This is a genomic window from Streptomyces sp. x-80 (assembly GCF_046549095.1).
Taxonomy (GTDB): Bacteria; Actinomycetota; Actinomycetes; order Streptomycetales; family Streptomycetaceae; genus Streptomyces; species Streptomyces celluloflavus.
Map to the genome: position 1 here is coordinate 398603 of NZ_JAJPWM010000004.1, position 113266 is coordinate 511868.

At 70.3% G+C, this 113266-nt stretch carries 102 protein-coding genes and 2 pseudogenes (2 of these 104 cut by a window edge); 46 read left to right on the forward strand and 58 right to left on the reverse strand.

Going from position 1 to position 113266, the window contains the following annotated elements; genetic code table 11:
• Positions 1-435: the 3' portion of a malonic semialdehyde reductase gene (locus tag ACLJWH_RS09835; RefSeq protein ID WP_411141207.1), read on the forward strand. It extends 159 nt beyond the left edge of the window; 435 of the gene's 594 nt are visible here — the last part of the coding sequence; its start codon lies beyond the left edge, outside the window; the stop codon is at positions 433-435.
• A 156-nt stretch (positions 436-591) separates the two neighbouring features.
• Here the strand turns inward: ACLJWH_RS09835 and ACLJWH_RS09840 are convergent, their stop codons facing one another.
• Positions 592-1155, reverse strand: a complete 564-nt coding sequence (locus tag ACLJWH_RS09840) for a DUF4245 domain-containing protein (protein WP_411141208.1) — start codon at positions 1153-1155, stop codon at positions 592-594.
• A 213-nt stretch (positions 1156-1368) separates the two neighbouring features.
• Between ACLJWH_RS09840 and glpX the strand changes: the two genes are divergently transcribed.
• Positions 1369-2400 (forward strand): class II fructose-bisphosphatase, encoded by a 1032-nt coding sequence (gene glpX, locus ACLJWH_RS09845; RefSeq protein WP_411141209.1) that lies wholly within the window; start codon positions 1369-1371, stop codon positions 2398-2400.
• 169 nt (positions 2401-2569) lie between these two features.
• Here the strand turns inward: glpX and ACLJWH_RS09850 are convergent, their stop codons facing one another.
• Together ACLJWH_RS09850 and ACLJWH_RS09855 are read right to left on the reverse strand one after the other, a co-directional pair.
• Positions 2570-2929: a WhiB family transcriptional regulator gene (locus ACLJWH_RS09850; protein WP_052855851.1), complete on the reverse strand. Its 360-nt coding sequence runs from the start codon at positions 2927-2929 to the stop codon at positions 2570-2572.
• A 172-nt stretch (positions 2930-3101) separates the two neighbouring features.
• Positions 3102-3929: a DUF1707 domain-containing protein gene (locus ACLJWH_RS09855; protein WP_411141210.1), complete on the reverse strand. Its 828-nt coding sequence runs from the start codon at positions 3927-3929 to the stop codon at positions 3102-3104.
• 169 nt (positions 3930-4098) lie between these two features.
• On the opposite strand from ACLJWH_RS09855, the gene ACLJWH_RS09860 reads away from it, so the two are divergent.
• From ACLJWH_RS09860 to ACLJWH_RS09900, 9 genes are all read left to right on the forward strand, one after another.
• Complete coding sequence (locus ACLJWH_RS09860) at positions 4099-5787, forward strand: fumarate hydratase (protein ID WP_411141211.1); 1689 nt, start codon at positions 4099-4101, stop codon at positions 5785-5787.
• Between the two features lie 233 nt (positions 5788-6020).
• Positions 6021-6371, forward strand: coding sequence for a hypothetical protein (locus tag ACLJWH_RS09865; protein ID WP_411141212.1), 351 nt, complete (start codon positions 6021-6023; stop codon positions 6369-6371).
• A gap of 101 nt (positions 6372-6472) precedes the next feature.
• Entirely contained in the window at positions 6473-7723 is a 1251-nt protein-coding gene (locus ACLJWH_RS09870; RefSeq protein ID WP_411141213.1) for a putative T7SS-secreted protein, read from the forward strand.
• Positions 7724-8480: 757 nt separating this feature from the next.
• Complete coding sequence (locus ACLJWH_RS09875) at positions 8481-9176, forward strand: hypothetical protein (RefSeq protein ID WP_411141214.1); 696 nt, start codon at positions 8481-8483, stop codon at positions 9174-9176.
• Positions 9177-9250: 74 nt separating this feature from the next.
• Entirely contained in the window at positions 9251-10690 is a 1440-nt protein-coding gene (locus ACLJWH_RS09880; RefSeq protein ID WP_411141215.1) for a class II fumarate hydratase, read from the forward strand.
• Positions 10691-10746: 56 nt separating this feature from the next.
• Positions 10747-11535, forward strand: a complete 789-nt coding sequence (locus ACLJWH_RS09885) for a DUF402 domain-containing protein (RefSeq protein ID WP_411141216.1) — start codon at positions 10747-10749, stop codon at positions 11533-11535.
• A 277-nt stretch (positions 11536-11812) separates the two neighbouring features.
• Positions 11813-12496 carry a class I SAM-dependent DNA methyltransferase gene (locus tag ACLJWH_RS09890; protein WP_411141217.1) on the forward strand — a complete coding sequence of 228 codons (684 nt, stop codon included), beginning with the start codon at positions 11813-11815 and terminating at the stop codon, positions 12494-12496.
• A gap of 1019 nt (positions 12497-13515) precedes the next feature.
• Positions 13516-15480 carry a SpoIIE family protein phosphatase gene (locus ACLJWH_RS09895; protein ID WP_411141371.1) on the forward strand — a complete coding sequence of 655 codons (1965 nt, stop codon included), beginning with the start codon at positions 13516-13518 and terminating at the stop codon, positions 15478-15480.
• A gap of 149 nt (positions 15481-15629) precedes the next feature.
• Positions 15630-17093 carry a catalase gene (locus tag ACLJWH_RS09900; protein ID WP_411141218.1) on the forward strand — a complete coding sequence of 488 codons (1464 nt, stop codon included), beginning with the start codon at positions 15630-15632 and terminating at the stop codon, positions 17091-17093.
• A gap of 65 nt (positions 17094-17158) precedes the next feature.
• Here the strand turns inward: ACLJWH_RS09900 and ACLJWH_RS09905 are convergent, their stop codons facing one another.
• A complete protein-coding gene (locus ACLJWH_RS09905; RefSeq protein ID WP_411141219.1) occupies positions 17159-19441 on the reverse strand; it encodes a transglycosylase domain-containing protein in 2283 nt (760 codons plus the stop codon).
• A gap of 293 nt (positions 19442-19734) precedes the next feature.
• On the opposite strand from ACLJWH_RS09905, the gene ACLJWH_RS09910 reads away from it, so the two are divergent.
• The 7 genes from ACLJWH_RS09910 (at position 19735) to ACLJWH_RS09940 (ending at position 28023) form a co-directional block, all read left to right on the forward strand.
• Positions 19735-20706 carry an SPFH domain-containing protein gene (locus tag ACLJWH_RS09910; RefSeq protein ID WP_411141220.1) on the forward strand — a complete coding sequence of 324 codons (972 nt, stop codon included), beginning with the start codon at positions 19735-19737 and terminating at the stop codon, positions 20704-20706.
• Positions 20703-21011 carry a hypothetical protein gene (locus ACLJWH_RS09915; protein ID WP_411141221.1) on the forward strand — a complete coding sequence of 103 codons (309 nt, stop codon included), beginning with the start codon at positions 20703-20705 and terminating at the stop codon, positions 21009-21011. The genes ACLJWH_RS09910 and ACLJWH_RS09915 overlap by 4 nt, the downstream gene beginning before the upstream one ends.
• A gap of 151 nt (positions 21012-21162) precedes the next feature.
• Positions 21163-21849 carry an ABC transporter ATP-binding protein gene (locus tag ACLJWH_RS09920; protein ID WP_411141222.1) on the forward strand — a complete coding sequence of 229 codons (687 nt, stop codon included), beginning with the start codon at positions 21163-21165 and terminating at the stop codon, positions 21847-21849.
• Complete coding sequence (locus tag ACLJWH_RS09925; RefSeq protein ID WP_411141223.1) at positions 21846-24269, forward strand: FtsX-like permease family protein; 2424 nt, start codon at positions 21846-21848, stop codon at positions 24267-24269. The genes ACLJWH_RS09920 and ACLJWH_RS09925 overlap by 4 nt, the downstream gene beginning before the upstream one ends.
• A 108-nt stretch (positions 24270-24377) precedes the next feature.
• A complete protein-coding gene (locus tag ACLJWH_RS09930; RefSeq protein WP_411141224.1) occupies positions 24378-24902 on the forward strand; it encodes a PadR family transcriptional regulator in 525 nt (174 codons plus the stop codon).
• Positions 24899-25588 carry an ABC transporter ATP-binding protein gene (locus ACLJWH_RS09935; protein WP_411141225.1) on the forward strand — a complete coding sequence of 230 codons (690 nt, stop codon included), beginning with the start codon at positions 24899-24901 and terminating at the stop codon, positions 25586-25588. The genes ACLJWH_RS09930 and ACLJWH_RS09935 overlap by 4 nt, the downstream gene beginning before the upstream one ends.
• Positions 25585-28023 carry an FtsX-like permease family protein gene (locus ACLJWH_RS09940; RefSeq protein ID WP_411141226.1) on the forward strand — a complete coding sequence of 813 codons (2439 nt, stop codon included), beginning with the start codon at positions 25585-25587 and terminating at the stop codon, positions 28021-28023. The genes ACLJWH_RS09935 and ACLJWH_RS09940 overlap by 4 nt, the downstream gene beginning before the upstream one ends.
• On the opposite strand, the gene ACLJWH_RS09945 is transcribed toward ACLJWH_RS09940, so the two are convergent.
• Positions 28009-29010, reverse strand: coding sequence for a LysR substrate-binding domain-containing protein (locus tag ACLJWH_RS09945; protein ID WP_411141227.1), 1002 nt, complete (start codon positions 29008-29010; stop codon positions 28009-28011). The genes ACLJWH_RS09940 and ACLJWH_RS09945 overlap by 15 nt on opposite strands.
• 473 nt (positions 29011-29483) lie before the next feature.
• Here ACLJWH_RS09945 and ACLJWH_RS09950 point away from each other — a divergent pair, with 473 nt between their 5' ends.
• Complete coding sequence (locus tag ACLJWH_RS09950) at positions 29484-29768, forward strand: hypothetical protein (protein WP_411141228.1); 285 nt, start codon at positions 29484-29486, stop codon at positions 29766-29768.
• 318 nt (positions 29769-30086) lie between these two features.
• Here ACLJWH_RS09950 and ACLJWH_RS09955 read toward each other — a convergent pair whose 3' ends face one another.
• The 5 genes from ACLJWH_RS09955 to ACLJWH_RS09975 form a co-directional block, all read right to left on the reverse strand.
• Entirely contained in the window at positions 30087-30539 is a 453-nt protein-coding gene (locus ACLJWH_RS09955) for a hypothetical protein (RefSeq protein WP_411141229.1), read from the reverse strand.
• A 632-nt stretch (positions 30540-31171) separates the two neighbouring features.
• Entirely contained in the window at positions 31172-31375 is a 204-nt protein-coding gene (locus ACLJWH_RS09960; protein ID WP_411141230.1) for a hypothetical protein, read from the reverse strand.
• Positions 31376-31390: 15 nt separating this feature from the next.
• A complete protein-coding gene (locus ACLJWH_RS09965; RefSeq protein ID WP_411141231.1) occupies positions 31391-31555 on the reverse strand; it encodes a histone-like nucleoid-structuring protein Lsr2 in 165 nt (54 codons plus the stop codon).
• A gap of 107 nt (positions 31556-31662) precedes the next feature.
• On the reverse strand, positions 31663-31866 hold the full coding sequence (locus ACLJWH_RS09970) for a DUF397 domain-containing protein (RefSeq protein WP_411141232.1): 204 nt from the start codon (positions 31864-31866) through the stop codon (positions 31663-31665).
• The gene (locus ACLJWH_RS09975) at positions 31863-32699 is read right to left on the reverse strand and encodes a helix-turn-helix domain-containing protein (RefSeq protein ID WP_411141233.1); all 837 of its coding nucleotides are present in this window, start codon (positions 32697-32699) and stop codon (positions 31863-31865) included. The genes ACLJWH_RS09970 and ACLJWH_RS09975 overlap by 4 nt, the downstream gene beginning before the upstream one ends.
• Positions 32700-32811: 112 nt before the next feature.
• Here ACLJWH_RS09975 and ACLJWH_RS09980 point away from each other — a divergent pair, with 112 nt between their 5' ends.
• From ACLJWH_RS09980 to ACLJWH_RS10005, 6 genes are all read left to right on the forward strand, one after another.
• The gene (locus ACLJWH_RS09980) at positions 32812-33228 is read left to right on the forward strand and encodes a hypothetical protein (protein WP_411141234.1); all 417 of its coding nucleotides are present in this window, start codon (positions 32812-32814) and stop codon (positions 33226-33228) included.
• A gap of 189 nt (positions 33229-33417) precedes the next feature.
• Entirely contained in the window at positions 33418-33945 is a 528-nt protein-coding gene (locus ACLJWH_RS09985; RefSeq protein WP_411141235.1) for an NUDIX hydrolase, read from the forward strand.
• 888 nt (positions 33946-34833) lie between these two features.
• Positions 34834-35817 (forward strand): radical SAM/SPASM domain-containing protein, encoded by a 984-nt coding sequence (locus ACLJWH_RS09990; RefSeq protein ID WP_411141236.1) that lies wholly within the window; start codon positions 34834-34836, stop codon positions 35815-35817.
• 97 nt (positions 35818-35914) lie between these two features.
• The gene (locus tag ACLJWH_RS09995; protein ID WP_411141237.1) at positions 35915-36271 is read left to right on the forward strand and encodes a hypothetical protein; all 357 of its coding nucleotides are present in this window, start codon (positions 35915-35917) and stop codon (positions 36269-36271) included.
• Between the two features lie 333 nt (positions 36272-36604).
• Positions 36605-37159 carry a peroxiredoxin gene (locus ACLJWH_RS10000; RefSeq protein ID WP_052855877.1) on the forward strand — a complete coding sequence of 185 codons (555 nt, stop codon included), beginning with the start codon at positions 36605-36607 and terminating at the stop codon, positions 37157-37159.
• Between the two features lie 6 nt (positions 37160-37165).
• A complete protein-coding gene (locus ACLJWH_RS10005; protein WP_411141238.1) occupies positions 37166-37699 on the forward strand; it encodes an alkyl hydroperoxide reductase in 534 nt (177 codons plus the stop codon).
• 279 nt (positions 37700-37978) lie between these two features.
• On the opposite strand, the gene ACLJWH_RS10010 is transcribed toward ACLJWH_RS10005, so the two are convergent.
• From ACLJWH_RS10010 to ACLJWH_RS10025, 4 genes are all read right to left on the reverse strand, one after another.
• On the reverse strand, positions 37979-39460 hold the full coding sequence (locus tag ACLJWH_RS10010; RefSeq protein ID WP_411141239.1) for an AI-2E family transporter: 1482 nt from the start codon (positions 39458-39460) through the stop codon (positions 37979-37981).
• 136 nt (positions 39461-39596) lie between these two features.
• Positions 39597-40304, reverse strand: coding sequence for a transglycosylase SLT domain-containing protein (locus ACLJWH_RS10015; RefSeq protein ID WP_411141240.1), 708 nt, complete (start codon positions 40302-40304; stop codon positions 39597-39599).
• A 430-nt stretch (positions 40305-40734) separates the two neighbouring features.
• Positions 40735-42057 carry a PhoH family protein gene (locus tag ACLJWH_RS10020; protein ID WP_052855881.1) on the reverse strand — a complete coding sequence of 441 codons (1323 nt, stop codon included), beginning with the start codon at positions 42055-42057 and terminating at the stop codon, positions 40735-40737.
• Positions 42058-42496: 439 nt separating this feature from the next.
• The gene (locus ACLJWH_RS10025) at positions 42497-43294 is read right to left on the reverse strand and encodes an isoprenyl transferase (protein ID WP_411141241.1); all 798 of its coding nucleotides are present in this window, start codon (positions 43292-43294) and stop codon (positions 42497-42499) included.
• A gap of 122 nt (positions 43295-43416) precedes the next feature.
• Here ACLJWH_RS10025 and mgrA point away from each other — a divergent pair, with 122 nt between their 5' ends.
• Positions 43417-44454, forward strand: a complete 1038-nt coding sequence (mgrA, locus tag ACLJWH_RS10030) for an L-glyceraldehyde 3-phosphate reductase (RefSeq protein WP_411141242.1) — start codon at positions 43417-43419, stop codon at positions 44452-44454.
• 401 nt (positions 44455-44855) lie between these two features.
• On the opposite strand, the gene ACLJWH_RS10035 is transcribed toward mgrA, so the two are convergent.
• Positions 44856-45587, reverse strand: coding sequence for a prepilin peptidase (locus ACLJWH_RS10035; RefSeq protein WP_411141243.1), 732 nt, complete (start codon positions 45585-45587; stop codon positions 44856-44858).
• A gap of 40 nt (positions 45588-45627) precedes the next feature.
• Between ACLJWH_RS10035 and ACLJWH_RS10040 the strand changes: the two genes are divergently transcribed.
• Positions 45628-45987, forward strand: a complete 360-nt coding sequence (locus ACLJWH_RS10040) for a DUF192 domain-containing protein (protein WP_411141244.1) — start codon at positions 45628-45630, stop codon at positions 45985-45987.
• A gap of 264 nt (positions 45988-46251) precedes the next feature.
• On the opposite strand, the gene ACLJWH_RS10045 is transcribed toward ACLJWH_RS10040, so the two are convergent.
• Positions 46252-46680, reverse strand: coding sequence for an ArsR/SmtB family transcription factor (locus ACLJWH_RS10045; protein WP_411141245.1), 429 nt, complete (start codon positions 46678-46680; stop codon positions 46252-46254).
• Between ACLJWH_RS10045 and ACLJWH_RS10050 the strand changes: the two genes are divergently transcribed.
• Together ACLJWH_RS10050 and ACLJWH_RS10055 are read left to right on the forward strand one after the other, a co-directional pair.
• Positions 46679-46825 carry a hypothetical protein gene (locus ACLJWH_RS10050; RefSeq protein ID WP_411141246.1) on the forward strand — a complete coding sequence of 49 codons (147 nt, stop codon included), beginning with the start codon at positions 46679-46681 and terminating at the stop codon, positions 46823-46825. The genes ACLJWH_RS10045 and ACLJWH_RS10050 overlap by 2 nt on opposite strands.
• Before the next feature lie 26 nt (positions 46826-46851).
• The gene (locus ACLJWH_RS10055; protein ID WP_411141247.1) at positions 46852-48156 is read left to right on the forward strand and encodes an MFS transporter; all 1305 of its coding nucleotides are present in this window, start codon (positions 46852-46854) and stop codon (positions 48154-48156) included.
• Between the two features lie 387 nt (positions 48157-48543).
• On the opposite strand, the gene ACLJWH_RS10060 is transcribed toward ACLJWH_RS10055, so the two are convergent.
• Both ACLJWH_RS10060 and ACLJWH_RS10065 read right to left on the reverse strand, forming a co-directional pair.
• A complete protein-coding gene (locus tag ACLJWH_RS10060) occupies positions 48544-50034 on the reverse strand; it encodes a Cmx/CmrA family chloramphenicol efflux MFS transporter (protein WP_411141248.1) in 1491 nt (496 codons plus the stop codon).
• A gap of 250 nt (positions 50035-50284) precedes the next feature.
• Entirely contained in the window at positions 50285-50866 is a 582-nt protein-coding gene (locus ACLJWH_RS10065) for a TetR/AcrR family transcriptional regulator (protein ID WP_411141249.1), read from the reverse strand.
• 217 nt (positions 50867-51083) lie between these two features.
• Here ACLJWH_RS10065 and ACLJWH_RS10070 point away from each other — a divergent pair, with 217 nt between their 5' ends.
• The gene (locus ACLJWH_RS10070; protein ID WP_411141250.1) at positions 51084-51848 is read left to right on the forward strand and encodes an esterase/lipase family protein; all 765 of its coding nucleotides are present in this window, start codon (positions 51084-51086) and stop codon (positions 51846-51848) included.
• A 28-nt stretch (positions 51849-51876) separates the two neighbouring features.
• Here ACLJWH_RS10070 and ACLJWH_RS10075 read toward each other — a convergent pair whose 3' ends face one another.
• The 12 genes from ACLJWH_RS10075 to ACLJWH_RS10130 all read right to left on the reverse strand — a co-directional run bounded on the left by ACLJWH_RS10075 (position 51877) and on the right by ACLJWH_RS10130 (position 62264).
• Positions 51877-52428: an OmpA family protein gene (locus tag ACLJWH_RS10075; protein ID WP_411141372.1), complete on the reverse strand. Its 552-nt coding sequence runs from the start codon at positions 52426-52428 to the stop codon at positions 51877-51879.
• A 167-nt stretch (positions 52429-52595) separates the two neighbouring features.
• Complete coding sequence (locus tag ACLJWH_RS10080) at positions 52596-53180, reverse strand: hypothetical protein (protein WP_411141251.1); 585 nt, start codon at positions 53178-53180, stop codon at positions 52596-52598.
• Between the two features lie 190 nt (positions 53181-53370).
• Positions 53371-54105, reverse strand: coding sequence for a pilus assembly protein TadG-related protein (locus ACLJWH_RS10085; protein ID WP_411141252.1), 735 nt, complete (start codon positions 54103-54105; stop codon positions 53371-53373).
• A gap of 14 nt (positions 54106-54119) precedes the next feature.
• A complete protein-coding gene (locus tag ACLJWH_RS10090) occupies positions 54120-54284 on the reverse strand; it encodes a membrane protein (protein ID WP_018089307.1) in 165 nt (54 codons plus the stop codon).
• A 505-nt stretch (positions 54285-54789) separates the two neighbouring features.
• On the reverse strand, positions 54790-55683 hold the full coding sequence (locus ACLJWH_RS10095; RefSeq protein ID WP_411141253.1) for a DUF5936 domain-containing protein: 894 nt from the start codon (positions 55681-55683) through the stop codon (positions 54790-54792).
• Positions 55684-55695: 12 nt separating this feature from the next.
• Entirely contained in the window at positions 55696-56643 is a 948-nt protein-coding gene (locus tag ACLJWH_RS10100; RefSeq protein ID WP_411141254.1) for a type II secretion system F family protein, read from the reverse strand.
• A 28-nt stretch (positions 56644-56671) separates the two neighbouring features.
• Entirely contained in the window at positions 56672-58009 is a 1338-nt protein-coding gene (locus tag ACLJWH_RS10105) for a CpaF family protein (RefSeq protein WP_411141255.1), read from the reverse strand.
• Positions 58006-58557: a TadE/TadG family type IV pilus assembly protein gene (locus ACLJWH_RS10110; RefSeq protein WP_411141256.1), complete on the reverse strand. Its 552-nt coding sequence runs from the start codon at positions 58555-58557 to the stop codon at positions 58006-58008. The genes ACLJWH_RS10105 and ACLJWH_RS10110 overlap by 4 nt, the downstream gene beginning before the upstream one ends.
• On the reverse strand, positions 58554-58949 hold the full coding sequence (locus ACLJWH_RS10115) for a TadE/TadG family type IV pilus assembly protein (RefSeq protein ID WP_411141257.1): 396 nt from the start codon (positions 58947-58949) through the stop codon (positions 58554-58556). Before ACLJWH_RS10115 ends, ACLJWH_RS10110 begins: the two co-directional genes overlap by 4 nt.
• Positions 58950-58952: 3 nt before the next feature.
• The gene (locus ACLJWH_RS10120; protein WP_411141258.1) at positions 58953-60362 is read right to left on the reverse strand and encodes a CpaE family protein; all 1410 of its coding nucleotides are present in this window, start codon (positions 60360-60362) and stop codon (positions 58953-58955) included.
• A 13-nt stretch (positions 60363-60375) separates the two neighbouring features.
• On the reverse strand, positions 60376-61092 hold the full coding sequence (gene cpaB, locus ACLJWH_RS10125; protein WP_411141259.1) for a Flp pilus assembly protein CpaB: 717 nt from the start codon (positions 61090-61092) through the stop codon (positions 60376-60378).
• 107 nt (positions 61093-61199) lie between these two features.
• Complete coding sequence (locus ACLJWH_RS10130; RefSeq protein ID WP_411141260.1) at positions 61200-62264, reverse strand: hypothetical protein; 1065 nt, start codon at positions 62262-62264, stop codon at positions 61200-61202.
• A 342-nt stretch (positions 62265-62606) separates the two neighbouring features.
• Here ACLJWH_RS10130 and ACLJWH_RS10135 point away from each other — a divergent pair, with 342 nt between their 5' ends.
• Complete coding sequence (locus ACLJWH_RS10135; protein ID WP_411141261.1) at positions 62607-63638, forward strand: chitinase; 1032 nt, start codon at positions 62607-62609, stop codon at positions 63636-63638.
• A gap of 120 nt (positions 63639-63758) precedes the next feature.
• On the opposite strand, the gene ACLJWH_RS10140 is transcribed toward ACLJWH_RS10135, so the two are convergent.
• The 3 genes from ACLJWH_RS10140 to ACLJWH_RS10150 form a co-directional block, all read right to left on the reverse strand.
• Positions 63759-64721 carry a serine protease gene (locus ACLJWH_RS10140; RefSeq protein WP_411141262.1) on the reverse strand — a complete coding sequence of 321 codons (963 nt, stop codon included), beginning with the start codon at positions 64719-64721 and terminating at the stop codon, positions 63759-63761.
• Between the two features lie 306 nt (positions 64722-65027).
• Complete coding sequence (locus ACLJWH_RS10145; protein ID WP_411141263.1) at positions 65028-65249, reverse strand: DUF397 domain-containing protein; 222 nt, start codon at positions 65247-65249, stop codon at positions 65028-65030.
• Complete coding sequence (locus ACLJWH_RS10150) at positions 65246-66121, reverse strand: helix-turn-helix domain-containing protein (RefSeq protein ID WP_411141264.1); 876 nt, start codon at positions 66119-66121, stop codon at positions 65246-65248. Before ACLJWH_RS10150 ends, ACLJWH_RS10145 begins: the two co-directional genes overlap by 4 nt.
• Before the next feature lie 241 nt (positions 66122-66362).
• Here ACLJWH_RS10150 and ACLJWH_RS10155 point away from each other — a divergent pair, with 241 nt between their 5' ends.
• Together ACLJWH_RS10155 and ACLJWH_RS10160 are read left to right on the forward strand one after the other, a co-directional pair.
• Complete coding sequence (locus tag ACLJWH_RS10155) at positions 66363-66557, forward strand: hypothetical protein (protein WP_411141265.1); 195 nt, start codon at positions 66363-66365, stop codon at positions 66555-66557.
• Positions 66557-66949: a hypothetical protein gene (locus tag ACLJWH_RS10160; protein WP_411141266.1), complete on the forward strand. Its 393-nt coding sequence runs from the start codon at positions 66557-66559 to the stop codon at positions 66947-66949. The genes ACLJWH_RS10155 and ACLJWH_RS10160 overlap by 1 nt, the downstream gene beginning before the upstream one ends.
• Before the next feature lie 173 nt (positions 66950-67122).
• On the opposite strand, the gene ACLJWH_RS10165 is transcribed toward ACLJWH_RS10160, so the two are convergent.
• The 3 genes from ACLJWH_RS10165 to ACLJWH_RS10175 form a co-directional block, all read right to left on the reverse strand.
• Positions 67123-68466, reverse strand: a complete 1344-nt coding sequence (locus tag ACLJWH_RS10165) for a hypothetical protein (protein WP_411141267.1) — start codon at positions 68464-68466, stop codon at positions 67123-67125.
• Positions 68467-68547: 81 nt separating this feature from the next.
• Entirely contained in the window at positions 68548-69390 is an 843-nt protein-coding gene (locus ACLJWH_RS10170) for a hypothetical protein (protein ID WP_411141268.1), read from the reverse strand.
• Positions 69387-73901 (reverse strand): AAA domain-containing protein, encoded by a 4515-nt coding sequence (locus tag ACLJWH_RS10175; protein WP_411141269.1) that lies wholly within the window; start codon positions 73899-73901, stop codon positions 69387-69389. The genes ACLJWH_RS10170 and ACLJWH_RS10175 overlap by 4 nt, the downstream gene beginning before the upstream one ends.
• A 389-nt stretch (positions 73902-74290) precedes the next feature.
• Between ACLJWH_RS10175 and ACLJWH_RS10180 the strand changes: the two genes are divergently transcribed.
• Complete coding sequence (locus ACLJWH_RS10180) at positions 74291-74524, forward strand: hypothetical protein (protein ID WP_411141270.1); 234 nt, start codon at positions 74291-74293, stop codon at positions 74522-74524.
• Here the strand turns inward: ACLJWH_RS10180 and ACLJWH_RS10185 are convergent.
• From ACLJWH_RS10185 to ACLJWH_RS10220, 8 genes are all read right to left on the reverse strand, one after another.
• On the reverse strand, positions 74515-74727 hold the full coding sequence (locus ACLJWH_RS10185; RefSeq protein WP_411141271.1) for a peptide deformylase: 213 nt from the start codon (positions 74725-74727) through the stop codon (positions 74515-74517). The genes ACLJWH_RS10180 and ACLJWH_RS10185 overlap by 10 nt on opposite strands.
• A gap of 419 nt (positions 74728-75146) precedes the next feature.
• Positions 75147-76190, reverse strand: a complete 1044-nt coding sequence (locus tag ACLJWH_RS10190) for a serine hydrolase domain-containing protein (protein WP_411141272.1) — start codon at positions 76188-76190, stop codon at positions 75147-75149.
• 94 nt (positions 76191-76284) lie between these two features.
• A complete protein-coding gene (locus ACLJWH_RS10195; protein ID WP_411141273.1) occupies positions 76285-77406 on the reverse strand; it encodes a glycosyltransferase family 4 protein in 1122 nt (373 codons plus the stop codon).
• Positions 77403-77939 carry a dCTP deaminase domain-containing protein gene (locus ACLJWH_RS10200; RefSeq protein ID WP_411141274.1) on the reverse strand — a complete coding sequence of 179 codons (537 nt, stop codon included), beginning with the start codon at positions 77937-77939 and terminating at the stop codon, positions 77403-77405. Before ACLJWH_RS10200 ends, ACLJWH_RS10195 begins: the two co-directional genes overlap by 4 nt.
• A complete protein-coding gene (gene dcd / locus ACLJWH_RS10205) occupies positions 77936-78475 on the reverse strand; it encodes a dCTP deaminase (RefSeq protein WP_411141275.1) in 540 nt (179 codons plus the stop codon). Before dcd ends, ACLJWH_RS10200 begins: the two co-directional genes overlap by 4 nt.
• On the reverse strand, positions 78475-79707 hold the full coding sequence (locus ACLJWH_RS10210; protein WP_411141276.1) for a metallophosphoesterase: 1233 nt from the start codon (positions 79705-79707) through the stop codon (positions 78475-78477). Before ACLJWH_RS10210 ends, dcd begins: the two co-directional genes overlap by 1 nt.
• Entirely contained in the window at positions 79704-80987 is a 1284-nt protein-coding gene (locus ACLJWH_RS10215; protein WP_411141373.1) for a UDP-N-acetylglucosamine 1-carboxyvinyltransferase, read from the reverse strand. Before ACLJWH_RS10215 ends, ACLJWH_RS10210 begins: the two co-directional genes overlap by 4 nt.
• A 39-nt stretch (positions 80988-81026) precedes the next feature.
• Positions 81027-81461: an ATP-binding protein gene (locus ACLJWH_RS10220; RefSeq protein ID WP_411141277.1), complete on the reverse strand. Its 435-nt coding sequence runs from the start codon at positions 81459-81461 to the stop codon at positions 81027-81029.
• A gap of 176 nt (positions 81462-81637) precedes the next feature.
• On the opposite strand from ACLJWH_RS10220, the gene ACLJWH_RS10225 reads away from it, so the two are divergent.
• Both ACLJWH_RS10225 and ACLJWH_RS10230 read left to right on the forward strand, forming a co-directional pair.
• Positions 81638-82909 (forward strand): helix-turn-helix domain-containing protein, encoded by a 1272-nt coding sequence (locus ACLJWH_RS10225; protein ID WP_411141278.1) that lies wholly within the window; start codon positions 81638-81640, stop codon positions 82907-82909.
• On the forward strand, positions 82906-83463 hold the full coding sequence (locus ACLJWH_RS10230; protein ID WP_411141279.1) for a flavoprotein: 558 nt from the start codon (positions 82906-82908) through the stop codon (positions 83461-83463). The genes ACLJWH_RS10225 and ACLJWH_RS10230 overlap by 4 nt, the downstream gene beginning before the upstream one ends.
• 219 nt (positions 83464-83682) lie before the next feature.
• Here ACLJWH_RS10230 and ACLJWH_RS10235 read toward each other — a convergent pair whose 3' ends face one another.
• The 4 genes from ACLJWH_RS10235 to ACLJWH_RS10250 all read right to left on the reverse strand — a co-directional run bounded on the left by ACLJWH_RS10235 (position 83683) and on the right by ACLJWH_RS10250 (position 87587).
• A complete protein-coding gene (locus tag ACLJWH_RS10235; protein ID WP_411141280.1) occupies positions 83683-85152 on the reverse strand; it encodes a GntP family permease in 1470 nt (489 codons plus the stop codon).
• A gap of 143 nt (positions 85153-85295) precedes the next feature.
• Positions 85296-85706: a RidA family protein gene (locus tag ACLJWH_RS10240; RefSeq protein ID WP_052855909.1), complete on the reverse strand. Its 411-nt coding sequence runs from the start codon at positions 85704-85706 to the stop codon at positions 85296-85298.
• Positions 85707-85711: 5 nt separating this feature from the next.
• Complete coding sequence (locus tag ACLJWH_RS10245; RefSeq protein ID WP_411141281.1) at positions 85712-86491, reverse strand: IclR family transcriptional regulator; 780 nt, start codon at positions 86489-86491, stop codon at positions 85712-85714.
• Positions 86492-86564: 73 nt separating this feature from the next.
• Complete coding sequence (locus tag ACLJWH_RS10250) at positions 86565-87587, reverse strand: sugar kinase (RefSeq protein ID WP_411141374.1); 1023 nt, start codon at positions 87585-87587, stop codon at positions 86565-86567.
• A 320-nt stretch (positions 87588-87907) separates the two neighbouring features.
• Between ACLJWH_RS10250 and ACLJWH_RS10255 the strand changes: the two genes are divergently transcribed.
• Positions 87908-89188: an amino acid deaminase gene (locus ACLJWH_RS10255; RefSeq protein WP_411141282.1), complete on the forward strand. Its 1281-nt coding sequence runs from the start codon at positions 87908-87910 to the stop codon at positions 89186-89188.
• A gap of 107 nt (positions 89189-89295) precedes the next feature.
• Positions 89296-90930 carry an N-acyl-D-amino-acid deacylase family protein gene (locus tag ACLJWH_RS10260; protein WP_411141283.1) on the forward strand — a complete coding sequence of 545 codons (1635 nt, stop codon included), beginning with the start codon at positions 89296-89298 and terminating at the stop codon, positions 90928-90930.
• Between the two features lie 22 nt (positions 90931-90952).
• Here ACLJWH_RS10260 and ACLJWH_RS10265 read toward each other — a convergent pair whose 3' ends face one another.
• Positions 90953-93145, reverse strand: coding sequence for a P-loop NTPase fold protein (locus ACLJWH_RS10265; RefSeq protein WP_411141284.1), 2193 nt, complete (start codon positions 93143-93145; stop codon positions 90953-90955).
• A gap of 279 nt (positions 93146-93424) precedes the next feature.
• On the opposite strand from ACLJWH_RS10265, the gene ACLJWH_RS10270 reads away from it, so the two are divergent.
• Together ACLJWH_RS10270 and ACLJWH_RS10275 are read left to right on the forward strand one after the other, a co-directional pair.
• A complete protein-coding gene (locus ACLJWH_RS10270) occupies positions 93425-94636 on the forward strand; it encodes a pyridoxal phosphate-dependent aminotransferase (protein ID WP_411141285.1) in 1212 nt (403 codons plus the stop codon).
• A 117-nt stretch (positions 94637-94753) separates the two neighbouring features.
• Complete coding sequence (locus ACLJWH_RS10275; RefSeq protein ID WP_411141286.1) at positions 94754-95185, forward strand: hypothetical protein; 432 nt, start codon at positions 94754-94756, stop codon at positions 95183-95185.
• Positions 95186-95334: 149 nt separating this feature from the next.
• On the opposite strand, the gene ACLJWH_RS10280 is transcribed toward ACLJWH_RS10275, so the two are convergent.
• Positions 95335-97206, reverse strand: coding sequence for a phosphoenolpyruvate carboxykinase (GTP) (locus ACLJWH_RS10280; protein ID WP_411141287.1), 1872 nt, complete (start codon positions 97204-97206; stop codon positions 95335-95337).
• Positions 97207-97446: 240 nt separating this feature from the next.
• Here ACLJWH_RS10280 and trhA point away from each other — a divergent pair, with 240 nt between their 5' ends.
• Entirely contained in the window at positions 97447-98172 is a 726-nt protein-coding gene (trhA, locus tag ACLJWH_RS10285) for a PAQR family membrane homeostasis protein TrhA (RefSeq protein WP_411141288.1), read from the forward strand.
• Here trhA and ACLJWH_RS10290 read toward each other — a convergent pair.
• Positions 98146-98370, reverse strand: a complete 225-nt coding sequence (locus tag ACLJWH_RS10290; protein ID WP_411141289.1) for a hypothetical protein — start codon at positions 98368-98370, stop codon at positions 98146-98148. The two genes, trhA and ACLJWH_RS10290, sit on opposite strands and share 27 nt — an antisense overlap.
• 257 nt (positions 98371-98627) lie before the next feature.
• Here ACLJWH_RS10290 and ACLJWH_RS10295 point away from each other — a divergent pair, with 257 nt between their 5' ends.
• The gene (locus ACLJWH_RS10295) at positions 98628-99263 is read left to right on the forward strand and encodes a TetR/AcrR family transcriptional regulator (protein WP_411141290.1); all 636 of its coding nucleotides are present in this window, start codon (positions 98628-98630) and stop codon (positions 99261-99263) included.
• 17 nt (positions 99264-99280) lie between these two features.
• On the opposite strand, the gene ACLJWH_RS10300 is transcribed toward ACLJWH_RS10295, so the two are convergent.
• The 3 genes from ACLJWH_RS10300 to ACLJWH_RS10310 form a co-directional block, all read right to left on the reverse strand.
• Positions 99281-100636, reverse strand: coding sequence for an amidase (locus ACLJWH_RS10300; protein ID WP_411141291.1), 1356 nt, complete (start codon positions 100634-100636; stop codon positions 99281-99283).
• Positions 100637-100693: 57 nt separating this feature from the next.
• Complete coding sequence (locus ACLJWH_RS10305; protein ID WP_411141292.1) at positions 100694-101698, reverse strand: zinc-binding dehydrogenase; 1005 nt, start codon at positions 101696-101698, stop codon at positions 100694-100696.
• 238 nt (positions 101699-101936) lie between these two features.
• Positions 101937-103979: a thioredoxin domain-containing protein gene (locus ACLJWH_RS10310; RefSeq protein WP_411141293.1), complete on the reverse strand. Its 2043-nt coding sequence runs from the start codon at positions 103977-103979 to the stop codon at positions 101937-101939.
• 84 nt (positions 103980-104063) lie between these two features.
• Here ACLJWH_RS10310 and ACLJWH_RS10315 point away from each other — a divergent pair, with 84 nt between their 5' ends.
• The gene (locus tag ACLJWH_RS10315; RefSeq protein ID WP_411141294.1) at positions 104064-104528 is read left to right on the forward strand and encodes a very short patch repair endonuclease; all 465 of its coding nucleotides are present in this window, start codon (positions 104064-104066) and stop codon (positions 104526-104528) included.
• A gap of 162 nt (positions 104529-104690) precedes the next feature.
• Positions 104691-106001, forward strand: coding sequence for a DNA cytosine methyltransferase (locus ACLJWH_RS10320; protein WP_411141295.1), 1311 nt, complete (start codon positions 104691-104693; stop codon positions 105999-106001).
• On the opposite strand, the gene ACLJWH_RS10325 is transcribed toward ACLJWH_RS10320, so the two are convergent.
• The 4 genes and pseudogenes from ACLJWH_RS10325 to ACLJWH_RS10340 all read right to left on the reverse strand — a co-directional run.
• Positions 105979-106857 carry a DUF6339 family protein gene (locus tag ACLJWH_RS10325; protein ID WP_411141296.1) on the reverse strand — a complete coding sequence of 293 codons (879 nt, stop codon included), beginning with the start codon at positions 106855-106857 and terminating at the stop codon, positions 105979-105981. The genes ACLJWH_RS10320 and ACLJWH_RS10325 overlap by 23 nt on opposite strands.
• On the reverse strand, positions 106854-107846 hold the full coding sequence (locus tag ACLJWH_RS10330; protein ID WP_411141297.1) for a hypothetical protein: 993 nt from the start codon (positions 107844-107846) through the stop codon (positions 106854-106856). Before ACLJWH_RS10330 ends, ACLJWH_RS10325 begins: the two co-directional genes overlap by 4 nt.
• A pseudogene (locus ACLJWH_RS10335) lies at positions 107843-109756 on the reverse strand (transcriptional regulator); the annotation flags it as partial. The pseudogene ACLJWH_RS10335 and the gene ACLJWH_RS10330, both read right to left, overlap by 4 nt.
• A 255-nt stretch (positions 109757-110011) precedes the next feature.
• Positions 110012-111217: pseudogene (locus ACLJWH_RS10340) on the reverse strand (RNA polymerase sigma factor RpoD/SigA); the annotation flags it as partial.
• A 158-nt stretch (positions 111218-111375) separates the two neighbouring features.
• On the opposite strand from ACLJWH_RS10340, the gene ACLJWH_RS10345 reads away from it, so the two are divergent.
• The gene (locus ACLJWH_RS10345) at positions 111376-112992 is read left to right on the forward strand and encodes an NERD domain-containing protein (RefSeq protein WP_411141298.1); all 1617 of its coding nucleotides are present in this window, start codon (positions 111376-111378) and stop codon (positions 112990-112992) included.
• On the forward strand, positions 112989-113266 hold the 5' end (the start) of the coding sequence (locus ACLJWH_RS10350) for a helicase-related protein (RefSeq protein WP_411141299.1). It continues 2881 nt past the right edge of the window; only the first 278 of its 3159 coding nucleotides appear in the window; it begins with the start codon at positions 112989-112991; its stop codon lies beyond the right edge, outside the window. The genes ACLJWH_RS10345 and ACLJWH_RS10350 overlap by 4 nt, the downstream gene beginning before the upstream one ends.

The following is a 113266-nucleotide window of genomic DNA, read 5'->3' on the forward strand; positions in this document are numbered from 1 at the left end:
ATCACCCTGATCCGCTCCGAGCAGGCCCGTCAGCGCCTGGTCAACCACGCCATGGGCGCCAACGGTCCGAAGACGCTGACCGCGCCGCTGACCGTGCTGCTCTCCGTGGACCTCGACTTCCACGAGAAGCTGCCGACGCTCTTCCCGCACGCCCCCGGCGTCAAGGACGCGTTCTTCTCCGAGCTCGCCACCCGCGAGGCGGCCGGCACCCAGAACGCCACGCTCCAGGCCGGCTACTTCATCCTCGGCATCCGCGCCGCCGGTCTGGCCGCCGGCCCGATGACCGGATTCGACTTCGGCGGCATCGACAAGGACTTCTTCGGCGACGGCAAGCAGAAGTCGTTCCTGGTCATCAACGTCGGCAAGCCGGGCGCCGACGCCTTCTTCCCGCGCTCGCCGCGCCTGGCCTTCGACGAGGCCGTCGCCACCGTCTGAGCCCCGCCCTCCGGCCGTGCCGACGGCACGGCCACGGGCGCCACGGACGACGAGGCCGCCGCACCCCTCCCGGGTGCGGCGGCCTCGTCACGTTGTCGTACGGGATCTCGTTCTCGTACGGGACCGTTGCCGGCCCGCCCCGTACACCCCTCCCCGTCAGCCCTTCTTCGCCTCCAGGGAGGCGGCCAGTTCCGCGAGCCTGCCGTACGGCGCGGTGCCGGTGACGACCGTGGTGACGCCCGGCTCCTCGCGGACCAGGGCGTTGTACTTCTCGCCCTTGTAGCGGTCCCACTTCGCGCCGCCGACGGCCTGCTTGCCCTCGACCTGCTCCGCGCCCAGCGTGACGTCCTTGATGAACTTGGCCGCGGGCGCGTCGCTCTGCTCGACCGCCGCGTACTCCCGCTCCGGGTCCAGCATGCCCAGGTGCCAGGCGCCGCCCTTGCCGTCGTTGCTCGCCTTGTACGAGACGGACGTGGCGCGCCAGGTCCCGGGCAGCCCCTTGGGCGCGGCGACCGGATACGGCGCCGCGCGCCGGGCCGTCGCCACCTCGACGCGGTAGTCGACCGTCTGCACCGCCCCCTGCTCGGCGGACGGACTGTCGTTGTGCGGAATGAAGAAATAGACCGCCGCGACGACGACGCCGATCGCCGCCAGCGACAGGATCATGTCCCGCACTGTTTGCTTGCCTCGCGTACCTGCCACGCACCTATCGTCCCCCATGCCCGCCGCGCACCGGACGGACCCCCCGGGCAGGTCCCCCGGCTGCCCGGCCGATCGCGCCCACACGGCCCTCACCAGGCCGTACGAGCCGGTGGCGGGCGGCCTTGACACCGCTCATGCGTAGGGCCCCCTGCTCATTTTCGCGCGGTACCGATAAAGTCAGAGACAAAACCTCACCATTTCCGGCCGTCGCCGTACAGAAAGGTGCGCTCGATGACCGAGCATCATCTCCCGTCCCCCCTCGAGGTCAGCCCCGAGGCCCCCGACCGCAACCTCGCCCTGGAGCTGGTCCGGGTGACCGAGGCCGGCGCCATGGCATCGGGCCGCTGGGTCGGCCGGGGCGACAAGAACGGCGCGGACGGTGCGGCGGTCAAGGCCATGCGGGCCCTGATCCACACCGTGTCGATGAACGGCGTCGTGGTCATCGGGGAGGGCGAGAAGGACAACGCCCCGATGCTCTACAACGGCGAGCGGGTCGGCGACGGCACCGGCGCGGAGTGCGACGTGGCCGTGGACCCGGTCGACGGTACGACGCTGACCGCCAAGGGCATGGCCAACGCGGTCTCCGTGATGGCCGTCGCCGAGCGCGGCTCGATGTTCGACCCGTCCGCCGTCTTCTACATGGACAAGCTCGCCACCGGCCCCGAGGCCGCCGACTTCGTCGACATCACCGCCCCGGTCGCGGTGAACATCCGCCGCATCGCCAAGGCCAAGCGGTCCGCCGTCGAGGACGTCACCGTCGTCATCCTGGACCGGCCCCGCCACGACGGCCTGGTCAAGGAGGTCCGGGAGGCCGGCGCCCGGATCAAGTTCATCGCCGACGGCGATGTCGCGGGCGCGATCATGGCGGCCCGCGAGGGCACCGGCGTCGACCTGCTGCTGGGCATCGGCGGCACCCCGGAGGGCATCATCGCGGCCTGTGCCCTCAAGTGCCTGGGCGGCACCCTCCAGGCCCGGCTGTGGCCCAAGGACGACGCGGAGCGGCAGCGCGCCCTCGACGCCGGCCACGACCTCGACCAGGTCCTCCAGACCGACGATCTGGTCAGCGGCGACAACGTCTTCTTCGTCGCCACCGGTATCACCGACGGCGATCTGCTGCGCGGGGTGCGCTACCGCGCCGAGACCGCCACCACCCAGTCCCTGGTGATGCGTTCCAAGTCCGGCACGATCCGCCAGATCGACTCCGAGCACCGCCTCTCCAAGCTCCGCGCGTACAGCTCGGTGGACTTCGAGCGGCCCAGCTAGCCGGTACGGACGCCCGGCCGGTACGGACACGCATTCAGTGCTCCGGCAGCGGTCGGTACGGACACACACTTCGCCCCCGTCGGAGAATCTCCGGCGGGGGCGAAGTGCCGTACCGACCTGTCCGGTCCGTACGGTCGGCGGAACCACATTGCGGGCGGCGGGGCCGTGGTCAGCCCGCTGCGGGCATATGGGCCGCGCGCTGGAGCTCGGCCTCCCGGCGCCGGCGGCGGGCCAGCACGACCCGGCGCTCGGCCGCGGTCAGCCCGCCCCAGACGCCGTACGGCTCCGGCTGGAGGAGTGCGTGCTCCCGGCACTCGACCATCACCGGACAGCGGGCACAGACCCGCTTGGCGGCTTCCTCTCTGGCCAGGCGGGCGGCGGTCGGCTCCTTGGACGGGGCGAAGAACAGCCCGGCTTCATCCCGACGGCACACCGCCTCCGAATGCCAGGGGCCGGCCTCGGCGCGAGCGGGAACTCGCTGAGGCGGAACGACAGTGGCGTCCTGCCGGGGCTGATGCGGTAGCAGCACGGTCTACTCCTGACGACGGCTTCGGCGAGAAAATCACCCTTGTCCGTCTCGCTGCGCACGACTTTTCGCACCCCGCAGCCGTACGAGAGACGATGCACCAGCCCTACCCGCTGTACGCACGCTTATGCATACGGTGGCGGTCGGGCAGCCGCCGCGCCGGCCGCCGCACTCCTCAGCGGTCGCGGTCGCGGCGCTCGCGCCGGGCGTCCCGCAGCTGGTCGCGCAGCTCCCGCCGGTCGTCCCGCAGCTGAGTGTGCCGCTCGCGCCGCTCCTCGCGCCACCGGTCGCGCAGATCGCGGATCCAGGCGCCGCGCCTGGGCTTGGCCTCGACGCTGCCCAGCACGGCGAAGCCGTTGACCATCACCAGCGGGGCGCCGTCGTCCCCCGCCTCGTGCGTCTCGACCTCGAAGGAGCCCAGCACACCGGAGCCGTTGCTGCGCAGTGTGACGTTCTCCGGCACCCGGATCTCCACGCTGCCGAAGATGGAGGTGGCATTGATCTGTATCTGCTGCTGCGGGAAGAGCGCCTCGGTCAGATCGATCTCCACACTGCCGAAGATCGCGACGGCGTTGATCCGCGCGGGCACCTGCCAGCGGCCCTTCCGGGTCGAGGCGCTGAAGACCGCCACCAGATTCTGGTCCGGGACCGGGCCGCCGCCGGGCGGGACCGCCCCGGGCGCGGGCTGCGGACGGCTCGCCGTACCCGCCGCGGGCAGGTCCCGCACGACGGGCTCCAGCTCGCCCAGGGTCTTGGCGCGGTAGACCACGTCGATCCGCTCGGCGTGCTCCTCCGGATCCAGCCGGCCTTCCGCCAGCGCCTCGCGCAGGATCTCGGCGATCCGGTCACGGTCGGCGTCGGAGGCGCGGAGGTCTCCCCCGGCCACCCCCGGGGGCGCCGCCGCCTCGGCCACGGGCCTGGCCGGATTCACCGGCTGCGGATCCCGCTTGTCGAGGGGTACGGCCGGGGATGAGTTCGACTTCCGATTGTCTGCGCTGTCCACCGCCCCAGCCTAGCGAAACGCGATAGATCGCGACCAGGGGAACGGAAAAGTCCGGTCGCCCGCGAACTGAGCCTTACCTCACAGCGGCGGCCGTCCGCCAGGGTTCTACGCTGTTCTGGCGCTGCCGCAGCTGCCAGCCGAAGCCCCCGTCGAGTGAGGAACGCCCGTCATGCCCCCCGCCTCCCGCCCCGCATTCGCCTATACCGATCTGCTCCCGGTAGGCGAGGACAACGCCCCGTACCGCCTGGTCACTTCGGAGGGTGTGAGCACCTTCGAGGCCGACGGCCGTACGTTCCTCAAGGTCGAACCGGAGGCGCTGCGCAAGCTGGCCGCCGAGGCGATGCACGACATCTCGCACTACCTGCGCCCGGCCCACCTCGCCCAGCTCCGCAAGATCCTGGACGACCCCGAGGCCAGCGCCAACGACCGCTTCGTCGCCCTCGACCTGCTCAAGAACGCCAACATCGCGGCGGCCGGAGTCCTGCCGATGTGCCAGGACACCGGCACCGCGATCGTGATGGGCAAGCGCGGTCAGCACGTGCTGACCGAGGGCGGTGACGAGGCGGCCCTCTCGCACGGCATCTACGACGCCTACACCGAGCTGAATCTGCGCTACTCGCAGATGGCCCCGCTGACCATGTGGGACGAGAAGAACACCGGCTCCAACCTGCCCGCCCAGATCGAGCTGTACGCGACCGACGGCGACGCCTACAAGTTCCTCTTCATGGCCAAGGGCGGCGGCAGCGCCAACAAGTCGTTCCTCTACCAGGAGACCAAGGCGGTCCTCAACGAGGGCGCCATGATGAAGTTCCTGGAGCAGAAGATCCGTTCGCTCGGCACGGCCGCCTGCCCGCCGTACCACCTGGCGATCGTCGTCGGCGGCACCAGCGCCGAGTACGCGATGAAGACCGCCAAGTACGCCTCCGCGCACTACCTGGACGAGCTGCCGGGCGAGGGCTCCCCCACCGGCCACGGCTTCCGGGACAAGGACCTGGAGCAGAAGGTCTTCGAGCTGACGCAGCAGATCGGTATCGGGGCGCAGTTCGGCGGCAAGTACTTCTGCCACGACGTCCGGGTCGTCCGGCTGCCCCGGCACGGCGCGTCCTGCCCGGTCGCCATCGCCGTCTCCTGCTCCGCGGACCGCCAGGCCGTCGCGAAGATCACCGCCGAGGGCGTCTTCCTGGAGCAGCTGGAGACCGACCCGGCGCGCTTCCTCCCGGAGACCACCGAGGAGGAGCTCACCAAGGGCGCGGGCCCCGACCTCGACGCCGTGCGCATCGACCTCAACCGTCCGATGGACGACATCCTCGCCGAGCTGACCAAGCACCCGGTCAAGAGCCGGCTCTCGCTGACCGGCACGCTGGTCGTCGCCCGCGACATCGCGCACGCGAAGATCAAGGAGCGGCTGGACGCGGGCGACGAGATGCCGCAGTACCTCAAGGACCACCCGGTCTACTACGCGGGCCCCGCCAAGACGCCCGAGGGCTACGCCTCCGGCTCCTTCGGCCCGACGACCGCGGGCCGGATGGACGCGTACGTCGAGCAGTTCCAGGCGGCCGGCGGCTCGAAGATCATGCTCGCCAAGGGCAACCGCTCCCAGCAGGTCACCGACGCCTGCGCCGCACACGGCGGCTTCTACCTCGGTTCCATCGGCGGCCCGGCCGCCCGCCTCGCCCAGGACTGCATCAAGAAGGTCGAGGTCCTGGAGTACGAGGAGCTCGGCATGGAAGCGGTCTGGCGCATCGAGGTCGAGGACTTCCCCGCCTTCATCGTCGTCGACGACAAGGGCAACGACTTCTTCCAGGACCCGGCACCGGCACCGACGTTCACGAGCATTCCGGTGCGGCAGGGGGCATAGCCCGCGCGCACCACGCGAACGCCTCATACGCGGCCATCACCTGTGCATCTCATGGGTGGTGGCCGTTCGCGTTCGGCGACCTCTCACACCAGGCATGCTTTTCGGCCCAATTCCCTCTTGGTATCCGTCCCGAATGACAGGCACCGCCCAGTAGGTCGCACGGCGAACAACGCCATGTTAGCCTCGTCCGGATTAATCGATCAAGGATCTTCCATAGCGGGGAGAGGCCACTGATGTCCGGTTCGGGGGAGTTCAATGCCGATGTCGAGGAATTGGGTTCATTGTCAATGCGCTTGGAGCGCTGCACGGAGTCGATGAAGCGCGCCGGTAGCAATTTGCGCAACGCGTCGGTCGGCGGTCTGGGCAACAGCCGGATCGACAAAGCGGGGGCGGACTTCAAGAGTTCGTGGGAATTCGGCATCTCACAGATCGCCGAGGTGACCCACGCGATTCGAGAGGGGCTACAGGTCACCGCACGGGCATACAACGAGACCGACAGCGCCGTACAGCAGGCATTCGCGAAGGGGCAGCGCCAAGGTGGCGGGGCGGCGAGCGGCGGGACGCACACGAGCCCCTTCGGGTAACGCGCCACCGCTCGGACAGCGCTCGGCGCCAGCGCATCCGGCAGCGGTCCCGGTCGGTCGTGTGGAAAGACTTCAGCTCAAAGCAGTGGGGGTGGGCAAGAATGTCGATCGGGGAGCAGCTGTGGGGATACGGCGGCGGGGATCCGTACGAGGACAACGGTAATTTTTCCGGGCTACGGTTCAACCCCGCACCTGGTGTCCCACAAGCGGTCAACGATCTCGTCGAGGATTTGGGCCGCGCACACAAGAACCTCACGAGCGCCGCGGACACACTGCGCGGCATCAACAACGGCGCTTGCTGGACCGGGGAGGCCGCGGAGGGATTCCGCGCCAGGACCCGCCCCCTGCCGAAAATGCTGGACACCGCCGGAATGAGCTTTGCGAAGGCACGCGGAGCGCTGGACGGTTGGAATTCGGATCTGAACACCATGCAGGCATCGGCACGTTCTTACGAGAGCGCGGCCAAGGCTGCCCGTCGGCGTGCCGAACAGGCCGAGAAGGATCCGGACCTACAGATCTTCCGCTACGGCGGCGTCGGAATGACGGATGCGCAACTCGAAGTGGCCGAGGAGCGCTACAGCGGTGCCGTCAACGAGCTGAACTCGGCACGCTCCCAGCTGACGACCGTCATCAACAAAGCGGAGAAGCTGCGCTCACAGCACGAGGAGCTGGCCGAAAAAGTCGCCTCGGCGCTGTCGGACGCCGCCGAGCAGGCCCCGGACGAGCCCGGCTTCTTCGACAAACTGCTGAGCGGCCTCAAAGTCCTGGCGGCGGGCGTCGAAGAACTCGGGCGCGAAATCGGGCAGTGGGTCAAGGAGAACGCGAATGCGATTGCTGCCATCGGTGATGTCTTCGCGACCATCAGCACCGTCACTGGTTTGATCGGTGTCGTATTTCCGCCTGCGGAAATCGCCATGGGACCGGTATCCGCTATCACTTCAGGAGCGGCGTTGGCCTTGCACGCCACGGCACGGGCTGCCGGTGGCGAGGGCGTCGTCAGCGACAGAACCCTGACTGAAGACAGTTTGGGGCTGGTCTCGTTCGGTCTGGGAAAAGTTGCCGCCCGGGTGGAGAAACTCGGCGAAGGGGCCGTCGCGGGAAAGATGATAGGCGATATCGGAGACGGTGCGGGTATGAGTGGATCGGGTATGTCTCTCTGGGATTGGGCAAAGGACCAGACGGGCCTCGGATATTTCCTCCCAGACGACAAGAAGGAAGCGGCAGAATTGGGCGGCTCCATGTTGTTGGGCGGTCCTTTGGGGCCCGTAGTGGGTTTGGGATTGGCATTCGAACACGCCTGGAAAAAAGGCAGCGAGAAGGACGCGGCCGCAGCCCAACAGGCAGCCGGCTGAGGTCGGCCGAGATGGAAAAAGTCCTGTTGGTGCTCGGCGTGGCCTGTGCACTGATCGCTGTCATCGCCATCCCCTTCATCTTTTATTTCGACAACGTCGGTACAGCAGCACAGCGCAGGCGTCGATGCGAGGAAATACTGCGTTCCTTTGACGGGCGGCCAGAAGTCAAGGTGCGGGTGAGTGGCACCGGAATGTCTGCCGAGGAGACGGCACTGCTGGGACACCGCTACGGATATGCCGTTCAGGAGTGGCAGACCCGTCGAGGTCAGCCTCGGTACCTCGTGCTAGGACGGACCGGAACCGGCACTCCCTGGTCACCCCTGGGACATGGCCCAGGAGCGGGGAACGCGCCGCCTGTCCCCGGCACGATGCCGCAGATACGACAGGAGCTGTCCAGGGCCCCGGATCCTCGGGCAAGGCAGCGGCAGATCGGCACCCTCGTAGCGACGGGCATCGGTGCAGGAGCCGCGGCATTCAGCAATTACCGTTCCGGCGGCTCGTACACCGTGGTGGCGATCGTCTCGATCAGCCTGCTGGGCGGAGCAGCGGTTCTCGCCTGGTTCACCTGGTCGGCCGCCCGGCGAAGGAACGTACCGTCCACACCTGCCGACCGCCCCGGTACCGGCGCACAGCAACCAGCGCCGTCAAGTGGCGGCCTCCCTCCGACCCCGCCCGCACCCCCGGGGAACGGGCCGCCCGGCCAGTGGCCGGGCGGTGGACAAACATGGCAGTGATCCCGGCGAACATGGTGAATTCAATGAGTGCGGTGCGCATCGCTTTCGAAATCCCGTCGGCCTTTCGGGAGATCACCCCCGGTCTGAACGCCCGGCAGGCATGTGCCGAGGTCATGACCCACGCGGCTGCTCAGGGCAGCGATCTTCCCGTGGACCGGCTGGAGGAGATCGCCGCGGAGTACGAGAAGACCTCCGCGATGCTCGCATCGTCCGGCGTCCGCTACTGCGCCACGTGTTTCGGACAGTTTCACGACGAGTGGTCGATGGGTACCGTGGCCATCGCACTGACCCCGCTCACCTACCGGGACACGGAGATCGCGGTCGCCGGCATCACCCGGATCCTGGCCGCGGAGCACGGGCGGAGCGCCGAGGTCAGCACCATCACCCTGCCGTGCGGACAGGCCACCCTGGTCATCCGGCAGCCGGCTGCCCTGCGTCTGCCCGGCGAGTTCACGGCATCCGGTACGGACATTCCCCTTGAGGTCGCCCAGCTCCAGGTATCCGTCCCCGTCCCGCAGAGCGCGGTCCCCGGGGCCCAGACGCTCGTCACGGTGACTTTCAGTACGCCCAGCACCGATCACTGGCCGGACTACTGCGAGCTCTTGGTGCCGTTTCTCCGCAGTCTGCGATTTCTGCCGGATCCGGCCGCGGACGGGCGGACGGCTGAGGTGCGGCCGGCCCCTTCGGCCCGCGCCGGCTCCGTGCCGGCGTTCGGCTGAGCTCCCACCCGGCGGACAAGCGACACACCTCCACGCCCGGGAACAGATCCCCCCTCCCGGGCACTCTCATAGATATGAGCGAACACAGCGATTCCGGCAACCTCGGCGGCTCGGACGGCTCGGCCCGTTCGGACGGATTTCGGATCGAGCACGACTCGATGGGGGAAGTTCGGGTGCCCGCGCACGCGAAGTGGCGGGCGCAGACGCAGCGGGCGGTGGAGAACTTCCCGGTCTCCGGGCAGCGGCTGGAGCGGGCGCATATCGAGGCGCTGGCGCGGATCAAGGCGGCGGCGGCGAAGGTGAACGCCGGGCTGGGGGTGCTGGACGAGGACGTCGCGGGGGCGATCCAGGAGGCGGCCGGGGAGGTCGCGGCGGGGCGCTGGGACGAGCACTTTCCGATCGACGTGTTCCAGACCGGGTCCGGTACGTCGTCCAACATGAACACCAATGAGGTCGTCGCGACGCTGGCGAGCGAGCGGCTGGGGCAGGAGGTGCATCCCAACGACCACGTCAACGCCAGTCAGTCCTCCAACGACGTCTTCCCGTCCTCGATCCATATCGCGGCGACGGCGGCGGTCACCCGGGATCTGATCCCGGCGCTGGAGCATCTGGCGGCCTCGCTGGAGCGGAAGGCCGCGGAGTTCGCGGAGGTCGTGAAGTCGGGGCGGACGCACCTGATGGACGCGACGCCGGTCACGCTGGGCCAGGAGTTCGGGGGGTACGCGGCGCAGGTCCGCTACGGCGTCGAGCGGCTGCGCGCCTCGCTGCCGCGGCTGGCCGAACTCCCGCTGGGCGGCACGGCGGTGGGGACCGGCATCAACACTCCGCCCGGGTTCTCGGCCGCGGTGATCGCGGAAGTGGCGCGGACGACCGGGCTGCCGCTGACCGAGGCCCGTAACCACTTCGAGGCGCAGGGCGCGCGGGACGGCATCGTGGAGACCAGCGGCCAGCTGCGGACCATCGCGGTCGGGCTGACGAAGATCGCCAACGATCTGCGGTGGATGGCCTCCGGCCCGCGCACCGGCCTCGCCGAGATCAGCCTGCCCGACCTCCAGCCCGGCTCGTCGATCATGCCGGGGAAGGTCAACCCGGTGATCCCGGAGGCCGTGCTGATGGTCGCGGCCCAGGTCACCGGCAACGACGCGACGGTGGCGACGGCGGGCGCGGCCGGCAATTTCGAGCTGAACGTGATGCTCCCGGTCATCGCCAGGAACGTACTGGAATCCGTCCGGCTGCTCGCCAACGTCTCGCGGCTGCTGGCGGACCGCACGGTCGACGGCATCACCGCGCACGCCGAACGGGCCCGCGAGTACGCCGAGTCGTCGCCGTCGGTGGTCACCCCGCTCAACAAGTACCTCGGGTACGAGGAGGCGGCGAAGGTCGCCAAGCGGTCGCTGGCCGAGCGGAAGACCATCCGTCAGGTGGTCATCGAGGGCGGCTATGTCGAGCGCGGACTGCTCACCGAGGAGCAGCTGGACCAGGCGCTGGATGTGCTGAGCATGACGCGTCCGTAACGCCCGGTGCGGTACAGGTCACGGCGCGCGTCACGCCGCGCCCCTAAGATCTGTGCATGACAGCGGACATGGTGGATACGGCGGACGGCGGGGCGGTCGGTCCCCGCGGCACGGCCGGGGCCCCGCGGCACGCGGTGTCCGGCGCCGCGGGGCGGCCGCGCTGGGCACCCGGGGAGCACATCCTGTGGCGCTATCGCGACAACGCCGCGGGTGACCGGATCCACATCTGTCGCCCGGTGACCGTGGTCCAGGACACCGAGGAGCTGCTCGCGGTGTGGATGGCGCCCGGCACCAGCTGCGTCAAGCCGGTGATCGCCGACGGGACGCCCGTCCACCGCGAGCCGCTGACCACCCGTTACACCAGACCGCGGCGGACCGTCCGCGACCACTGGTTCGGCGCCGGGGTGCTGAAACTGGCCCGGCCCGGCGATCCGTGGTCGGTGTGGCTGTTCTGGGAGCGCGGCTGGCGCTTCAAGAACTGGTACGTCAACTTGGAGGAGCCGCACCGCCGTTGGGCGGGCGGTGTCGATTCGCAGGACCACTTCCTCGATATCTGCGTCTATCCGGACCGGCACTGGGAGTGGCGGGACGAGGACGAGTTCGCGCAGGCGCAGCGGGACGGGCTGATGACGGCCGGGCAGGCCGCCGGGGTCCGGGCGGCCGGCCGCGCCGCGGTCGCGCGTATCGCGGCGTGGGAGGGCCCGTTCGGCGACGGCTGGGAGAGCTGGCGGCCCGATCCGGCCTGGCCGGTGCCCCCGCTCCCGGAGCACTGGGACCGGTTCCCGCAGACCGGGGATCACGCGACGGGGACGCGGGCGGACCGCGCGCCGGAGGGTTTGCGGTAGTGAGCGAGTGAAGTGCGGCAAAGGACGGTGAGTGAACCGGCGAACCGTGGAAAGGTGCGCCTATGGGCACAGCTGGTTCTCGCGCCGTGCGGAGCGGGGCCGGGGATGTCTTGTGCCGGGTCGGACGACGTGCCGTCGCCCTGATCCACAAGACACTCCCGATCCCCCTTGCTGCGCCGGGGGGCTTCAAACGTAGGATCGTCCTCCGCAAGACTGCACAGGCGCAACTCCAGAACTGGAAACCGAACTTGACCGCGGTCGCAGGAGGGGCGAGGTCGTGAGCGCTGCAAGCTACGACGGATACGAGGGCCTGAACCGGTTAGCACTCGACCGGGCCGGCCAGGCCGAGGCGTTCGACGCGATCGGTGACCGGTACGACGAGGCGTTCCCGCACAAGGAGGGCCAGCTGGCCTCGGGCGACTGGCTGGCCGGCGCGCTGCCGGCCGGCTCGCGCGTCCTGGACCTCGGGTGCGGTACGGGTCTGCCGACCTCCCGTCAGCTGTCCGACGCCGGGCACCGGGTGGTGGGGGTCGATCTCTCCCCCGCCATGGTCAAGCTGGCCCGGGACAACGCCCCGGACGCCGAGTTCCACCGGCTGGACATCGCCGATCTGCGCAATGGCAGACTCGGCGGCGCCGGCTCCTTCGACGGCATCACCGCGTTCTTCTCCCTGCTGATGCTGCCCCGTGCGGAGATTCCGTGCGCGCTGCGGATGCTGCATGATCTGCTGCGACCGGGCGGGCTGCTGGCCCTGTCGATGGTCGAGGCGGACGTGGACGACTTCACCATCCCGTTCCTGGGCAACTCGATCCGGGTATCGGGTTACCTGCGGGACGACCTGCGCCGGGTCGTGCGCGACGCGGGTTTCGACGTCATCGGGGAGGACTCGTATGCGTATGCCCCGGCGAGTACGGACGTACCACCCGAGATCCAGCTCTTTGTGCACCTGCGACGCGCTTGACACGCAGCGCGTCAGGCGCGCAGCCCCGGACGGACGGAATCCCACGCGTGACGGAGCACCCGACCTCCCACGAATCGCGGCAGCAGCCGGCCCCGCCTGCCGCGCCCTCGGTGTCCCCTGCGCGGGGGCCGGCCGGGACGGCGGCGCCGCCGGGCACGGTCCCGGACCCGCGCAGCGCCCTCCAGCAGCCGGCCGTGCCCGGGTGCGCGCCGCTGACCGGTACGGGGTTCGCCGTGTCCACGGATGACGGCGGGACCGGCGGCGGTCCGGCGGGCGGAGTGCCCGGCGGCGGGTACGGTCCGGAGGGCGTCGGCCGCGCGGGCTCGTCCGGGTGTGCCGGGGCGGCGCTCGCGGCGTCGGCGGGACCGTCCGACGGGCGGGCGAAGGACGAGCCGGTCGTGGGTCACGGCCCGGCGGAGCCCGATGCGGCGGATCAGCACGCCGCGGTGGAGCGTGATGCGGTGGCAGAGGATGTGGCGGGCCGTGCTGCGGCAGCTCGCGAGGAAGCGGAGCACGCCGCGGCGGACGGCGGCGAGACGGATGACAGCGCCGCGGGGCACGCCGCCGTGCGGCACGAGCCGTCCGGGCAGCACCCCGTACCGGCCGACGGTCCGTACGGCGCCCCGTACACCGGTGGCGCGTACGGCGGCGGCCCCGACGGCACCGGCGCCGGTGGGCACGGCGCGGTGGCCGGGCAGGACGGGCCGGGCGCCGGGCCCGGCGGTGCGCGGGAGGTGCCGGTGACCGGCCGGCCGTCCGGCGCGCCGGACCAGGACCGGGACGGCGTTCCGGGTACGGCGGGCCAGGAGCGGGAGAGCGGTGTCGTGGCGGCCACCCGGGCCATCCGGGCGGCGACCGGGGCGCCGAGCGGCGAGGGCCGGGCGGCGCCCGACCGCCGTACCGCGCGGCCCACCGCACACGGCGCGGTGGGCCGGGCGGAGGCGCCCGAGCCGGGTGAGAATCCGCGTCCGGACCAGGACCCGGCGCCCGGCCAGGGTCCGCGCCCGGTCGGCGAGGGCATCGGCCGCCCGCGCGAGGGCGGCCGGGACCGGTCCCGGCCGCGCGGTGAGCAGCCGTCGGGCCCCCGCGGCGAGCCGGCCGTGGCACCGGGCGGACGCGGCGGCGCGGGCCGGGCGGCCGGGGAGCCCGCCGGGGCGCCCGTGCCCCCGCAGGCGGCCGGGGAGCGGGCCCCGGCGGGCGGGCCGGCCCGGTCGGCGCATCCGCCGCAGCCGGGCGAGAGCGGCGAGCTGGCGGCGGCCCGGCAGGCGGGCGGTGACCGGCTGCGGTTCATCGGGGCGGCGACCCGGCGGATCGCGCGCGGGATAGACCTCGACGAGATCGTCCTCGGTCTGTGCCGGGCGACGGTGCCGACGTTCGCCGACGCGATCCTGGTGTATCTGCGCGACCCGCTGCCGGTGGGCGACGAGCGGCCGACCGGCCCGGTGGTGCTGCGGCTGCGCCGTACCGACCGGATCCCGGAGGAGCCGGACACCAACGGCGTGCGGATGCCCGTGCTGCCCGCCCAGCCGGACCTGGGTCCCGCGATGGGCGGCAGTGCGGCCGAGCTGGCCGAGGTGCGGCCCGGCGGCCCGCTGGCGGAGGTGCTGCGCGGGGTGCGGCCGCTGTTCGGGGAGGCGCAGGCCGCGCGGACGGCGCTGCCCGAACTGCTGGGCGCGGACACCCGGCTGCCCGGCGGCCACCGGGTGATCCTGGCGCCGCTGCGCGGGCGCCGGCGGGTGATCGGCGCGGCGGTGTTCCTGCGCACGCCGGACCGCCCGGCGTTCGAGCCGGACGATCTGCTGGTGGCGGCGCAGCTGGCGACCCACACCGCGCTGGGCGTGGACAAGGCGGTGCTCTACGGCCGCGAGGCGTACATCGCGGACGCGTTGCAGCGCACGATGCTGCCGGACTCGCTGCCGCAGCCGACCGGGGTGCGGCTGGCCAGCCGCTATCTGCCGGCCGCCGAGACGGCGCGGGTGGGCGGGGACTGGTACGACGCGATCCCGCTGCCCGGCAGCCGGGTGGCGCTGGTGGTCGGCGATGTCATGGGGCATTCGATGACCTCCGCCGCGATCATGGGGCAGCTGCGGACGACGGCGCAGACGCTGGCGGGTCTGGACCTGCCGCCGCAGGAGGTGCTGCACCACCTCGACGAGCAGGCGCAGCGGCTGGGCTCGGACCGGATGGCGACCTGCCTCTACGCGGTCTACGACCCGGTCGCGCACCGGATCGTCATCGCGAACGCGGGGCATCCGCCGCCCGTCATGCTGCACCGGGGCGGCCGGGCGGAGGTGCTGCGGGTACCGGCGGGCGCCCCGATCGGTGTCGGCGGGGTGGATTTCGAGGCGGTGGAGCTGGACGCCCCGGCGGGTGCCACGCTCGTGCTCTACACCGACGGCCTGGTGGAGTCGCGGATCCGGGACGTGTGGACCGGTATCGAGCAGCTGCGGGAGCGGCTGACGGAGACGGCCCGGCTGACCGGTCCCAATCCGCCGCCGCTGGAGCCGCTCTGCGACGAGGTGCTGGACATGCTGGGTCCCGGCGACCGCGATGACGACATCGCGCTGCTCGCCGCCCGGTTCGACGGGATCGCGCCCAGCGATGTCGCGTACTGGTATCTGGACCCGAAGGCGCAGACGGCCGGGCAGGCCCGTCGGCTGGCCCGCCGGGCGCTCTCGCGCTGGGGTCTGGAGGAGCTGACCGATCAGCTGGAGCTGCTGGTCAGCGAGGTGGTGACGAACGCGGTGCGGTATGCGGAGCGGCCGATCACGCTGCGGCTGCTGCGGACCGATGTGCTGCGCTGCGAGGTCGGGGACGATGTGCCGCAGCTGCCGCGGCTGCGCCAGGCCCGGCCGTCCGACGAGGGCGGGCGGGGTCTGTACCTGGTCAACCGCATGGCGCGGCGCTGGGGCGCGACCCGGCTGAGCATGGGGAAGGTCGTCTGGTTCGAGCTGTCGATGCCGCCGGGGGCCGGTCGCGGCTGACCGCCGCGCCGCCCCGTCGTACGGGCCCCGTCCGTCATCGGATGGGGCCCGTGCTGTTGCCGACACACAGTCGGCATAGTTGACTGCATCATGGATATAAGGGACATAACGACCCCCACTCCAGTCGACCGGACGGGAGGCATCTCACCATGACCAGCCCCGCGCAGAACGTCCCGCGCACGACGAACAACGCCGGTATCCCGGTGGCGAGCGACGAGCACTCGCTGACGGTCGGGCCCGACGGCCCCATCCTGCTCCAGGACCATTACCTGATCGAGAAGATGGCCCACTTCAACCGCGAGCGGGTCCCCGAGCGGGTGGTGCACGCCAAGGGCAGCGGCGCGTACGGCATCTTCCAGGTCACCAACGACGTCAGCCAGTTCACCAAGGCGGACCTCTTCCAGCCGGGCAAGACCACCGAGATGCTGGCCCGCTTCTCGACCGTCGCGGGCGAGCAGGGCTCCCCCGACACCTGGCGCGACCCGCGCGGCTTCGCCCTCAAGTTCTATACCGAGCACGGCAATTACGACCTGGTGGGCAACAACACGCCGGTCTTCTTCGTCCGTGACCCGAGCAAGTTCCAGGACTTCATCCGCTCGCAGAAGCGCCGCCCGGAGAGCGGGATCCGCGACCACGACATGCAGTGGGACTTCTGGACGCTGTCGCCGGAGTCGGCGCACATGGTCACCTGGCTGATGGGCGACCGCGGCATTCCCAAGTCCTACCGCACCATGAACGGCTACGGCTCCCACACCTATATGTGGGTCAACGCCGGCGGCGAGAAATTCTGGATCAAGTACCACTTCAAGACCGATCAGGGCATCGACTTCCTCACCCAGGAGGACGCGGACCGGATCGCCGGCGAGGACGGCGACTACCACCGCCGTGATCTGTACGAGGCCATCGAGGGCGGCAACGAGCCGTCGTGGACGCTGTATGTGCAGGTCATGCCGTTCGCGGACGCCCCGGACTACCGGTTCAACCCGTTCGATCTGACCAAGGTGTGGCCGCACGGCGACTACCCGCTGATCGAGGTCGGCCGGATGACCCTCAACAAGAACCCGGACAACTACTTCGTCCACATCGAGCAGGCGGCGTTCGAGCCGTCCAACCTGGTGCCGGGCATCGGCCCGTCCCCGGACAAGATGCTGCTGGGGCGGCTGTTCTCCTACCCGGACACCCACCGGTACCGCATCGGCCCGAACTACGCACAGCTGCCGCCCAACCGGGCGCACGTCCCCGTCCACTCGTACGCGAAGGACGGCCCGATGCGGTTCGACCCGGCGCGCACGGGTGCGGTCTACGCCCCGAACTCGTACGGCGGGCCGGCGGCGGACACCCAGCACTTCGGGGAGGCGGCGGGCTGGGCGAGCAGCGGCGAGATGGTGCACGAGGCGTACACGCTGCGCCGCGATGACGACGACTGGGGCCAGCCGGGCACGATGGTGCGCCAGGTCCTGGACGACGCGGCCCGGGACCGGCTGGTCTCCAATGTGGCCGGCCACCTCCGGGACGGCGTGAGCCGCCCGGTGCTGGAGCGCGCGTTCCAGTACTGGCGCAATGTCGACAAGGATCTGGGCGACCGGATCGCCAAGAGCGTCAACGGCGGCTGAGCCACCGCGCACAGCACCGCGGCCCCCGCCTGATGGCGGGGGCCGCGGTGCCGTGCGACGGTCCGTCAGTTCATTTCGGGCCGGTAGTTGTTGTTGACGGCTCCCTGGTCGCCGCCGCCACCACCGTTGTTGCCGCCCGAGGCGTTGCCTCCGTCGCCCGGCGGCGGGGAGCCGCTGGAGGTCGGCGGGCTCGGCGGGCTCGGCGGCGGACTGCTCGGCGTCTGCTGCGGCGGGTGGCTCGGCGGCGTCGCGGTATGCGACGGGGTCTGGCTCGGCGTCTGCTGCGGCGGGGACGGGGGCGGCGTCGGAGTGTTTCGCGGCGGCGGGGTGTTGGCCGGGGGCGCCCCGGCACCGATGGCGGTTTCGAGGTCGAAATCGGCGCCGCTGCCGTTGGTCGCGGCCTCGGTGTAGTCGGCCCAGATCTTGGCCGGGTAGCCACCGCCGTTGACGCGGCCGCCGCCGCCGGTGCCCTTGAGCGTCACCTGGGCGCCCTGGACGATCTTCCCCTCCGCCTTGGCGGCCTCACCGAACATGCCGACCGCGGTGACCAGCTTGGGCGTGTAGCCCACGAACCACGCCGACTTGTTGTCGTCCGAGGTGCCGGTCTTGCCCGCCGCCTTGTAGTCGGCGTTCTGCACGGCCTCCTTGGCCGTACCGTCGTTGACCACGCCCTTGAGGACCGAGGTCAGAGTGTCGGCGGTCTTGCGGCTGAGCACCCGGTCGCCGACCGGGTCCTTGAGCTTGTGCTCCGCCTCGGCGCCGTGCACGGCCTTGGTGACCAGCGCCGGGGTGATCTTCTTGCCGTGCGCGTCGAGCGTGGCGTAGGCCCCGGCCATCTGGAGCGGGCTGGCGCCCATCGTGCCCAGGGTCATGGCGGGCTTGACTTCCATCTTGCTGCCGTCCAGGCCCAGGCTGACCGCGGTCTTCTTGACCTCGTCCAGTCCGACGTCCTCGCCCATCTGCGCGAAGACGGCGTTGACGGAGTTGTTCGTCGCCTCCTGGACGGTGATGTCCGAGTAGGTGCGCTCGTCCTCGTTGGGCGGTGCGAAGGGGATGGTCCCGCCGACGACCGGGCGGCGGTTGCGGCCCGAGTACAGCGTGTTCGGCGTGATCGTCGCGCCGTCCTGCGTCTGGGCCTGCTTCTCCAGCGCCGCGGCGAGGATCAGCGGCTTGAAGGTGGAGGCGGGCTGGTAGTCGGAGCGCGTCGCGTTGTTCGTGTAGTGCTTGGTGTAGCCCGCACCGCCGTACATCGCCACGACGTGGCCGGTCTCCGGGTCCACCGAGGCGGCGCCGACCTGGGCGTCCGCGTCGACACCGCGCTTCTCGGGGTTGAGGTCGTCGGAGAGCTTGCTCTTGACGGCCTTCTCCAGCTCCTTCTGCCTGTCCTGCTGGATGCCGAGGGTGATCGTCCAGCCGCCGGCCGCCAGCGTCTTCTCGTCGACGCCGTCGGCGATCAGTTCCCTCTTGGCCGCCTCGACGAGGTAGCCGGTCTGGCCGCCCATACCGGGGAGCGGCTTGGGGGCCTGCGGCTTCTGGAAGGTCTGCTTGGCGCGGTCGGCCGGGGAGAGCCACTTCATCTCGACCATGTTGTCGAGGGTGTAGGCCCAGCGCTCCTGGACCAGCTTCTTGCCGGCGTCGCTGGCCTGCGCCCAGTCGTACTGGCTCGGCGCCTGGAGGAGCGAGGCGAGGTAGGCGCCCTGCGAGACGGTGAGCTTCTCGACGTCCACGCCGTAGTACGCCTGGGCGGCGGCCTGGATGCCGTATGCGCCGCGGCCGTAGTAGCTGGTGTTGATGTAGCCGAGGAGGATGTCGTTCTTGTCGTACTTGTTGTCCACCTTGAGCGAGATGACGATCTCCTGGAGCTTGCGGGAAACCGTCTGCTCCTGGCTCAGGTAGTAGTTCTTGACGTACTGCTGGGTGATCGTCGAGCCGCCCTGCTTGCCCTTGCCCTGGAGGGTGTTCAGGATGCCGCGCAGGGTGCCCTTGAGGTCGACGCCGGAGTCGTCGTAGAAGGTCTTGTTCTCGGCGGCGACGAAGGTGTGCTGGACGGGCACGGGGATCCGGCTGAGCGGGACCTTCTCACGGTTGACCGTGCCGTCCCGGGCCAGGACCTTGCCGTCGGCGTACTTGTAGACATTGCTCTGCGCCTCGGCCTCCTTGTTGAAGGAGGGTATGTCCACGTAGAGGTACAGGCCGACGAAGGCCAGGATGCCCAGCAGGCACACCCCGAGGAAGGTTCCGAGGATCTTCTTCCAGGTGAAGAACCGGCGTATGCCGCGCTTCTTCTGCTTCGCTCTGCCACGGCGAGTGCTCTCCTGCCGCGCCCGCCTCGCGTCCGCTCGGCCCATCGCTCCAGTAACTCCAGTCGTTCCGCCCCCAGATAACTCAGCGGTCGAAGCTAACACCGCATCTGACATCAAATGCTCATCGATCACGGCTTTTCCCTACGTGACAAACAGCACCCACCACCAGGGAACCGTCGGGCAGGGATTGCGCATCCTGTCTGCCGAGGAGTTAAAGTGATATCACTTAGCTAGGTCGAAGCTAGTAGACCGCGGCCGGTGCACCGCCGACGCACCTCGGTGCACCGCAGCCATCAGTCATCGCGTCCCGGGACGCGACACGAGAAACGGGGATCCCCATGTCCGACCAGACATCGCCCGGCCGCCTCACCGGCCCCGGCGGCGAGCCCGCCACCGACGGCCCCGACATGCCGGAGCCGCAGGTCCGCGAGACGCCCGCGCACAGCATCCCGGGCGGCCTGGCCCTGCTGCTGACCGTGCTCGGGGTGTTCCTCGGGATCGCGGTGATCGCCGTCGGCGGCACGATCGGCTCGGGCGGCAACAACGCGACGGCCGTGCCGCTGGTCATCGTCGGCGTCCTGCTGCTGCTCGGCTCCCTCTTCTGCATGACCGGGGTGAAGATGGTCGCGCCCGGCGAGGCCCGGGTCATCCAGCTCTTCGGGCGCTACGCCGGCACGATCCGCACGGACGGCCTGCGCTGGGTCAACCCGCTCACCTCCGCCACCAAGATCTCCACCCGGGTGCGCAACCACGAGACCGCGGTGCTGAAGGTCAACGACGCCTACGGCAACCCGATCGAGCTGGCCTCCATCGTCGTCTGGAAGGTGGAGGACACCGCGCAGGCCCTCTTCGAGGTCGACGACTTCCTGGAGTTCGTCGCCACCCAGACCGAGGCGGCCGTCCGGCACATCGCGATCGAGTACCCCTACGACGCCCACGACGAGGACGCCCTGTCGCTGCGCGGCAACGCCGAGGAGATCACCGAGAAGCTCGGCGTCGAACTGACCGCCCGGGTCCAGGCCGCCGGCGTACGGATCATCGAGTCCCGCTTCAGCCACCTCGCCTACGCGCCCGAGATCGCCTCCGCGATGCTCCAGCGGCAGCAGGCCGGTGCGGTCGTGGCGGCCCGTCAGCAGATCGTCGAGGGCGCGGTCGGCATGGTCGAGCAGGCGCTGGTGCGGATCAGCGAGCAGGGCATCGTCGAGCTGGACGAGGAGCGCAAGGCGTCCATGGTCGGCAATCTGATGGTGGTGCTCTGCGGCGACCGGGCCGCCCAGCCCGTCCTGAACACGGGCTCGCTCTACCAGTGAGTGCCGACACCCCCGAGGGGTCCGGTGCCGACGGCGACCGGACGCCCGCGCGACGGCCGCAGCAGCGCAAGCAGGTGCTGCTGCGGCTCGACCCGCTGATCCACGACGCGCTCGCCCGCTGGGCGGGGGACGAGCTGCGCAGCACCAACGCGCAGATCGAGTTCCTGCTGCGCCGGGCGCTCGCGGACGCGCGGCGGCTGCCCCGGGGCGCGGGCGCGATCCCGCGCCGGGGCCGGCCCCCCAGGGAGCCGGAGCCGCCCGAGCCGCCGGACGCACCGCGGGCCCCCGACGACCGGCACCCCTGACCTTCCCGGGCCTCGATCGCTCGGGCGGGGCCTGCGGGACGAGCGCCCACCACGCTAGACACCCCGTCTATACACCGCAGGTATACATCTCATGTAGAGTTCGCGGCGCGTCCGTCGGACGTTCCCTGTCCGCACTCTCGGAGGCTCCCGGATGACCCCGCCCGGTTCCCTGCTGGAAGCACGTACGCTGCACAAGTCGTACGGACCCACACCCGCGCTGGACGGCGCGGACTTCGCCATCCACCCTGGGGAGGTCGTCGCCGTCATGGGCCCCTCCGGTTCCGGCAAATCGACCCTGCTGCACTGTCTCGCCGGCATCATCCGGCCGGACTCCGGCACCGTCCGCTACGGGGAGCACAACCTGACGACCATGACCGACGCCCGGCGCAGCGCCCTGCGCCGCAGCGACTTCGGCTTCGTCTTCCAGTTCGGCCAGCTGGTCCCCGAACTGACCTGTGTCGAGAACGTCGCGCTGCCGCTGCGGCTGGCCGGCGTCAAGCGCGCGGCGGCGGAGGCCCGGTCCCTGGAGTGGATGGAGCGCCTGGAGGTGGCCGAGATCGGGGCCAAGCGGCCCGGTGAGGTCTCCGGCGGCCAGGGCCAGCGGATCGCCGTCGCCCGCGCCCTGGCCGGCGGACCCCGCGTCATCTTCGCCGACGAACCCACCGGCGCCCTCGACTCCCTCAACGGCGAACGCGTCATGACCCTGCTGACCGAAGCGGCCCGCGGCACCAACGCCGCCGTCGTCCTGGTCACCCACGAAGCCCGGGTCGCCGCCTACTCCGACCGCGAGATCATCGTCCGCGACGGCGTGGCCCGGGAAATGGCGGGCACCGTATGACCACCCTCGACAACCGGACCGGGCAGCGGAACCCGGGCCCCGGAGGCGCCCCGGCCCCCACGCCCCCCACCGGCACCGCCGTCTGGGCCCGCGACCTCGCGATGGGTATCCGCTTCGCGGCCGGCGGCGGCCGCGAGGGCTGGACCCGTACGCTGCTGACCGCCGTCGGCGTCGCCCTGGGGGTGATGCTGCTGCTGTTCGCGGCGTCCGTCCCGAACCTCACGGACAGCCGCGCGGCACGCTCCGAGGCCCGTTACATCACGCCGACGACGCACGACCTCAGGCCCTCGCCGGAGACGATGCTGATCGCCAGCGCCGGGACCGAGTTCCGCGGGGACACGGTGGGCGGCAAGCTGCTGCGCCCCGACGGCCCCCGGCCGCCGCTCCCGCCGGGAGTCACCGCGCTGCCCGGCGACGGGGAGATGGTGGTCTCCCCCGCGCTGAAGAAGCTGCTCGAATCGCCCGACGGCAAGCTGCTGCGCGAACGGCTGCCCGGCAAGATGACCGGCACCATCGCCCAGGCGGGTCTGCGGGGCCCCGGTGATCTCTACTACTACGCGGGCAGCGCCACCCTCCGTGTGTCGGACCCCGGCACCCAGCGCATCGAGAGCTTCGGCGACCACCGGATGCCCGCCACGATGTCGCCGGTGCTCCTCGCCATCGTCATCCTGGCCTGCGTCGTGCTGCTGATGCCGGTGGCCATCTTCATCGCCACCGCGGTCCGCTTCGGCAGCGACAGCCGCGACCGGCGGCTGGCCGCGCTGCGGCTGGTGGGCGCCGATATCCGGATGACCCGCCGGATGGCGGCCGGGGAGGCGCTGTTCGGCTCGCTCTTCGGGCTGGTCCTGGGCGCCGCACTGTTCCTGGCCGTCCGGCAGGCCGCCGCCTCGGTCACCGTCTGGGACGTCAACGTCTTCGCCTCCGACATCACGCCGTCCCCGGTGCTCGCCGCGCTGATCGTGGTCGCGGTACCGCTCTCGGCCGTGGGCGTCACCCTCCTCGCGCTGCGCGGCGTGACCATCGAACCGCTCGGCGTCGTACGGCACAGCGCCGCACGCCGCCGGCGGGTGTGGTGGCGGGTGCCGCTGCCGATCGCCGGTGTGCTCGTGCTGCTGCTGAACGGCAAGATCATGGGAGGCCGGGACAGCGTCAATCCCGTCCTGCTCGCCGGTGGCGCGGCGCTGGTGCTGGTGGGCATCGCCGTGCTGCTGCCGTGGCTGGTCGAAGCGGTCGTCGGACGGCTGCGCGGCGGCCCGGTCCCCTGGCAGCTGGCCACCCGCCGCCTCCAGTTGAACAGCGGCTCGGCCACCCGCGCGGTCAGCGGCATCACCGTCGCGGTGGCCGGCGCCATCGCCCTGCAAATCGCCTTCGCCGCCATTCAGGGCGACTTCACGACGGCGACCGGCCAGGACACCGAACGGGCCCAGATGAGTGTCGCGCTGCCCAGCCGGGACATCGCGACGACCCGGAAGATGATCGAGGACTTCCGGGCCACCCCGGGCGTCCGTGGCGTCATCGCCTCCATCGAGACGTCGGTGGTGCGCCCCGGCCCGCCGCCCGACGGCGAGGCGGGCGCGCCGAACGCCAACCTGACCGTCGGCGACTGCCCGAGCCTCAAGGAAATGGCGCACCTGCCCTCGTGCAAGGACGGCGATGTCTTCATCGTCCGGGACGGCACCGGCACGGCCGGCGACGCGTACCTGAGGCAGACCGCGCGGCCGGGCGCCGAGGTGCTGCTCAACTACGACTACGCGACCCGGAAGCCCGACGGTGCGGCGCGGCTGTGGACCATTCCGAAGTCGGCCCGCGAGGTCGCACCGCGCAAGAACGCCATGGGCAAGGAGACCTCCGGGATCTTCGCCACGCCCGCGTCGGTCGACATGGCCCAGCTGACCGACCCCGTCGCCCAGGCCTTCCTGCGGATCGACCCGGCGGTACCGGACGGCATCGAGCACGTCCGTAACACGGCCGCCCGCCTGGATCCGCTGACGCAGGCCGTGACGCTCCGGACCACCGAGCGCGACAAGACGTTCGCCAGCGTGCGGACCGGGCTGCTGGTCGCGTCCACGGCGACCCTGGCGCTGATCGCGGCCAGCCTGCTGGTCGCCACCCTGGAGCAGCTGCGCGAGCGCCGCCGGCTGCTGTCCGTACTGGTCGCCTTCGGCACCCGGCGCGCGACCCTGGGCTGGTCGGTCCTGTGGCAGACCGCGGTCCCGGTCTTCCTCGGGCTGGCGCTCGCGGTCGCCGGCGGCTGCGGACTCGGGTTCGCGCTGCTGAAGCTGGTCGGCAAGTCCGCGCTGGACTGGTCGGCGGTCTGGCCGCTGCCCGCGGCCGGCGCCGCGCTCGTCCTGCTGGTCACCCTGCTGAGCCTGCCACCCCTGTGGCGCCTGATGCGGCCGGACGGGCTGCGGACGGAGTGACCCCGCCGCCCCGGGGGCCGGTACCCACCGGTCCCCGGGGCCTCCTCTTGCACAGCTATACAGCGTGCGTATACACCATGGATACACCCACGACGTAAGGTGGTCGCCATGTCAATCGGTCATACGCTGCTGGGCCTCCTGGAGTCCGGCCCCCGCCATGGCTACGACCTCAAGCGGGCCTTCGACGAGCACTTCGGCCAGGACCGCCCGCTGCACTACGGTCAGGTCTACTCCACGATGTCCCGGCTGCTGAAGCACGGCCTGGTCGAGGTGGACGGCGTCGAGGCCGGTGCGGGCCCGGAGCGCAAGCGGTACGCCATCACCGACGCCGGTGTCACCGATGTCGCGCAGTGGCTGGCCCGTCCCGAGAAGCCCGAGCCCTACCTCCAGTCGACGCTCTACACCAAGATCGTCCTCGCCCTGCTGACCGGCCGGAACGCCGCCGAGCTGCTGGACACCCAGCGCACCGAACATCTGCGGCTGATGCGCGGACTGACCGAGCGCAAGCGCGGCGGCGACCTCGCCGACCAGCTGATCTGCGACCACGCGCTGTTCCACCTCGAAGCGGACCTGCGCTGGCTCGAACTGACCGCGGCCCGGCTGGACCGGCTGGCGGAGGCGGTCCGTACATGACCCCGGACGGATCCCTGCTCTCCGCCGAGGGACTGCACAAGACATACGGGGCCACGCCCGCGCTGGACGGCGCCGACTTCTCCATCCACCCCGGGGAGGTCGTCGCCGTCATGGGCCCCTCCGGCTCCGGCAAATCGACCCTGCTGCACTGCCTCGCCGGGATCATCCAGCCGGACTCGGGGACCGTCCGCTACGGCCCCCACACGCTCACCGGCCTCAACGACGTCCAGCGCAGCGCCCTGCGCCGCAGCGACTTCGGCTTCGTCTTCCAGTTCGGCCAGCTGGTCCCCGAACTGACCTGCCTGGAGAACGTCGCGCTGCCGCTGCGGCTGAACGGCGCCAAGCGCAAGGACGCCGAGCGGCAGGCCCGCACCTGGCTGGAGCGGCTGGAGGTCGAGACCGTGCGGGGCCAGCGGCCCGGTGAGGTCTCCGGCGGCCAGGGCCAGCGGGTCGCCGTCGCCCGCGCCCTGGCCACCGCGCCCCGGGTCGTCTTCGCCGACGAACCCACCGGCGCCCTCGACTCCCTCAACGGCGAACGCGTCATGAGCCTGCTGACCGACGCCGCCCGCGACACCAACGCCGCCGTCGTCCTGGTCACCCACGAAGCCCGGGTCGCCGCCTACTCCGACCGCGAGATCGTCGTCCGCGACGGCAGAGTGAAGGACATGCTGGCGGGCTTGATATGAGCCTGCTCCGCCCGGCGGCCGGGCGGCGCGGCGGCAGAACCGGTCAGCCCCCGCCCGCGCACCAGCCCCCGCCCGCGCCGCTGCCCGCGACCGCGCGCCCCGGACCCGTCGGCTGGGCCCACGACCTCGTCCTGGGGATGCGGTTCGCGGCCGGTGGCGGCCGCGAGGGCTGGATCCGTACGGCGCTGACCGCCGTCGGCGTCGCCCTGGGCGTGGCCGTCCTGCTGCTCGGCACGTCCGTGCCGACCCTGATGGACTCCTGGCACAGCCGGGAGAAGGCGCGGGAGAACCTCGGCCAGCTCCACCCGCCGGCCCCCGCCGACGACACCGTGCTCTACACCTCGGCCGACACCGTCTTCCGCGGCGCGCAGATCCGCGGCCGCCTGGTGCGGCCGGACGGCGCGCATCCCCCCGTACCCCCCGGTATCGACCAGCTCCCCGGCCCCGGCCGGATGATGGTCTCCCCCGCCCTCAAGGAACTGCTGGACGCCCCCGGGAGCGCGCTGCTGCGCGCGCGGCTGGACTACGAGGTGGCCGGTGTCATCCGCGCCGAGGGCCTGCGCGGCCCGGCCGAACTCACCTACTACGCGGGCAGCGCCACCCTGCCCTCGCCCCGCGCCTACCGCATCGACCACTTCGGCAAGGAGTACGAGCCGCGGCCGATGCAGGCGCCCACCGTGCTTCTCGTGGTGATGACCTGTGTGGCGCTGCTGATGCCCGTCATGGTCTTCCTCGGCACCTCCGTGCGGTACGGCAACGAGCGCCGCGAACGCCGGCTGGCCGCACTCCGGCTGGTCGGCGCCGATATCCCCACGACCCGCCGGATCGCCTCCGGCGAGGCGCTGTTCGGTTCGCTGCTGGGGCTGGCCGGGGGCGCCGGGCTGTTCCTGGGCGGCCGGCAGTTCGCGTCGGTGGTCACGCTCTGGGATGTGAACGTCTTCCCCGCGGACATCGCCCCGAGCCCGCTCGCCGCGGCGCTGATCGCCGTACTGGTGCCCGCGGCCTCCGTCGTCATCACGCTGTTCGCGCAGCGCGGTATCACGGTCGAACCGCTGGGCGTGGTCCGCCACCGCCCGCCCGTCCGGCGCCGGCTGTGGTGGCGGGTGCTGCTGCCCCTCGTCGGCGCGCTGCTGCTCGTCCCGATGTCCGCCGAGCAGACCTGGACCGACACCTCGCTGAACACCCTCCGGCTCACGGCCGGCTCGGTACTGCTGCTGTTCGGTGTCACCGCGCTGCTGCCCTGGCTGGTCGACGCGGTGGTCGGGCGGCTGCGCGGCGGACCGGTCCCCTGGCAGCTGGCCACCCGCCGCCTCCAGCTGAACAGCGGCACGGCCACCCGCGCGGTCAGCGGCATCACCGTCGCACTGGCCGGCGCCATCGCGATACAGATGCTCCTCACCGGCATGAAGGTCGGGTACGCCGACGCCTACGCCAAATCGGCCGAGGAGCGGCCGGGCATCGGCCTGCTGGGCTCGACCGACGACTGGCGGCAGGCCGACCGGGCGCTCACCGCGCTGCGGGCCACCCCCGGCGTGACGGCGGCCAGCGGCACGATCGACGCGTCCGTCGGCGCACTGCCCGCCGCGGGCCACGACGGATCCGACAACCACTTCGGGTCGGTCGCCGTCGGCAGCTGCGCGGAACTGCGCAAGCTGGCCGCGCTCCCCTCCTGCCGGGACGGCGAGCTCTTCCTCACCGGCTTCCGCGCCAAGGACAACGCCTTCGCGCCCGGCACGACCATCGACCTGAACCCTCGGTTCTCGGAGGACGACCCGGCGTCCCCGCGCCCCTGGAAGATCCCCTCGACCGCCCGCCCCGCCCGGCTGCTGACCCCCGGATTCGGTCCGGGCCGCCACTCGTACGGCATCCTGGCCACCCCGTCCGCCTTCGACCTCACCCGGTTCGACCACCCGTTCCTGGAAATCCAGGTCAGCAGCGACAGCGGCGACCCGGACACCGTGGAGCGCATCCGCAACACCGCGGCGCGCATCGATCCGACGATGTACGAGCACTCCGAGATCGACAATCCGCACGACGCGCAGCTCTCCGGCGTCCGCAACGGCCTGTTCGTCGGCGCGGTGGTCACCCTGCTGCTGATCGGCGCGGGCCTGATCATCTCCACCGTCGAGCAGCTCTACGAGCGCCGCCGGCTGCTGTCCGCTCTCGACGCCATCGGCACCCGGCGCGCGACGCTCGGCTGGTCCGTCCTGTGGCAGACGGCGATCCCCGTCGTGCTCGGCCTGGGTCTGGCGCTGGGCTGCGGTCTCGCGCTGGGCTCACTGCTGCTGACGATGATCGACAGCGCGGTGATGGTGGACTGGGCCGCGGTGGCGGGCATGACCGGCATCGGCGGCGGGGTGATCCTCTTCGTCACCGCCCTCTCGCTGCCGGCCCTGTGGCGCATGATGCGGCCGGAGGGTCTACGGACCGAGTAGCCGCTGGCGGCACGAGGTGGCGGCGGACGGTCCGTCCACGATCCGCACGGGCAGATGCCGCAGCGCCACCCGCAGCGCGGCCGCGAACTCCTCGAACTCGCGCTGCCGCGCCGACCCGCCGCGCATCGCCAGCGCGATCCGCCGGGAGGGCACCGGATCCGCGAAGTACCCCGTCGTCAGCTGGTCGTTGCGGCCGGTCTCCACCCGCAGCGCGGTGCACGGCAGCAGCGTCACCCCCAGCCCGCCGGCCACCAGCTGCACCAGCGTCGACAGCCCCGCCGCGCTGGTCGTCACCGGGGCACCCACCTCCCGCCCGGCCTCGCGGCAGATGTCCAGCGCCTGGTCGCGCAGGCAGTGCCCCTCGTCGAGCAGCAGCAGATCCAGCTCCTTGAGCGCCTGCCGCGGGATGTCGTCGCGCCCGCCCAGCCAGTGGTCCTTCGGCGCGACCAGTACGAAGTCCTCGTCGAAGAGCGGGAGTTCGGTGATCTGCGGTACGCCGAGCGGCACCGCGAGCAGCAGCAGATCGAGCCGTCCGTGCGCCAGCCCGTCCAGCAGCGACGGGGTCTGCTCCTCATGGACCTGGAGGTCCAGCTCCGGATAGGTCTCCTGCACCAGCCGCAGCACGGTCGGCAGCAGATACGGCGCCACGGTCGGAATCACCCCGAACCGCAGCACCCCGGTGAACGGCGCCCGCGCCGCCTCCGCCTCCTCCATCAGCTCGCCGACCGCCTCCAGCACCGTACGGGCCCGCGCCGCCACCCGCTCCCCGGCCGGCGAGAGCAGCACCTTGCGCGTCGTACGCTCCAGCAACTGCACACCGAGCGCCTCCTCCAGCGCCGCGACCGCCCCCGACAGCGCGGGCTGGCTCATCCCGATCTCGGCCGCCGCCTCCCGGAAATGCAACTGCTCGGCCACCGCGACGAACGCCCGCAACTGCGCCAGACTCGGCTGCCGCGCCCGCCCTCCGGACCCCACTGGAGAAGCCACTGATAACCACCTTCGATCAACTTCCCTCAGTCTAGCGGGTTCCTCTATCAATGGACGGGGAGCATCGACGGAGAACCTGATCAACATCAACGCCTGACGGTTCGGTGATTTCGATACGGCTGTTTCTGTACGGCTGTTTCTGTACGACTGCTCCTGTACGACTGTTTCTGTACGACTACTCCTGTCCGGCCGTCCGATGCGGTCATTTTGATTCGGCCATCCCGATACCGATATTTCGATGCGGCCCTTTTCGGGCGGACTGTACGGATATTTCAATATCGAGGAGGGCACAGCAATACGGCCATCACCCGCCGCGCACCACCGGAGCAACGGGCACCGTCTCGGCCCATGCCGCCACCACGTCACGAACTGCCTGAACTGTATGAACTGCACGAACGCCGGCCCGCACACGATCGAGTGAACCGCCCCTCCACGGCCGGACCGCCGGCAATTCCGGGCCCTAGCGTGCCGACATGGCCTCCATCTGCCCCAATTGCCACACCGCGGAAGCGATCGCCGTCCTCGAAAACGGCGACGGGATCAGCCTGTTCCCCTGCCTCTTCTGCACCCGCTACCCCCGCCAGACACCCCATGGCGGCACACGGGAATGCAGCGCACCGTGCGCCACACCCCATTGCACGGGCTGGATCACGGACATCTACTACTTCCGCACCGAAATTGCCGAGCACGTCGAACGACACCCCTGCAAGGCATGCGGAAGCCCCAAAACAAAAGAGCCTGACAGCCAGGCCAAGTAATTAGATAAAACAATCATGAACAAGAGCGAGAATTGAATAGGTCAAACGTTGGGCGGGGTAATGGCTATCTACCTCGATCGGAACCGCCAGCCGAGGCCGTTCCTCCGCCTACGCACACATCTGGTGATCGTCAGTCACGGGTCATTTACTCAATCCTGAGGTTACGCCCCGACCTTACTTATTCAACGATTGAGTAAGAACCATCGGCCTCGCGACACACCGTCGGGCTATGCGGCACCTCCTCTGAAGCCAGCCCTGACCGACTATCTCAGCGCGGAAAAGCCCCACCCGTTTGGTTCTGCGGTCACCGATGCCAGGTCAGCGCAGCCGTTCAGCCAACTGCTCCAGGCCCTTCCTGATCAGCCGCCCGTACTCGTCATCGCCGAGCGCGCCGATCGTTTCCCGCGCGCGCTGGAGGTGGTCACGAGCACGATCGAGATCGCCCAGCTTGCGATAACACTCGCTCAAGTTCAGGTGCAGCGAGGGGTACAGCCCGGCCACCGGAACCGGCACCCCGACCTGCACGACTCGCGCATCGGTGATCAGGCCAACGGCCGCCAGCGCTCGCTGGTCCCAGATCAGCTCCTCGTGCACGTCGTCCTGCACATCGGCCCTCGCATGCGCCAGCATGCAACCCTGCAAGGGATCCCCCTGCTCGCCGCCGATCTCGTCCCAGATCTCTGCGAACTGGCGGCGAGCGGCCTCCCGCTCGCCGCTGTGGCTGAGCTGCACGGCCTGGCCAATCCGGATGATCGTCAGATCCGTGATCAATCGAGATCCCTTCCCTGCGCCATCTCGCGACAGCGGCCGTATCGCCGCGCCTGCGACCGAACAACGGCGACATCCACGCGATTAGTCTCCCGGGTGATCTCCCAACGGGACAGCACCTAGTCGAAGTTCGTCTGCCGGCCGACTATCCATTGCGTAGCGCCGGGCTATGGGACTGCGGCCCTGTCATTGCAGAAATGGTGCAGAACCTCCTCTCGGGCGAGGCGTACGACGAGTGAGGCGGCTGCCGTGCCGGACACGAGTGGGAGGATGCCGCCATCCCTTACAGGGACCGGCAAGGACTTGCCATCGATACGGCGGACCGGGCAAGGCTGCGGAAGGATGCGGCTTACTCCGTTGTCGCCCAGGACGAGGTCGGCAACGTCCTGGTGCGGACAGTGTGGGAGGGATAGCGGACGTGGTCGGAGCGATGTCTGCCACTGGGGTCTCCTCTGACGCCGGAACGAGCTGGCGCACGCTGCGCGATAGCGCGCCGACGGAGGACGAGGCCCTGGTGCAGCATCGCGAAGCGGTGGATCTGGTCAGGAGAAGTGAAGTCTTGTCCGGTCAAGTCGTGTAGCTAGCCGAGCAGTCCGCGGATGGGGAAGGCCCCACCAGTTGAGGCAGCGCCTCCGTCACTCCCAGATGTCAGGGCCTCCCCCACGCCACTCGATGAGCGTGCTGTCGTCGAGGTCGATGGCGTCTGGGTCAAGGCCGGCTCTGCGGAGGAACTCCAGGAGATCCCGTTTGTCCATCGCCAGGCCCAGGTCCGTGCCGTCGGCGCTGACGCGACGGCCACCTGTGCGGCTGAGGGGATGTACGACGATCCGTGCGGCCATAAGGTCAGGGTCTCCTCAGGCCGACGCACCTGCATCCCGAGAACGTTGCTGGTCGTAGCCGTCCGGGCCGAGGTCGATCTCATATGCCACACCGTCGAGGGAGATGGTGTGAGTTGCGGCCTCCGCGGACTCTTCGCCCGTGAGGTCTTCTGTGTAGATGGTGATTACCTTCTGCGCCAAGTGCCGGAGAATAAAAAGGTCACGGGATCGCCGACTCCATTTAGGTACGGCACAGCCCCGCCATCCTTCATCAGGACGACGGGGCTTGTGGTCGAGTTGGGGCAGGGTCAGGCGAACTTGTCGCCCTTGACGGCTGAGACGAACGAGGACCACGCGCCCGGGGCGATCGTGAGCACGGGCCCGCTCGGGTCCTTCGAGTCACGGACGGGGACGGTGCCGGTAGAGGACGTGGGGGCCCATTCGACGCAAGACCCGCCGTTGTTGCTGTAGGAGGATTTGACCCAGAGGATGGAGGGAGAGTCGGTCGTCACGGGGTGCCCTTTCGTAACTGCTCGATCATTGCCACGGATGCCGCCTGAGACAGCGCTTCGGCCTGTAGTTGATGGTAGGCCCTCACCAGCGGCAACACGGAAGCGAGTTCACGGTCCAACTGCCCTTGGGTTTGCGACTCGACGTAGGAAACTACGGATCGGTCGTGCAACGTGAGCAAGTTGACCAGCCGATCGAACGGACGGCGCTCACCAATGGAGTAGGGAGCGAGCTGGAGCACAGTGTTCGACTGCTTCGCAAACTCCACCAACCGGTCAAGCTGAGCACCCATGACTCCGGGGCCCCCGATCGGTCGGCGAACACAGCTCTCGTCCAGCACCACGATCACCACGGGCGGCAGGGGTCGTACCAGAGCGGCTTGACGCTCTATCAGGAACGAGACCCGCTCATCTGCCTGTTCATCTGTGATGACGCCGCGCCGCACAGCGCTGTCGGCCAGCGCCTGCGCGTACTCCCGTGTCTGAAGTGGACCAGGGATCAATCCCGACTCAAACAGTCGGATCTCCGCGGCACGGCCTTCGTGTCCCAAGTACTCCGGGAAACCCTCCAGCAACGCACCATGCCTGATCTCGCGGAACTGGCGCTCGAACGACTCTGCGGTGCCGGCCAGGCCAAAGACTTGATCGGCCGTGCGCGAAAACCGCAAGGTTGCGAGCTTGTACCCAGTTTCGACGGACGAAATATGCGACGCGGTATATCCCATCGGGACCGCTAGATCACTCTGCTTCCACCCACGAGACTCCCGCAAGCTGCGCAATCGTGCACCGAAGGCCGCTTGCGGCGAGCTGTCCGGGTTCAGCTCCTTGCGATTCACTGAAGTCTCCCAACTAACCGATCGCGTCTACGAGTTTGCTGAGTCCAGGGACTCTAGTCCACGCTGAGTCGCCTCGGCTCCACCTACGACGACTCAGTCAGGAGGCGTAGTCATGTCCGCTGTTAGGACCTCTGAAGAGGCGTTTGACGCGTTGTTCCGCGAGCTGCGGACGGCCTTACCGGCCGTCGGGCTTGATCTCCCGGAGCTGCACGTGGACTACGGAGCGCCCGGAGAGCACCACCTCATGCATCTCGGCACGGTCAACTACGCAACTGCCAGGGAACTGGCGCGCATTGTCCAGGCTGCGCGCGAACCCTTCCGTGTTGGTGCGGCCGTTGTCGACACAACTCGCGCCAAGGTCGGGAAGATCCTTGCGGTCAACGGTGAATGTCTCGTGCTGAGTCGTTCCGTCGGAGACCCCTGGGACGCGCTCCTGAACTTTTGCCGCCCTGCGACCCTCAGCGAGGCCCTGAGCCTGACGGCCTTGCAGGAGATCGACGGTGGTGAGCGTCCGGATGGTCATCCGTGACGCCTGAACAGCGCCGCGTCGTCACGTACCTCACATGCCTGGCGGCCTTGGCCTTCGTGCTCGCCATCGGCATCTCCGGCAGCCACCACAAGTGACGCCCAACGCCAGTTCTCCGGTCACGCGATGACCGGGCGCGGGCCGGAACGGGGGGCCGGCCCGCGCATCAAACTCCTCGGAAAGGGGACGTCCATGACCGCCACCAGTCATGTTGTGCGTGAACTCACCGGCTACATGCGCCTGCATCCCGCAGAGTCCTCACCGCTGATACCGCTGTACGACGCGATCCGCGACCACGTACGGCGGGGCCTCTGCACCCACCCAGGTCGGTGCCCTGTGATCACGGCCGGCGCCCTGGTGGTCAATGAGGAGGATTGCGCCCTGGCGCTGTGGGACGGCGAGCGGTACGTCTTTCCCGAAGCGCTCCTGGAGGGCGGAGACGACTCCCTCCGCGACACGGCCACGCGTGCGCTGACCCTCGCAGGCGTCCGCGAAACCCGGGCAGCCCCGGAACTCGACGGCCCCTTCCTGATCGACCTTTCGCCAGCTGCCCCTCAGGACGCTCGTACGCGGTACTGCTTTCGGTACCTCTATCGAGCCCACTCCGATGGCCTTCTCCCGGCCACGCTGGAGAACGGCAAGGCGGCCTGGTTCCCCCTCGCCGACATCGGTACACCGGGCTTTGTACGGCGTTTTAAATCACATCTGGCCGCTTTCTGAGGGCCGAGCTCTCGCATTTTGACCCCGTAATACCCCCGGTAGGTTTCCTGCCGGGCGTGCTCCTCGCGGAGGGCCCTGAGACGTGGCCCCCATCTCCTTTTGCGTTGGTTTCAGAGATGCAGTGGGGAGCATGAAGCGGGGCGCCCGGACAGATTCGCACTTCACTTCCGGGCGCCCCGCACCGTATCTGAACCAGGATAAGGGGATGACTGTGGACCACTTCGTTGGATCGGATTTGGTCCGGCGCCTCACGAAAGACCCGTCATTAGCCGTATCCATGGTCGCCGATCTGCAAGCCCAAGGCTTGATCAGCCCGTGGTGCTATGCGTCCACACACCTCCCCTATGGAGCGTCGCCCGTTCCGGACCACGAGTCTCCGCAGACCTGCTTTTTACTGCCTGATCACTGGGGATGGCACTGCGCAGTCGTGCATGAGTTGCCTGTCGGGGCCCTGTGGATCCGGTGGCGTGGCCACCTATCCGTAGTGTCCGAACTGGACGACTGCGCAGCGCCATCCTGCTCGCTCTTCGAAGGCCATACAGGCCCCTGCCTCTAGCTTCCGTCCCTGCTCATCGAATTTCAGCGGGAACGGGCACCGACCCGACCGACTGTCTGCGTGACGGCAGTCAGCCGGTCGGACATCAATCCGCTTGCGACAGAAAGGGGGGATCCGCGATGGACGACCGCAGCGCGAGCTGACCATTTGCACACATTGACTCCGCCCCTGCCGGATGGCACCGGCCCAGGGATCCCGGCAGGGGCGGGCAATGCCCGCTCCGGAGCGATTGGGGCGGTTCGGCAAGGCCGATATCAGAAGGAAGAACAGCACGCGAGCGGGCACGCACCATCCCTCATCCAGGCAAAAGGACAAGTCAAAGGAGACTGGACATGGCATTACTCGCCCCCCAGTTCGTATGGCTGGAGATCACCGGGCTCTGCAACCTCAGCTGCCGCCACTGTTACGCCGACTCGTCCCCACAGGGCGACCACGGCACCATGGCACTGGAAGACTGGTTCCGTGCCATCGATGAACTGGCCGCACTCGGCACCCGTCACTGCCAGTTCATCGGCGGTGAACCCACCATGCACCCCCAGTTCGCTGAACTGGTCCGTCATGCCCGCGCCCGAGACATGCAGGTCGAGGTGTTCAGCAACCTCACCCACATCACGGACGAAGCCTGGTCCGCCCTCCGCGGGAACGGTGTCTCGCTCGCGTTCAGCTACTACTCCGACGCCCCCGACGACCACGACGACGTGACCGCGAGCAGGGGTTCGCACCAACGCACCCGCGCCAACGTCGAGAAGGCCAAGAAGTACGGAATCCCCCTGCGTGGCAACGTGATCAACGTGCTGGAGGGACAACGCGGCAAGGAGGGGCGGCGCGATCTTCTGGATGTCGGCATCCGGGACGTACGGACGGACAAGATCCGCCCGTTCGGCCGGGCAGCGGACGGTGCAGCACCGGACATCAAGAAGCTCTGCGGCAGGTGCGGCCGGAGCAAGATGGCCGTCTCTTCGAACGGTGACGTCTGGCCCTGTGTATTCGCACGCTGGATGCCCGTGGGTAACGTCCGCGAGCAGAGCATCCGGGAGATCTACCACGGCGTCCCCATGCAAGGGGCCCGCGCCGAACTCGCCCACGCCTTCCCTGAGAAGGCCCGAGCCGGCGGCGATCCGAGCTGCCTGCCCGACTGCGGTCCGTCCTTCGAAACCTGCGCACCCCAACTCGCCTGCGCCCCGGATGCGGCATGCGGGCCGACCGACGATTCAGGGGGATCGGGGGATGCAGTGCGACGACTGACGCCCCCGATCACTTCGCCGCACCGGTCGGTGCGCTACCGGAATCCCGGCATCGCAGGTACCGACTGCTGATGCCCAGAAGAAGGAACTTCAAGACAAGCCAGTGATGACTGAGACGCACCCGAGTAGCGTGGCTGCGCCTCAGTCCCTGGACGCACGGAGAGCACACATGAGCACGCCTGCCCCTCTCGCGCTGTACCTCGCACGACGCGACGCCTTCGCGGCCTTCCTGAGCGCAGCAGACCAAGAATCGTCCGTGTGCTACTGGGAAGCCGAAGGACGTTACGCCACTCCCGAAGCAGCCACCGCAGCACGGGACAAGGCATATGCCGTCACGCGCGATGCCTGCAACGTCATCACGGTTGAACCCACCGGGCCGCACAAGGAAGCTCAAGCCCTTGTCGAACAGCTCCGGCACCTGGGACGCGCAAGCACCAAAGAACAAGACTGGGTGTCGTTCAAGAAAGCACGGGAGGTCTTCATCGAAGCTTCCCGTGGATACCTGAAGGAGACGCAAGAGGGCTGAGCCCCGGAAGACCGCCCCGTCCGTCTGCCGTTCCCCCGTGGCAGGCGGACGGGGCTTCTCGCTGTCAGTGACACGGCGATGCCGGCAGAGCGGTGGACTCCTGCGCTCTGCGAAGGGGCCTTCCGCGCGGCCTTCCCGGCTCGGAGTGAGCCCGGCCCGACCCTGCTGATCTCATTGATCACGGCGCCCTCGCACAGCGACTGATAGCCATAACCAATCAACCCCAGCCCATCTGGCTATTTCCGTGATCAATGACTCCTGTGGCACTGTGTGAACCGTCCAACCCCCTAGGAAAGACCCCAAAAGGGACTTCCTGCGTCGCAAGGAGAGCACGTGCTCACTGTCGGTGACAAGTTCCCCGAGTTCGACCTGACCGCCTGCGTCTCGCTCGACTCCGGCAAGGAGTTCGAGCAGATCAACCACAAGACCTACGAGGGCAAGTGGAAGATCGTCTTCGCGTGGCCCAAGGACTTCACCTTCGTGTGCCCGACGGAGATCGCCGCCTTCGGCAAGCTGAACGAGGAGTTCGCCGACCGCGACGCGCAGATCCTCGGCTTCTCCGGTGACTCCGAGTTCGTGCACCACGCCTGGCGCAAGGACCACCCGGACCTGACCGACCTGCCCTTCCCGATGCTCGCCGACTCGAAGCACGAGCTCATGCGCGCCCTGGGCATCGAGGGCGAGGACGGCTTCGCGCAGCGCGCCGTCTTCATCGTCGACCAGAACAACGAGATCCAGTTCACCATGGTGACCGCCGGCTCCGTCGGCCGTAACCCCAAGGAGGTCCTGCGGGTGCTGGACGCCCTCCAGACCGACGAGCTGTGCCCCTGCAACTGGTCCAAGGGTGACGAGACCCTCGACCCGGTTGCGCTTCTGTCGGGCGAGTGACCCGGTATGGCTCTCGATGAACTGAAGTCCTCGATACCGGACTTCGCCAAGGATCTGAAGCTGAACCTCGGTTCGGTGATCGGCAACAGCGAGCTGCCCCAGCAGCAGCTCTGGGGCACCGTCCTGGCCTGCGCGATCGCCTCGCGCTCGCCGCGCGTCCTCAAGGAGCTGGAGCCGCAGGCCAAGGCGAACCTCTCCCCCGAGGCGTACGCCGCCGCCAAGTCGGCCGCCGCCATCATGGCGATGAACAACGTCTTCTACCGGACCCGCCACCTCCTCTCCGACCCGGAGTACGGGACGCTCCGTGCCGGTCTGCGGATGAACGTGATCGGCAACCCGGGCGTGGAGAAGGTCGACTTCGAGCTGTGGTCGCTGGCCGTCTCGGCCATCAACGGCTGCGGCCGGTGCCTGGACTCGCACGAGCAGGTGCTGCGCGCCGCCGGTGTGGACCGCGAGACGATCCAGGAGGCCGTCAAGATCGCGGCCGTCCTGGAGGCCGTCGGCGCCACGCTCGACGCCGAGGCCACGCTCGCCGAGTAGTCCGGGCAGCCCGAGCGCCGCGATCGGCACGATCGGCGCGAGCAGTCCGGGTGATCCGGGCAGTCGCGACGATCCGGACGGCTCCGGATGCGCCGGGCAGGACACAGAAAAAGCAGAACCCCGCAGACATCCTGTCTGCGGGGTTCTGTGCGTCCCCGGTGGCGGTACGGGACACGCGGGGCCACTGGGGACGGGGCGCGGAGGACGGGTGACGGGGTGTACGGGACGGGGTCACCGGGCCACGGGGATGATCCCCGCGGCCCCTGCGCGCCCCTCCCCCTACTCCGGCGGCCGTTCCCCCGGCCCCGGCGCGGGGCTCGGCGTGGGGGCGACCCCGATGGCCGTGGCACCGTGCGGCGCCGGCGTCATCCGTAGCGCCTGTTCCCGGGAGTAGGCGCGGAGGTAGCCGACGACGGTGTTGGTGACCGCCACCAGCGGCACCGCGACCACGGCGCCGCCGATCCCCGCCACCAGGCCGCCGGCCGCGACCGACAGGATGACCGCGAGCGGGTGGACGCGGACCGCGCGGCCCAGGATGAACGGTTGCAGGACGTGGCCCTCGATCTGCTGGACCGCCAGGACGACGGCCAGTACCAGCAGGGCCGTGAACACACCCTGGGTGACCAGCGAGACGACACACGCCAGCGCGCCCGAGATCACCGCGCCCACCAGGGGAATGAAGGCGAACAGGAAGATGAAGACGGCGAGCGGGACGGCCAGCGGCACGTCGAGGAAGTACAGCCCGATGCCGATGAAGAACGCGTCGATCATCGCCACTATCACCGTGCCGCGAACGTAGGCGGTCAGCGTCCGCCAGGCCCGCGGCCCCGCGCCCGCCAGGCCCTCGCGGGCCGCGCCCGGTACGAGCTTGAGCAGCCAGGTCCAGATGCGGCGGCCGTCGTAGAGCAGGAAGAGGGTGGTGAACATCGCGAGCAGGATGCCGGCGAGCACCTCGAAGACGACGGTGACGCCCTCCAGACCGGCCGAGGTGATCGCCTCGGTATTGGCGCCGACCGCGTCCTGGAGGTTCTTGGCGATCCGGTTGATCTGATCCTCGGTCACATGGAACGGGCTGTCCAGCAGCCAGCCCTTCAGCTCGGTGATGCCCTCCTGGATACGGCTGGAGACCGAGTCGATGTTGTCCTGGACCTGCCACACCACGAACCAGCCGACCAGGCCCATGACGACGAACCCGGAGATGAACGTCAGCGCGGTGGCCAGCCCGCGCGGCACCCTGCGGCGCCGCAGCCAGGCCACGGTGGGCTGGAGCAGCGCGGTGATCAGCAGCGCCGCCACGAAGGCCAGCACGACCAGTTCGATACTGGTGATGACCTGCGCCAGCACCCACAGCGCCGCGGCCAGGACGAGCAGCCGCCAGCCGATCTCGGCGGCGACCCGTACGCCCCACGGCACCGCGGCGACCGGATCCGGGCGGGCCGACACGGCCGGCGCGTACGCGGGCGGGGCGGGCACCGACTCCGGCGGGCGCGCGTCCGCCGGCGCCTCCCCGGTCCCGGCCTCCTCCGCCGGGTCCGGCCGGGCCTCGCCGACCGGACCGGCCGGCCGCTCCGTCCCGGAGCCGCCGGGCGCCGCCGGGCCACCGGTACCGCCGCCGGCGTCCGCGTGCTCGGCACGCCTCAGCTCGTCCGGGTCTCCGGCCGCCGCCGCGGCTTCCGCACGGCGGCGCTGGTCCTCCAGCCGCTGCGCGAGCCGCGTCAGACCGGCGCCGAGGCCACCGACCCACTGAGGCAATCTGGACATGTCTCTTCCTCTTCCCCTCCCGCATCACACAACTGTCGACACGACGTTACCCGTGCCGGATGCACGAAACCCCCGCCGCGGTCGCGGTCGGGGGTTTCGGAGGTGCGGTGGTCGCCGCGGTCCTGGCCGGGCGGGCCTAGTACCAGCTGTTGGCCTGCCAGAACGACCAGGCACCACAGGGGCTGTTGTACCGCGAGTTCATGTAGTTCAGGCCCCACTTGATCTGCGTGGCCGGGTTCGTCTGCCAGTCCGCGCCCGCCGAGGACATCTTGGTGCCGGGCAGCGCCTGGACGAGGCCGTAGGCGCCCGAGGAGGCGTTGACGGCCCGGTAGTTCCAGGTCGACTCGTGGTTCACGATGTTGCTGAAGCACTGGAACTGGTCGGCCGGGATCATCTGGCGCGCCATGTTCTGCACCTCGGCGACGCTGTACGAGCTCTTGGCGGTGAAGTCGCTCGCGTCGCGCGTGGCGGAGCGGGAGGCGGCAAGCTCCTTCTCCTTGCGCTCCTTGGCGTCCTTCTCGGCCTTCGCCGCCTTCTCGTCCGCCGCGTCCTTCTTGTCCTGCGCGGTCTGGGCGGCGGCCTTGCGGGCCGACTCCTGCGCGGACTTGAGGGCGGCCGTGTCGGCCTGGGTGGACTGGACGTCCGCCTGCTGCGTCAGGGACGCCGTCTGTACCTGGGCCTGCTGGCCCGCGGGGATATCGGCGATGGTCGCATCGGCGGCGGCGGCCTCGGTGTTGGCGACCGAGCCCTGAGTGCCGCCCGCAGCGACGCCGACAACGGCGCCGACGGTGGTGACCGCGGTGGCGGAGGCCACGGCGAATCCCCGGACCGAGATCCGGCTCACACGTTTTCCTTCCAGCATCGGCCGCATAGGTGACCTCGCGGACGCAATCGTGCCCCTGGCGCTGGTCTCCCCTTGTTCCGCCCCCTGTTGAACAACAGGGAACGGCTGGTCACGGGAGGCACTGACCCGGTACGTCCCCCTCGGGGTCCGCGTGGTGCTCGGGCGGCATACGGCGACGCGCTATGAAGTTCGGGGTGTTCCTCACCCCCCGGCGTTCTCTCCGGGGGCCCCAGGAGTGCTGGGGATGCCGTATGCGGGGCCTGACAGGACCCAGACTCTGCCCGAACGAGACGCCGGGAATCAATTCTCCGTTGCGTGTGAAAGCTCACACCTCGCTTGTTCCCCTGGATTTTCGGATATCCGCGCACAGCACGGCGCCGCCCGGCTAGGCTGCTGCGCTTCGCCGGGCGGCGCGGTGTTCCACACGTGGTCAGATCCTGCCGTCCTCCAGCATTTCGGTCACCAGCGCCGCGATCGGCGACCGCTCCGAGCGGTTGAGCGTGACGTGGGCGAAGAGCGGATGGCCCTTGAGCTTCTCGACGACCGCGACCACGCCGTCGTACCGCCCGACCCGGAGGTTGTCGCGCTGCGCGACATCATGGGTCAGCACGACCCGGGAGTTGGCGCCGATCCGGGACAGCACCGTCAGCAGGACGTTCCGCTCCAGTGACTGGGCCTCGTCCACGATGACGAACGCGTCGTGCAGCGAGCGCCCCCGGATGTGGGTGAGCGGCAGCACCTCCAGCATGCCGCGCCCGACCACCTCCTCGATGACGTCCTTGGTGGTCACCGCGGACAGCGTGTCGAAGACGGCCTGCGCCCAGGGGCTCATCTTCTCCGCCTCGCTGCCCGGCAGATAGCCCAGCTCCTGCCCGCCGACGGCGTACAGCGGCCGGAAGACCATCACCTTGCGGTGCTGCTGACGCTCCAGTACCGCCTCCAGGCCCGCGCAGAGCGCCAGCGCCGACTTCCCCGTACCGGCCCGGCCGCCCATCGAGACGATCCCGACCTCCGGGTCGAGCAGCAGATCCAGCGCGATCCGCTGTTCGGCGCTGCGGCCGTGGATCCCGAACGCCTCCCGGTCGCCCCGCACCAGCCGTACCGCGCCCTCCGCGGTGATCCGGCCGAGCGCCTTGCCGCGCTCGGACTGGAGCACGAGTCCGGTGTGCACCGGGAGTTCTGCGGCCTCCGGTACATGGGTGCTCTCGGCGGCGAAGAGATCGTCCACCTGCTCGGCGGTGACGGTCAGCTCGGCCATCCCCGTCCAGCCGGAGTCGGTGATGGCGAGTTCGGCGCGGTACTCCTCGGCCAGCAGCCCGACCGAGGACGCCTTGATGCGCAGCGGCAGATCCTTGGAGACGACCGTGACGTCATACCCCTCGGCCTGGAGGTTGCGGGCCACCGCGAGGATGCGTGAGTCGTTGTCACCGAGCCGGTAGCCGGCCGGCAGGATCACCGGGTCGGAGTGGTTCAGCTCCACTCTGAGCGTCCCGCCGAGCCCCCCGATGGGGATGGGGGCGTCCAGCCGCCCGAACTGCACCCGGTACTCGTCCAGAAGGCGCAGTGCCTGCCGCGCGAAGTAGCCGAGCTCGGGATGGTGCCTCTTCGCCTCCAGCTCCGTGACCACGACGACCGGCAGCACGACCTCGTGCTCGTCGAAGCGGGACATGGCGCCTGGATCTGCCAGCAGGACGCTGGTGTCGAGGACATAAGTGCGCCGGCCGTTCTCACGGCGCTTCTTGCTGTTCACCACGGGTGGACGAACCCCCTCGGATGAGGTCGGGGTGCGACGGCGTCGCGGGGGATGGGACCGGGTTCTGGCCACGCTGCGCGGGCCGAACACCGGCCCTCCGCGTCGTCCGTGCGTTGCGCACGATCGTCCGAGATATGCAAAGGGCCTCCCGGGCGGACGACCCCGTGCCGTCCGCTGAGATACGGCGCCCGATGTCTTGTTTCCGGACGCCGACCTGCAAGGGATATTCCCGCGAAAGGCCGTACCCATGCCATGGCATATGACGCACGGCCGGTGAACCTTTGGTTACCGGTGATCTTCGCGCGGGGCAACGCGCCCCGGGAGAGGGCCCGTCGGGACGGGCCGGGCGGCCGGCGGGGCGCCCGGGTGGCGCCCGCACGCCGTGTGCGCACTCCGGAGAACGGCCAGAAACGGCTGTCCGGAAAGTGCGGTCCGTCCGTCAGAAGCCGTAACGGCGGTGCCGGGCGGCGTAGTCGCGCAGTGCGCGCAGGAAGTCGACCTTCCGGAACGCCGGCCAGAAGACCTCGCAGAAGTAGTACTCCGAATGGGCGCTCTGCCAGAGCATGAAGCCCGACAGCCGCTGCTCGCCGCTCGTACGGATCACCAGGTCCGGGTCCGGCTGGCCGCGCGTGTAGAGATGCTCGGAGATGTGCTCGATGTCGACGATCTCGGCGAGCTCCTCGAAGGAGGTGCCGCGCTCGGCGTGCTCCAGCAGCAGCGAACGGACCGCGTCCGCGATCTCCTGCCGGCCGCCGTACCCGACCGCGACGTTCACCAGGATGCCGGTGTTGTCGAGGGTCTCCTGCTCGGCCTCCTTGAGCACCTGCTGGGTGTGCGAGGGCAGCAGATCGGCGTTGCCGACGTGATGCACCCGCCAGCGGCCGTCGGCCGCCAGATTGCGCACGGTGTTCTCGATGATGCCGAGCAGCGGGGTCAGCTCCACCTCGGGCCGGTCGAGGTTGTCCGTCGAGAGCAGCCAGAGGGTGACCACCTCGACGTCGGTCTCCTCGCACCAGCCGAGCAGCTCGCCGATCTTGACCGCGCCCGCCTGGTGGCCCTGCTCGGGGGTCCGTCCGTCGGCCCGCGCCCAGCGGCGGTTGCCGTCGAGGATGACGCCGATGTGCTTGGGCACCTGGCTGTGGTCCAGCCGGCCCTCGACCCGGCGCGCGTACAGCCGGTAGACCAGATTGCGCAGTGCAGGCGGATACGGGATGCGCACCCCGGAAGATCGCAGCATGTGTGGTCCAGCCCCTCCGTGCCAATGGCGGTCGCCCCGTCGCCTCAAGTGGGCAACTTTACGTCTCGGGCGACTCGACAGCCCAATCAGGTATGTCAGAGGCACGTGATAGGGAGGTGACCATGACTGATACCTCGCCCTACCGCGCCGCGGAATCGCGCTATGACTCGATGGAGTACCGGCGCGCGGGCCGCAGCGGCCTCAAACTCCCCGCTATCTCCCTCGGACTGTGGCACAACTTCGGCGACGACCGCACGCTGAGTTCCCAGCGGGACATCCTCCGCCACGCCTTCGATCTCGGCATCACCCACTTCGACCTGGCCAACAACTACGGCCCGCCGGCCGGCTCCGCCGAGCTGAACTTCGGGAAGATCTTCGCGCAGGACTTCCGCCCTTACCGTGACGAGCTTCTTCTCTCGACGAAGGCCGGATATCTGATGCACCCCGGCCCCTACGGCGAATGGGGTTCGCGGAAATATCTCCTGTCGTCGCTGGACGCCTCGCTGAAGCGGATGGGCGTCGATTACGTCGATATTTTCTACTCGCACCGCTTCGACCCGAACACCCCACTGGAGGAGACGATGGGCGCCCTGGCGTCCGCCGTCCAGCAGGGCAAGGCGCTGTACGCCGGCGTCTCCTCCTACAACGCCGAGCAGACGGCCGAGGCGGCCCGCATCCTGCGCGAGATGGGCGTCCCGGCGCTGATCCACCAGCCCTCGTACTCGATGATCAACCGCTGGACCGAGGACGACGGGCTGCTGGACACCCTCGAAGAGGAGGGCATGGGCTGCATCTCCTTCGTGCCGCTGGCACAGGGCCTGCTCACCGACAAGTACCTGCGCGGCATTCCCGAGGGCTCGCGCGCCACGCAGGGCAAGTCCCTGGACCCGGACCTGCTGTCGGACGACGTCGTACGGCGGCTCCGCGGCCTGAACGACATCGCCGCCCGCCGTGGCCAGTCGCTGGCCCAGCTGGCGCTGGCCTGGGTGCTGCGCGACGAGCGGATGACCTCCGCGCTGATCGGCGCCAGCAGCGTGGCCCAGCTGGACGCGAATGTCGCGGCGGTCAGCGCCCCCAAGATCACGGATGCCGAGCTGGCCGAGATCGACGAGTTCGCGACGTCCACGGAAGGCGTGGACATCTGGTCGGGCCGGGGCTGAGCGGATGCCCGGCGTGCGCCGGGCGGGCGCGGGACGCCGACGGCGGAGCGGGGCCGCCCGCCGGTCCGCCCCGGCGGGGTCCGGCCCGTATGCGGCGGGCGTGGGTCCCGCCGCATACGGGCCGGGCCCCGGGCAACAAAAAGCGGGCCGGTCCGTGGGGGGGGATACGGACCGGCCCGAGGGGGGGGTTTCCACCATAACCCCGCGAGCGGCGTGCTCCGCGCACCGACGGAAACCACGGCGTGGCCCGGCCGGTCGCGGGGAGCGCCGCCGGGCGCGTACGGGGCGGCTCCGGGGAGCGCCGGGGCCCCGCGGGGACCGGGCGGGCGCCGTACGCCATCGGTGCGCGCCCCGGCCGGGACGTGCCGCGGATACCGGTCGCGGCGCCGCCCGGCCGCCGGTCAGCGCCTGGCCGCGGCGCCCAGGAGCAGCCCGCAAAAGGCCCCGAAGATCATGAACGGCCCGAGCGGCATGGTGGTCCCGCGGCCGCGCCCGGCCAGCAGCAGCCCGGCGCCGTAGACCGCGCCGGCCAGCACCCCCGCCGCGCCGCCGGTGACGACGGTGCGCCAGCCGTACCACCCAAGGGCGACCCCGAGCCCGATCGCCAGCTTGACGTCCCCCAGGCCGATCCCGGCCGGGTTGGCGACGAACAGCAGGAGGTAGCAGGCGCCGAGGGCCAGTCCGCCCAGCAGCGCCCCCGGCCACGATCCGCCCGCGCCCGTCAGCAGTCCGACGAAACCCAGCACCCCCGCCGCCACGAGCGCGAGCGGCAGCGTCAGCACGTCCGGGAGGCGGTGCACCCGGCGGTCGACGGCGGCCAGCAGCACCGCGACCGGCGCCATCAGCAGCCAGGCGGCGAGTTCGGGCCGGGCGCCGGTGGCCGCGGCCAGGGCCGCGCAGACCAGCGCGGTGACCGCGGCGGTCGGCAGCGCGCCGGGCCCGTACGCCCCGCAGTCCGGGCAGCGTCCCCGCCCGAGCCAGCCCCGCGCCACCCCGGTGATCGGGTGCCCGCCGGGACAGGTCCCGCGCCATTCCTCGTCCGGCCCGACGGCCATCCGGTGGACGGGGCGCGGTATGAGCAGCCCGGCCGCGGCCCCGTAGGCGGCGGCGAGCACCAGCAGCGTCACAGACACCCGTCGACCTTAGGGCGCGCGAGCTGATAGAACGACGCGCATGGCGCGCTGGCGGAACGGCCCCGGAACCCTGCACGGCGCGGACGTCGGCATCCCGCTGGAGATCGCGGCGTCCTACCGTGCCCGCACCCGCGGTCTGCTGGGCCGCGACGGTATCGAGGGGGCGCTGCTGCTGACCCCGGCGAGCAGTGTGCACACCTTCCGGATGCGGTTCGCCCTCGATGTCGCGTATCTGAGCCGGGACTTCACCGTGCTGGCCGTGCGCACCATGCGTCCGGGACGGCTGGGACTCCCCCGGCCGCGGGCGCGGCACATCCTGGAGGCGGAGGCGGGAGCCATGGCGCGCTGGGGTCTGCGCCCCGGTCTGCGGGTCACGGTGGTCCCGGCCGACACCGCCTGACCGTACGCCGCCCGTCGGTGGGCGCGTTCCCCGCCGGCGGGCGCGTTCCCCGCCGGCGGGCGCGTTCCCCGCCGGTGGGCGCGTTCCCCGTCGGTGGGCGCGTTCCCCGCCGGTGGGCGCGTTCCCCGCCGGTGGGCGCGTTCCCCGCCGGTGGGCGCGGTAGCGGCCGGTGGCGCGGCGGCCTGCCGTGGACCCGCCTCGCCCGGGGCGCCAGCTGGCCGCTCCGTGGCGCGCCCTCAGCCCCGGCCGGCCGCCGCTCCCCCGCTATCCGTCCCAGTCGGCGACCAGCGCCAACAGCCCCGGGAACCGCGCCTCCAGGTCGTCGACCCGGACATGGCTGCGCCGCTCCAGGCCGTACTGCCGCTGCCGGATCAGCCCGGCGTCCCGCAGCGCGCGGAAGTGGTGCGTGAGCGAGGACTTGGGCCGGTCGAACCCGAACCAGCCGCAGGTGTGGTCGAACGCCTCGGACTCCAGCAGCAGGGTGCGCACGATGCGCACCCGCAGCGGGTCGCTCAGCGCTCCCATGACGGTCTCCAGCCGCAGGTCGGCACGGTCCGGCTCGGCCAGCGGCGCGGGCGCCCCCACCGGTACGGGCCACACCGGCGCCCCGCATCCGGGCCGCTCCGCACCGGCATCCGCACCGCCTTCCACGGCGGACCGCCGTACCGCCCGCACACCTGCCCTGGACGCCATGACGACCACTCCTCCCGACACTCCCGACAGCGCCCGGCCGGTCCGCGCCGACGGCGCTGACGGCATCGGCGACACCCAGTACGACTTGCATCGTACTGCGAGTGCCTGTACGAATCTTCTCGTACTGCCCGTACGAGGTATCTAGTACAGCTGGACTCGGAGGGGACACCCATGCCTGAAACCCGGACCGCACCGCAGCCCGCCCCGCCCTCGGGGGCCGCCGGAGCGCCGCCGTCGCCGCCCGTCCGGGAGGTCTGGTTCGCCGCCTGGCCCATCGCGGCGATCTTCATCCTGTCGAATGCGGCGATGCCGCTGTACGCGGTGTGGCAGCACCAACTCGGCTTCCACTCCGGGACGTTGACCCTGATCTACGCCGCCTATATCGCCGGACTGCTCGGCGCGCTGCCGGTGGCGGGCGTGGCGTCGGACCGCATCGGCCGCAAACCCGTCCTGATCCCGGCGCTGCTGCTGGGGATCGTCGCCTGCCTCGGTTACGCGACCGCGCCCTCGGTGGCCGCCCTGGCCGCCGCCCGCTTCCTGACCGGCCTGGCCACCGGCGCCGCCGTCTCCGCGGGCATGGCCGCCGTCACCGACCTCGCGGCCGGGCGGCGGATCGGCCCGCTGCTGGCCTCCACCGCGGTGGTCCTGGGCGCCGGCATCGGGCCGCTGCTGGCCGGGGTCCTGTCGGAGACCGCCCCCGCGCCGACCGTCACGGTCTTCGCGGTGGAAGCCGTGCTGCTGGCCACGGCGCTGGGGGCCACCGCCCGGATGCCGCTGCCGCGCACCCGCCGCCGGGCAACGGGCACGGGCCCCGGAGCCTCCGGGGCCGAGGCGGCCACGGGCGCGGATACCGGCGGTGTCGCGGGCGCGTCCGCCGGGGCGTGGGTCCGGCTGCCGTCCGTCCCCCGGGCGAACCGGCGCCATCTCGCCCTCGGTCTGGCCGCGTTCGCCCCCGGCATCAGCGCCACCGGTTTCGTCCTCTCGCTCGGGCCGTCGCTGCTGACCGGGCTGCTCGGCACCACGAACCGCGCGGTGACCGGCGCGATGGCCCTGACGATGTTCCTCGCCGCGGCCGGGGTGCAGTTCGTCATGCAGCGGACGGCGGTCCGTACGGCCCTGCTCCTCTCCGGCGCCGCCACCGTCGCGAGCACGCTGGCACTGATCACCGCCGTCCATACCGCCGCTCTCGCCCCGCTGGCCGCCGCGGTCGTCCTGGCCGGCGCGGGCCAGGGCGCCGGACTGCTGGGCGGCCTGACGCTGCTGAGCCGTGAGATCCCGGCCGCCCGCCACGCGGAGGCCAACGCCGCCCTGAACGCCGGCGGCTATCTGCTCGCCGGCGCCCTGCCGGTCGCGGACGGCTACCTCAGCGACGCGATCGGCCTCTCGGCGGGCGCCACCGCCTTCGGCCTCACCGTGGCCGTCCTCGCGGCGGCGGGCGCGATCCTGGTGGTGGCACGGGGCGGCGATGCGCACTGAGGGCGATGCGCGCTGAGACGGCTTCCGAAACCTTGCCGACGGAGCATCAGCACGCCTGATGGCAGGCGGGTTCCGACGGGACGGAGGGGGCGGAGGGGGCGGAGGCGACGGGCGAGGCGCCGGACGGGGTGGACACCGCGGACGAGGCGGACGGGGTGGACCCGGTGGACGGCGATACGCGCTGAGGCCGCTTCCGGACCCTGGCCGACGAGGCATCAGCACACCTGATGACAGGCAGGTTCCGACGGGACGGAGGGGGCGGAGGCGACGGGCGAGGCGCCGGCCAAGGCGCCAGAAGAAGTGGACACCGCGGACGAAGCGGACGGGGTGGACCCGGTGTTCGGCGATACGCGCTGAGGCCGCTTCCGGACCCTGGCCGACGGAGCATCAGCACACCTGATGACAGGCAGGTTCCGACGGGACGGAGGGGGCAGAGGCGACGGGCGAGACGCCGGACGGGGTGGACACCGCGGACGAGGCGGATGCGGTGGACCCGGTGGACGGCGCGGCGGTTGCCGCAGGCCGCGCGGGCGGTACGACGGTCCGGGAGGTGACGGTTCGAGGGGCAACGGCCGGGGAGACGGCGGCCCGGGGAACGGAGGCCCGAGAGGCAGCGGTCCGGGCATGCGGCACCGACGAGCCGGTCGCCCCCGCGTCCGCCGACGAGCCAGTTGCCCCCGCGTCCGCCGACGAGCCGGTTGCCCCGGCGTCCGCCGCCGGTCCCCGCGCCGCGCGGCGCTGGAGGGCCGCCGCCCACGCCGTCGCGGCCAGGGCGAGGACGCCGGTCCCGGCGCCGACCCAGGCGACCGAGGCGAAGCCGAAGCCCGCGTCGATGGCGAGGCCGCCCAGCATCGGCGTGAGCATGATGCCGACGTTGAAGGCCGAGGTGTTCACGGCCGGTACCAGCGTCGGCGCGTCGGGCGCGAGGGGGAACACCCGTGACTGCGCGACCGGGTTGACGACATAGCCGGTCAGCCCGAGGACGAAGACCAGCACGACGGTGACACCGAGGCTCCCGGCCGTCAGGGCGAGCAGCGCGGAGGCGAGGGTGAGCGCACCGACGCCGAGGAACAGCGTGCGCAGCGGCGCGGCGTCGGCGAACCGCCCGCCGAGCGTCATACCGGCCAGCCCGCCCACCCCGTAGAGCGAGAGCACCGCCGGCACCCACGCCGCGGGCAGTCCGCTCACCTCGGTCAGCAGCGGCGCGAGGTAGCTGAAGGTGACCACCGCCGCGCCGAAGGTCAGCACGGTGACGAGGTAGGAGACCCACAGCGCGGGCCGGGCGAGACCGGCCACCTCGCGCCGCACCGACGGCAGTTCCGTACCGGTCGCGCGCCCCGCGGGCAGTACCGCCAGCAGGGAGAGCGCGCTGAGCACGGTGAGTCCGGCCACGCCCCAGAACGCCGTGCGCCAGCCCGCGTGCTGGCTGAGGACCGTACCGGCCGGCACGCCCACGACCGTGGCGAGCGTGAGCCCCGTACCGACCACGGACAGCACCTTCCCCTTGGCGCCCGGGGGCGCCAGGCTCACGGCCGTCGCGACGGCCACCGCCCAGAATCCGGCGTACGCGAGGGCGCTGACGACGCGGCTCGCGAACAGCACCCCGTACCCGGGCGCGAGCGCCCCGACCACATGTCCGGCGACGAAGACCAGCTGGAAGGCGACCAGCGCGGTCCGGCGCGGCACCCGCAGTGTGGCCACGGCCAGTGCGGGCGCGCCGATGACCATGCCGATGGCGAAGGCGGAGATCAGCAGGCCCGCGTCCGGGATGGAGACGCCGAGGTCGGCGGCGATATCGGGCAGCAGCCCGGAGAGCATGAACTCGGATGTGCCCTGGGCGAAGATGCCCAGGCCGAGGAGGTAGATCGCAAGTGGCATGGCAGGGGGCTCCGTTGGATACGGACGGGCTGCACCCGTGAGGCGCAGCCGCGTGGTGGACAGCGGGTTCGGACAGACGTTTTGGACAGACGATTCGGGCAGGGGTTTTGGGCAGAGGTTTTGGATAGATCAGTACAGAATGAGCCCGGGGGACGCCCAAGGCGCATTCAGGTCAGGGGTCGGACCGGATCAAGCGGCCCAGGACAATCGAGTGATCAGGGGCAGGGGCGGGCCCCGGCGGCCCCGCGGCTCAGAAGGCGGCGAGCGCGGCGTCCGCGATGGCCTCCAGCTCCGCCCGGCCGACGCCCGCCCGCGCGGCGACGCGCAGGCCGCTGACGGACGCGATGACGAGATGGGCGAGGGTGCGGGCGTCCTTGCCGTCCGCGATCTCACCGGCCCGCCGGCCCGATTCGAGCACGGCGCGGATCGCCGCCAGCCGCTTGTCGTAATCCCGGGCGAGCGCCGCCGCGACGGCGTCGTCCCGGGCCGACACCTCGACGTAGGTGTTGACGACCAGACAGCCCCGGCCGTCCGCACCGCGGGCGGACTCCTCGTCGATCACCCGTTGCAGCAGTGCGCGGATCTTGTCCCGCGCGGGCAGCTCGCTCTCCAGCAGCTCCGTCAGCTCGGCGGCCTTGCTCTCCATATAGCGCGCGAGCGCCCGCTCGAAGAGATCGTGCTTGCTCTTGAAGGTGTTGTAGATACTGCTGCGCCCCAGACCCGTGGCCTCGCACAGGTCCTGGGTGGACGTCGCTTCGTAGCCGGCGGCCCAGAACGCCTCCATCGCGGCGTCGACCGCCCGCTCCTCGTCGAACTTCCTGGGTCGGGCCATGACCGGAACGCTACACGTATTGGATCGACCAGTTCAATATCCATCGGCCCCTTACCCGCGGTCACACCGAACCGCTACGGTCACCCCACCCGAACCCGCGCCCGTATCCGCGCCCGTATCCGCGCCCACACGGACACCCCGGACCACGTCCGCATCCCCGTATCCCCATCCCCATCCCCATCCCCATCAACACGGACACCGCGACCGAGGGGCACCCATGGCACGTACCACGCGTCGCGCACCCGCGTCACCGGCCGTTCGCCGGGCGGCCCGTACCGCGCTCGCCCTCGCGGCGGTGGTCGCCGCGGCCCTCACCGGCGTCGCCCCGCCGGCCGCGGCCGCCGCTTCGGGCACCACGCTCTCCTCCGTCGCTCCCGCCCCGAGGGCCGCCCGTACCCCGGTGATCTTTGTGCACGGCTACAACGCCGACCCCGGTGTCTGGGGCCGCATGCTCGGGGACTTCAAGGCCGCCGGGTACACCGACGCCGAGCTGTTCACCTGGTCCTACGACACCCATGCCTCGGTGAACGAGGTGCTCTCCGGCCGGTTCGCGGCGTACGTGGACGAGGTACGGCAGCGGACCGGTGCGCGGCGCGTCGACATCGTGGCCCACTCCTACGGCAGCCTGCCGACGCGCTGGTACCTCAAGAACGGCGGCGGCACCACGGCCGTCGGCCACTGGGTGTCGCTGGGCGGTCCCAACCATGGCACCGGACTCGCCTGGCTGTGCGCCGCCTGGGACCAGGCGTGCCGCGATATGACCCCCGGCTCCTACGTCCAGAAGGGCCTGGCGGCGGGCGACGAGACGCCGGGGGACGTCAAGTACGCGACGTTCTGGTCCAGTTGCGACGAATTCATCGACCCCCATGACAGCGTGCCGCTCACCGGTGCGGTCAACACCCCGGCGGGCTGCCTCAAGCACAACGAGCTGCTGACCGACGGCGGGGTCTCGGCGGGCGTACGGACGTTCCTCGGCCGCTGAACCGGTCCCGGCCGGGGCCCGGTCCGGATCACGATCCGGTGCGCGGGAAGCTGACCTCGACGCGGCGGTTCTTCTTGCGCCCCTCCTCGGTGCTGTTGTCGGCGATCGGGTACTGCTCGCCGTAGCCGCGGATCTGGAACGTGACCGAGGAGTCGAGGTGCTCGGCCAGCTCGCGCTGGACGGCGTTGGCGCGGTCCTTGGAGAGGGTGAGGCCGTGCGCGGTCGAACCGAGGTTGTCGGTGAAGCCGAAGACGCGCAGACCGGTGGCGTGCTGTTTCTTGATCTCCGCGGCGATGGTGTCGATCCGGGACAGCGCGTCCGGGGTCAGCCCGGCGCTGTCCTTGGTGAACAGGACCTCGGCCTGGAGCGCGAAGGTGACGTTGTCGTTGGTGTCCTGGCGGCGCTCGGCACCGTCGTCGGTCTCCACGATGGACTTGATGTTGAGCACCTTGGACGGGGCGAGGGTGGCGCCCTGGACCATCCGGAGGCCGGGGTTGTGCGGGTCGATGGTGACCGGCGGGCTGGAGTCCTCGGTGATGCCGGGCGGGTCGGCATGGGCCGCGGGGACCGTCAGAGCCATGGCCAGCAGCAGCGCGACGGTGGTGGTGACCACCGTACGGGCCAGGTGCGCCGGGCAGGTCGTACGGGCCGTGCAGGCCGGGTGGATCGCGTGGATCACGTGGGTCGGGCTGGTCGAGTGGGTCGGGCTGGTCGCGTGGGTCGTCTCCGGCACGGTCATCGGCCCGCTCAGTCCGTGATCTGCACGCTGGCCGGCGGCATGGTCGGCAGCTGGAAGTCGACCTCGGTCACCTTGGCCGGCGGCGCCGGGAACTGGGCGAAGATCGGCCGGCTCGCACCCGGCTGAAGCCCGCTGAGTCCGGTGGTACACAGACATTCGCCGTTGGTGTCCCGCAGCACCAGGTACCGCTTCTTGCCCGCCTTGTCGACGAGCGTGGCCCCGGAGATGGAGGACCGGGACCGCAGCTCCGACTCGTGGGAGCGCCAGTCGACGGCGTTGAAGGCGCGGGTGCCGTGGTTGGCGACCGTGCCGTTGACCGTGACGAACCCGCCCGCGTCGCGGATGACGGAGTGGAGGGTGACGACGACCCCGTCCGCCCCTTTCATCTCGCCGATCACCTTGTCGGCGTCGTCCGCCGGCGCGCCCGGGTCGTTCTGCTTCAGCGCGGCGCTGCTGTGGGCCACCGGTTTCTTGCCGTCCGCCGCCGGCGCTCCGCCGTCGCCACCGCAGCCGGTCACGACGAGGGCCAGGCCGACCGCGCTCGCCGTGGCGACCGCTCCCCTGGCGGCCTTCGTGGTGCGCCGAATGCTCATGGCTGCGATTCCTTTGATCGTCGAGTGATCGGGCTCGGGGTGGACCGGCGGTCGGACGGTTCCGCGGTCCAAGTGGTTCGCGTGGTACGGGTGGTACGGGTGGTTCGCATGGTGTGGAAGTCAACTCGGCGCCGGGTTACGGGTCGTTCAGAGGTCCACAGCGGGTCCGACGGTTCGGAGGTCCGGTTGCTCATTGTGCGAGACGTACGGCGAAAAGGTCGGAGGCTTGCGGGAGAACACGAAGGTTCCCGGGATCGAGGACCCAGGTCCTGCCGTCGCAGACGATCCCGAGGGGCGGCCCCGGCTGCCCGGCGCCGTCAGCCGCGCCGCCCTTGTCGCCTGTGCCGCCCTTGTCGCCATCGCCCGTGCCGCCGGTCCCGCCCGTGCCGTCCTCGGCGAGGGTGCAGCGGGGGACGACGACGGCCTTGGCCGCGGCCGACGCGTACGTACTCCCGGTCGACGGGATGATCGAAGGGCCCACCGGTTTACGGGAGGTGACGGTGACGGCGAACGAGGTCGCCGGCTCCGAGTCGGGCCGGCACGCGGAGACGACGGCGTCGTTCTGCGCCGCGAACCAGTCCGCGTTCTCGCACGCCGGACCGGAGGGCAGGCCGCGGCCGCGCAGCCGCTCCGCCCACCGCGCGCGGCTGTCCCCGCCGTCACCGCCGCCCGCACCGCCGCGGATCGGGTCCAGCAGGCCCTTGGTCAGCTGATCGCGGTACTGCTGGCCCGCGGCGAGCGCCGCGGCGTCGGCCGCCGTCTGCGCGCCGTTGCGGGAGGCCGCCGCCTGTCCGACGGCGAAGAACGCGAGCGCGAGGAAGAGCAGACCCGCGACGGCCACGAGATAGAGCGGAAACGCCTGTCCGGCGTCGCGCCCTCCTCGGCGGCGCGCGCCGCCGGCCGTCCGGGCCGTGGTGGCCGCCATGACCGTGCGGTCAGCTAGATGCCGACGACATCGGAGATCTTGTTCGCGATGGCGTTCGCGATCTGACTGCCGAAGTCCGTGGTCGACAGGACCAGGACGATCGCCACGACCACCGCGATGATGCCGAGGTACTCGATCGAGGTCTGTCCCCGGTCGTTCCCCAAAATCCGCTTCGCCATCGTCTTTCCCTCCGTGGGCGGCCGTCCCGGTCCGGTCCGGCTGGTCTGTCCCCGTGGTGCCGGCGCGCTCGTCCGCGCCCATGACACGAGAAACGTACGCCGGAACGGCGCTACCGGGGCAGAGAATCCGTACCCAATCCTCCGGTGGGAACACGACCCGGCGGCACACCGTCGCTTTTCGGCCACTCAGCCGCACCCCGACCACCCCCGATCCTCCTCCGGGACCCTCCGGCGCCCGGCGCCGTCGCGGATCGGCCGGCCCACCCCGGAGCGGTGCGGTACGGGGGAGCCGCCAGGCCCCACTGTGGCACAACTCGTTGCTCCGGCAAAGGAGTTGTGGCACACCGCTCGGGGCACCGCACGCTTCCGGCCGGATCCGGCGGCGCGGCGGCCGCCGGCCCCGGCCGCCCGCTCCCCGCACCTGGGCCGCGCCCGGCCGTCGTCGTATGCCGGCCATCGTCCGCCACACACGGGCGACGGGTGCCGGGTGGCGGCAGCAGGGCCCTCACCGTCCCATGAGCGACCCGAAGTTCGTCCCCGACCCCAGGAAGAAACCGGCGATCAGCAGGATCATGGTCCCCGGCACCATGAAGGTGGTGATGACCATGGTGGCCTTGGGGACCGCGCGGGCGGCGCGGCGGCGGGCGTTCTGGGCGTCGGTGCGGCGCATGTCGTTGGCGATCTGGATGAGCGTCTCGACGATCGGCGCCCCCAGCTCCTCGCCCTGCTGAAGGGCGGTGACGAACTGGGCGACCTGTTCGGAGTCATTGCGTTTGCGCAGCTCCTCGAACGCCTCCCGGCGGCTGACGCCCATGTCCATCTGGCGCAGGGTGATACGGAGTTCGTCGGCCCAGGGGCCCTCGTACTTCTCCGCGACCCGGTCCAGCGCCTGCCGGAACCCCAGCCCCGCGCTGACGACGACGGCGAGCACGTCCAGGAAGTCCGGCAGGGTCCGTTCGATGGTGTCCTTGCGCTGGCGGATCGCGGCCCAGATGCCGACCTCGTTCCAGAAGAGCCCGAACAGGACCATGAGGACGCCGAGCAGCGGCTGGCCGCGCAGGAACATCACCAGCGCGCCGCCGAAACCGAGGGCGCCGTAGACGGCGCGGCGGGCGGCGTAGCGGTCGACGGTCAGGCCGCCGGGGTTGCCCGCGAGGTCGATGCGCCGGCGGATCCGGGCGACCCGCTTGGGGCCCATCAGCCGCAGCACGAACGGCGCGTAGCGCATACCGGCGCGGTCCACCGCCGAACCGACGGCCGTCGTCCGGGTCGCGCCGATCTCCAGGGACAGCGCGAGGTCCGGGGGGAGCCTGGCCTCGCGGCGGTAGAGCGCGATACCGCAGCAGACGCCGACGACCGAGAGGGCGCCGGCGAGCGCCAGCAGGATGCCGATGAGCATGTCCGTACCGCCCTAGACGTCGATCTTGGCGAAGCGGCGGATGACGAAGAAGCCGAGCGCGTAGAGGGCGAAGGCCACGACGACCGCGAGCTGGCCCAGGAAGGACGAGGTCATCCGGTCGATGGCGCCCGGTGCGATGCGGTTCATCAGCAGCAGCGTGCCGATGCCGAGCAGCGGGACGACATACGCGGTGACCATGACCTGGGAGAGCTGGGTGCGCACCTCGCGGCGGGTCTCCTTGCGCTCCTCCAGGGTCTTGGTGAGGTTGCGCAGCGAGCCGACGACGGTGCCGCCGGCCCGGTTGGCGAGGACCAGCGTGGTGACCAGGACGACGAGTTCGCGGGAGGGCAGCCGTTCGGCGAGTTCGCCGAGGGCGTCGTCGACGGAGTGGCCGACGGCGAGTTTGTCGGAGACCTTGGTCAGCTCCTCACCGGCCGGGGCCTCCAGTTCCTCGGCCGCCATGCCCAGGGCGGTGCGCAGCGCCAGCCCGGCCTGGGTGGCGTTGGCGAGGATCCGGGAGAGTTCGGGGAGCTGGTTGATGAACCGCTCGATGCGCTTCTGGCGCTGCCAGTTGAGGAACGCGGAGGCGGCCCAGACGGCGGCCAGTGCGGCGATCGGGCCGAAGAACGCGGCGAGGGTGGCCTGCGCGACCAGCCAGAGGGCGAGCGCCGTGCCGCAGGTGTAGACGGTGAATTCGCCCGGGGTGAGGTCCAGGCCGGTGGCGGCCAGCCGGAGTTCGAGGCGGCGGCCGGGGCGGGTGCGGCGCAGCGCGCGGTCGACGGCCGGGAAGCGGCGGCGCCGGCCGGCCGGCGGCAGCCCGCGTTCGTCGGCGAGACGGTCGACGACGGCCTGCCGCTGGGCGCGTCCGGCCGCGTACAGCCGTATGCCGACGACCGCCAGCGCCCCGCACAGCAGGGTGGCGCCGAGGGCCCAGAGAGCGGGATCGTTCGGGCCGGTCATGGGGTGTGCGTCCTCCTGGGGCGGGTCGTCATCGGGCCTCCCGGGTGGCGAGGTCGTCGTCGGTGGCCGCGACGCCGAAGGCGGGCGGGGCGGGCTCGCCGGCCATGAAGAGGCGTTCGGCGACCCGGCGCGGCAGCGGGAAGTAGCGGAAGCGGCCGTGCACGATCCGGTCGGCGCCCATCGGCTCGGCGTCGAAGCGGCAGACCGTCGCGAGCCGGTAGTCCTCGTGGCCGCGCGAGTCGAGGAGGGCGATCTCGGTGATCCGGCGGGAGCCGTCGGCGTGCCGGCCGAGCTGGACGAGGCAGTCCACGGCGCTGTTGATCTGGTCCCGCAGCGCCTCGAAGGGGATCTTGACGTCCGACATGGAGGCCAGGGTCTGGAGCCGCATCAGGGCGTCCTCGGCGCTGTTGGCGTGGACGGTGGCCAGCGATCCGTCGTGGCCGGTCGACATCGCCTGGAGCATGTCGAGGGTCTCGCCGCCGCGCACCTCACCGACGATGATGCGGTCGGGGCGCATGCGCAGCGAGTTGCGTACCAGGTCGCGGATGGTGATCCGGCCCTTGCCCTCCACATTGGGCGGCCGCGATTCCAGCCGGATGACATGGCTCTGCTGGAGCTGGAGTTCGGCGGCGTCCTCGACGGTGATGATCCGCTCGCCGTCGGGGATCAGCCCCGACAGGGCGTTGAGCAGCGTGGTCTTCCCCGCGCCGGTGGCGCCGGAGACGACGACGTTGAACTTGGCGCGCACCAGCCCGGCCAGCAGCACCAGCATCTGGTCGTCGAGGGTGCCCATACCGATGAGTTCGGCGAGGGTGTAGGCGCGCGGGAAGCGGCGGATGGTGAGGGTGGCGCCGTTCAGGGCGAGCGGCGGGATGATGACGTTGACGCGTTCACCGGACGGCAGCCGGGCGTCGACCATCGGATTCGACTCGTCCACCCGCCGGTTGACGGTGGAGACGATGCGCTCGATGGTCTGCATCAGCTGCTCGTGCGAGGCGAACCGGACGGGGACCAGCTCGACCCGGCCGGACCGCTCGACATACACCTGGTCCGGTCCGTTGACCATGATCTCGGTGATCGAGGCGTCTTCGAGGAGGGGTTCCAGGACGCCCAGGCCGAGCGCTTCGTCCACCACCCGGCGGATCAGCTGGGCGCGCTCGGCGGTGGACAGCACCGGGCCCTCGCGGCTGATGATGTGGCCCAGTACGCGCTCCAGCCGCGAGCGGCGTTCGGCGGCGGCCAGCGCGGACATCTCGGCGAGGTCGATCTCTTCGAGCAGCTTGGCCCGGTAGACGGCGATCAGATGGCTGTCCTGGCGCGCCGCCGGGGGCACTTCGGGTACGACGATCCGGGCTTTGAGGCTCATCGCGGGGCCGCTCCTTCGTCGCCGGACACAGTGGGTCGCCCGCCGCCGAGGGCGTGCGGGGCGGCCGGGCGGGCCATGGTGGCGCTGCGGCGGGCGGTCCCGAAGTCGATACCGGGGATGACGGAGGGGATCCGTACGGTCGCCGTGGCGTGCACCGCGTCGCCCCCGCCGCCCACCGAGACCGTGGTGCCGCCGCCGTCGCTGAGCCAGCCGCTCACCGCCGCCCGGCCCGCGGCCTCGCCGGCGGCCGACGGATCGCCGCCGACGTCGGTCGCGTCCATCGAGGCGGTACGGGCCGCGGCGCGCGCCGCCGTACCGGCCTGCTGGACGGCGTACGCGCCCAGGCCCAGCTGGATCACGGCCAGCGCGATGACGAGCAGGATCGGCAGGAAGCCGAGGAACTCGATGGCGACCTGGCCGCGGTCCCGGCCACGGCCGCGCAGCCGCGCGGGCAGGCCCCCGCGCGCCCGGGGCACCGGCCGTCGGCCGCGCGCCGCCCGTGCCGTCGCCATGGCGGCCCGCTCCCCGCGCTCCGTTCCCGGCCTCATCCCGCTCCTCCCCCGCCGTCCTCCCGCGCCGCGCCCGCCGTGCCGGTGACGTCCCAGGGGAAGTTCCCCACACCGGGGAAGAGCACCGGGACCTTGATCCGGACGACCGCCTTCCACAGCCCGGCCTCGGTGTGGCAGTCGGTCGTGGCGCCGCCCCGCCAGGCGGCGGGCAGGTCCCGTACGGCGGACGCGTGGCAGGCACCGGCGCCGCCGCCCGCCGTGGCGGTGGCGGCCCGCGCGCCCCGGTCGGCGGAGTTGGCGGCCAGCGAGTAGGTGTAGCCGACCAGGACGAACTGCCAGAGCAGGACGAGGACCAGCAGGATCAGCGGGAGCAGGCCGAGGAATTCGACGGAGACCTGGCCCCGGTCGCTGCCGCCCAGCGGGCGCCGCACCGCTCAGCCCTCCTCGTACGGACCGGCCGGATCGAACGGCCCCGCACTCCTGGCCGCCGGTCCGCCCCGCGCGCCGGAGCGGGGACCGGCGCCGGGTGCGGGCACCGGCCCGGGGACCGGCCCCGCCGTGAGGGCCCGGCGCTTGCGCCCGGTCAGTGCCGCCCGCGGGCGCCGGCCGCCCCGCCCCTGGTGCGGTGCGGCGGACGGGCCGGCCAGGCCCAGTTCCCCGGCCAGCGCCCACAGCGCCTGGCGGACCGTCGACCGGTCGTCGAGGTCCTGCATCCGGCCCGCGTCGACGCACGGCTGGAGTTCCTTGTAGGCGGCCGGTACGGGTGTCCGGGCGACCTGGGTGCCGGTGGCCCTGGCGACCAGCGAGGGCTGGATCTCGGTGTGGCGGGTGAGGCGGTTGACGACCGTGGTGGTGTCCGCGGCCTTGCGGATCTGGAGCCGGTCCCAGAGCCGTACCTGCCGTTTGGCGGCCCGTACGGACACCACGTCGGGGGTGGTCACCAGCAGGGCCACATCGGCGAGTTCGACGGCGGCGGCGTTCGCGGACTGCATCTGGGAGCCGCAGTCGACGATCACCACGTCGTAGCGGGCGCGCAGCGCGGTGACGATCTGGCGGGCCGCCCGGTCGTCCACCTCCTCGCCACGCTCGCCCTCCTCCGGCGCGAGCAGCAGTCCGAGGCCGGTGTGGTGGTCGTGCACGGCGTCCTGGAGGACCCGTGCGGAGATGTCCGAGATCCCCGCCAGGTCGACGATCGAGCGGCGGAACTGCACGTCCAGATAGGAGGCGACATCGCCGGACTGGAGGTCCAGGTCCACCAGCGCGACGCCGCGGCCCGCGGCCCGTGCGGCCAGCGCCAGCTGGACGGCGGCGACGGTGGTGCCGACGCCGCCCTTGGCGCCGGTGACGGTCACCAGCGTGCCGCTCGGCCCGGGGAGCGCGTCCGGGCTGCCCCCGAGGTGGACCCGGACCCCGGCCGACCACTGGGCGGCGGCCCGTACCCGGGCGGCCAGTTCGTCGTAGCCGAGCGGCAGTCCGACGACGCCGCGGGCGCCCGCGTCCATCGCGGCGGCGAAGAGGGCCGGGCCCGCGTCGGTGGTGATCAGGACGACGCCGACGGCGGGGAAGCGCAGCGCCACCTCGCGGATCAGCTCCAGCGCCGGGAGCGGGCCGATCCGCTCGTGGACGAGGACGACCTCCGGCAGCCCCTCGACGCCCGCGGCGGCCGGGGGGCCGGTGGGCGGCGCGGCGCCGCCCGGGGCGGTGGCGGCGGCCAGGGCGTCGAGCAGGGCGGCGGAGTCGGCGACCGGGGGTGCGGGTTCGGCGTCCGGCAACTGGCTGAGCAGCGAGGACACGGCTCGCGCGGCGTCGGGGTCGCCGACCGCCGGGAGGATGCGGATGGTCACCTGGGCCTCCGGGTCATTTGTCGCCGTCGAGGGTGTAGGTGCGCTGGCCGGGCGGGACGGGGGTGTCACCGCCGGGTCCGAGGAGGGCGAGCCGTACGTGGGTGGCGAAGGACTCGGCGTACGCGACCCGTTGGGCGTCCTGGGTATCGAGGGCGAAGGTGATCGGGACGGCCTCGCCGGCCCGGCGCGTGGTGGTGGTGTCGCCGGGGTCCTTGGCCGCCAGCGGGGTCAGCCGGCCGACGTCGATGACCTCGGCCGCGGCGACGATGACCTTGGAGACCGGCTTGTCCTCGGGGCGCTTGCCCTCGAACGTGGCGTAGATGTTGACCCGGGCGCCGGGGGTGATCTTGCCGGCCACACCGGTGGCGGCGTCGATCATGATGGCGATCTCCTGCTGCCCGGCCTTCAGCGCGGGCCGCTCGACGATCATGTCGTCCTGGAGCAGCGAACCCTTGTGCAGCGGGGTGACCGCTATCCTGCCGCTGACCGTGCCCAGGTCGGTCACGGCGGTGGCCGGCAGCCACCGCTCCGGCATCGTCACCTTCTCGAACTGCCCCGGCTCCAGCGCCTGGTACGCGGGCACGTCCGCCTTCAGCCGGTATGCCGTCTTCTCCGGTCCGACCTTGGACTCGACGTTCCTGATCACCGCCAGCACACCGGCGAACGCGCCGAGCGCGCACAGGACCGACAGGAGCAGCAGGACCAGTCCGCGGCGCTGGCGTGAGTTCATGGGCGAGGGACCTCGATCGGGGTGGGGCGGGGCGGCACGGCATGGGGGGGGCGGGGCGGCGGAGGCGGCGGCGGAACGGCCGGTGGGCGGAGCGGGGGCGGTCGGGGTCAGCGCACGCGGGCCACCGCCCGCGGGCCGCCCGGAGCACCGGGGCCGCCGTACGCGCCCGGTCCGCCGTACGCGCCCCGGACGCCCGGCGGTGCCACCGGCGACAGACCGCGCTGTCGCAGCGGCGACGGCGGCGCGACGGCCGGTAACACGGCCGCCCCGGCGGAACCCGCCGCCCCGTCCGGCACCGCCGGTCTCCCCACCGGTCGCCGTTCCGTGCCGCCGGTGCCCGTCCGGGCCGTCGCCAGCGGTGCCGCGCAGAACGCGCAGCGGTCGCCGATGACGTCCTGTCCGCACCAGCGGCACCGGGCGCGCCGTACGGAGGCGACCAGCTGGTGGAGGACCGGCAGATCCGGTATGGCCGCCGCGAACTCGATCAGCTTCCCGGTGCCCCACCACCGGGCGGACTCGGCGGGCAGCGGCACCTCGTACACCCCCTGCACCTGCCAGGCCGGGGCGAGCACCCCGTCCACCCAGCCGTCGGTGAGCCGGCCGCGGGCGACGGCGAGCCGGGTGACGAACGCGGGGCCCGGCAGCCCGGCCCCGGCGGCGTGCCGGGGCACATGGTGCAGCTGCGGCTCGGGGTGGGCAAGCACCGCGAGATGCGCGCCGGGCAGCCAGGACTTCAGATGGGCGCGCAGATCCACCTCGACCCGGTCCAGGCCGGTGACGCTGTCCAGCAGGGCGCCGGCGTGGACGTAGTGGGCCAGCAGCCGTACCGCGCAGGCCAGCACCCCGGGGCTGAAGTCGCAGAGCGACAACTGCCGCAGCTGGCGGGCGAGTACGGCCACCCCCAGCGGCGGCAGGGGCAGCGGCAGGATGGCGATCCGGTCGCTCTCCAACACGGCGCGCAGGGTGTGCAGCCGGCGTACGTGCTCCGGCGGGCAGGCGGCGGAGTAGAGGACGACGAGCCGGCCGTGCTGTTCCAGTACGGCCGCGGTCTGTGTCAACGCCTCGCCCAACGGCTGGAGATGCGGCGCCGGGAGGACGACGGCGGCCGGGGTCCCCCGGTCGGTGGCGGGCAGCGCGAGGTCCGGGCTGGTGACGGCAATCGCGGTCGGCACGTCGCTCCCCCACTCCCTTTGGCCACCGGACGCTCCGGGACCGCGGATCGGCACAGCTCTGCGCCAACGGCGCCGTACGCCCAGCACTTTAGCTACGAGACGCGTTCCGGAGAACACGTTCCGGGAACAGTTCGGGACCGCTCCCCACACCCCTACCCCACAGGGAAATCGCACAGTCCTCCGGGGGAAACCACCGCCACCGCCAGGTGACGAACACACGAACGGCGGGTTCCGGCGGGAGCCTTGACAGGAGCAATGGTCTGGACCACTTTGTACGGGAAGCCCAGGGGCCCCTGAGCGCGCATCCGCACCACCCGCCCAACTCCCCCCACGGAGGCAGTAGTGGTTCGCGCACGATCAGGAAGAGTGACGAGCAGGCTGGCGGCCGCCCTGGCCGCCGCGGTGCTGGCGTCGGCCGGCATCCTCGCGGCGGGCACCGCCCCCGCGGCCGCGGCACCCCCGGCCGCGCACACCCCCACCGCACACACGTCCGCCGTCCCCGGGCACGCCGTCACCGGCTACTGGCAGAACTTCGACAACGGCGCCACGGTGCAGAAGCTCAAGGACGTCAACGACGCGTACGACATCATCGCGGTCGCGTTCGCCGACGCGACCGGCCGACCGGGCGCCGTCACCTTCAACCTGGACCCGGCCGTCGGCTACGCCTCCGTCGACGACTTCAAGGCCGACATCAAGGCGAAGCAGGCGGCCGGCAAGTCCGTCGTCATCTCGGTCGGCGGCGAGAAGGGCGCGGTGTCCGTCAACGACGGAGCCTCGGCCCAGAACTTCGCCGACTCCGTCAACGGCCTGATGGACGAGTACGGCTTCGACGGCGTCGACATCGACCTGGAGAACGGCCTCAGCGCCACCTATATGACCCAGGCGCTGCGGGCGGTACACACCGCGCACAGCGGGGTGGTGGTGACCATGGCGCCGCAGACCATCGACATGCAGTCGCCGCAGACCGAGTACTTCAAGACGGCGCTCGGCATCAAGGACTTCCTGACCGCCGTCAACATGCAGTACTACAACAGCGGTTCGATGAACGGCTGTGACGGCAACGTCTACGCCCAGGGCACGGTCGACTTCCTGACCTCGCTCGCCTGTATCCAGCTGACAGGCGGCCTCGACCCGTCCCAGGTCGGCCTCGGCGTACCGGCCTCGCCCCGGGCGGCCGGCGGCGGCTATGTCGATCCGTCCGTCGTCAACGCGGCGCTGGACTGCCTGACCCGGGGCACGAGTTGCGGCGCGTTCACCCCGTCCACGACCTATCCGGGCCTGCGCGGCGCGATGACCTGGTCGACGAACTGGGACGCCGCGGGCGGCGACGCGTTCGCGAACCAGGTGGGCGCGCACGTCCACAGCCTCCCGTAACGCCCGGCGCCCGGGGCCTTCCCGGCGCCGCCGCACCTGGCCAGATCCCGTGCCCGAGCCGTGCACGGGACCTGGTGTCCGCCCGGTGGCCGGACCTTCGCGGCGGCCACCGGTCCGGGCTCAGCGGCGGACGGCCCCCTGCTTGGGCAGTTCACAGCCGGCCTGGCTCAGGTCCAGCTTGTTGCCGGCGACGAAGCACTGCGGGATGCCGTAGGTCTCCTGGGCGTAGTTGGTGCCCTGGTGCACGGTGACGTTGCCGCTCTCGTCCACCTCGCACGGGTTGTTGACGGTGCACTGCTCGCCGTCCTCGTTGCCCGTGTTGTTGATGGCCGCGACCTTGCCGGTGGCGTTGTCGATCACCGGCGAACCGGAGGTACCGCCGATGGTCCGGCACTCCGGGGTGTAGCGGACCGAGTCCTTGAAGGTCCAGTCGCCCTCCTTGAGGTTGTGCACGAACCCGTCGATGTTGCAGGAGTAGGTCTTCTTCCAGTAGCCGGAGACGACCGTGATCGCGTTCCCCTGGACGGGGTGGCCGGTGGCCAGCTCCAGCGGCTTGATGTTGAACTTCTGCTGGATCTGGGCGTAGGTGGAGCTGGTCTGGTAGAGCGTGACGTCGGTGTCGGTCATCGTCGAGTACGCGACCTTGGTGGCCTTGATCGTGCCCAGCTGATTGGCCGACGCGCCGAGCACGGTGAAGCTGCGGCTGGACGGCTGGTCGACGACGACCTCACCCGGTCCGGGCATCCCGGTCTCCAGGCAGTGACCGTTGGTCATCACCAGGGCCGGGTCGTTCGCCTGCGAGGTGGGCATCCGGACGATCGAGCCCGAGCAGTTGCTCAGCGCGACCGTACCGGCGAAGTCCACCGCCTTGGCTTTGCTCTTCACCTTCGACTGGAGCTGTACCTCGGCGCCCGTACCGTGCGCCGCCGCGCCTCTCTGTGCCGACTGCTCCGCCGTTATGACGCGGTCCGGGTGCGCCGCCTTCCCGGGAAGGGGAGCGGCGCCGGCGCTTCCGGCGGTGCCCACCAGGGCTGCGGCGCCCAGCACGGCCGTGGCCAGGGTGCCGACGAGAGGTCGATTCATGTGGGGGTCCTCTCACGCTTCCGTCACCGAAGATCCTTGATGTTCCTTCGGTTTTGTCGTGCGCATTGTTGGTGCCGGAGCGCCGCGAGGCAATGAAGTTACCCGAATCGGCGGTAACTTGACGGATTCATGACCATCGCCGATGACCCGTTCGGCGGCTTGCGGCCGGTGTCGTACGGCCGTCCGGGTGACGGTCCGGCCCCGGCACGCGGTGCACCCGCCGGTCCGCCCGCCGTACGGCAGCGGGCACGGCGACGCCCCGCCGTCCTGACGGATGACGGGGCGTCACCGGTGAGCCGGGCGGGGTCAGACGCCGGTGAACCCGTCACGCCGGACGGCCGAGACGAACGCCGCCCAGACACCGGGCCCGAAGCGGAGCGCGGGGCCGTCCGGGTGCTTCGAGTCACGGACGGGGACGGCGCCGTGATCCGCTGCGTACGAGGGGGACCATTCCACACAGTTGCTGCCGTCATCCGGGCCGCTGTAGGTGGACCTGACCCACACGGCCGTGGCAGAGGTGGTGTTCACAGTGCCTCCATCCTCTCTCTCAGTAGGTCGGCGCTGTCCCGGGCCGAAAGCGCCTCCCCGGTCAGATCATCGTAGGCGCGTGCCGCGCGTCGCACGTCCTCCGGTTTCTCGATGATGTCCGTCGTCCGGTAGGTCTCCACGCAGACGACCGTCACGTGATGCGGTGTCGTCAGGAGCGTCACCGGCCATTCGATGAGGGGGTGCGGTTCGGCGTCCAGCGGGAGCACATACAGCCGCGTCGTCGGCTGCGCGCCGAGGCTCAGGAGCGCCGCGAGCTGATCACGCATCACTTCGGGGCTGCCGACGCGGCGCCGAAGCACGGATTCACACAGCACCACGCGAACGTCCGGAGGAGCCGCGCCCCTCAGGAGATCCTGCCGGGCGAGCCGCTTTCCCACCGACGCCGAGATCTCGTCCTCGCTCGCCCGTGGGTCGCCCGCCCGGAGCAGCGCACGGGCGTACCCCCCGGTTTGCAGCAGACCGGGAACAACGGTCGGAGACCACTCCGAGATGGCCACCGCCTTCCGCTCCAGCGCCATGCGGCGCCGGTATCGAGCGGGGAACGAGTGGGCCGCCACCTCGTCGTACAGCCGCTTGAACAACCCATCGGTCTCAAAGATCTGGTCGAAGAGCTCGGGCAGGCCCCCGGGGATCGGCGGAACTCCCCGCTCCATTCGGCTGATCGCGGACTTCGACGTCCGCGCCCGCCTCGCCAGGTCCGTCTGCGTCAGCTTGCGTTCCGGGTACAGCTCCCGGGCGTCCCGCAGCGCGTTGCCGAACTCCTTTCGCGGATCGCCGTCCGATTCGTCAACTTCGCTCCGATCGGTCACCACAAACCCCCTTGTTCCGCCATCTGGGAATCCCCGCTCCATGACGCTGCTGCGCAGTTCAGAGACTTGTGCATATGCCAGGGCGGCCAATCAACAGGTCGGGAGCCAGGCACCTTTCGACCTGTCTGCCCGCATCGCACTCTGAGTACCCCGCTCACGAACAGTCAGAAGGAGGGGTGCATGGAGAACTCGCCGATGCCGGAAGACGTCACGCGCGGTGCCTACACCGCGCCAACTCGCCGGACGCCGACGGCCATCGAGGCCGGGCTGAGGTGTCCGGTCGATGAAGGACGGTGAGCCGACGACGGCCCCGCCGCTGCGGGTGCTCGCGCTGGAGTCCGTGCCACATCCCTCGTGCGCCGTCTGTGTGGCGGCGGCGCGGCGGCGCGAGTGCGGTCATGAGGCGGGCAGTGCGGTGACCGTCCGGGAGTGCAACGCGATCATCCGGCAGCACCCGCACCGGGCCGGGGGGACGTGATGGACGGAGAGCCGTTCGAGGGCGCGGATCTCGCACCCCGCTCCCCGGTCACCTACCCGCCGTGCGGTTGTCCGGGCTGCCCGGAACGCGCCGAAGCGCACGGGCAGGACGGCACCGGCCGGGCTCCGGACGGGGCGAGCGGCAGGCACCGGACGAGCGGCGCCGGCACGGGCAACTACCTGCGGTCGATGGCCCCGGCCGTGCACCTCGGCGACCCGACCGAGGCGCCGCCCGGCCCCGCCCCCGTCGAAGGGTGCGCCGTCTGCGCAGCGCTGGCGCGGCAGCGGGACGCAGCCCGTGCCCGCCGTGACCGGACGACGGCCATCGACTGCAACATCGGGATCCGCCGGCACCCGCACACGGAGTGGGATCGAATCCTTGCCGGGGGGTGATCGGTACTGCCGCGTGGTGCTGTTTTGCCTGGTCAGCGCCGTGTGGCTGCGTACTCCATCCGGCTCATGACGCGCCGTGCCGGACAGTCCACTCCCGCATCGCTCACGCACGAAGCCGGACTTCTCGGCGTCGCAAGGGTGAGGACCGCACCAACGCAAGTGCCCGGCGCGGATTAATCGCACAGCAGGCGCATAGCCAGCACGGAACCGTCAGGATGTATGGAGACGGGACCGTTCCATCGCGGGGCCCAGGTGTCTCGCGGCCAGGTGGACCTGCGCGCGTAGATCTCCCGACGGTACTGCTCCACCCGCCCCTGCTCAAGGTGACGGAAGAGATCCTCCGCGACTCCAGAGAATGCCTCGACTCGCTTCCGGTTAAGTCGGAAGACGTGGTCAGTACCGACGAAGTCGATGCCGAGGAACCGGTGGCGGGCGTCCTGGACGCTGTCCGTGGCTGCGTGCATCAAGCCTGTGAAGTGGCGTTGCCCTTGTCGCTTCGTCAGATACGGAGCGGTCGCCCTTCCGTCCCCAGCGAAGGCGGTGAGACCGGCTGCGGTTGTGCGGGCGAGGGCGTGTTGGAACCACGCGTAGAGGGCCGGGCTCACGTGATAGCCAGGTTCGGGCTCCATGGGCTTGTCGCCTTGCGCGGGCGGTTGGATACCGGGGTAGACGTTCTCGTCCTCCAAGGCGTGATCAAGAACGCGACCGGGCGTGTCCAGCCAACCTCCATTTCCTCTTGCCTCCAGTGTGTGGACCGTCAGTGGTCCGTCGAGAGGGAGCTCCGTGCTGAACACCAGACACGGTGTCTCATCCCATCCTCCGATGTGCACCGCCTCAACGTGAGCGGAAGCCGATGCGAGCTGAGTATGTGAGGCGGCGAGCCCACTGTGGTTGCCCTTGCACGCAATCGGGAAGACGCGAGAGGGCTCGCCGGGCTTCCATACCTCGGCGAGGAACTGCGGTCGGTACCGATAGCCCGACCTCGGGCCGGAGTCCCTACTGGTCAGGGCCCACCCTGCACGCAGGGCCGTGTCGGCCGGCACGATCGAGACGAGGTGATCCGGATAGCGCCTGTTCAGGAGTCGTGTGGCGAGCGCCAGTGCGACACCGATGCCGAGTTCTCCCGACTGAAGTGCTTTGTAGTAGTCCGCGGTCTCCCGGCCCTCGGGTGAGAGGGCCATGAAAGCGTCAGAGTTCCCGGTCAGAGCTTGGTTGTACTTCAGGCAGCCCCAGTGCTCGGCGAGGCCGCGTCCCGCTCCGCGCCGGGCCAAGGCAATCGACCGTCCCAAGGTGTGCAGAACCTCCCAGGGCGTGAGCTGCACGAGTCGGTTGAGATCCGTCGCTGGTATGGGCTGCAGTTCCGGCTTTCGGCGGAGCGGGTCGAGCTCCTTCTCCTTTCTCTGCTTGTCGTCGTCCGCCGCCGAGGCACTCACGTCCCCGGCCAGCTCCGAGTTCGAGTGGACTGCGACGTTCGACGGCCGCGCAAGATCTCTCAGCACCTCTGCCGTGAGCTTCAACCTGCTCTCCCTCGTGCTCTGTTGTCCCTGGTCTGACTGCGTGGCCCGGTAGGCACGCAGTGGCTTTCGTCCGTGCCCGCTCTACGCGCTGGCTTCAGGTTGGCTGGCCGTGAGGTCGTTGAGGGCGCCGTTCACGACGTACCAGGAAACGGTGAGCGTGTCGCGGTCGGGAGTGTGCGCCTCGGAAAACTCACGTCGTGGGTGGACGAAATTGCGGTACTCGCGCAGGGTCTGGCTGTGGCGTTCCATGTCGACGTCGATCCAGCCCGCCTTGTGACAGATGTCGATGAGGGCCTTGAGGCCGATGAAATCGGGGTCCTTGTTGCGCAGCAGGGAGGCGTCGCGCTCCTCGATCACCGTAAGCAGGACGCCCTCTAGGAGGCTGCCCAGCATGATGACGGCCGCGACGTGAGCCCCGTTGGCGTAGCAGGTGCGGGCTTCGTCCAGACGGCGCTGGAGCAGCGCGGCCATCCGTGGTTCACGGATGATCTCGGCCATGGTGGCCTTGAGCTCGACAGGCGCCTGCTGGCCCGGGTGTGCCACGGCCGGATCGCAGACGACGACCCTGGGTCGGCCGCCGGGGTTCTCCAAGCGGAAGCCTTCGTGGACAAGGAAGGCGTTGACCGCGTTGACGACGGCCGGGAGAACGTCGGGTTCTTCGAGGTACTCGCGTGCGTCCGCCAGTCTGAGAAGTACCTTTTCCAGCTCGGTGTGGTTCTCGCGACGTTCCATGAGCAGATGAAGTACCCACTCGCCCCGGTACTCGCCGTCGTACTCGGGCACGTTGCGCCACCCGGCGTTCTCCAGGAACTGGGTGATCTCGAAGCCCCTGCGGTAGTAGAGGTTGTCATCGCCGCAGATGACACGGGCCAGCTCTTTCAAGGTGTTGCCGTCGAGCGGGCCCAGTACGGTTTCCTGCATCATGCGGCGTCGTCCTCCGTGGTGTCGTTGTCGGTTGGGTCGTCGTACCGGTCGTCGGTCTGTTCGTCTCCGGTGCCCTCGTCATCGGTGAGCCCGTCGTCCGAGGAGAGATCGAGTGGCTTCCACGTGGCGTTGGAGCCGACCGGCTGGGGGGCTGTCGCGGACCGCGTGTAGTTCGCGGGCCGAATCCCCTGACGGTCGAGTTCGTCCCACAGACCGTCGAGTGCCGCGGCGGGATCGAAACGGAAGTCGCTCTCCCGTATCCGCCAGAACTTCCATCCCACGCGCTTCAGTTCGCGGTCCCGCCGTTGATCACTCTCGATCTGCTCCCGCGTGGCGTGGTGGAAGGCGTCGCCATCGCACTCCACGGCGAGCCGACCGCGGGCCCCCACCACCACCAGATCGATACGCTTGCTGCCGGCCGGGAACTGCGGGACCACGTGGTAACCCCGTTCCTTGATCTCCAGGTACACCTGCTGCTCGAAAAGCGAGTCGAAGGGAGCCCTCCGGACGTCGGGCAGCACCGGTCCGATGTCGTCGGCTGCATCCAAAGCGGCGGGTGGGTTCTCCATGTACGTCAGGAGGTTGAGCCGTAGGTCGTGCGGCTTGAGACGGTCGGGTGGAACCGAGTAGAAGAGCCACATCTGATCCTGAGCCCGGCTGGCGGCGACGTTGTATGCCTGCTGCTCGCTTTTGTTCCCGCCCGCTGCGCGCGGCGGGTTCGTCACGACCATGGACAGCAGGATGACGTGGCGCTCGTCACCCTGGAACGAGGCCGCGTTGCCCACGCGAATCTGGTGGCGCTCCCGCACGGTGGCCGGTAGACGTTGCTCGATGAGGGCCTCCAGGAACTTGATCTGTCCGAAGCCCTGGAGCACGATCACGCCCATGGTCTTGTCCTGGTAGACGGGGTCCTTGGCCAGGCGGGCCAGGCAGTCGACGATCGCCTCGGCCTCCTTGGGGTTGTGGACACGGCTGTCTCGGCCCGTAACCACGGCGCCTTCGACGAAGTGGGAACGCAATGGGTCGAGGCGTTCGGCGCCGTACTGGCGCAGGGGCAAGAGCTTGTGGTCGTAGAAGGTGCTGGAAGACCAGTTGATGATCTCGGGCACACAGCGGAAGTGCTCTTCGAGACGGATCACCTGCGGAAAGAAGTTGCACAGCAACTGGTAGAGGTTGGCGTGCGGCATATAGAGCTGGCGCAGCCGGGTGGGCATGTCCGGCAGATGGGCGGCCAGCTTGTCCTGGATGGCCTGCAGACGGCCCTGGCCCGTGACGGCGGGCGCACACTGCTTGTCGTCACCAACGACGATCACTCGGGGAGCCAGCCACAGGAGGAACAACGCGTCCATGCCCGCTTGGCTGGCCTCGTCGACGATGACGACGTCAAAGGTGTCCCGCTTCGCCTGCACCATCTCGGCGACCTGGGGAATGGGCATGACCCATGCGGGAACCGCGCCCTGGGCCACGGACATCGCATCGCGTGCCGCGGCTCGGAAGCGTCCCGCATGCCGCCCCTTGCCCTTGCCGACGGACGACATGTGCGTCCGGTACGCCTGGAGCGCCGAATGCTGTTCCTGTGTCATCCGCTCCAAGCAGTGCAACCGCCCCCAAGCTGCAGCGAGTTCACCGGTCACATGCTCTAGCCGGGCTTCGTGCTCAGTGAGGTCGCCTTCGAGTTTGCGCTCCAGACCGGGCGTGCGCTGCTTGTCCATGAACTGCGAAGCCTTTGCCCATGCCCACGCCCGTTCCAGGGACCCCAGCCGTTCCTCCCAGTCGGGATCTTCGGTGCTGTCGACGAGGCGGCCTGCGAGCAAAGGGTGGTCGGCGCGTAGGGCGCCCAGCAGTTCGGTGCACCGACGCGTGCGGTGCTCCCTCCGGTGCGCTGCGGCCAGTGCATCTATGGCCTCGGTATAGGTGTCCACGTCCTGGTCGCGAAGGGCCTGTACGAGGGCCATGGACTCTGCTGATGGCTGGGCGCCATTGACGGGGGTACAAAGGAGTTCGTCCCAGGCGGCCAGTTGCGCGACCGCCTCATCGGCGGCGCGTCGGCCATGGAGCGCAGCGACGCCGGCGTTGAAGTTTTGCCACGTTCGGCGGGAGGCAATCGCCAGGCGCGCACGGTGACGTACAAGAAGCTCGTCGACGCGGTCCCGTGCCGAGCCGAATGCCTGTACATGCTCTAGGAACTCGGCGCGTGCGGCCAGTGCGGCCAGCCGTACCTCCACGTCTCCCGGGGGGAGTGCGGCATTTGCCTGTTGCCAGCGTGTGGCCGCGCCAGCGAGGGCGGAGTGTGCCCGAAGGTGTGACAGCACGGCGTCCAGGTCCTCCGCCGTCTGCGGCGCACGGCCGTCGACTGTGCACGAGTCCAGCAACTCCCGGGCCTTCTTCTGTGCCTTGCTCGGAAACCACGGGCGCAGAGTCTTGCCTGTGGTCAGATGAGCCCGGAGCGCGGCGCCGACGGTCGCCAACTGGCTGGCCTTCTGGGCGGTCAGGTCCTCGGGCACGGTCACCAAGCGCAGGCCCAGCGCGTCCAGGTCCCGCGCGACCTCGCGGATGTCGTCGGTGATGGCTGCCACGCGCTGCCACAGCCCGAGGTCGGATCGAGAGAGCCGGTCCGTCAGCGCCCGAGTGATCCAGGAATCCGGATCCCAGTGTGTGGCGTCGGCAGGCACCCCGAGGTGGTGAAGGGCCGTCTCGCAGTCATCAAGCAGCGAGGCCAGTTCGGCGGTCACGGACGCGTCGAGATGAGCGAGTATGTTCCGGATCTCGACGGCCTCCGCGGACAGACCCTCGTCGCTGAGGCGGCTGGCCACGAAGACGTCCGCGATGTGCCGGGGCGAAGGAAGCTCGTCAGGGGCAGGCAACGCCCCGCCCACCCGCGGCTGACCCGTGCCGTCACGCAGCAGCAGGAGGAGTTCCTGGGCTTGCTCGGAGGCCAGCGGAGGGGAGTCTTCGGCGGTGTCCGGGAGAGGGCTGATCCACTCGAACTCCTTGGCTCCGGTGTGAACCCGCTCCACGATCTCGGCGAGCGTTCCCGCGTATCCCGGCGCCACGCTCCGATGCCGATACTCGGCCTCACGGAGCGAGATCACCTGCTCGGTAAGCGTCTCGATCCGTCCTCGTACCTCATCGCGTTCGCCGGCGAGGCGGCGGATTTCGGCACGTAGTTCGTCTGGGTCGCTGGTGGCTACCTGGTCGGTAAGCGCGTTGATTGTGCGTTCAAGCTCGCCCGCGCCGTCGTGGCGAGTAGAGCTGAGCAACAGGACGCACAAGTCCCTCACCGACGGCGGAAGTTTGTCCCGCAAGACGGTCAGTGCCTGGTCGCGGGCGCTAGTGACAAGCACCCGCTGGCCCTGAGCGAGTAGCGCGGAGACAAGGTTGGCGATCGTGTGGGTCTTGCCTGTGCCGGGTGGCCCCTGAACCACCACGCCGGTGTCGCGCTCCAGGCGCCCCAGCACGCTGCGCTGCTGTGCGTTCGTCTTGCCAGGGAAGAGAGGATCACCACCGAAGAGTGGGGCCTTTTGAGCTCCATCCCAGGCGGATCGGTCATCGGTCTCGATCGTCATGGCCATTTGGGCCAGGCCGAGCGGCGCACGGCCCTCCGAGGCCACCGCTTCCGCGATCTGGTCGTAGAACCGCAGCAGAGAGTTGAGGTTGCGGGGGCGCATGACCAGGGCGGGCGCGTATGCGAGGCGCGCCCCCGGCTCAGGTGCGCGGGGCGGCTCCCACGCCGCGCTGAAGCCCATGGGACGTGTGATCGCCCTCTCTTGCCACTGCGCCAGTTGCTCCAGTGCCTCGGGCCCCAGCGGATCCATCCCACGAGCGGTGATCTCTTCCGAGAGAGCGGCCCCGCGCTCGCGAACCCATCCGTCGTCACTGTCCAGGAAGTCCTGGTCTTCGAGACGCAGGGCGCCCTCCGACGACAGCCTCACCGTCAGCATTGCCGTGCGGCGGTCCACTGACGTCTCCACCCGATGGGTGAACAGATGGCGGTGCACCGTGTCTTCGTTTGGACCATTCCAAGTCAACAGCCCTATACCCAAGATGAGTTCTGTCTGATCGTCCTCCTGGGCCAGCTTCTGGTGCCACGCGTAGATCCGGTCGTAGAGTTCCCGCAGCGGCCGTTCCGAACGCTCCCGCTCCGCCCACCTGCGCCAGCGGTCCAACCAGGTGCCATAGGCCCGCAGCACGTCACCGGCCTCTTCACGGCGCAGGGTTCCGTCCTCCTCCAGCCGTTCCCGCTCGTCCGCGACGCGCACCAACTCGTGTCCCGGACCCTCTTCCGCGAGAGGTGGATCGCCCCCATCTGGGTCCAGGCAGCGCGTCGGCTCCACCCAGCCGTCGAGTGAGGCGGGCAGGTCGGGCGGAGCGCTCTGCGGCACGTGGTCGAGAATCAGCAGCACGCCGTCATCACGCGGTGCCGGCCTGCGGACTGGCTCGGGCAGCCGGGCCAGCCAGAGGCGGTCACGACCTCGGTCGTCACGCTGCCGCTGATGGCTGCTGTGGACCACGTCACGCAGGAAATTGACTAGCCCTGCTGTCTGCCCGATGACGTCTGGATCACTCGCGTGGCGTCGCGGAACGTTCACCATTCTCCTTCTCGGCCGCTGACGAACGTTCCAGATTCGAGGTCGGTCGAGGTCACAGCAAGGGGATCCAGGCAGGATGACCGGATCTGTTTCACAAGCTTCGGCGCCGTGTACGTCGCTGAATGGTCTGGTCGCGGACGTGCTGATCGCCCCGGCTGGAAGCGTCCTCGACGGGTCCCTTGATGCGCTTCTGCACAGGTGGGAGGCAATGGGAAGAGACCATCGGGGACAGCCTGACAGCCAGGACAACAGACCGTGTGTAGCCCCGTTCGTGCTTCGTGAGGCAGACCGAACGGTAGCTACGGTCCGCGATGAACAATGTCTGGTTATGGCGAGAACTGACGTCAGGCTTCGCGATCGTCGCGGCCTTTGACGGTGAGGGTGCCGCCGACGCGGACGGAACCGTACTGGTCGCTGTGGCAGTGCCCGGCGCAGATCACGAGGCGCCGAACGACCTTTGCGCGAGGTTGAATACAACCCAAACTGCGAACCTCTCCGAGGTCAGCCAGGTGCCAGACTTTGGCGACGCCTGCTACTACTCGTAGGTCCAGGCGCGGCCGGTCTGGCGGTACTGCTCGACGGGGATGGGGTCGGTTCCGGGCCGCATCCGCGCGGTGTAGAGCATGCCGTCGAGGTGGTCGATCTCGTGGTGGACCAGGCGGGCGAGGCCGCGCTGGTAGGTGGTGGTCAGGGTTTGACCGTCCAGCGTGGTGGTCTCCACGGTGATCCGCAGCGGCCGGGGGACCATGCCACGGACGTCGAAGAGAGACAGTCAGCCCTCGAACTATTCGTCCGCTTCATCCGAGCGCTCGGCGATGCGGGGGGTTGAGCAGAATGACCGGGGGAGCGGCGGGGTCGGCGGGCCGGACGACGGCAGCGGCCCAGGGCCGGGTCGAAGACGCTAATACCCTTCTGCACGGGTGCGGCTTTCAGCAACATCTCGAAGGAGTGCTGAAGGTGCAGAAGTACCTTCGTCTCTCGCCAACGGTCGTGCGGCGAGTTGAATGCCTCGGCCGCCGCGACCGTCGAAGAGACGGCCTTCTCCTTGAGGACGCGAGCTTCTTGCCTCAGTCTCACTCGCAGCCCCCACGTTCCAGAAGCACCAGACAGTTGATGTCGTGATATTCCCTTCCTGGGCGTCGAGCATCGGGCGTCCTTGATGGCCGCTCAGCTGTAAGCGAGCGCCCGGAAGGCGTTGCGCACTTCAGTCAGGGGCTGCCGGTGGCGGGTGAAGTAGAGCTTGTTGGTCAGCAGTACGGCCCACCGGCTTTGACGGGGTGAGATCCACATGCCGGTTCCAGTGAATCCGTAGTGGACCCATACATCGTCGGACTGGACGGTTCCGGGCGCGGTGTGCCAGAACAGGCCGCGCGCAGGTGTCAAGTTGCCGGTTTGCACGGTCAGTGACGTTGCGGTCCAGCAGCGGCCGAAGCCGGGGGGCTCCGGTGCGGTACTCGTGTCCAGCATGTACCGCAGGAGGGCGGCGAGATCGTCGAGCACGGTGAAGGTGCCGGCGATACCGCAGATGCCGCCCAGCAGGCGTGCGGAGAAGTCGTGGGCGGTTCCCTTGAGGTGAGTGTCGGTATCTCGATCAAGTTCGGTCGGGGCACAGCGGGTCGCGATGCTGTCCGGTAGTGGGCCGAATCGAGTGGTGTGCATGCCCAGGGGCCGCCAGACGCGCACGGTGGCCAGATCGTCGAGGGTTCGGCCAGAGAGGTGTTCGGCAAGGTAGCCAAGAATAAGGGCGGCCCGGTCGGTGTACTCGACGGCCTCGGCTGGTGGCCGGTGGAGTTGCTCGTGCAGGACGCCTCGACGGATGTCCTCCTTGTTGGTGCCGTAAAGGTTCTTCAGCTGGGCCCTCTGGGGAAGGCCAGCTGTGTGCGTCAACAGCTGCCGGGCGGTAGCGGTGCCGATGGGGTGGCCGGAGACCTCCGGCCAGAAGCTGCCCAGTGGCTGGTCCAGGTCGAGGACACCGTCTTCCCACAGAGCGCCGATGGTTGACCAAACGGCGAGAATCTTGGTGAGGCTGGCGGCATCGAAGACGGTGTCGGCGCGCATCGGCACGTCCGGCTCGTCGGGATCGAGGACACCAGTGGTGCCTTGGGCGCGGATGCCATTGGCGTCGCCGACGGCCCACACGGCGCCGGGGTACACCTTGTCGCGGACACCCTCGTCGAGCAGGGCTTTGATGCGGTCGATGTCGTACGTCATGGTCTCCCTCTTCGCCGGGCCATCCCGCCGGCCAGCGTAGTGACGTTCACGGAGCGGGCCGGGCAGCGGCGTGGCGGACCGCTTGAAGGGCTGTTCAGGCGAGTTGGCGGCCGAGTTCGGTTAGAGACTGAGCGGTCGTTGAGAGCGGGTAGCGGGCGGCGTTCGCGTAGCCCGCCTGTCGGAGAGCGGGCAGCAGTCCCGGTGCGGTCCACAGCCGGTTCAGGTCGCGGGCGAGTGCGGTGGAGTGCGTGAAGTCGGTGGCCACTCCGGAGCCTGCGAGGACCTCGGTGAGGCCGGGCACGGGCTGGTACAGGACAGGCAGCCCGCAGGCTTGGGCCTCCAGCGCGACCAGGCCCATGGCCTCCAGGGTGGTGGACGGCAGGGCCAGTACGTCGTGCTCGGTGAAGGCTCTCCACAGCTGTGGACGGCGGAGCCAGCCGAGATAGCGGGCCCGCACGCCGGCCCGCTGGAGCAGCGGGGGCAGGGCGCGGAACTGGTCTCTGGGGGCGGCGACGCTCAGCTCGACGCCCGGAATGGGCGCCAGGCCGGTGATGAGACGCTCGACCCCCTTCTCGGATGTCAGCCGTCCTGCGTACAGGACTCGCAGATGGCTGGTTGACGTGCGGGCGGGCCGGGCCGGTGGATCAGCGAGCAGATGGTCGGGGATGCCCCACGGGATGTGGATGACCTTGCGGCGGTCTGTTTGCGGGGCGAGTTTGAGCAGGTGATCGGCCATGGCGCCGGTGGAGACCACGATTGCGTCGGCGGCCCTCGCTGTCTCGCGCAGCACCTGGAGCTGGTCGCGGTGGGCTTCGGCAAACAGCAGGTCGGTACCGTGAACCATCGCGATCCTCGGGTGTGCCGGAAGTGCCCGGAGCAGCGCGGGGGTGGCGCCGAACGCGAGATGGTGCAAGTGCAGAACGCCGATCTGCGCCGGATCGATCGCTGTCACCAGGGCCCGGCGCAGGGTTGCCACGTAGCGACTGAAGCCGGCACCTTCCAGGCACTTCCCGGACACGGCGAGCAGGTCGAGGCCCGATGGGAGGCGTGACCTGGGGCCTGCGGGCCCCAGCATGAAGGCCCGCGCCGGGATGAGTGGATCGTCGCCGGTATAGAGATCGAGGAAGAGCTCGACGCTGCCGCCGGGGCTACCGGCCGGAAGGTCCAGGAAGGCAGCGGCCAGAGGGCCCGCAGTTGGGCGAACGACGGACTTCACAACGCTCCTTGGGGGATCTCTTCGTACAGGCGGGAGATGTCGATGCCGTTCGTCGCCGCGTACTTGGCGCGTTGGTGTTGGTAACTGGCCGGGCTGCCGGCAGTGGTGAGGAAGACGAGCTTGCCGAAGGTCATCCCCGGATAGACACGGGCGGGCTTGGCGACACGAATCTCCAAGGTCCAGCGGATCGCGTGACCCTGGTGGCCGAGCGGGGCGGAGACGTGGACCCAGATGCCCAGCGCGCCGGTGGTGCGGTTCCCGTTGAGCAGCTGTGCGTACGTTTCCGAGCCGGTCTTCTCCAGAGTGATGCCGAGGTAGAGCACTCCTGGCTTCAGAACCAAGCCGGAACTGGGGATGGGGTGTTCGGTGAAGGCGGTGCGGGTGGCTGCGTCCAGGTCGCCGTCACAGATGCGGATCGTGTCGCCCAGCCGCCAGTCGTAGGCGTTGGGTGAGATCCGCGCGGGCTCGTAGGGGGAGATGGTGATCTCTCCCGTGCTGACGGCAGCGACGATGGCTGGACCCGTGAGAATCACGAGCCCACTGCCTGGATGCGTGCAGCGTCCTGCCAGTAGCGGGAGGGCTGGGGGCCATCGGCTCCCTGGTACTTGCCGCGATACAGGTCGACGTCACCGGTGGAGACGAAGAACATGATCTGCCCGATCTTCATGCCCGCGTACACCCGTAGCGGGCGGATGGGCGAGAGCATCAAGGTCCACTGACCGTGGAAGCCGATATCGCCGATCGGCGCGGTGATCTCGACGAACAGGCCGAGGCGTCCGACCGAGGAGCGGCCGAAGAGCAGGGGAACGAAGATGTCCGAGCCGACCTCCTCCACGGTGTGGCCGAGGTACAGCTCGCCGGGCTGCAGGACGAATCCGTCCTCGCCGATCAGGATCGAGCGCGTGGGATTCGTCTGGTGGGCGTCGATCACCTTGGCGGCATACGTCAGCAAGGTCGGACCGAGGCGGACGTTGTAGCTGTTGGGGTTCGTCTGGTCCGGGGTGAAGGGAGTGATCCGTAAGCGCCCGTTGGCCACGGCAGCCTTGATCTCAGGTCCGGTGAGGATCATTACTGGCCTCCTTCTTGGGAGTCGGCGGAGCTGGGAAGCGAGGTGGTCAGGACATGGCTTACGGCTTGACGAAGGTGTACGCCTGCTTGATGAGTTCGCCCGCCGAGGTAGCTGTCGGCGAGGTAGTCGGTGGTCAGCACGGTTCGGATCGCCGGGGGAAGAGGCGCAGGGGCGACGACCAGGGGGCCGACGAGTTCGGTGAGATGGTCGAGCAGCTTGCCGTGGCCCTGGACGTGCTGCTCGGGGAGGAAGGCATGCACGAGCTGGTTCCCGAAGGGCTCGATGGCCAGCAGGTCGCCGAGGGTCAGCGTGGCGCCGAGTGACACGGGACGCAGGGCGGTCTCGTTGAGGATGACCGCGTCAGCGCCGAGGCCGGAGTGCAGTCGGCCGGCGATCTCTTCGAGCAGTCTGCGGCGATCCAAGGGCGCATCGCGGAGGCGCTCGTCCACAGCGCCGATGGGGCTTCTCAGTCGCAGTCCGATGGCTGAGATCTTCTCCATCAGCGAGGTGAGTTCGTGAGGAACGGAATGAGCATCGGGGAAGGACCCGATGCGGGCGCCCCACCCACTGCCGACAGGCTCGGCGGCGGCGTATCCGACACCGAGTTCGCGGCCCTTGACCACGAGGGTGTCGCCGACGTGCACGGGGCCGAAGCTGTCGCTGTGGCAGTGCCCGGCGAAGATGACATCGGCGCGCGGGCAGGCTGCGGCCAGCTTCAGGTCCTCCTCGAAGCCGGAGTGGGACAGCACCATCCACGAGTCAGCACTGTGGTGGTTCTCCTGCATCACTTCGTGCAGAGCCTGGGCCGGGTTGCTGATGCGGTGGTCGGCGCGCTGGTCGGCAGGGATGGCGTTGAACGCCTGCGGGCCCATCATCGCGGTGACAGCGACCCGCCGTCCGCCGACGTGCTGGATGCGTACGCGGTCGAAGAGTGGCGTGCCACTGTCATCGGTCGTGTTCGCGCACACCGTCATCCGGTGCAGCTGCGGCTCGAAGTAGTGCGGCCACCCGTGGTTTCCGGGCGCGAGCAGGTCGTACAGGGTGGTGAGGACTTCGCACTCGATGCGTCCCTCGCCGAGGTGGTAGTAGCCGCTCCCCTCGAAGAAGTCTCCGCAGTCCACGATCAGGCTGTCGGGTCTCGCAGCGTGTAGGTGGGCGAGCATCGGAGCGGCCGAGTCGAAGGCGGAGTGGACGTCGGTCGTCGCGATGATCTGCCGCAGTTGCCGGTTCACGGGATCACCTCGCAGATGTCGGCTCCGAGGGCGTGCAGCTTGACGGGCAGGTCGGCGTGGCCGCGCCGGAGCTGTTCGAGGCCGCCGAGGGTGGTCACGCCGCGAGCGGTGAGGCCGGCGATGAGCAGGGCGGAACCCGTGCGGATGTCGGTGGCCTCCACTCCGGCACCGGTCAGCTGCTGCGGTCCGGCGAAGCGGCACTGTGTGGGCGACAACTCGTCGATCGTGGCTCCGAGGCGGCCCAGCTGGGGCAGCAGGTTGCGGTGGCGACCGGGGTTGATGTCGTCGGCGAACAGGTGTGTGCCGGGCAAGGTGAGGGCCAGGGCCAGCAGCGCGGGCTCGAAGTCCGCGTCCAGGCCGCCGGGGGACAGAGAGGCAATGGCTCGCAGCGGTCGGCCGGTGGGCTGAGCGTCCTGGGCCTGCACGGTGAGGGTGCCGTCCTCGGCGTCGGCTGGAATGCCGAGCCAGCGCAGCGCGGTGATCAGGGGGGTGATGTCGTCGCGGTGTACGCCGAGGATGTGCGCGTTGCCGCCTGTTACCGCGACTGCGCAGGCCAGGGTGCCCGCTTCGATCTTGTCGCCAGGCACCCGCCACGCGATCTCCTCGCCGGAATCGGATCGAGGCGGCTGAAGGGTGAGGACAGCCTCGCTGACCCGACACTCCCACCCGGAGTTCCTCAACGCCTCTACGACACTCAGCACTTCGGGTGACAGGTTCGGTTGGCCCAGACGCAGCGGCCGTCGGGCGACGACCGTACGCAGGACAGCGGCGATGCTCGCTCCGCGGGACCGGAAGGGGAGCATGATCGATACCGTCCCGCGTCCGCCAGTGGCTGCTTCCACGAGGTAGCCGCGGTTATCGACGGTCGAACGGTCACCGAACCGCTCGTACACCTTGAAGTGCTGCTCCATCCCGCGTTCTCCGATGGCGCAGCCGCCCGGCCACGGCAAACGGGCCCTTCCGTAGGCGCCGAGAAGTGCCGGGACCAGGTAGTACGAGGCCCTGATACGCGCAGCGACCTCGGGTTCGGGATACGGCCGTTGCTTGTCGCTCGGCAGGATCACCGTGGTGTGTGGATCGCTGACCGGGCGGGCCGCGTGCCAGCCGGCCTGCTGGAGGAGGGTGAGCATCGTTCCGACATCCGTGTTGGCCGGGACGTTGCTCAGGTGCACCGGGCGATGCATGGCTGCGGCGGCGGCCAGCAGGGGCAGGGCCGCGTTCTTCGACCCGTCGACGGTCACGGCCCCGGCGAGCGGAACGCTCGGGCGCACGGCGACCACTTCTGCGGCGACTGGGGGAATTCGTACGGCTGGCAACAGTCAGCTCCTCATCTGGGGCACGTGTGTTGCGACGGTTGGAAGCGGAGCGCTGAGATCGAGCTCGGCCCAGCAGCGCTTACCGGAAGGCAGCGGGTCGAATCCGTGGCGGTCGGCGAGCGCGGCGACGAGAAACAGGCCGCGTCCGTTTTCCTCTTCCGCGTCCGGCAGGCCGACTTCCGGGATGTCGAAGCTGGTATCGATCACGGCGATCCGTAGCGCCTCGTCGCTGAGGTAGGCGCCGGCTGTGATCGGTCCTTTGTGTGCGTGCCGTACCGCGTTGGTGATCAGCTCCGAGGCCACCAACACAGCCGCATCCAGGAGTGCAGGTCCGAAAGCGGCACCCCATTCCCGTATCTCCTCGGCAATTTGCCGGCGCGCCGACGCGGCGCCGGCAGGCGTGCCGGGGACGGGAATCCGGATGTGGTGCGCTTCCATGAGCGGCCTCCTGATTGGTTCGGCCACTCCACGTAACCGCCGGACGGACCTCGCGAACCAGGGCGTGTGCGGGTGCTGCATGGTCTATGCAGGAGCTGCATCACGGTGCACTGCCAGTCCCCTTACGCTCGGTTGGGAAGGCAGGATCGGCGACGGCGGGAGGAGCCGTGGCACAGATGGCCGAAGAGCACAGCGAGGCGAGACGGATCGGTGAAGTGATCCGTCAGGCCCGCGTATTACAGCGACGTTCGCAGAGGGAAGTCGCCTCAGCTCTGGGCTATCACCAGTCCAAGGTGAGCCGCCTGGAAGGCGGCAGGGGCACGGACGACATCCGTATGCTGCGCGAGGTCTCGCGCGTGCTGGCGATTCCGCCCCGCCGCCTCGGCCTCGCCGCCACCTCGGACATCAGCCACTCCGGACCCGAGACAGAGGACATGCACCGCCGTACCGTTCTCGCCGCCGGCATCGCCGCGCTCGCGGCACCGACCCTCCCCAGCAGCACCCATCAGGACCTGGTCCAGTCCCTGCTGCCTGGAACAGCCCGTGTGACCGCCGAACAGGTGCCGGATCTCCAGAGCATGCGAGACCAAGTCGCGGGTGTACGACGTCTCTTCTGCACCTGCGATTACACGAAGCTGGAAGGCACGCTGCCCGTCCTGATCGGGCAGTTACGGCAGGCCATCAGCGACAGTCCCGGATCGAGCGACCTGTCCGGGCTCCTCGCCACGGCGTACCAGACCTCGGCGAGCCTGCTGCTCAAGCAGAGCGACCAGGGCAATGCCTGGCTCGCGGTCGGACGCGCCATGGCCGAGGCCGAACGCTCCGGCGATCCCGTCGTCCTCGCCTCCAGCGTCCGGGTTCACGCCCACGCCCTGGCACGTGACAGCCACACCGCTCAGGCCGTCGCCCTCGTCCGGCACACCGCCGACCAGCTCACGGGCTCGTACGACCAGCGCTCCCCGAAGTACCTAGCGGCACTCGGACTGCTGCTTCTGCGCGGGGTCACCGCCGCCAGCAGCGGCGGCGACCGCTCCGCCACCCGGGACTTCCTCACCGAGGCGAAGGAAGTCGCCCGCTACGTGGCACTCGACAGTCCCGACGCCTGGGCCAACTTCAGTCCGACCAACGTCGCCTTGCACGGACTCAGCGCGGCCGTCGTGTTCGGTGACGCGGGCGTCGCCCTGGACACCGCCCGGCCTCTCATGCGCCGCCACATCCCCGTCCCCGAGCGTCGTGCCGCCCTGTGGATCGAGGTCGGCCGCGCCTACAGCCAGCAGGGCCGCCTGGAGGACGGCTACCAGGCCCTTCGCATCGCAGAAAGCTGCGCGGCCCAGGATATCCGCCGACCGGCCGTCCGTGAGCTGGTGGCCGACATGGCCGCCCGCGACCGCCGACGTACGCTGCCTGAACTGCACCGCTTCAGCCGTCAACTGGGAGTCCCCGCGTGAGTGATCAGCCGGACCGGCAGACCAAGAAGCCCTTCCTCTACGTCGTCGTGTGCGCCTCCGGCATCGCCGGCGAAGTCGGCATCCTGATCACCGCGGCCCAGGAGGCGAACTGGGATGTGGGCGTCGTCGCCACCCCGCAGGCCCTCGGCTTCATAGACGCCGAGGCGGTCGAGGCACAGACCGGCTACCCGATCCGCTCGGGCTGGCGCTCGCCCGGCGACCCACGCCCGCTGCCGCCCGCCGACGCCATCGCGGTGGCCCCGGCCACCTTCAACACGATCAACAAATGGGCCGCCGGGATCTCGGACACTCTGGCGCTGGGCATCCTGTGCGAGGCGTACGGCTTCGGCATCCCTACCGCAGTCATGCCCTACCTGAACTCGGCACAGGCCGCCCACCCCGCATACAGCCAGAGCCTGGAGCGGCTGCGCGAGATGGGCGTCCTGATCGGTTCGTACGAGCCCCACAAGCCGAAGGCCGGCGGTGGGGCGGCCCAGTACCGCTGGGAAGAGGCGCTGGAGCTGCTTACTCCCAAGCTGTCCGCACCGGCCTGATCAGCGTCGCCGTGCTGGCGGGGCCTGTGGCGGCGGAGGGGCTGCTGCCCGGTGGATAGGGGCGGCACCACGTTGCGTGGTGCTGCGCGCCTTGGCCGCCTGAGAGCGGATGAGCCCGCCGTACCCGTACCGCCCCGCGGTCCGTCCGTACGCGCGAAGGTGCCCGGTCCAGGGGAGAGGACCGGGCACCGCCCGCTGCCCGAACGGCCGGCCGGGCGGCTAGACGACCAGGCTCACCAGTGCCGCCACCGCGAACCCGGCGACCGAGAGCACCGACTCCAGTACGGTCCAGGACTTCAGGGTGTCGCGTTCCGAGATGCCGAAGTACTTCGACACCATCCAGAAGCCGCCGTCGTTCACGTGCGAGGCGAAGATCGATCCGGCCGAGATCGCCATGATGATCAGCGCCAGATGGGGCTGGGACATGCCCTGGCCCTCGACGAGCGGCAGGACGATACCGGCCGTGGTGACGATGGCGACGGTGGCCGAGCCCTGGGCGACGCGCAGGACGACGGAGAGCAGCCAGGCCAGGACGATGACCGGGAGGCCGACGTTGTGGAAGGTGTCGGAGAGGGCGCCGGCGACGCCGCTGCCCTTGAGGACCGCGCCGAAGATCCCGCCGGCGCCGACGACCAGGAGGATGTTGCCGACCGGCTTGAGCGAGGAGGTCGAGACGGTCTCCAGCGACTTGCGCGACCAGCCGCGGCGGATGCCCAGCAGGTAGTACGAGAGCAGCAGGGCGATCGTCAGGGCGACGAAGGGGTTGCCGAAGAACTCGACGACCGAGCGGAAGGTGGAGGGGTCCAGGGCGATGGAGGAGAACGTCGCCAGCAGGATGAGCACCAGCGGGGTGCCGATGATGGCGAGGACGGTGCCCAGCGGGACCGGCTTCTCGTGCGGTGTGACACCGGCCGCGGCCTGTTCGGCGGCGACCGCGGCGCGGGCCTCCTCGGCGGCCTCGACCATGTCCTGCGGGACCTCGACGAAGATCCGCTTGCCGATCCAGGCGGCGTACCCCCAGGCCGCGAGGACGGCCGGGATTCCGCAGATGATGCCCATCAGGATGACCCAGCCGAGGTCCACCTTGAAGAGACCGGCGGCGGCGACCGGGCCGGGGTGCGGCGGCAGGAAGGCGTGGGTCATGGACAGACCCGCCAGCAGCGGCATGCAGTAGAGGATGATCGACTTGCCGGACCGCTTGGCCGCGGCGTAGACGATCGGCGCGAGGACGAAGATGCCGACGTCGAAGAAGACCGGGATACCGAAGATCAGGCCGGTCAGGCCCATCGCGAGCGGGGCGCGCTTCTCCCCGAAGAGGTTCAGGAGCCGGGCGGACAGCACCTCCGCGCCGCCGGAGACCTCCAGGATCGCGCCGAGCATGGTGCCCAGGCCGATGATGATCGCGACGTGTCCGAGGATGCCGCCCATACCGGACTCGATCATCGAGACGACGTCGGACTTCTGGACGGTACCGAAGAGTTCGGTGACCGACAGCCCGGCGCCGAGGCCGACGACGATGGAGACGCCGAGCAGCGCCACGAAGGGCTGGAGCCTGACCTTGATGATCAGGAAGAGCAGGAGGGCGATGCCCAGGGCGGCGACGGTGAGCAGTCCGGCCGTGCCCGGTATCAGGGCGAGCAGTCCGCCGGTGTGCGGTGGCGGTGTGGTGGGGGCCGCGGCGAGGAACATGAGGTGACTCCGTTGTCAGTCAGCGGTTTTCCAGGCAGGGGGGACCACGGCACGGCGCCCCGTGGGTACGGGGCGCCGCACCGTGCGGCGTTCGGTGCGCTTGCGGTGGCGCTAACGGCAGGCGGGGCAAGGGAGCCGGTGTCTCAGCTCAGGACCGCGAGGGCGTCGATCTCGATGAGCAGGCCCTTGGGCAGCCCGACGTAGACGGTCGTCCGGGCGGCGGGCGCCTCCTTGAGACCCGCGGCCTCGAAGTAGGCGTTGTAGATCTCGTTCATCTCGGCGAAGTGGTCGACGTCGGTGAGGTAGACGCGCATCATCATCACGTCGTCCCAGCTCGCACCGCCCTCTTCGAGGATGGCCTGGACGTTGGCGAAGGTCTGGAGGGTCTGCTCGCGCAGCGTGGGTCCGGCCGGGGTGGGGGCCTGGCCCTCGACGGCGGGGAGGAAGCCGACCTGCCCGGCGACCTGAAGGATGTTGCCCTTCTTGACGCCGTGCGAGAACTTCGCGGGCGGGGTGGTGTGGGTGGCCGGGGTGAGCGCGGTCTTCTCGGTCATGGTGTTCAGGCTTCCTGTGCGGGGCCGGCGGAGGGCTGGGGGATTGCGGTACCGGAGTACTCCCGGCTGATGGTGTCGGCGGTGCGGCGCACCAGCGGGAGCAGGCTGAGGAGTTCATCGGCGGTGACCACGACGTTCGGTGCGGAGACCGACATGGCGGCGACCAGGCGTCCGTCCGCGCCCCGGATGGGGGCCCCGATGCAGTTGATGGACTCCTCGTGGCCACCGAGGTCGGTGGCCCAGCCCTGTTCGCGGACCTTGGCCAGTTCGGCCAGGAAGGCCGCGGCGTTGGGGGTCGAACGGGGCGTGTAGAGGGGGTAGTCGAGCTTCTCCGCGAGGGCGCGGCGCTCGGGTTCCGACAGGTCGGCGAGGAGCAGTTTGGCGACCGCGGCGACCGTGATGGCGACGGGTTTGCCGATCCGGGAGTACATCCGGACGGGGTAGCGGCTCTCGACCTTGTCGATGTAGAGGACCTCGTTCTCCTCGTAGACCGCGAGGTGGACGGTGTGCCCGCACTTCTCGTTGAGGGCGACGAGGTGGGGGTGGGCGATCTCGCGGACGTCGAGGTTCTCGACGGCTTCCTGGGCGAGCGCGAACAGCCGGGCGCCGAGGCGGTAGCGCTGGTCGGGCTGGCGGTAGACGATGCCGTGCTCGTGCAGCGTGCGCAGCAGGCGCAGGGCGGTGGACTTGTGGACGCCGAGCCGGACCGAGACCTGTTCGAGGTTGGCCGGTCCCTCCGCGAGCAGCGGCAGGATGCTCAGTGCCCGGTCGACTGTCTGGCTCATGACCGGACCTCGCCGCGCTCGGCCCGGCGCGCCTCGGCGGCGCGCCTGTTCCTGGTTCGTTCGCTTCGCTCGTTCACTGTGCCGGTACCTCCACCCGTGCGGTGCGCACCCCGTCGGTCGTCCAGCCGGGGCCGAGTCGCAGTGTGCCCCAGTCGGCGGAATCGAGTGCGGCCAGGCCGTCGGCGAGGGCGCGGGAGGGCGGGGTGCCGAGGTCGCCGGGGACGGTGAGGGAGGCGGCGGCCATCAGGTGGCCGTGCCGGATCCGGGCGAAGACGGGCAGCGCGCGGAGGGTGGCGGAGAGGAAACCGGCGGCGAAGGCGTCACCGGCGCCGACCGGGGCGACGACCTCGACGGCCAGGGCGGGGGCGGCGGTGACGGTGTCCGTGCCGTCCTCCTGGCGGGCGTAGACGGTGGCGCCCTCGGCGCCCTGCTTGATGACGAGGGTGGCCGGTTCGGGCAGCGCGGCCCGGACAGCGGCCGGGCCGTGCAGGTCCCAGGCGGCCGCAGCCTCGTCCTCGCCGACGAAGACCAGGTCGCAGCCGCGGGCGAGGTCGAGCAGGAGGCCGGGGCCCTGGGCGGGATCGCGCCAGAGGCCGACGCGGTAGTTGACGTCGAAGGAGACGAGGGGGCGGCCCGGGGTGCGCCGGGTGAGGGTGCGCAGCACGTCGAGGCAGCCGTCGGAGAGGGCCGCGGTGATGCCGGTGAGGTGCACGATGCGGGTGTCGCGCAGGGCGTCGGCGTCGAGCAGGCCGGGGGTCATGGCGGAGGCGGCGGATCCGGCGCGGTAGTAGACGACTTCGGCGCGGCCGGGCTCCTCGCCCGCGACACCGGTGGCGCGCTCGCCCGCGGTGCGGAAGTAGATGCCGGTGGGGCGCCGGGGGTCGCGCTGGACGTGGGAGACGTCGACGCCGTGGCCGGCGATGGTGGCCAGGAGGTGGTCGCCGAAGCCGTCGGTGCCGACGCGGGAGACCCAGCGGGCGGTGTGGCCGGTGCGGGCCAGCGCGCAGGCGACGTTGGACTCGGCGCCGCCGATGTCGCGGTCGAAGGAGGGGACGTCCGCGAGGCGGCCCGGCCGGGTGGGCAGGAAGGTGACCATGGACTCGCCGAGACAGACGACGTCGACGTCCGGGCCGACGGTGTCGCTGACGTTCGAGGACCTGGTCACGATCGGTTGCGCTCCTTTGCTGTGCCGCCGCTGTACCGGCGGGCGGGTTCGCACGATGCTTGCCGCGGGGTGCCGTGCCCGGTCCGTCGCCGGGTCCGGGCCGGGTTTCCACGATGTTCGTCCGATGTTCGGCACCTGGTCCGACGGTTTTCTCACCATTGACCCGGTGCTGGCTCGGATGTTAGACAGCTGTAAGCGATATGCGCAATGGGCGTTGCACAGAATGCAACAAGATCTTTTGAGGAGGCCCCATGGCCGTCGAGCGGCTCGCGGACGGACTCGCCAGCGAACGGGTCGATCACCGCTTCAAGGCCCTCCCCCCGGACGCCGAGGGCCGGACCGTCGGCGAGCTGGCCGCCGAGCGCCGCAACCTCTTCCGGGACGGGTTCACCACCCCCGTCCTCGCCCTCTCCGCCGAGTCGGTCGAGCACAACCTCGCCCTCATGGAGAGCTACGCGGCCCACCACCACCTGGCCTTCGCCCCGCACGGCAAGACCTCCATGGCACCACAGCTCTTCGCCCGCCAGCTGGCGCACGGCGCCTGGGGCATCACCGCCGCCGTCCCCACCCACGTCCGCGTCTACCGCGCCTTCGGCATCCAGCGGATCTTCCTGGCCAACGAGGTGGTGGACGCCGCCGCGCTGCGCTGGCTCGCCGCCGAACTCGACGCCGACCCGGACTTCCGCTTCATCTGCTACGTCGACTCGCTGCGCGGCATCGAGCTGATGGACGCGGCCCTCCGCGCGGCCGGGGCCCGCCGCCCGGTGGACGTCGTGATCGAACTGGGCGCGGGCGACGGCGCGCGCACCGGCGTCCGTACCGAGGCCGAATGCCGCGCGCTCGCCGACGCCCTCGCGGGCACGGACACCCTGCGGCTGGTCGGCGTCGCCGGCTACGAGGGCGAGGTGCCCGACGCCACACCCGAGCGGGTGCTGGCCTGGCTGCGCCGACTGGTCGCGCTGGCCGTGGAGTTCGACGGCGCGGGCCGGTTCGCCGGCCTCGACGAGATCGTGCTCAGCGCCGGCGGCAGCGCCTGGTTCGACGCGGTCGCCGAGGTCTTCGCCGAGGTCCCGGAGCTGTCCGCACCGGTCCTCAAGCTGCTGCGCTCGGGCGCGTACGTCTCGCACGACGACGGCCACTACCGCCATCTGACCCCCTTCAACCGGGTACCGGAGGAGGGCGCCCTCCAGCCCGCCTTCCGCCTCTGGGCGCAGGTCGTCTCCCGGCCCTCCCCCGGGCAGGCGTTCCTCAACGCGGGCAAGCGCGACGCGGCGTACGACCTCGATCTGCCCACCGCCCAGGTCGTCCGCTCCGGCCGGGACGGCACCGTACGCCCCGCGGCCGGTATCACCGTCACCGGCCTCTCCGACCAGCACACCTGGATCGCGACCGAGGCCGCCGGGGATCTGGAGGTCGGCGACTGGGTCGGTCTGGGCCTGTCGCACCCCTGCACGTCCTTCGACAAATGGCAGCTGATCCCGCTGGTCGAGGCCGACGGCACGGTCACGGACTACCTCCGCACCTTCTTCTAGGCGCACGGGTGTCCCGGGGCGGGGCCCCGTCCCGGGACACCGGACGCCCCGCCCCGCCGCGTGCGCGCGGCCACCCCGCACCGGCCCCACGAAAGGCAGCCCCAGCCATGGACACCGTGTTCCGCGACGTACGCGTCATCGACGGATCCGGCGGTCCGTCCTACCGCGCCGATGTCGCGCTGGCCGACGGCCGGATAGCCGAGATCCACCGCGAGACGGACGGCGGCCCGCGCCCGAGCGCCGCCCGCGTGGTGGCGGCGGACGGCCTCGCCCTCTCCCCCGGCTTCATCGACATGCACGCGCACAGCGACCTCGCGCTGCTCCGCGACCCGTCGCACGAGGCGAAGGCCGCCCAGGGCGTCACCCTCGAAGTCATCGGCCAGGACGGCCTGTCGTACGCGCCCGTCGACGACACCACCCTCGCCGAGGTCCGCGCGCAGATCACCGGCTGGAACGGCGGTGCGCCCGGCAGCACCGACATCGACTTCACCTGGCGCACCGTCGGCGAGTACCTGGACCGCCTCGACCACGGCTTCGACGGCGACGGCATCGCCGTCAACGCCGCCTACCTCATCCCGCAGGGCACCGTCCGGATGCTCACCGTCGGCTGGGACGACCGCCCCGCCACCGCCGACGAGCTCACCCGGATGCGGCAGCTGGTCGCCGAGGGCCTGGAGCAGGGCGCCGTCGGCCTCTCCTCCGGCCTGACCTACACCCCCGGCATGTACGCCTCCGACGCCGAACTGACCGAACTCTGCCGGGTGGTGGCCCGCTACGACGGCTACTACTGCCCGCACCACCGCTCCTACGGGGCCGGCGCCCTCCAGGCGTACGAGGAGATGGTCGCCCTCACCCGCGAGGCCGGCTGCGCCCTGCATCTCGCGCACGCCACCATGAACTTCGGCGTCAACAAGGGCCGCGCGCCCGAGCTGCTGGCCCTGCTGGACCGGGCGCTGGACGACGGCGCCGACATCTCCCTCGACACCTACCCCTACACCCCCGGCTGTACGACCCTGGTCGCCATGCTGCCGAGCTGGGCGAGCGAGGGCGGCCCGGAGGCGATCCTGGCGCGGCTGAAGGACGACGCGACGGCGGAACGCATCCGGCACGTCATGGAGGTCGAGGGCGCCGACGGCTGCCACGGCGTGCCGATCGAATGGGACACCATCGAGATCTCCGGCGTCAGCGACCCGGGCCTGGCGGGCTGCGTCGGCAAGACGATCGCGCGCAGCGCCGCCGAGCGCGGCGAGCAGCCCTGGGTCACCGCCCGGCGGCTGCTCGTCAACGACCGGCTGGGCTCGACGATCCTCCAGCACGTCGGCCACGAGGAGAATGTCCGGCAGATCATGCGCCACCGGGTGCACACCGGCGGCAGCGACGGCATCCTCCAGGGCTACAAGCCGCACCCCCGCGCGTACGGCACCTTCCCCCAGTACCTCGGGAAGTACGTCCGCGAGCTGGGCGTCCTCACCCTTGAGGACTGCGTCGCGCACCTCACCTCCCGCCCGGCGGCCCGCCTGCGCCTACCCGACCGCGGCCTGGTCCGCGAGGGCTACCGTGCCGACCTGGTCCTCTTCGACCCGGCGACGGTCGCCGCGGAGTCGACCTTCGACACCCCGCGCACCCTGCCGTCCGGCATCCCGCACGTCCTGATCGACGGCCGCTTCGTGGTCGAGGACGGGCGCCGCAGCCAGGTGCTCGCCGGCCGGTCGGTACGCCGGACGCCGGCGCGGCGGGGCTGAGTCCCGGCACCGGGCGGGGCGGTCAGTCCGCGGGCGGCGGGGCGGGCGGCGCGCCCCGGTCGCGGGCCCGCGGCAGCCCCGCGCGCAGCACCAGCTCGCGCAGCTGCCGGGCGTCGTTGGTCAGCGCGGCCCCCAGCTCGGCGGCCCGCTCCTCGCGTTCGGGACTCCGGCGGAAGGTGTAGAAGATCACCGGCCCGTTGTAGAGCCCTTCCGCCGCGAGCTCCGCCACCATGGTGAACCCCGCGGTGTGCTCCCGGCCCCGGCTGATGTCGGAGATCAGCAGATCGGGAGCGCGGCCGCGGAGCGCGGTCCGCGCGGCGGCGGTCTTGGACACCTGCCGCACCCGCGCGCCGAGCTCCGCCAGCGTCTCCCGCTCCATGACGTTGTTCTCCGGCCGGTCGTCCACCCACAGGATGTCCAACGAGCGCTGTGCGTACGGCAGTTGCTGGACGGCCCCGGCCTGCGGCGACTGCTGCCCGTACAGGGCGGCCTGCTGCTGCCCGTACTGCCCGTACTGCGCAGCCTGCGGCGAGCCGCCCGGCAGGGGGTACCCGGCGGGCGGCACCGGGGGGTCGTACCCCGGGAGCGGGAGGTCCGCCGGCCCCGGCGTCCGGGGCCGGTCCGGGGCCGGCGGCGGCGCGTACCAGGGCTCGGGGAGTTCCGGCACCTGCCACGGCCCCGGCTGCTGCGGCACGTCCGGGGGCGGGACCGGCGACGGCGCGTACTCCCCGGGCGGCCGGCTGCCCAGCCAGGCCAGCGGCGGTCCGAACCCGGCGCCGAGGCCGTAGCCGTCCGCGACCGGCCCCGGCAGCTCGCGCCAGAGCGGCTCCCACTCCGGTGACATCCGGGTCGGCGCGGCCGCGGAGCCCCGCGGGCCCTCCCGCAGCCGCAGCAGCAGCTGGGCCGCGTCCGGGCGGGCGACCAGCTCGTCGACCAGCGAGGTGAACGCCGGATTGACCGCCAGGTCCGGGAACTCGTGGGGCAACTGGCGCTCCAGCGCGGCCAGCACCGCGTCACCGGCCGGTCCGGGCGGCCCCGGCGGCAGCAGGTCGTAGCGCGCGAGGAAGCCCTGCACCACCTCCAGCTCCTCGGCCGGGACGCCGCCCGGCGCCGCGAGCAGCGTCCTCCGTACGGCGCGGTAGATACGGAACTCGGCCACCACATCGCCGTCCACCGTGCCGGACGGGCCCGTCATCATCCGGTAGAAGTCGGGATAGAAGTACTGGAGCAGCAGCGTGCGGATCACCGCACCGGGCCCGAAGTCGCGCCAGACCGGGTTCAGCGTCGCCTCCAGGACGAAACCGTTCATGAGGCGCTTGATGCGCCGCGGGTTGCGCGCCGAGCGCGCCACCAGCAGCTCCACCAGCGCCTCGTCCAGCAGCGGCGCCACCCCGGCGGTCCGCGCGCACCACCGGATGTAGTCCTTGACCCCCTGGCCGTCCGGCGCCGGAATGCGGTAACTGGTCTGGAAGATCTTCTCCATGAACGCCGAACCGGCCGGCGACAGGTCCCGCAGCAGCCCGTTCGGCCCCATCGCCGACCGGTCGCAGCCGATGACGAACGCCAGCCCCGGCACATCCAGATAGACCTTCACGGCCTCGCAGACCGCCAGCACCGTCTCCTCCGAACAGCGGTCCAGGTCGTCGATGAAGACCACCAGCAGCCGGCCCGGCCGGAAGTCGTCGGTCTGCGCCCAGTCCCGGACCAGGTCGCCGAGGGCGCCGCGCATCTCGTTGCGGGCCTGGGAGTCGACGGACAGGCTCTTCCACAGCTCGTCGACCAGGCTCGCCACGCCCAGCGGCCCGGCGGCGACCGTCGTCAGCACGCGGACGGCCCGCAGCAGGGCGCGCCGCTCGGTGACCCGCCGCAGGCCGCGCCGGAGCACCCGCCGGTCGAAGCGCATCAGGACGGACTTGATCAGCCCCTCCAGCGCGTCGGCGCCGGTGGAGGTCCAGGCGTTGTACCAGACGGTGTGCACCGCGGGCGCCTGTGTCAGCTCCGCGTCGACCAGCCGCATCAGGCTGCTCTTGCCCATGCCCCAGCCAGCGTCGACGGCGAGGGTAAAGGGGGTGGAGGGGCGGGAGGCGGCCAGCAGCCCGGCGAGCTGGCGGGCGGCCCGGCCCGCGCCGAGCAGATCCGCCCCGGTCCCGGCCACCGGCTCGTCGTTGAGCAGGGCGAACGGCCCGTGCGGCGCGGGCCCTGCGGAAGAAGTCACCACGTCGGCCCCCCGGTGCCGGATCGTGAGCCTGGGCCGGTCGTGGCCGCGTCCGGTCGCGCGGCGCACCGGCCGCCCGGAGCGTACCGCCGCAGCGGCCGGGCCCGAAGGGACTCCGGCCGGTCCGTCCCGCCCCCGCCCCCGGCCTCGCCCACCACCAGTCCGTCCCGCCACTCACCCACCGGCCATCACACCCCGTGACGAACCACACACCACCAGCTGTCCGACGTGGGGAAGAACACCGGGCGGGTGCCGATACGCGCCCGTAAAGTGGCGGACATGCAGGTGATCCAGTCAACCAAGCTCGCCAATGTCTGTTACGAGATCCGTGGCCCGGTGCTGGAGGAGGCCATGCGGCTGGAGGCGGCGGGTCACCGCATCCTCAAGCTCAACACGGGCAACCCGGCGGCCTTCGGCTTCGACTGCCCGCCCGAGATCCTGGAGGACATCCTCCGCTCGGTCGCCACGGCCCACGGTTACGGCGACGCGAAGGGCCTGCTGTCCGCCCGCCGCGCGGTGATGCAGCACTACCAGACCAAGGGCATCGATCTCTCGGTCGACGACATCTACCTCGGCAACGGCGTCTCCGAGCTGATCCAGATGTCGATGCAGGCGCTGCTGGACAACGGCGACGAGGTGCTCGTACCGGCGCCGGACTACCCGCTGTGGACGGCCTCGGTCTCGCTCTCCGGCGGCACGGCCGTGCACTACCGCTGCGACGAGCAGGCCGACTGGATGCCCGATCTCGCCGACATCGAGAGCAAGGTCACCGACCGCACCAAGGCCATCGTCGTCATCAACCCCAACAACCCCACGGGTGCCGTCTACGACGACGAGCTGCTGCGCGGCATCGCGGAGATCGCCCGCCGCCACCATCTGATCGTCTGCGCCGACGAGATCTACGACAAGATCCTCTACGACGACGCCACCCACACCCCGTTCGCCTCACTCGCCCCCGATCTGCTGACGCTGACCTTCAACGGGCTGTCGAAGGCGTACCGGGTCGCGGGCTACCGCAGCGGCTGGCTGGCGGTCTGCGGCCCGAAGGCGCACGCCACCTCGTACATCGAGGGCCTGACGATCCTCGCCAATATGCGGCTGTGCGCCAACATGCCGGCCCAGCACGCCGTCGCCACCGCCCTCGGCGGCCGTCAGTCGATCAACGATCTGGTGCTCCCCGGCGGCCGGCTGCTCCAGCAGCGCGATACGGCGTACGAGCTGCTCACCCAGATCCCGGGCGTCAGCTGCGTCAAGCCGAAGGGCGCGCTGTACGCCTTCCCGCGGCTCGACCCGAAGGTCTACAAGATCAAGGACGACCGGCAGATGGTGCTGGACCTGCTGCGCGCCGAGAAGATCATGATCGTGCACGGCACCGGCTTCAACTGGCCCGAGCCCGACCACTTCCGCCTGGTCACCCTCCCCAGCAAGGACGATCTGACCGAGGCCGTCACCCGCATCGGCACCTTCCTCGACGGCTACGGCCAGCACTGACCGGCCGGGACGGCCCCGGACGGACGACACCGGCCCCGAAAGAGTTCTACACCCAACACAACTTTAGACAGTGTCTAAGCTAGGATGGCTTCCTAGACGTTTTCAGGAGGCCGTCCCATGTACGAACCGATCCGCACCAAGTCGGTCCACACCATGGCCGCCGCCCCGGAGATCCCGCACCGCTCCCGCGAGGAGGAGCTGGACATCCGGCTCGCCGGCCACCTCACCGCACTGCTGACCGTCACCGACGAACTGCGCGCCCTCGCGCCCCGCACCGGGGCCGGCGCGGCCGGTGCCGAGCTGGCCGTCGCCGCCGACCGCATCGCCGGGCAGGTCGCGCGGCTGTGCGGCGGCCGCTCCCCGCTGCGCGCCGAACCGACCGCCGGCGGCGCTCCGTCCCGTATCCCGGCCCTGCACCACCGCGCCCGCACCCTCGCCGGAAACGCCCTGGTGGTCGCCACGTCCCGGGGGAACACGGCGGCGATGACCCTGGCGGCCGAGCGCCTGGAGGCGCACAGCGCGAGCCTGCCGGATCTCGCCTCGGCGTGAGGCGCGGCGCCCGCGCCCGATTCCCTCGCCTCCACCCCGGCCGCCGACGCCGCACGGCCGGGACATACGTCCGGGGCTCCGCACTCGGTGCGGAGCCCCGGACGTAGGGTGCGCGCGGTGGCCGCCGGGCGGCAGCCACCGTCCACCGGTCAGCCGAGCCGCTGGACCAGCGTGCGGTACTCGTCCCACAGCTCCTTCGGCGTGTGGTCACCGAAGGTGTTGAGGTGCTCGGGGATCAGCGCCGCCTCCTCGCGCCAGATGTCCTTGTCCACGGAGAGCAGGAAGTCGAGGTCCGCTTCGGCCAGTTCGAGGCCCTCGGTGTCCAGCGAGCCCTTCGCGGGCAGGACGCCGATGGGGGTCTCGACGCCCTCGGCCGTACCCTCCAGCCGCCCGACGATCCACTTGAGCACCCGGCTGTTCTCGCCGAAGCCCGGCCACACGAAGCGGCCCGAGTCGTCCTTGCGGAACCAGTTGACGTAGTAGATCTTCGGCAGCTTGGACTCGTCGCCCCTGGCCGCGGCGGTCTTGCCGACGTTGATCCAGTGGCCCATGTAGTCGCCCATGTTGTAGCCGCAGAACGGCAGCATGGCGAACGGGTCGCGGCGCAGCTCGCCGACCTTGCCCTCGGCCGCCGCGGTCTTCTCACTGGCGACGTTGGCGCCGAGGAAGACGCCGTGCTGCCAGTTCCGCGACTCGGTCACCAGCGGTACGGCGCTGGCGCGGCGCCCGCCGAAGAGGATCGCCGAGATCGGCACGCCCTTGGGGTCCTCCCACTCGGGCGCGATGATCGGGCACTGGCCGGCCGGGACGGTGAAGCGGGCGTTGGGGTGCGCCGCCGGGGTCTCGGACGCGGGGGTCCAGTCGTTGCCCTTCCAGTCCGTGAGGTGGGCGGGCAGTTCCTCGGTCATGCCCTCCCACCACACGTCGCCGTCGTCGGTGAGCGCGACGTTGGTGAAGACGGAGTTGCCCCACATCGTCTTCATGGCGTTGGCGTTGGTGTGCTCGCCGGTGCCGGGCGCGACACCGAAGAAACCGGCCTCGGGGTTGATCGCGTAGAGACGGCCGTCCTCGCCGAAGCGCATCCAGGCGATGTCGTCGCCGATCGTCTCGACCGTCCAGCCGGAGATCGTGGGCTCCAGCATCGCGAGGTTGGTCTTGCCGCAGGCGCTGGGGAACGCGGCGGCGACGTACTTGGACTCACCCTGCGGCGGGGTGAGCTTGAGGATCAGCATGTGCTCGGCGAGCCAGCCCTCGTCGCGCGCCATGACGGAGGCGATGCGCAGCGCGTAGCACTTCTTGCCCAGCAGGGCGTTGCCGCCGTAGCCGGAGCCGTAGGACCAGATCTCGCGGTCCTCGGGGAAGTGCGAGATGTACTTGGTGGTGTTGCAGGGCCACGGCACATCGGCCTGGCCGGCCGCCAGCGGGGCGCCGAGGGTGTGCACCGCCTTGACGAAGAAGCCGTCCTCGCCCAGCTCGTCGAGGACCGCCTGGCCCATCCGCGTCATGGTGCGCATCGAGACGGCGACATAGGCCGAGTCGGTGATCTCCACGCCGATGGCGGAGAGCGGGGAGCCCAGCGGGCCCATGCAGAAGGGGACGACGTACATCGTCCGGCCGCGCATCGCGCCACGGAAGATGCCGTCCGGGCCGGCGAAGATCTCCCGCATCTCGGCGGGGGCCTTCCAGTGGTTGGTCGGGCCGGCGTCCTCCTCCTTCTGCGAGCAGATGAAGGTGCGGTCCTCCACTCGCGCGACGTCCTGGGGGTCGGAGGCGGCGTAGTACGAGTTGGGGCGCTTGATCGGGTCGAGCTTCTTGAAGGTGCCCTTGTCGACGAGCTCTTCGCACAGTCGCTCGTACTCCGCCTCCGAGCCGTCACACCAGACGACCCGGTCGGGCTGGGTGATCGCCGCGATCTCATCGACCCAGGAGAGGAGGTCCTGGTGACGGGTCGGGACGGGGTTGCCCCCGGCACGGAGCCCGTCTGAGTGCTGAGGGGAGGGAGCCGCGTTGTCGCGCGCCACGATCGCTCCTAGATGAGGGTGTGGACGGATCCATGCCCGCTTTACCGGGAAAAATCCGCTTCTTTTGGACGTCGGCCCCTTGGGGGCTGCGACCCGGATGCTTCGTGACCGCTCATCCGGTGCCGACCGCACTCATTTGATCATCCGACTGTGGCCGTCTTCTGTCCAGGGGGTGTTCTCGTGACCGTCACCACTTCCGGGCGAATCTGTAACTTACGGTGGCGTAGGTAGCATTGCGCCATGACTTCCGCGTCCGACGCCGCCGAGAGCCACCTTCCCCCCGCGCCACCCATGGCCGGCACAGCCTCCGCGGTCGCCGCGGCGGCCGCGCCGCGCAAGCCGAAACTGCGGGGGTGGCTGCACGCCGGGATGTTCCCCGCCGTCCTCTTCTCCGGCGTCATACTGACCGCACTCGCGGACAGCACCCGCGGCCGCGTGGCCTGCGCCATCTATACGCTCACCGCCTGTCTGCTCTTCGGGGTCAGCGCGCTCTACCACCGCGGGAACTGGGGTCCGCGGGCCGACGGCATCCTGCGCCGGCTCGACCACGCCAACATCTTCCTGATCATCGCGGGCACCTATACGCCGCTGACGATGCTGCTCGTGCCCGGCTCCCGCGGCCAGACGCTGCTCTGGGCCGTCTGGGCGGCCGCGCTGGCCGGAATCGCCTTCCGCGTCTTCTGGGTCGGCGCGCCACGCTGGCTCTACACCCCCTGTTACATCGCCATGGGCTGGGCCGCCGTCTTCTTCCTCCCCGACTTCCTGCGCACCGGCGGTATCGCCGTACTGGTGCTGGTGATCGCCGGCGGACTGCTCTACAGCGCGGGCGGCGTGATCTACGGGATCAAGCGCCCCAACCCCTCACCGCGGTGGTTCGGCTTCCACGAGGTCTTCCACTCCTTCACACTGGCGGCCTTCGTGGTGCACTACGTCGGCATCTCACTGGTGGCGTATTCGCACGCCTGAGGCGGCCCGCCCCCGCGCCGGTACGCCCGGTCTTCCGCGCCATCGTGGCCGCGGCCGCGAGGCCGCGGCCACTCGCCATGCCAGGACCGCCACCCCGGCCGGCACCAGGGCGAAGACCAGCGCGCTGCCGCCGATCAGAAAACCGCCGACACAGAGCGCGGCCGCGAGCGCGGCGTACAGATGAATTGCGGGTCGCATCCCCACCACCCCTCGATCGTCACTGACAGTAACCATTCCCGGGGCCGGAGCGTGACACACAGCATCGGCAGCCAGGGTTTCATTAATATTTGACAGTCAGCAGCTTTTGAGAGTCACTCCCCGTTCAAGCCAACTCCCGGCGGCGCGCCGGACGTCATGGCTCCGCGTGACGGTGCGGCGTCCACCGCCGGCCGGGGTGGCGGGAACAGATCCGCGCACGGCACGACCGTGGCCACTGGGACACCTGGTACCCGACAATGACCTTCATGGTCACCGCACGTACCTCCACCGCCACCCCGCCCGGGACGCCGAAGACCGGGCTGCGCGAGCGGAAGAAGATGCAGACCCGGCAGGCCATCCGCCGGGCCGCCTACCGGCTCTTCGAGAAGCAGGGCTACGACGCGACCCCCGTCGACCAGATCGCCGAGGCCGCGGATGTCTCACCCAGCACCGTCTTCCGCTACTTCCCCACCAAGGAAGACATCGTGCTGACGGCCGATGACGACACCGTGCTGGAGGCCGCGATCCGCGCCCGCCCCGTGACCGAGCCGGTGGTCGAGTCGCTGCGGCGGATCGCCGTCGAGACGCTGGGCCGGAACAGCGCCCGGGACCGCGCCGAACTCGTCCAGCGCACCCGGCTGGTACGCGATGTGCCCGCCCTCCGGGGCCGTGCGGCGGAGAACACCGCACGCGACGCCCGGACGATCAGCGCCGTGCTGGCCGAGCGCTCCGGGCGCCCGGTCGGCGACCTGGCGGTGCGGGTCATCAGCGCGGCCGTCCTGGCGGCCCTTCAGGAGGCGCTGCTGCGCTGGGCCGAGGACGGCCACTCCGACGACCTGGAGACGCTGATCGACCAGACCTTCGACGTCCTCACCCGCGGCCTCACCCTCTGACGGCGGGCGCGCCCGCCCTACCGCCCGCCCTCGCGCAGCGCGCCTTCGACACCCGCCGCGGCGTGCAGCAGCGCCTCGTCCGCACCGGCGCCGCCGACGAGCTGGAGTCCGAGCGGCAGACCGTCCGGAGCCCGGCCGGCGGGCAGACTGACGGACGGCAGCCCGGCGTTGCTCCACGGCAGGCACATGACCGACGCCCCGGTGGTGGTGAGGTCGGCGGGCGCGGGCCCGGTCGCCGACGGGGAGATCCACAGATCGACACCGGCCGCTTCGGCGTCCGCCGCGAGCCGCGCCCGGAACGCGGCGCGCCGGATCCGGGCCGCCTCGTAGTCGGCGTCCCCGATCGGCTGACCCTCGCGGATGGCCGCGGCCGTCTCCGGCCGGTAGCGGTCGCCGAAGCGCGCGAACCACTCGGCGTGGGCGCGCGCGACCTCATAGCGGTTCATCGTGAACAGCTGCTCGGCGATCTGCGCGAAATCGTCCATCACGGGCACCTCGTGCACGGCGTACCCGGCCGCGTGCAGCAGCTCCAGCTGCTCCGCGAAGGCGCGCAGGGCTGTGTCGTCGGCGCGCTCCAGATAGGGGCCCACCGGCACGCCCAGCACCGGGCGGCCCACCGTACCCTGGGCCGCGTCCGCGTCCGCGCCCGCCCCGGTGTCCGCCGACGCGCCCCGCCATCCGTCGCACAGCACCGAAGCGGCGAGGGCGACACCGGCGACGTCCGTGGCGTAGCACCCGAGCGTGTCGAAACTGACGGCGTTGGGGATCACCCCGTCGATGGGGATCCGCCCGTACGTCGGTTTGAAACCGACCACACCGCAGTACGCGGCGGGGCGGATCACCGAGCCGACGGTCTGCGTCCCGATGGCCAGCGGCACCATACCGGCGGCGACCGCGGCCGCCGAGCCGCTGCTCGAACCGCCCGGGGTATGCGCCAGGTTGTGCGGATTACGGGTCGGTCCGGGCGCCGTGACGGCGAACTCCGCGGTCACGGTCTTGCCCGCGATCAGCGCTCCGGCGGCGCGCAGCCGGTCCACCACGGTGGCCTGCGCGCCGCCGAGCACCTCGGGCGGCAGCGTGGCGCCCGCACGGGTGGGCAGCCCGTCGACGTGCACGATGTCCTTGACGCCGACGGGGATGCCGTACAGGGCGGGCCGGCCGGCCACGTCCCGCGGACCGGCCGCCGCCAACTCCCGCGCCGCCGACAGGAGTCGGGCACGCCGCTCCGGTTCCGGCACGAAGGCGCGCACCTGGGGATCGATGGCGTCGATGCGGTCGCAGCAGCGGCGCACCGCGTCGACGGGGCCGACCGTGCCGTCCCGTAGCGCGGCGGCTTCCTGGACGAGGGACAGGTGCCCGAGCAAGGTCTGCATCCTCGCACGCTACAACCGCGGCGGCCGGTGCCCCGCGCCGCCCGCCGCCCCGTCGGCTCACAACTCGACGAGTACCGCGCCCAGATGGCGCCCGCCGATCAGCTCACGCAGTGCGCGCGGCGCCTGTTCGATGCCCCGCAGACGGGTGTGCGGGAAGGTGAGGGTGCCGTCGCGCAGGCCCCGTCCGAACTGCGTGAGCCACTCCGGGATCAGGTCCCGGTGGTCGTACAGCGCGACACCGCGCAGCGTGATGCCGCGGGAGATCACCGCGAGCGTGTCGATCTCGGTGGTGCGCGGGCCGGGACCGGCGAGCTGACCGGCCAGCGCGCCGACGAGCGCGAAGCGGGCGCCCCGTACGGCGACCGCGATGGCGGCCTGGAGCTGCTCGCCGCCGACGTTGTCGAAGAGCACGTCGATGCCCTCCGGGGCGGCCGCGCGCAGCTGCTCCTCGACGGGACCGGCGCCGCGGATCACCACGGCGTCGTAGCCCAGCTCCGCGCGGAGCCGGTCGGCCTTCTCCGGTGAGCCCGTGCTGCCGATGATCCGGGTCGCGCCCCGCAGCCGGGCGATCTGACCGGCGAGCGAGCCCACGCCGCCCGCCGCCCCGGTGACGAACACGGTGTCCCCGGGGCGCACTTCGGCGCCCCGCACCACACCCATCCAGGCGGTGGGGCCCTGCGAGAGATAACCGGCCGGGTCGGGCAGCAGACCGGGGTCGAGCCGCTGCGCCGCGACGGCGTCCAGCACGGCGTACTCACGCCAGCCGGAGTTGTGCTGCACCAGGTCACCGGGGCCGAAGCCGGTCCCGTTGGCGGTGACCACCTCGCCGATGGCCGGCCCGTACAGCGGCTCACCGAGCCCGAAACCGGGCACCGGCACCTCGCTGGTCTCGTCCATCAGGGTGCGCATCACGGCGGCGACACCCATGAGCGTGTTGCGTACGAGCACCTGGCCGGGCCCCGGTTCCGGGACCGGCACCGTCACGATCTCGAAGAGGTCATCGGTGACCGGCCCCTGCGGGCGGGCGGCCAGGCGGACTTCACGATGCGTGCGATTCGTCATGGCCCGAGGCTAGCGCCGTGACCGGCGAGGTCTGCCCCGTGAGGAGCGTCGTCCGGTGCGTGCGATCACAAGACGGCCGGAAGTCCTGGTAGCGGAGCTACCAGGACTTCCGGCCAACGCGGCGAGCGTGCGCGCTGGGCGGCACGACGGGGCGATGCCCGCCGGGAGGGGCACTGGATCCACCAGATCGCGACGCGCACGCCCGGGAGCCGTTTTCGAGGCTTCCCCCGCCTCGCCCTCACCCCCGCAGCCGCTCCGCCAGCTCCTCCGGGTCCGTCGTCGGCCGGTCACAGGTGAAGTTCCGGCAGACGTACGCGGCCGGCCGGCCGTCGACCAGCGGGCGGTCCTGGAGCAACACCACCTCCCGGGCGTCGTCGGACCCCGGCGCGCCGAGCGCGACGACCGCCCCCGGGGCGGTGCCGAGCAGCGCGGCGCGGTGCAGGGCCTGGGTGGCCGGGTCGTCCGGGGGGCCGACGACCGCGATCTCGCGCGGCCCGTCGAGCGCGGCCTCGGCGACCGCGAGCCCCCATCCGATGAAGCGCGGAGCCCGCCCGCCGAGCGCCGTGACGACCCCCAGGGCGCGTTCCGCCGCGTCCCGGTGGAGAGCGCTGCCGGTCAGCGCCGCGTACGAGAGCAGCGCCCCCGCGGCGGCCGTCCAGCCGGAGGGCGTGGCGTTGTCGGTCGGGTCCTGGGGGCGGCGGATCAGCGGCTCGGCGTCGGCGGCGGTGTCGTAGAGCGAACCGTCCTCGGCGCTGAACTGGACCAGCACGGTGTCCAGGAAGAAGCCCGCGAACTCCGCCCAGACGCCCTCCCCCGTGACCGAGCCCAGCGTCAGGAGGCCCTCGGCGACGTTCGCGTAATCCTCCAGGACACCGGAGTTGGCCCCGGCCACGCCGTCGCGCGAGGTGCGGTGCAGCCGGGCCTGCCAGTCCATGTGGACGCGGATCAGGAGGTCGGCGGCGTCGGTGGCGGCCTGGATCAGGTCGGGGCGGTCGAAGTAGGCACCGGTCTCGGCGAGCGCGGCGACGGCCAGCCCGTTCCAGGAGGCGACGATCTTGTCGTCCCGTGCCGGACGCGGCCGCCGCGCACGGGCCGCGAGCAGCCGCCGCGTGACGGAGACGACCCGCTCGGCGTCCACCAGGCCCTCCGTGTCCGGGAGCTGGAGGACCGAGGCGCCCTCCTCGAACGTGCCCTCGGGGGTCACCCCGAAGTACCCGGCGGCGAACTCTGCATCCTCCGCACCGAGCACCGCCCGCAGCTGCTCGGGCGTCCACACGTAGTACGCGCCCTCGGTGTGCGCCCCCGTGCCGTCGTCACTGTCCGCGTCGAGCGCGGAGGCGAAACCACCTTGGTCGGTGCGAAGCTCGCGGACCATGAAGTCGGCGGTCTCGACGGCGATCCGGCGGGCGAGATCCGAGCCGGTGGCCCGCCACAGGTGCGCGTAGGTCCGGCACAGGAGGGCGTTGTCGTAGAGCATTTTCTCGAAGTGGGGCACCGTCCAGGTGGCGTCCACCGCGTAGCGCGCGAAACCGCCGCCGAGCTGGTCATAGATGCCGCCGCGGGCCATCGCCGCGCAGGTCGCCTGCACCATTTCCAGCGCCGCCGCCGAGCCGGTGCGGGCGTGGTGGCGGAGCAGGAACTCCAGCACCATGGACGGCGGGAACTTGGGCGCACCGGCGAATCCGCCGTGCACCGGGTCGAATTCCCGGGTCAGCCCCATCAGCGCACTGTGCAGTTCCTCCGGGCGCGGCGGCCGCCGGTCCGGCGACAGCGCCCCGGACATCGAACGGCTCGCCAGGTCGGCGGTGATCCGCCCGGCGACCTCGCCGACCTCCTCGCGGCGGTCGGCCCAGGCGCTCCGTACGCCCTCCAGGACCTGCGGGAACGACGGCATACCGTGGCGCGGCGCGGGCGGGAAGTACGTGCCGAAGTAGAAGGGCTCGGCGTCGGGGGTGAGAAAGACCGTCATGGGCCAGCCGCCCTGACCAGTGGCGGCCTGGACGGCCTCCATATAGACGGCGTCGACGTCCGGCCGCTCCTCGCGGTCGACCTTCACGGCCACGAAGTGGTCGTTGAGCAGCGCGGCGGTGTCCGGGTCCTCGAAACTCTCGTGCGCCATTACGTGACACCAGTGGCACGCCGAGTAGCCGACCGACAGCAGAACGGGCACATCGCGCCGTCGCGCTTCCTCGAATGCCTCCGGCGTCCAGGGCCACCAGTCGACGGGGTTGTCGGCATGCTGAAGCAGATAAGGCGAGGTCGCGTCCGCGAGACGGTTCACGCCGCCAGCTTCTCACGCCCCCGTCCAGAATCTGGATCCGTGCGACCGGTCTCGATCCACGTCGAAATTCGGGACACTGGGATCATGCGGGCAGCACCACCTTCCAGTCCTGAGGTCTCCGCCCGGATGAGCCGGCAGACCAGCCAGAACACCGGTGCCGAACAGGCCGTACGACAGCTCCTCCATGCCTCCGGATACCGCTACCGCATCCACTTTTCGGTGCCGGGCATGCCCAGGCGCAAGATCGACATCGCATTCACGCGAGCAAAGCTGGCCGTCCTCATAGATGGCTGCTTCTGGCACGGCTGCCCGGAGCATGCCACCAGTCCCAAGGCGAACGCAGCTTGGTGGCGACAGAAACTCGATCGCAACATCGAGCGGGACCTGGAGACCACTGCACAGCTTCGCTCCGAGGGATGGACGGTACTGCGCTTCTGGGAACACGAGTCACCGGAAGCCGTCAAGCGAGCGGTTGCCGAGGCTGTGGAGCGGGAGAAAGCGGGCCGGCGGACTCCCACGCCACGCCGGCACAGGAACGAAGGAGGATAGCTCCGGCCTCCGGAACGGAAGGTGCCGCATCCGCAAGCGACTGAATACTCTCGGTCCGTGGTGAGGCCCGCCGGGCCGTGCCCCGTGGCCGGGGATCCCGGGGCACGGCACTTCGATACGCACCGGCAACGCCGTCATAGCGGCCGTCTAGACTTCAGCTCCATGAGCAGCCCGGGAACACAGGTTCACCCCCTCGACGAAGTCCGCATCCTGGACCTGTTTGCGGGCCCCGGCGGACTCGACGTGGCCGCGCACTTCCTGGGCTTCAAGAGCATCGGCATCGAGTGGGACCAGAACGCGTGCGAAACGCGCTACGCAGCGGGCCTGCCGACCTTTCATGCCGATGTCAGCGTCATGCGCGAGACCCGTTTCGACGAGATCCCCGCATCGGTCGAGGTGCTCGCCGGCGGACCTCCCTGCCAGTCGTTCTCCGTCGCGGGGCGCGGCTCGGGACGGGCGGCGCTCAACACCGTGAAAGAGTTCATTCACCGCCTGGTGAGCGGCGAGGACGAATCTCGGATCGACAAGGACCTGCATGCTCTCGGTGTGGATCCACGCACCGCCTTGGTACTCGAACCCCTCCGTTGGCTCCTCAAAGCGATAGAGATGGAAGGCCGCGACCCGTACCGGGTGATCGTTCTGGAACAGGTTCCTGCGGTCCTGCCCCTATGGGACGTCTATGCGCAGCTTCTGCGCAGCGGTGAGGGACGCCTCAAGGGTGTCAAGTACGAAGCGGACTGCTGGGAGCTGAAGACCGAGCAGTTCGGGGTTCCCCAGACGCGCACACGCGCCGTACTCGTGGCCCGGCTCGTGGGATCCGGAGCCGTCGAACGGCCCGAAGCGACTCACCTGCCCTTCGACGTACATCGCAGAAGAGGCAATGCCGCTCAGGCCCAGATGCTTCCGACCGGCTCCGCAGCCGAGCGCCGCTGGCTGTCGATGGCGGAGGCGCTCGACGCCGCGAGCGCCCTGAAGGGGTCGTCGATCGACATCTCCCGGCTCCGCACCGGAGGCAGAACGAAGTTCTTCGTCGTCTCGAACTACGGATCGAACGGCAATCCGAAGAACCGAGGCCGGCGCCTGTCCTCCGAACCTGCCTTCACGGTCACCGGCAAGGTTTCCCGGAACAAGGTGTACAGGAGCGAGGCGGACTACGAAGCGGAAAGGTCCGACCGCTTCAGCATCGCCGAATCCGGAGTGCTGCAGACCTTCCCACACAACTTCCCCTGGTCGGGAAAAGACCAGGCACAGCAGGTGGGCAATGCGGTACCGCCCCGGCTCGGCATGCACGTACTCAGCAGGGCACTGCGCGGCACCGCTCCCTCCAACAACGAATTGGCACGTTCGACGACCTGGCCGACCGTCCCCGGGACCACTGCCGATGAGCTGCGCGCCATCGGATGCGGTGATCAGAGCCGGTGCCCCCAGGACGGGCACAAGGCCACTCGGACTACTCGGAAGTCCGCCCCCTGACCGGCGCGTCGGCGAAGAGCTCCTCGAAGTGGCTGACCAGGCTCTGCACCGCGTCTTCTGGGACTCGCTCCTCCTCCGGGCCTTCGGGAAGTCCGTTCCAGGGGGAGGGAAGGGCTGATGCGGCCCCCGCGATCCAGTCTCGCAGGGCCTCGCCGTCACGCTCCACGTCCGGGGCGACGATGTCGTACATCAGGGTCGCAGCAGCGGCGTTGACCGCGGGTGTCAGGGCGTTGACCTCTCGACCGGTGCGCACGGTTCCTCGCTCCAGCAGCCGGACGAGTGCCTGAGCGGTCGGGCGGTGATCGATGACGTCCAGCCGAAGTGCGGAGTTGAGCATGTCCTGATTGCCACAGGCCACGACTACGGGTCGGTAGTCCGGGCCGTCCCGGAAGAGCTCCGCCGCCCACCAGAGCCTGGCGAACGACTGCTTGGAGTGCGGACCGACGAACCTGTCGCGGGCCACGCGTACGCGCGAACCGTCGGCCTTCGGCTCGGGCAGGTGCCGCCAGACGACGTAGTCCGGCGCAACTCCGAGGGCCATATACGTCCAGAATCCCTTCTCGGCGGCTTCCCTGCGCGTCAGGCGGAGAGTTTCGTGCAGTCGCGGCGCCAGCCAGGCGTCCGCTACGGTGGGGCGCTCGGCTCGGAACTTGTTCAGCGCGTCATCGATCAGGTCCCGGACGCGATGCAGTTCCAGTCGCGCATCGTCACCCGCCAGGGGCTCGGCAACCTTGTTCAGCCCGATGGACGGAACGTCATCGTTCCCCTCGAGCAACCCTGCGGAGAGGAACTCGGCGGCCTGCACATCGGAGATCAGAGCCAGTCGCTCCGGCAGGTGCTCGGGTCGGGACGTCACGCGTGGGTCTCCTGCTCGAATCGTTCGATGTCGCGGACAGTGGAGGCCAATGCCCTGGGAATCTCGGCACGCCGAGCGGCGGCGTACTGGATGCGCGGTTGCAGATCCGTCCAACTCCCCTCGCCCGTGCGCCGAGTGTGCACCTCGCGGAGAGCATCCTCCTCCAACCGTCCGGGGATGACGTCCGGGAGCATCTCCCGAAGTACCGCCCCACGCCAGTCGGGCGGGAAGAGCGGCGTTCCGTCGTCCTCGATCTCCAGGTCACCGATCGCCGTATGGAACACTGCGGTCCAGACATCGGCGCACATCTGGGCCAGCAATATCTCGCTCACCATGCTCTCCATCTTCGAGCCCGGTTCCTGCACGAGCGCTGCAAAGCCCTCGAAATCCGAGTTCAGACGTACGGCTGGCATCCGCCCCGAGGTGTCCACTATCCAGGGCGCGTCCCGGAAGCTCCGCAGCCACTCCGCACCACGGACGAAGCTGACGGTGCTGACTTCGAGTTGGCGGTCCCTGAGCGGAACATCGGACGTCACATCGATCAACCACTCCTGGTCGGTGGAACCGATGACCCGACCCGCCACACCCTCCACCGTTGCCACCACATGCACGACGAGGGACGCTCGATCCACATGATCGTCCCGGTCGACCTCGATCTCCCCGGTCCATTCCCGGTCACCCTCCGAGCGGGGCTCCAGTCGGGTCACGGTACGGGTGTTGGTGATCCCCTCCGTCAGAACAGCGACGACCGCGACATCGGACCAGCAGCCCTTCGTCTCGATCTCACGAGAGGGTACGGTCGCCGTCACCGCGAGCCTGGCCGTCTGCCAGTCGTCGCGTTCTGCCATGCCGAGTGCCACGACCTGCTCGACCACCGAGCAGCCCCGGGAGTCCAGCTGTTCACGGCTGTCGCCGGGCCCGCGCAACCGGACTGCCGTGACCCGGGCCGTCACCGCGCCGGTCAGCCGGGGGTACGGGTAGACCTTCACGCGACGGCCTCCTTGTTCTCCTGAAGTTCGACGACTAGGCCGGTCAGCGTCGCCCGTACCGGGTGGGTGGACACGTCGGTGACTCCCCGGAAGACGGCACGGCGTGTTCCTGGCGCGAAATGCAGTACACCGTCGACCAGTTCGCAGTCGCTGACTGCGGCCAGCTCGGCCCATCCAACCGACGGACGCGGGCCGGAGCGCACTTCCAGCTTGGCAACGGGGTTCATCGCCCAGGACTGGTTTCCGGGCGCCACCTTGACCACCGCGGTGATCTGCCACGCGCCGGAGGAGTCGATCACGGCTGACAGCTCATCCAGTTTCGGAGGCGTGGCCGCTCCCCTGACCTTGGCGACCGGCTTGCCCGAAATCTTGAGTCGCTTGCTCACCTTGTTCGTGCCACCGGACTTCTCCTTCTTGGAGACTGCCACGAATTGGTGCACCGCCTTGTTGATCTCCCATGTCATCGCCGCGATCCGCCGATGGGCCGACGGCGAATAGCGCATCCTCAGCTCCTCGGTCTGGCTCCACTTGTTGTGCTCCGGCGGCTCGGAGGTTCTCAGGAACTCCTCGGCCTCGGCTGCGAAGGGCGCGTCATCTCCTGCCGCTCGGCCTGCGAGCAGGACGGCCTGGAAAGGGTTCGTCCCAACGGGGAGATTGGGTACCCGACTGGCCCTGACCGTCATGCGATTGCCGCGCATCGCGGTCACGTGATTGATCCTGCCGTCGGCGTCCGTGGCCTCGGTGACAAGGAGTACGGCCCGATGCTCACCGGCCGTACCGGCGATCCCATCGCGCTCAGGGAGTTTCAACCGCACCGTGGTGAGAGCCACTTGGCCCACCTCGGTGAGACGATCCACCGTGGTCCCGGCCAGGAAGGCCTGAAGAGCGCGCGAGCGAGCAGGCTGATGCACCTGCGGGTCCACCCGTTCCTCCTCGATGTGTTCCACACCGTTGCGAAGCGTCCGCACGGACGCCTCCAGCAAGGGCCGACGCTCTCCCCCTGATGTCATCGCGGCCCAGAAATTGCGCCCCAGGGCGCGGACAAGTCGCTGATGCATGCGCTCCAGGCTGTCCTCGTCCTCGCTCGCATCGCCTTCGTGATCCTGCCCGGCCTCAGCCAGGCTGGCCACATCATGGGCTCCCACAATCAAGAAGGATGTGCCGGGCTCATCGCCCTCCCTGGTGAGATGCAAGCCCTCGGCCGTCTCTTCGTCCGCCCACCAGGAGCGGACGACCTCCGCGTTCTCCGCCCCAGGATCCGGCCGCCCCAACCAGGCGGGACCGGCGAATCTCCTGCCGTCCACCTCCCGCCAGGGCAGATCGAGCCGTCCGATCAATCGACGCCGGGTACACCCCTCGTGTGGTTCGGAGAGCGTCGAATTCATGAGTACGAGCCCCAAACGGCTGGTGGCCCACAAGGTGGCTTTCCCCAGACCGTACGACCCACCGGCCGACACATCGGACTTGTGGCTGTCGAGTTGACGTCGGACCACCGCCGCGAACCGGCCGTCCTCGTAGTCGTCACCGGTCAGGCCATGGGCGTTGTAGTCGTCAATGCGAAGAAGTACCAACCGATCCCGCTCGGCCATCTCGCGCAAGCCCGTACTGATGACACGTCCGACTTTCTGGTCCTGCGCGGCGGCCGCTTCATAGTGCGGCTGGAGGTCGTCCCAGCGGATCGCGCTGCGGAACCGGGCAAGAGAATCACCGGTCAGTTCGTGCAGCGTGTAACGAACCCTGACCGGGAGGTCGTTCCGCCTGTCGCGCTCGTCCAGGCTGTTCTGGGTCGCCTCACGCGCCAGCACCTCCAGGTCGGCCTCGAAGGCGAAGGCCGCCGCGTTCCCGAACTCCCGCCCACCGTCGTCGTGTCCGGGACGGTGGTACCACCTGACCGACGCCTCCTGCTCGGTCGCTCCCAGGTCGAACTCGGTCTCCTTCGAGGCCACCGTTTCCTCTCCTCTGTTGGAACTGCTCTCTGTCTCCCGTATGCCTGCCCCACCTTTCGGCAGCGAGGCAACGGAACCCGATTCTGCTCGATTTCCCTGATTCCTGCGACGCGCGGTTCCTTCGGCGGTCTCCCGGGCAAGCCGGCGAGCCGCCTTCTCGCGACGTCGTTCAGCGGCGGCATCGTCCGGTTCGAGGCCCAGAAAGATCCTGATGTCCGTCAGCGCCTGGCGCTCGATCTGCCGAATGCGTTCGCGTGTGACGCCGAACCTGATGCCGATGTCCTCCAGCGTCCAGAATCGCCCATCGACGAATCCGTGTCGCAGCAGCAGAATCTCACGCTTCCTCACTGTGAGACCGCATGCATCGAACCACTGGTAGATCTCCTGTCTCTCGAATATCGGCCGCAGCGCCTGTTCCGGCCCCGGTACGACTCCGAGGTCGTTGACGACCAGCTCCCCGAGAGTCACGTTCTCGCCGGCGGGTTGATCGAGCGAGACAACCCGGCGACTCAGGCGGAGGCACTCAGTCACTTTCTCAGGACGCAGGTCACAAGCCAAAGAAAGATCGTCAACATTTGGATTTCCACCCCGCGCAAGAAATTCCCGCTCCTTCTTCCGCACCTTCTCGATCTCGGCCCGAAGGTACACCGGGATTCGAATGATCGATCCTTCATCGGCGATCGCACGAGAGATGCGCTGCCGAATCCACCAGGTGGCATACGTGGAGAACTTGTAGCCCCGGGAGACGTCGAATTTCTCCACCGCACGGATCAGGCCGCGCATACCGTGCTGTACGAGGTCCTCGTAATCGGGATGGTCCCGGTACCCGAAGTTGTTGACGATCCGGTGGACCAACCGCTGATTATGGACGAGCATCGCGGAAAACGCCCGGTACGCCTCACAGTCTCGCGCAAGATTCGCCACGTATCGGTCGGGCAGCTCCTCCGCCGGCGTCATGGTTCCGCGGAACAGCAGGACGAGTCCCACCTCTTCCTCCGCACTGAGCAGGCATCGGCTCGGATCCCGTCGCCGGCGATCGGCTTCGAGCACACATCGTGCCGTGCCACGAGCGGCCTCCAGGTCGTAGATCCGCACCGTGCCCCGGAACTCGACGAGGTCCGGAGCTTCCTCGGCCTCTTCCGCCTCGGGGAAGTCCAGGGCGTCACGATCCTCGTCGGGAACAGCCCCGCGGTCGACGGTCGTGCCGGACCTGAACGACGGTCCCGCATCGAGGCGTACGTGCTCCCCCTCGACGGCCTCCCATAGAACCCGGGCCCCGGCCTCGTCGAGTCTCGCGGCCTTCACCACATGCGCAAGGGCCGACCTGTGGTCGACTCCTTCGGTCGCGAATCGACGAACGAGACGGACGAGCAGGTCCCGGCCGGCACCATCCATCCGTTCACCGGACACACTCCCCCACTCCATGATCACCGCGCCTTTGCAGCTGCTTCACACTTGTGTCGGCTCGTAGTCCATCATCCATCGGGCCGCTCCTGCCAGCGCCTCTTCATCAGGGCGCCGCAGCCTGAAGCCCCGGGACTCGGTATGTTGAAGATGTTTTGGCGTGACGGTGGGGAGAGTTGATGCGGATCATCCCGAGCGAGATCTCGAGCAGTACCAGGAGCCGGGCCGAACGCAGTGTGTTCGCGGCGCTCAAGGCAATCCCCGACCACCAAAGCGTCGCGCTGCACTCGGTCCATCTCGGCCGGCATCGCACGAAGCGTGTCGGTGAGATCGACTTCGTCGTCATCGCTCCCGACATCCTCCTCTTCATCGAGGTCAAGGGCGGCCGGGTCGTGCAGGAGGACGGGAAGTGGTACTACGGACCGGCCGGTCATGAAGACGGGCCCAAGGAAAGTCCCTTCGCACAGGCCAGCGGCGGGATGCACGAGTTCGAGCGGAAGCTCGGCACCCTGATCGGCGACCTCAGGGACCTGGGAGTCCCCAGCGGATACCTCGTGATCACCACGGACATCGATCTGGATCGCACAACCGAATTCGAGCCCGAGCAGTACCTGGGGCGCACGGCCTACGACGGGGGCCGCGGGCTGGCGCAGGGCATCGAGCGGACCACCCGCTTCTGGCTAGGGCGCAACAGGTGGGGACAGACCCCCGTCCCGAGCAGTGTTCGGCAGAAGATGCTCGACGCGATCCGCCCGGATTTCGATCTTGTGCCCAATCTGCAGTCGCGGTTGACGGATCTCGACGTCGCGTTCGAGCGCCTCACGAGCGAACAGATGGACAGGCTCGACGAGTCGGAGTCCAACCCTCGCCTCATCTGGACCGGAGGCGCGGGCACGGGCAAGACGTTTCTCGCTGCCGAGGCGGCTCGCCGCAAGTCCGTCGTCGGCAGTGTCCTGTTCACCTGTGCGAGCAGCACACTGGCCAGGCACATGACTCGAATCCTCGCCAACGATGCGATCACGGTCCTGCCCTTCGACCGACTGGACGAGGTCAAGCACCGCGCCTTCGACCACGTGATCGTGGACGAGGCCCAGGACCTGATGACCTTCGACAGCCTCGGCGTCCTGGAGGAACTGGTCTCGGGCGGCCTCGAGGAAGGCCGCTGGATCTTCATGCTGGATCAGAACAACCAAGTGCTGGCTCCGGACGCCTACAGCTCCGAGGCCTGGGACTACCTGCGCCCGCTGGGCTCCGTGTACGGACCTATGAAGCGCAACTGTCGCAACACCGTACAGATCGTCAAGCAGGTCCAGCTCTTCACCGGAGCCGACCTGGGTATCGCCTCTGCCGGCGAGGGGGACCCGGCCCGGTTCGTCTACCCGCAGGATGCCCGGCACGAGGCCAACCTGCTGGATACCTATGTGAACGAACTCGTGCAGCAGGATGTCTCGCTGCGGGACATCACGCTGCTGTCCGCTTCCGGCAACTGGGAGATGAGCTCGGCCCGTCTGTCACAACGTGCGTCCAAGATCCAACGCTTCACCGACGTCGTCGGGTCCGAACGCACCAGGCACCGGCTCACCTGGTCGTCGATCGCCGATTTCAAGGGCCATGAGAGCCACGTCGTCTGTCTGATCGACCTCGAACCCGAGCACCTGGAGGGCCGGCTCGATGCGATCTATGTCGCCTGGACCAGAGCACGCGCCCAGCTCTGGATCTCCTGCCACCCGAACGTCCGGAAGAAGCTGACGACCCTGGGCACGGCCGCACTGCAGCGAAACGGGGGCCTGAGATGAACGACCTCGCATCGCGGCTCTCCGCCCATCGCGACGAGTATGTGGCCTACCTGCACCGACAGCTGGTCGGCCCCCGCCCGAACGAGGAGGAGACCCTCGTCGACCCGCCCGACCGACGTTACCTGATGGGCACGTTGTATCCGCGCGGGACCTCCATGCTGGAGCACACACAGGAGGAGGGCGAGGAGGGCTTCCACGAGGCAGCGGCCGGCAGCGGGGAGGAGGACGGCTTCGCCGAAGATCCCGTGGCCGAGGCGAATGCCTGGCTTCCGTC

Bases quoted from the DNA above. Each gene is read 5' to 3' on its own strand.
- ACLJWH_RS09840 (WP_411141208.1), bottom strand. From the start codon at position 1,155: ATGGGGGACGATAGGTGCGTGGCAGGTACGCGAGGCAAGCAAACAGTG.
- glpX (WP_411141209.1), top strand. From the start codon at position 1,369: ATGACCGAGCATCATCTCCCGTCCCCCCTCGAGGTCAGCCCCGAGGCC.
- ACLJWH_RS09860 (WP_411141211.1), top strand. From the start codon at position 4,099: ATGCCCCCCGCCTCCCGCCCCGCATTCGCCTATACCGATCTGCTCCCG.
- ACLJWH_RS09865 (WP_411141212.1), top strand. From the start codon at position 6,021: ATGTCCGGTTCGGGGGAGTTCAATGCCGATGTCGAGGAATTGGGTTCA.
- ACLJWH_RS09870 (WP_411141213.1), top strand. From the start codon at position 6,473: ATGTCGATCGGGGAGCAGCTGTGGGGATACGGCGGCGGGGATCCGTAC.
- ACLJWH_RS09875 (WP_411141214.1), top strand. From the start codon at position 8,481: ATGAGTGCGGTGCGCATCGCTTTCGAAATCCCGTCGGCCTTTCGGGAG.
- ACLJWH_RS09880 (WP_411141215.1), top strand. From the start codon at position 9,251: ATGAGCGAACACAGCGATTCCGGCAACCTCGGCGGCTCGGACGGCTCG.
- ACLJWH_RS09885 (WP_411141216.1), top strand. From the start codon at position 10,747: ATGACAGCGGACATGGTGGATACGGCGGACGGCGGGGCGGTCGGTCCC.
- ACLJWH_RS09900 (WP_411141218.1), top strand. From the start codon at position 15,630: ATGACCAGCCCCGCGCAGAACGTCCCGCGCACGACGAACAACGCCGGT.
- ACLJWH_RS09905 (WP_411141219.1), bottom strand. From the start codon at position 19,441: ATGGGCCGAGCGGACGCGAGGCGGGCGCGGCAGGAGAGCACTCGCCGT.
- ACLJWH_RS09910 (WP_411141220.1), top strand. From the start codon at position 19,735: ATGTCCGACCAGACATCGCCCGGCCGCCTCACCGGCCCCGGCGGCGAG.
- ACLJWH_RS09920 (WP_411141222.1), top strand. From the start codon at position 21,163: ATGACCCCGCCCGGTTCCCTGCTGGAAGCACGTACGCTGCACAAGTCG.
- ACLJWH_RS09925 (WP_411141223.1), top strand. From the start codon at position 21,846: ATGACCACCCTCGACAACCGGACCGGGCAGCGGAACCCGGGCCCCGGA.
- ACLJWH_RS09930 (WP_411141224.1), top strand. From the start codon at position 24,378: ATGTCAATCGGTCATACGCTGCTGGGCCTCCTGGAGTCCGGCCCCCGC.
- ACLJWH_RS09935 (WP_411141225.1), top strand. From the start codon at position 24,899: ATGACCCCGGACGGATCCCTGCTCTCCGCCGAGGGACTGCACAAGACA.
- ACLJWH_RS09940 (WP_411141226.1), top strand. From the start codon at position 25,585: ATGAGCCTGCTCCGCCCGGCGGCCGGGCGGCGCGGCGGCAGAACCGGT.
- ACLJWH_RS09950 (WP_411141228.1), top strand. From the start codon at position 29,484: ATGGCCTCCATCTGCCCCAATTGCCACACCGCGGAAGCGATCGCCGTC.
- ACLJWH_RS09960 (WP_411141230.1), bottom strand. From the start codon at position 31,375: ATGGCCGCACGGATCGTCGTACATCCCCTCAGCCGCACAGGTGGCCGT.
- ACLJWH_RS09980 (WP_411141234.1), top strand. From the start codon at position 32,812: ATGTCCGCTGTTAGGACCTCTGAAGAGGCGTTTGACGCGTTGTTCCGC.
- ACLJWH_RS09985 (WP_411141235.1), top strand. From the start codon at position 33,418: ATGACCGCCACCAGTCATGTTGTGCGTGAACTCACCGGCTACATGCGC.
- ACLJWH_RS09990 (WP_411141236.1), top strand. From the start codon at position 34,834: ATGGCATTACTCGCCCCCCAGTTCGTATGGCTGGAGATCACCGGGCTC.
- ACLJWH_RS09995 (WP_411141237.1), top strand. From the start codon at position 35,915: ATGAGCACGCCTGCCCCTCTCGCGCTGTACCTCGCACGACGCGACGCC.
- ACLJWH_RS10005 (WP_411141238.1), top strand. From the start codon at position 37,166: ATGGCTCTCGATGAACTGAAGTCCTCGATACCGGACTTCGCCAAGGAT.
- ACLJWH_RS10010 (WP_411141239.1), bottom strand. From the start codon at position 39,460: ATGTCCAGATTGCCTCAGTGGGTCGGTGGCCTCGGCGCCGGTCTGACG.
- ACLJWH_RS10025 (WP_411141241.1), bottom strand. From the start codon at position 43,294: ATGCTGCGATCTTCCGGGGTGCGCATCCCGTATCCGCCTGCACTGCGC.
- mgrA (WP_411141242.1), top strand. From the start codon at position 43,417: ATGACTGATACCTCGCCCTACCGCGCCGCGGAATCGCGCTATGACTCG.
- ACLJWH_RS10040 (WP_411141244.1), top strand. From the start codon at position 45,628: ATGGCGCGCTGGCGGAACGGCCCCGGAACCCTGCACGGCGCGGACGTC.
- ACLJWH_RS10050 (WP_411141246.1), top strand. From the start codon at position 46,679: ATGACGACCACTCCTCCCGACACTCCCGACAGCGCCCGGCCGGTCCGC.
- ACLJWH_RS10045 (WP_411141245.1), bottom strand. From the start codon at position 46,680: ATGGCGTCCAGGGCAGGTGTGCGGGCGGTACGGCGGTCCGCCGTGGAA.
- ACLJWH_RS10055 (WP_411141247.1), top strand. From the start codon at position 46,852: ATGCCTGAAACCCGGACCGCACCGCAGCCCGCCCCGCCCTCGGGGGCC.
- ACLJWH_RS10060 (WP_411141248.1), bottom strand. From the start codon at position 50,034: ATGCCACTTGCGATCTACCTCCTCGGCCTGGGCATCTTCGCCCAGGGC.
- ACLJWH_RS10065 (WP_411141249.1), bottom strand. From the start codon at position 50,866: ATGGCCCGACCCAGGAAGTTCGACGAGGAGCGGGCGGTCGACGCCGCG.
- ACLJWH_RS10070 (WP_411141250.1), top strand. From the start codon at position 51,084: ATGGCACGTACCACGCGTCGCGCACCCGCGTCACCGGCCGTTCGCCGG.
- ACLJWH_RS10075 (WP_411141372.1), bottom strand. From the start codon at position 52,428: ATGGCTCTGACGGTCCCCGCGGCCCATGCCGACCCGCCCGGCATCACC.
- ACLJWH_RS10080 (WP_411141251.1), bottom strand. From the start codon at position 53,180: ATGAGCATTCGGCGCACCACGAAGGCCGCCAGGGGAGCGGTCGCCACG.
- ACLJWH_RS10085 (WP_411141252.1), bottom strand. From the start codon at position 54,105: ATGGCGGCCACCACGGCCCGGACGGCCGGCGGCGCGCGCCGCCGAGGA.
- ACLJWH_RS10090 (WP_018089307.1), bottom strand. From the start codon at position 54,284: ATGGCGAAGCGGATTTTGGGGAACGACCGGGGACAGACCTCGATCGAG.
- ACLJWH_RS10095 (WP_411141253.1), bottom strand. From the start codon at position 55,683: ATGCTCATCGGCATCCTGCTGGCGCTCGCCGGCGCCCTCTCGGTCGTC.
- ACLJWH_RS10100 (WP_411141254.1), bottom strand. From the start codon at position 56,643: ATGACCGGCCCGAACGATCCCGCTCTCTGGGCCCTCGGCGCCACCCTG.
- ACLJWH_RS10105 (WP_411141255.1), bottom strand. From the start codon at position 58,009: ATGAGCCTCAAAGCCCGGATCGTCGTACCCGAAGTGCCCCCGGCGGCG.
- ACLJWH_RS10110 (WP_411141256.1), bottom strand. From the start codon at position 58,557: ATGAGGCCGGGAACGGAGCGCGGGGAGCGGGCCGCCATGGCGACGGCA.
- cpaB (WP_411141259.1), bottom strand. From the start codon at position 61,092: ATGAACTCACGCCAGCGCCGCGGACTGGTCCTGCTGCTCCTGTCGGTC.
- ACLJWH_RS10140 (WP_411141262.1), bottom strand. From the start codon at position 64,721: ATGAATCGACCTCTCGTCGGCACCCTGGCCACGGCCGTGCTGGGCGCC.
- ACLJWH_RS10150 (WP_411141264.1), bottom strand. From the start codon at position 66,121: ATGGAGCGGGGATTCCCAGATGGCGGAACAAGGGGGTTTGTGGTGACC.
- ACLJWH_RS10155 (WP_411141265.1), top strand. From the start codon at position 66,363: ATGAAGGACGGTGAGCCGACGACGGCCCCGCCGCTGCGGGTGCTCGCG.
- ACLJWH_RS10160 (WP_411141266.1), top strand. From the start codon at position 66,557: ATGGACGGAGAGCCGTTCGAGGGCGCGGATCTCGCACCCCGCTCCCCG.
- ACLJWH_RS10170 (WP_411141268.1), bottom strand. From the start codon at position 69,390: ATGATGCAGGAAACCGTACTGGGCCCGCTCGACGGCAACACCTTGAAA.
- ACLJWH_RS10180 (WP_411141270.1), top strand. From the start codon at position 74,291: ATGAACAATGTCTGGTTATGGCGAGAACTGACGTCAGGCTTCGCGATC.
- ACLJWH_RS10185 (WP_411141271.1), bottom strand. From the start codon at position 74,727: ATGGTCCCCCGGCCGCTGCGGATCACCGTGGAGACCACCACGCTGGAC.
- ACLJWH_RS10190 (WP_411141272.1), bottom strand. From the start codon at position 76,190: ATGACGTACGACATCGACCGCATCAAAGCCCTGCTCGACGAGGGTGTC.
- dcd (WP_411141275.1), bottom strand. From the start codon at position 78,475: ATGATCCTCACCGGACCTGAGATCAAGGCTGCCGTGGCCAACGGGCGC.
- ACLJWH_RS10220 (WP_411141277.1), bottom strand. From the start codon at position 81,461: ATGGAAGCGCACCACATCCGGATTCCCGTCCCCGGCACGCCTGCCGGC.
- ACLJWH_RS10225 (WP_411141278.1), top strand. From the start codon at position 81,638: ATGGCCGAAGAGCACAGCGAGGCGAGACGGATCGGTGAAGTGATCCGT.
- ACLJWH_RS10235 (WP_411141280.1), bottom strand. From the start codon at position 85,152: ATGTTCCTCGCCGCGGCCCCCACCACACCGCCACCGCACACCGGCGGA.
- ACLJWH_RS10240 (WP_052855909.1), bottom strand. From the start codon at position 85,706: ATGACCGAGAAGACCGCGCTCACCCCGGCCACCCACACCACCCCGCCC.
- ACLJWH_RS10245 (WP_411141281.1), bottom strand. From the start codon at position 86,491: ATGAGCCAGACAGTCGACCGGGCACTGAGCATCCTGCCGCTGCTCGCG.
- ACLJWH_RS10250 (WP_411141374.1), bottom strand. From the start codon at position 87,587: ATGGTCACCTTCCTGCCCACCCGGCCGGGCCGCCTCGCGGACGTCCCC.
- ACLJWH_RS10255 (WP_411141282.1), top strand. From the start codon at position 87,908: ATGGCCGTCGAGCGGCTCGCGGACGGACTCGCCAGCGAACGGGTCGAT.
- ACLJWH_RS10260 (WP_411141283.1), top strand. From the start codon at position 89,296: ATGGACACCGTGTTCCGCGACGTACGCGTCATCGACGGATCCGGCGGT.
- ACLJWH_RS10270 (WP_411141285.1), top strand. From the start codon at position 93,425: ATGCAGGTGATCCAGTCAACCAAGCTCGCCAATGTCTGTTACGAGATC.
- ACLJWH_RS10275 (WP_411141286.1), top strand. From the start codon at position 94,754: ATGTACGAACCGATCCGCACCAAGTCGGTCCACACCATGGCCGCCGCC.
- trhA (WP_411141288.1), top strand. From the start codon at position 97,447: ATGACTTCCGCGTCCGACGCCGCCGAGAGCCACCTTCCCCCCGCGCCA.
- ACLJWH_RS10290 (WP_411141289.1), bottom strand. From the start codon at position 98,370: ATGCGACCCGCAATTCATCTGTACGCCGCGCTCGCGGCCGCGCTCTGT.
- ACLJWH_RS10295 (WP_411141290.1), top strand. From the start codon at position 98,628: ATGACCTTCATGGTCACCGCACGTACCTCCACCGCCACCCCGCCCGGG.
- ACLJWH_RS10300 (WP_411141291.1), bottom strand. From the start codon at position 100,636: ATGCAGACCTTGCTCGGGCACCTGTCCCTCGTCCAGGAAGCCGCCGCG.
- ACLJWH_RS10305 (WP_411141292.1), bottom strand. From the start codon at position 101,698: ATGACGAATCGCACGCATCGTGAAGTCCGCCTGGCCGCCCGCCCGCAG.
- ACLJWH_RS10315 (WP_411141294.1), top strand. From the start codon at position 104,064: ATGCGGGCAGCACCACCTTCCAGTCCTGAGGTCTCCGCCCGGATGAGC.
- ACLJWH_RS10320 (WP_411141295.1), top strand. From the start codon at position 104,691: ATGAGCAGCCCGGGAACACAGGTTCACCCCCTCGACGAAGTCCGCATC.
- ACLJWH_RS10345 (WP_411141298.1), top strand. From the start codon at position 111,376: ATGCGGATCATCCCGAGCGAGATCTCGAGCAGTACCAGGAGCCGGGCC.